The sequence below is a fragment of the Mycolicibacterium sp. XJ870 genome, assembly GCF_053483975.1.
Genome location: NZ_JBEFTI010000010.1, coordinates 1 through 115,343, shown reverse-complemented (window position 1 = coordinate 115,343; position 115,343 = coordinate 1). Strand labels below are relative to the sequence as shown.

Below are 115,343 nucleotides of genomic sequence, written 5' to 3'. Positions count from 1 at the left end.
AGTCGCACCCCTTCGGCAACCAGGCCGATCTGGGCGGCGAACAACGTGTTGTTGACGAGTTTGACCCGCTGACCGGCACCGACCGGGCCGACATGCAGGACCGGATCGGCGTAGCTGGTCAGCACGGACCGGGCCCGGGCGACAGCGTCGTCGTCACCGCCGGCAAACACCGTGACCGTACCGGCCGCGATGTCGTGCGGGCCTCCGCTGACCGGGGCATCGATCACCGCGACGGCATGCTCTGCGGCACGTTCCGCGATCGCCTCGGCGGTGCGGGGACTCCCGGTGGTGTGCAGCACGAGCACCGATCCGGGCGACATCGCGCCGACCAGATCCGGGCAGAGCGCACGCACCTGCTCGTCGGTGAACACACAGACGATCACGACGTCGGCTCCACGGGCCGCGTCGGCGGCATCTGCCACCGGCTGCGCACCCAATTGGGCTACCGCGTCCCGCTTCTCGGCGGTCCGGCCCAGTGCCTGCACCTCGTGTCCGGCCGCGACCAGGCGCCCCACCATGGGAGCCCCCATCCGGCCGGCACCGATGAATCCGACGCGCATCAGCGGGGGTGGTTCATGAGGGCCAGCGCCGCATCCGCGGCATCGAAAACGGCCCCCTGCGGTGCCTCAGCGGTATCGGCCAAACTCGCGGCGTGCCTGCAGTCCTTCTGCAGCAATGCCCCGGCGATCGGGGCGAGATTGTCCAGGGTGCCGCCGAACATCGCGATACTGTTCAGAGCCTTGCTGGTGGCGGAACCGCGGGTGATCACCTCACACAGCGCGTCGCGTGGAACCCCCAGTGCCTCACCGAGTTCGATTGCGCTCATGGCCGCGCCCAGGTTGGCGCTGAACAGGAGATTGTTGAGGATCTTGGCGACCTGACCGCTGCCGATCCCGCCCAGATGCACGATCGGGTCGGCGTAGGTCGCGAACACCGGCCGGACGCGTTCCACGACGTCATCGTCGCCGCCGACCATCACCAGAAGCGTGCCCGCCTCGACTGCGGGCCCGCCACCGCTGACGGGTGCATCGATCACGGAAACGCCTTGAGCACCCGCTTGTTCAGCGATCGCACGGCAAGTGTCCGGATGCACTGTCGAGTGAATGGCGATGATGCCGCCCGGTGCCAGGCCGGCGAGTACACCGTTCTCGCCATCGAGCACCTGGCGCACATCGTCGTCGCCCACCACGCACAGGCAGACCAGGTCGCTGGCGGCGGCAAGCTCGGCGGGAGATCCGGCCACCTTCGCCGCGGTGTCGGCGAACGGCTCGACCGACGCCGGGCGGCGGGCCCACAGTGTCGTCTCGTAGCCACCCTCGACGATCCGCCGGGCCATCGGCGCTCCCTGACTGCCCAACCCGATAAATCCGACTCGCATCAACCTGCCTCCACTTCCACGTCGGTGCCGGCAGGAGCCGCGCACGCTTCGACAAACGACAACACCCTGCGGTGATATTCGACGGCGGTCAGCCCCACGCTCAGGTTGTGCCCGCCGTCGGCGATTTCCCCGACCTCCACCCGCGGCGCGACGCTGAACATCGCACCGATCGCGGCCAGCGCGTCGGCGTCGGACTCCCAGACGCTCTCGTGGTCACCGGCGAGGAACTGCACCGGGACCCCGATTTGACCTGCAAGCTCTGGAAAGTCCTGAGACGCCCAAGTTTTGACGACATCGGCCTCATAAGAGGTGCCGGCCGAGGACAATCCGTTTCCGAGCACATCGGCCGGATACAACTGCGCGGGCTCCCACAGCAGGTCGCGCAGTCCGCGGGGCCGATGGTCGACCGAGGCATTCTTGAGGATGTCGCGCGCGCCGGCCTGATACTGACGCCCGGTGCCGGCCAGTGAGATACCCAGCACGTCCGAGTCGACGGCCATCCGCACGGCCAGTTCGCACCCCATCGAATGGCCTAACAGGAACACGTCACGGGTACCCGCGATCCGTTCGACCGCACCGAACGCCAACGCAACTCGCTGATCGGGGCTGGCCATCGCATCGGGATACGGGGCCGACGCGCCGTAGCCGGGACGATCCAATGCGACCACGCTGTACCCGTCGGCCACCGCCGTCCGCAGCAGGGAGAGTTCCGGATGGCCAGGGCAGTCGAAGTAGGCCGACGTGGTCGCCCCGCCGTGTAGCGCGACGATGACGGCCCGTGGCTCGGCGGCCTCGGCGACCAGGGCGGACATCGGGACGCCGTCGACCATGACGACCCTGGGGCGCGGTGCGGATTTCGTCATCGATTCACTCGTCGGTGCGCAGCAGCAGCACGCCGCTCGGGGTCAGGCCGCCTGAACTTGCCACGGCCACCTTGGCGTTGGCGACCTGACGTTCACCGGCCTCGCCGCGCAACTGCGTGACGGCTTCGTGGATCAGGCCCATGCCGTGGGTGCGGCCGTGGGACAGCTGCCCGCCGTGGGTATTGAGGGGGATGATGCCGTCGCGGGCGATGTTGTGGCCACCGTCCAGGAAGTCCTTGGCTTCCCCGATGCCGCAGAAGCCCAGGCCTTCCAGCCAGGACAGGCAGTTGAACGTGAAGCCGTCGTAGAGCTCGGCCACGTCGACATCACTGGGGCGCAACGAGGTTCGCGACCACAGGTGTGCGCTCTGGCCGAGTACCTGCGGCTCGTGGGTCAGAGTGGTCTGGTCCCAATCGAGCCGTTCGATGATCTGGGTACCCACCGCCTCGAACCGGATCGGTGGCTTGGCCAGATCACGGGCAGCGTCGACGGCCGAGACGATCACCGCCACCGCGCCGTCACAGGGAACATCGCAGTCGTAGAGGCCGAATGGCGTCGTGATGGTACGGGCCGACAGGTAGTCGTCCATCGTCATCGGATCACGGTAGATCGCAGTCGGGTTCAGCCTGGCGTTCGCGCGTTGGTTCAGCGCAATCCAGCCGAGCGTTTCGCGTGTGGTGCCGTACCGGTCGAAATGCCGACCGGCGTTCTGCGCCAACGTGTGTGCGGCCGAGGTGGCGCCGTACGGGTGCTGCCAGCTGTTGCTGCGGCCACCCATCGGAGGGGACATCTTGCCCTCCTTGACCAGCTGGCCGAACGTTGCCTCCCACAGGGTGCGGAAGCACAGCACGTGCCGGGCCATGCCGGTGGCGACGGCCATCATCGCCGCGATCACCGAGCCGCCGGGCCCGAACGTGTCCATCCCGCCGTTGATCCACGTCGGCCGCAGCCCGAGTGCACCCTCCAGTGCGCTCACGCCGCCCTCGCCCATACCCGCGATGTCGAGCCCCGGATAGGTGGACAGTCCGTCGATATCGTCGAATGTCAAACCCGCGTCGGCCACCGCCTTCTCGGCGGCCTCGATCGTGAGTGACAGCGGCGGCACCATCAGGCGGCGGCCGATCGTCGACATCCCGATGCCCGTGATGGCCGAGTGGTCCTCGAACTTCTCCGCGGTGAGCATCGGCCGGACGTACTTACCGATGTCTTCCAGCACGATCTCGTCGACGGCCGGGGGCGTCGGGGTAGTGTCTGCCGACGGTTTGAACACCGGCAGCCACACATCCTCGATGTGCTGGAAGGCGACCTCGACCGGCTGCCCCAGCTTCAGGGTCTCGGGATCGCAGTCGATGATGTTGGTGGTCAGGCGGACCCGAGGATCCTCTGCGACGGCCACCTCGGCGACCACGTACGGCGGCGGCAGATCGGGAAAGCCGAATCGGTGATTGACCGTGAACCCGGCGAGCGAGCCTCGGCCGGACACCTCCCGCACACCCAGTTTGTGGCTGCGGCAGTAGCGGCATACCGGCTGGGGCGGATGGATGAGTGCATTGCAGTCCTGGCATTCCTGGAGCCGCAGTACCCCATCGGCGCCCGCGGTCCAGTAGTACTCGTTCAGTGCGGTGACCGACGGGAGCGGACGTCCCGGTATCTGTGACAAATCGGCTCCTAGCCTGGTTCGGCTGCCGGGCGCTGGTCCGGCATCTCGATGATGGCGTGCACCGGACAGTCCAGCAGTGCCCGCTTGACGGCGTCCTCGTCGGCCTGCGGCACCGTGCCGTTGCCCTCCAGGGACGCGTAACCCCAGTCGTCGAGGGGGAAGTACTCCGGCGCGTGCTTGGCGCATAATCCGAAGCCGTCGCACATCGTGCGGTCGAGCTTGACCTTCATACCGCCATCACCGCCTCCAGTTGTTCCACTTCGTAAGGACGCGCTGCACTGAAGGGGCTGGAACGGCATGTCGGACAGCTATTTTCGAGGTGGAGCGCGACATGATCCGGGAATTGCGACAGCAGGCTGGCGGCCACATTGGCGGCACCGTCGAGCGTGGCGCAGGCTCCGCGGCCACGCAGCACCACCGACCACCGCCGCAGCCGGGCCAGATCCTCCTCGGTGGCTTCGCCGTCGCGCAACGCTGTCGCCACCGCCGCCATGGCCGCGGTGCCGTTGAAGCATGAGCCGCACTGGCCGGCATTCTCCCGGTCGAAGTACGCCAGCACGGATGCGGCGACCGACACCGGGCAGTCGTCGGTGAGAATCCCGATCGCGCCACAGCCCAGTCCGCTGCCCAGGCCGTGCACCGCGTCGTGATCCAGGGTGGCGCCGAGGATGTCGCGATTGAGCAGCCCGGCGAAGTACCCACCCATGAGTGCGCCGTTGACCTTGTCGGCCGAAACTCCATGCAATGTCAGCAGATCGGCGAACGCGACGCCGTACGGAAGTTCGTAGAGCGCCGGCGGGCGGCCGGCGCCGGTGATCGTGGCCAGGAACGTGCCCGGCGACTGGTCCGTCCCCAACGCCCGGAACTCCTGGGCGCCGTGCTGTTGCACATATGCCAGCTGAGTCAGCGTCTCGACGTTGCTGATCAGGGTGGGCTGTCCACCGACGCCCTCCTCGAACGGCCGCGGCGGCTTGTCGGTGGGCTTGGCCGGGCCGCCGTTGACCACGTGTACGGCAGCGGTCTCCTCGCCGGCGACGTAACCCGGTGCGACAGTGACCAGTTCCACCGTGACGCTGCCGAGTTCGGATCCCAGCTCGGCGAGAGCACGTTCGACGCTCTGCGCGGCCTGCGCGTCAGACACGTACACCACGGCACGCGTGGCCGCCACGATCTGGATCGCCAGCCGCAACCCGTCGAGGATGGCGTGCGGACGGTTGCGCAGCAGCCACCGGTCCTTGATCGAGGCGGGCTCGCCCTCCTCGCCATTGGCGATCACCACGGTTCCGCCTGCTTTGAAGCCGTTGTCTCGGACCGTGCGCAGCTTCACCGCCAGCGGGAAAGCAGCGCCGCCGCGTCCGAGCAGTCCGCTGGCTCGGACCTCTTCGAGGAGCTGATCCGGATCGGTAAGGGGCGCGTACCCTCCGGCGTTCGTGTAGTCGGCAAGGGTCTCCGGCCCGTCACACAGCAATCGGGGTGTCATTCCCGGCCATACCGCCACCGTCAGATCGGCTGTCATGGTCACATCCCCTCCCCGGTTAGGCTTACCGGCATGAGAACTGCGGTGGTGCGCATCGGAGTAGACCCGGCGGGTGAGCTCGGGCCGGCACAGCTAGCCGACGGCATGGCAACGCTCCGCGAACTGGTTTTCGATCGCGATGCCCAGGTGCTGGACAACCAACTGGCCGGCCTGCCCGCGCACCGGCGCGAGGTGGAGGTCCTCATCGCCGGGGACGACGCTGCGGAGCTGCAGAAGCTCGTGATCGAATTGTGCGCCAAGGCGTTCGGTACCACACCCACGGCGGGCGTGGTCACCTTCGTCAGCCGCGGCACCGATGAGGATGCCCGCGGTGTGCTGGCCGGTTTCGGACTCTCCGGCGACATCAGCCGGACCGCCGGTGCGGACGGCTGGGATGTGGTCTCGGTGACCCTGCGCAAGGCCGACCTGGAACGCATCCCGGAAAGCCGCATCCACACCGCGCTGGAGGCTTCGCTCAACTGCGAGGTGCATATCCGGACGATCTGACCTCATCACGAGTCCAGAAAGTCCAGGATCGCGGGTGCGGCCTGCACCCAGGTGTCGAACATGTTGAACCGCTTCACCTTCCCCGATGCCCGGGCCTCACCGGCACGCTCCCAGGCGTCCTCCGGCCACGGCGGATCGATCAATTTCGAACCCTTGACCAGGCAGCTGACCTCCAGTGAGGTGCGCTTCGGGTGGTCCAGATCGTTCTCGCCACCACGGATGATCAGCGTCGGGACCTTGATGTTGTCGAACATCTCGTCCTCGACACCGGGGATGGTCTGACCCGGTTTCGGCACGAACGCGTTCAGCCAGCGCAACATCAGCTTGAGGAACTCGTCAGAGTCCTGCGCCAGGATCCGGTCGGTATTCGCAGGATTATCGACGGCGAGCGTCTTCCACTCGTCAATGTGGGCAACGGCTTTCATGCCGGCCCCGCGGACCGCGAGAATGCTCGGCACGATGTAGTACGAGCCCAGGACGAACGATCCGTACACGCCACCCACGATGTTCCACACCACGAGCTTGGTGACGATCTCCGGGTACAGCATCGTCGTGAGCATCGAATCCCTGGCACCGCCCGAACCGCCGGCGAGTATGCACGGTCCGATACCGAGCTTCGAGATCAGGGTGTAGAGCGTCTCGGCGCGCATGTGGGATTCGCTCTGGCCGTAGAACTGTACGTCGGAGCGTCCGCAGTTGGGCCTGTCCCACAGCAACACCCGGTAGCCGCCCTTGACGAGCGCCTGTGCCAGCGGCCGCAAGCCGGGAATGTCCTTGCTGAACCGGCCGCCCGGTGTCAGGGCGATGAAATCGCCTTCTTTGCCCAAGATTTCGTAGACGACGTTGCCGCCGTTGATCTCGATGGACTTCTCACCACGTTTGAGGGCCGGGGTGCCCAGGATGTGATCAGTCACGCCATCACCAACACTTCGTCTCCGACGACCCGCACCGGGTAGGTGCGGATGCTCCACTCCGGCTTGACCGCTGTCGTCCCGGTGGCCAATTCGAACCCCCACTGGTGCCAGGGGCAGTAGATGAACTCCATGTCGCGCACCATCACCGCGTCGCCGGGCGCCGATTCGTCGACGACCGTGCGCCCGCGCGGACGGCCGGAGCACAGCGGGCCGCCCTCATGCGGACAGTAATTCGCGATGGCATAGAAGTTTCCGTTCACGTTGTACACGCCTACACCGTGGCGGCCGATCGGTACCAGTTTGTGTGTGCCCGGCGGGATTTCGTCCACTGTGGCGACGACGTGCTCACGCCCCTGCGCGAGCCGGGGCGGCTCTTTCTGTTCCACTCAGAACACCCGCACCTGGCCCTCGAGGACCGGAACGGTCTCGGGCAGCTTGTACGTCTCGATGCCGTTGCGGAACATGATCGCCTCACGCGCATGCTCGGGCAGGTGTTTGACCAGCCAGCGCGGGTCGTCGAACGTCCAGTGCGGATAGTCCGACGAGAACAGCAGGATCTTTTCGCATTCCATCCACTCGAAAGCCCGGGACAGTTCGGTCTTGTCCTCCGGATAGTCCAGCGGTTGCGTCGAGAACTTGATGTGGTCCTTGACGTACTCGCTGGGCTTGCGCTTGATGTCCATCCAGGATTTGCGCTTTTCGTAGATCGCGTCCATGCGCCACATCAGCGGCAGGATCCAGGTGAACGCGTGCTCGATGAACACGATGCGCAGGGTGGGGAACCGGTCGAACACGCCGTCGAAGATCAGGCTCATCACCTGGTTGGCCGCCAGCAGCGAGTAGGTGACCATGAAGTCGTGGTTGTAGCTCGGCAGCCCGACCGGCGGGGTTGGAAGCGTCTCGAACTCACCGCGGGACAGGTGGCAGCTCACGGTGATGTCGTGCTTGGTGGCCGCCGCCCACACCGGGTTGTACTTCGGATCGCCCCACGACGGCCGCGGCTCGGCCTTGATCAGGACCTGGGACATGTAGGGGTGCTCTGCCCACTTCTCGATCTCGGCGACCGCCGTTTGCGGTTCCTCGATAGCCACGCAGATCGACCCGCGCCAGCGTTCATGCCAGTTGTTGTGGGGGTCCAGCCAGTTCTCGGCGAGCCATAAGTTGATGGCAGTGCAGTAGGCCGCGGTGGCTTCGCCCAGCCGGCTCTCGGTGTGCGTCGGTTCCAGGATCGCGATGTCCGAGCCGGCCTCCATGATGAGCTGACGCAGCGCCATGTCCGGGTCGCTGCAGGCGAACTCGCCGTCAGGCGGGAATGCATCGAGTCGCATCGCGTAGGCATGCGCGTAATCCGGTGCGTCGTAATAGATCTGGTCACCAACCGGATGACTCATGAAGTACTTGCTGCGCCACGGTTCCGGGATGTACTCCAGGAGGTGGCCGCGCTTGGGCATGGGGTGTACATCGGAGTCGACGCACCGAACCGCAATGCGTTCGGCTGCCGGCACCCGCGGGTTCGCCGTTACTGTCATCACTACCTCCCTGGGCTGGCTTTACTGTGCCGCAACGGCGGACGGAATGGCTGGACTTTCAATCCCATAGAGGCCCACGGCGTTTCGCCACAGCAGCTTGTCGCGTTGCTCAGCGGTGAACGCACTCGGCACCGCAGGATCGTTGAGCTGCCAATGCGGATAGCTGGAACCGAACATCACCATGTCTTCCTTGCCGGTGAAGCCGAACCATTCTCCGGCGAACTCGGTGTCGCCTGGACCGTCGAGGGCACCCTGGATGAAGTAGACGTGTCCGGGTAGGTAGTCGCTGGGCATCTTTGGCGCCCACGGCGTTTGCTCGAGGTGGGGCCGGCCGAAACAATCCATCCGCCACATGAAGGGCGTCAACAGGTCGGCGGCACCGTCGGCCCAGACGAACTTGAGTTCCGGCGTCCGCTCGAACACGCCCTCGGCGATCATGTTCATCAGGTGGTACAGGTAGTTCAGCGCCATGAAGCCGAGGTACTGCTCGTAAGTTCGCGCCTTGCCGGACGGCGTCGGCGCGAATTGGATGCCTGCTCCGCCTTCGATGTGCACGGCCACCGGCAGACCTGCCGCTGCCGCGGCTTCCCACAGGGGCCAGAACTGCGGCTTGCCGTAGAGCTCGCGCGATTGCATCGGAATGCCGATCTGCACAACGCGTGGATGGTCTTTGTATTTGTCGATCTCGCGCAGTGCGCCGGCGATGTCGTCGGGGTTGACCCGGATGGTCCCGCGGAAGCGCTCGCCATGCGCGTCGTGCTCAAGCCAGCGGGTCACCATCATCTCGTTGTGGGCACTGGCCAGCGCGGTACCCAGGTGGCGGTCCGGCATGATGCCGCGCGTCATCGGGTGCAGGATCGCGATGTCGACGCCGCGGTCGGTGAACAGATGCTGCGCTGCGATGTCGGGATCCGAACCGGGGTACTGGCGCTGCGGGCCTTTGGTGTTCTTGGCGTACTCCCCGCCGGGAGCGCCGTACCAGTTCATCTCATAGTCGGGGAACCCACGGCTGGCGAACGGCTCACGCAGAAAGTTCTGGCGTAGGTCTTTGTTCGACCCGAAGAAGATGTGCACGCTGGCGTCTATGACGGGCGTTTGGGTTCCGTCGCTGTGATGAATCACCAGGGCTGCCTCCAATGACGGTGTGCCGACGACACCGGACCTATCGTCAGTCTAGATCGATATTCTTCGATAGCAAGAACATAGTTCTCAAATCTACGAGGTGCTTAGCTGCAGGTGAGTGGCTCTGCTGGTCGGTTGCACAGCGTGGGTGGCACGAGAATCGGTCCTTGTGTGGTGAGAACGTCGAATCATCAAACGAGAATGCTATTCTCATCGAGACGTTACAGCGCAGCAGGAGGCGGCGGGTGCTACTCGAATTCGATGCCGATCAGCGGCTATGGCAAGAGACCGTGCGGGACGCGGTCACCAAACAGTGCCCGGCCACGCTGGTTCGCGAAGTTGCCGAACAGGGTGTCGACCCGGCGCCGCTGTGGAAGAGCTATATCGACCAGGGCTGGACAGAGCTCACCGATCCGGACAATGCGGTCGAGCTGGCCATCGTGCTGGAAGAGCTTGGCCGGGCGACGGACCTGACCCCGTACCTCGCGACCATGTCGCAGTTCGCGCCGCTCGCCGGCGACAGGTTCGACCCGGCGCGCGCCGGGGCCGCCGTGTATAGCGGGGTGACCGCGCACCGCGACGCCACCGGCTGGGTGCTGACCGGCACCGCACATCATGTGCTCGACGGCGATCGGGCCGAGACCCTCGCGGTGGTCACCGATGCGGGCGTTTTCCTCGTCGATGCGGATGCCGCGGTCATCCGCCGCAGCCCCGTCTTCGACCCGGTGCTGCACGTCGCGGAGGTGTCCTTCGACAGCGTGGCCGTTCCCGACACCGATCGGGTCCACTCCGATACCGAGAAGTCGCACCATTTGGCACTGATGGGAATTGCCGTCACGACTGTCGGCGCCTGCCAGCGCGTACTCGACCTGGCCCTGGAGCACGTCAAGCAGCGCCAGCAGTTTTCAGTGGTGATCGGGTCGCTCCAGGCTGTGCAGCACAAGGCGGTCGACGTGCACGTCGCGATCGAACGTGCCCGCGCGTTGTCGTACTTCGCGGCGTTGACGATCGCCGCCGACGATCCGCGACGGCGGCTCGCATCGAGGATGGCCAAAGCTGCGGCGGGGGAGTGTCAGTCGCTGGTGTTCCGCCATGGCCTGCAGTTGTTCGGGGCGATGGGCTTCACCTGGGAGAACGACGTGCAGTTCGCGCTGAAGCGGGCCAAGGCCGGTGAGCTGCTGCTCGGCGGCGCCGCCGAGCATCGCGCCGTGATCGCCGCTGAATACCGCACGACATACAGGGGTCTGTAGATGCAACTCACGTTTGATTCCGACGTCGAAGAGTTCCGCGCCGAGTTCGCCGCGTTCCTCGACGCCAATTTGCCCTCCGAGGCAGACACTCTGGAGCGCCCGCGCTCGGTGTCGCACATGCCTCAGTGGGCGCGGGACTGGCAGCGGCTGCTGTTCGACAACGGCTGGCTGCTGCCGGCCCAGCCCCCGGAGTTCGGTGGCCGCAATGCCACCGTGGTCCAGCAGTTCGTCCACCTCGACGAGCTCTGTCGCAGGCGGATCTACCACAGCTTCAACCCGCAGGGCGTCAATATCATTGCGGCATCACTGCTTTCGTTCGGCTCCGACGAACAGAAGCACCGCTGGGCGGTACCGGTGCTCCGCGGTGAGCGGACGGCATCACTAGGCATGAGCGAGCCGAGCGCCGGCTCCGACCTCGCCTCGCTGCGAACCCGCGCGGTCCTCGAGGGAGACCATTTCGTGGTCAATGGACAGAAGGTCTGGACCTCGGGCGCCCACGACGCCGACTTCCTGCTGACCTTCGTTCGCACCGACCCGGATGCGCCGAAGCACAAGGGAATCAGCGTGCTGATCATCCCGACCGATACGCCCGGTGTGGTGTGCCGGCCGTTCGCCGACATGACCGGTCAGGAGAACCTCGACTTCAACGAGGTCTTCTTCACCGACGCCAAGGTGCCTGTCGAGAATCTCGTTGGTCCACTGAACGGTGGCTGGGGTGTGGCCAACGGTTCACTCGGCCACGAGCGCACCATGATGTGGCTCGGTTTCGCCGACCGCATCGACAACATGCTCGCCGACTTCCAGCCACGAACCGACCTCGAACGCGACCAGTACGCCACGACGATCATGGACTATCAGGCGTTGCGCGCAATGGGTTCGGCGGCGCTGGCGAAGGCGTCACGCGGCGAGATGGACACTGCGTCGGTCTCGGTGCTCAAGCTCTTCGGCTCAGAGGCCGAGCGCAACGCATTCGAGAACGCCTTGACTGCTGCCGGGCCGGACGGGCTGATTCATCCGTCGACCACCGGCCCCTATGAGCACATGAACCTCGACCACTACTTCGCGAGTTGGTTCGAGCGCTACGCCCGCAGCTTCGGCGGCACAATCGCCGGAGGCACCTCGGAGATCCAGCGAAACATCATCGCCACTCAGGTACTGGGTTTGCCGCGGCGCTGAGTTCCCTCGCCGAACAGACGCGAAAGCCCCCGAAACCAATGGTTTTCGGGGGCTTTCGCGTCTGCTCGCGCAAAATACGCGCGGGGAATGCTCAGTAGTTGTTGCAGCTACCGGCGATCGACTGGATCTGACCGAAATACTGCGAAGCCATCGGGCTGCCCTGCAGCTGCGTGACCGTCCGCTGCCGTTCGGCAGGCCCGGAGGCCAGGAAGCTACGCAGCGCACTCTGCGCGAACGGCGATGCGTTGAACTCTTGAGCCAGTGCCGGCTGTTGGGCATTGAGCGCAGCCATGACCTGTTCATAGCTACAGGTCGTGTTGATGACCGGCCCGTAGTCGGGTTGCGCTGCCGCGACACCGACCGTGAGCGGCACGGACAGTGCGAACCCACCAATTGCCAACGCCAGTTTCGTGCGTGAAAGCTTCACCATGTGTCGCCACCCCATCTTGTCCGCCCGTAGGCGGTGAATTTTGCTCAGACGTCTACGAGACCCGACCAAGCTCCAAGGTTACAGGCTTCAAGCGGGGTTAGCGGTTCTCCGGTTTGCCGCGATGGTTAATCGATGACGGCGGCTTCCTTGCGCTCGGTGATCGGCCGGGCCAGTTCCTGCTCGTTGCAGATGCGCTGCAGCTTGTCCAGGGTCTCGTCGAGACCGGGTCCGAGCGGCTTGCTGGGTGTGAAGGTGGCCGGCAGGTTCCGCATGCCCTGGATGACGCCGATGGTGTCGTAGTGCACTGTGCCCTCGGGGTCGCATACGTAGTCCGGCATCCGGTCCAGCACCGCGGTGAGCATGGACTTGAACACCGTGCGGGCCACGTTGGAGCCCACACAGCGGTGCACGCCGATGCCGAAGCTGAAGTGCCGGTTGCCCTTGCGGTCCAGGATGACCTCGTTGGGCTTCTCGAACACCGAAGGGTCGCGGTTGGCCATGGCCCAGGACAGCCACAGCCGTTCGTATTGCTTGAACCGGTGGCCCTCGACCTCGACGTCGTCGGCGAACGTGCGGCCGTCACCCGGGGCCGGGGTGAAGAAGCGAAGGAACTCCTCGGTGGCCGGGTGCAGCAGGGCTTCCCGCTCGCGGCTGAGCCGCTCACGCTCGTCGGGATGCTCGCCGAGCCACTCCAGTGCGTGCGCGGTCAGTGCCGTCGTGGTGTCGAAGCCGCCACCGATGATGAGCCCGAGATTGCCGAGGATCTCCATGTCAGGTGCCGGCTCACCGTCGATGCGCAACTGCATCAACGCGTTGACCAGCCCCGGTCGCGGAGTGTCTCGGATCTCGTTCATGTTGGTGATGATGTCGATGCCCATTTCGCGGTGCTGGGCATTGATCTTCTCGCGGTCGGGGGAGTGCTCTGGCGTGTACACCGAGGCGTGCGTGGGCTCGCTGTAGACGTTCCACTTCTTGAGTTCGATGCCCATCATCGCCAGCGTGAACACTGCAGGCACCACATTGGCCAGATGCTCGACGAAGTCGATGCGGCCCGAGGAGATGTGCTCGTCGAGTGCGGCGCGGGTGATCTCGTCGACGAACGGCTCCCACCGCTTGATGGCGGCCGGCGACAGGTACGGGTTCAGCGCACCGCGGTAGGCGCTGTGTTCGGGTTCGTCCATCTCGAGGATGCCGCCACGAACGACGGTGGCACGGCTCGCCTTCGGGATGGTGATGCCTTGGAAGGGCGTCTCACCGCTGATGTCGTGATGGTTGGACACCACGGGGCAGCGGGCCAGTTCGAACACGTGCTTGCTGTCCGCGGCGACCCAGTGCCCGTTGTAGGTGTCGGTCCACGCCATCGGGCACCGGGACTGCATCTCCTCGGTGATCTTCTCGAACTGCAGCCGGTATTCCGGTGTGTGCCGGTCGAAGTGAAAGCTCTTCTTCTTACGGTCGTCGTCGGTCGTGACATCCTCGATGCTCACGGCGTTGTCTCCCTTGATAATTCGTGGATCAGACGGCGATGGGGTGGTCGTAGTGCTACACCGTGTTATTCAATGACGATGGCCTGCTCCGGGCAGGAGTGCGCGGCCTCCTTGACCGCGTCCTCCTGCTCCGGGGGCACGATCTCGGAAACAGGTGACGCGTGACCGTCGACGTCGTCGAGTTCGAACGAATCAGGGGCGATCATCGAGCACAGGGTGTGACCCTGGCAGCGCTGTCCGTCAACTGACACCTTCACTATCGTCAACTCCTTCCGAACCGAATTCCGTTGCGGGACATCACACGTGGTAGTCGTACCACTTGAGATAGCCGCCCGCGTCGACACGCAGCTGCATACCGGTGACAAACCGTGACTCGTCGGAGGCGAGCCACAGCACGGCGTTGCTGATGTCCTCGGGCTCGATGAAATTCACCTTCATGGCCTGCTGCACGCCGAACACCGGCTCCGCGTCGGCGCGGGTGGGGTTCTCCAGATCCGGGCGGAACGAGCGGTACATCGGCTCGCTCTGCAGCATGTTGGTGTTGCAGTTGGTGGGGTGGATGACATTGGCCCTGATGCCGCGCACCGCCAGTTCGGTTGCCAGCGCATGGACGTATTCGGAGATCAGCCGCTTGGAGACCATGTAACCCATGCCGCCCGGATCGCCGCCCGGGTTGGGCTTGTTGTGCGCGTCCATGAGGGCCGCGGCCGATGCGGTCGCGATGATCGAAGCGCCCTCGGTGAGGTGGGGCAGCGCGACCTGGATGGCGTTGATGGTGCCCACGAAGTTGGTGTTGATGCCGTCGGTCCAGGCTTGCATCGCGGGCTCACCCTTCATGGCGGCGATGCCGGCCTGGGCTACCACGATGTCAACCTTGCCGAACTCCGCGAGGCCCGACTCCAGCGCGCTCCGAAGCTCAGCCTCGTTGCGGACATCGGCCTGGGCGGTGACGATGCGCCGACCGGTCTTCTCGACGTAGTTCTTCGTCTCTTCGAGATCTTCTGCCGTCGCCATCGCATAGCCGACGGTGTCGTAGTTCTTGCAGATGTCGACGGCGATGATGTCAGCGCCTTCTTCAGCGAGTCGTACTGCGTGGCTGCGGCCCTGACCGCGGGCCGCGCCGGTGATGAATGCGACCTTGCCCTCTACACGTCCCATATAAGTGTCCTCCCAGCTGTTCTTTTTTAGGTGTTTCGTCCGCCGTTGACGCCGAGGATCTGACCGGTGATGTAGCCGGCCTCCTCGGACGCCAGGAATGCACATGCGGCGGCGATGTCTTCGGGGCGACCGATGCGCCGGACCGGGGTCTGAGCGATCTGCTTCTCGGTATCGCCGAGAAACCCGCGGTCGGCGGCCTTGCGCAACATCGGGGTGTCGATGAAGCCCGGGGGCACGGCGTTGACGGTGATGCCGTTCGGGCCGTACTCCAGCGCAAGGCTCTTCGTCAGCCCGTTGACTGCCGACTTGGCCGCGACATAGGGCGACATGAAGGGCTGCCCCGAATGGGTGCTGGACGAGGAGATGTTGACGATCCGGCCCCAGCCCGCCTCGATCATGTCGGGCAACACAGCCTGGACGCAATGGAAGACGCCGTTGAGGTTGACGTCGATGACTCGCTGCCACTTGTCGAACGAGACGTCGGTGAAGCGCTTGAAGCAGTCGAGTCCGGCGGCATTGACCAGTACCGAGATCGGGCCGAGCTGGGCGCGCACCGCGTTCAGTGCGGTATCGACGGCGGCGCGGTCGGTTACGTCGGCAACATGGGCGAACTCGTCGTCCGATGGCGACAGGTCCAGCGTTGCGACATTGAGCCCGTCGGCCCGCAAGCGGGCCGCGATGGCCGCACCGATGCCCGACCCGCCTCCGGTGACCACCGCGTTCTTCACGACATACCTCCGGGTACCGGCAGGGTCCCGGGTTCCTCAAGCTTCAAGAATCATCCTTCCGATTATGAGAACCGTACTCTCGGAGTCTTGGATATCGCAAGATCTGAGCCCATCCTGCATACCGCCTGAACGCCAAGATCGTTGCCTCCGCATAGGCCATGACTAGCTAATCTATCTTTCACTTGAGTTCTCAAGCCGCGAATGTATGATTCGCCGGTGATGAGAATGAAGTTTCCATCACACTGTGGAAATCGCCGAGGAGGATGATGCAGGAAACGCCGACCATCGCGGAAGAGCAGCGGGCTGACCGGAAGTTGTTGATCGGCGGAGAGCTGCGCGAGACCCCGCGGACGTTTCCATCCGTCAACCCCGCCACCGGTGAGGTCCTGGGCTACGCGCCCGACGCCACCGTGGCCGATGCCCAAGCAGCTGTCGCTGCGGCACGCGATGCCTTCGACAACACGGACTGGTCCACCAACACCGAACTGCGCGTGCGCTGCCTCGAACAGTTCCACCAGGCGCTCATCGAACACCGTGACGACCTGGCCGCATTGACCACCGCCGAAGTGGGTGCCACCGCAGCCCTGTGCGCGGGCGCCCAACTGGATCAACCAATCGACATCGTGCGGTATTACGCCGAACTGCTCAAGACCTACCCGCTGACCGAGGACCTCGGAAACATCGAGAGCCGCGGCATGCAGCATCACCGGTGGGTCGAGAAGGAAGCGGGCGGCGTTGTCGCCGCGATCATCGCGTACAACTACCCGAACCAACTCGCGCTCGCCAAGCTGGCGCCTGCGCTGGCCGCAGGGTGCACCGTGGTGCTCAAGAGCGCGCCGGACACCCCGCTCATCACGCTCGCACTGGGTGAGTTGATCGCCAACCACACCGACATCCCGGCCGGCGTCGTCAACGTCCTCTCCGGCGCGGATCCGGAGGTCGGCGCTGTGCTGACCACGAGCCCCGATGTCGACATGGTGACCTTCACAGGTTCGACCCCGACCGGCCGACGCATCATGGCCGCAGCCAGCGAGACCCTGAAGAAGGTCTTCCTCGAGCTCGGCGGCAAGTCCGCCGCAATCGTGCTCGACGACGCCGAATTCAACACCGCCGCAATGTTTTCGGCATTCAGCATGGTCACGCATGCCGGCCAGGGTTGCGCGCTGACCTCGCGACTGCTGGTGCCCGCGAAGCACAAGGACGAGATCGTCGAGCTGGTCAAGAACAACTTCGGACTCGTGCGCTACGGGGATCCGACCGACCCCAAGACCTACATGGGACCGCTCATCAGTGAGAAGCAGCGGGACAAGGTCGACGGAATGGTCAAGCGGGCCGTCGAGGCCGGGGCAACTCTGGTGACGGGCGGCGAGAGGGTCGGGCCCGGTTACTTCTACACGCCCACCCTGCTGGCCGACGTCGATGCCGACAGCGAGATCGCACAGGAAGAGGTCTTCGGACCGGTCCTGGCGGTCATCGCCTACGAGGACGACGACGACGCGGTGCGCATCGCCAACAACTCGATCTACGGCCTGTCCGGTGCGGTGTTCGGCAGCGAGGACCGCGCACTGGCGGTCGCTCGCCGGATCCGGACCGGAACCTTCTCGATCAACGGGGGCAACTACTTCAGCCCCGACAGTCCGTTCGGCGGCTACAAACAATCGGGCATCGGTCGCGAGATGGGTACTGCCGGACTCGAAGAGTTCCTCGAGTCCAAGACGTTTGCGCGGGTGGTGTCGTGAGCAGGCCGCTGGAAGGTATCCGCGTACTCGAGGTCGCGATGTACGGTTTCGTGCCGTCGGCGGGGGCCGTGCTGGGGGAGTGGGGCGCCGACGTCATCAAAGTCGAGCACGCTGTCACCGGCGATCCGCAGCGCGGGTTGCGCCAGACCGGGCCGCTTCGCGTCGAGGGTGACCCCAATCCGAACATCGAGCACGCCAACCGCGGCAAGCGCAGCATCGGGCTGGACATGTCGGTGCCCGAGGGGCGCGAAGTCCTGCTGGACCTTGCCCGTCGGGCCGACGTCTTCCTGACCAGCTTCCTGCCCGGGCATCGGGAGAAGTTCGGCATCGACGTCGACGACATCCGTGCGGTCAACCCGAACATCGTCTACGCGCGCGGCAGCGCGCTCGGGCCGCGCGGTGAGGAATCGGTCAAGGGCGGCTACGACATGACCGCCTTCTGGTGCCGGGCCGGGACCGCGGCGACCATCACCCCGCCCGGGATCGACGGGATGATCGGCCCGCCCGGGCCGGCCTACGGCGACACCATCTCGGGCACCAACCTGGCGGGCGGCATCGCGGCCGCACTGCTCAAGCGCGAACGCACCGGCGAGCCATCCGTCGTCGACGTGTCTCTGCTCGGCAGTGGCCTGTGGTCGATGGGTCACACCATCGCGCTCACTTCGCACCTGAACCAGTTGATGGTGCAACCGGCGCCGGGTGTGCACGGCTCACCGATCAATCCGCTCGTCGGCCTCTACGCGACCGCCGACGACCGCTACATCTCGTTCGTGATGATGCAGCCGACCAAGTTCTGGGCTGACGTGTGCCGGCACATGGATCTCGAGTCGTACGTCGACGATCCGCGGTTCGCGACGGCCGAGTCCTTCGCGGAGAACACTCCGGCGGCGGTCGAGATCCTGACCGAGGCGATGAAGAAGCGGACTTTGCCAGAATGGAGCGAGCGATTCGCAACTCTGGCCGGACCGTGGGCGCCGGTGCAGGACACCCTGCAGGCTGCGCAGGACACCCAGATCCGGGCGAACGAATACCTGGTGCAGGCCGGCGAGCTGGAACTGGTGGCCAATCCGGTGCAGTTCGATGTCAGCGCACCGTCGACGGGTCCGGCGCCGGGGTTCGCCGAACAGACCGACGACATCCTCCAAGAGCTAGGCCTGGACTGGGATCGCATCATCGAGCTCAAAACCGCCGGCGCCGTCACCTAAGTCGAAAGTCGTCATGCCGTACATCGCGTCCATCGGGACCTATCTGCCGTGCTGGGGAACCCAGCACGGGCGGGCCGGCGACGACGCACAAGCAGGCCGGGCCACCTTGAGCACGTACAGCTCGCGTCAATTACCAACTACCGGAGCAAGTTCTGTCTTATTTGCCCTCGCGTCAGTGGCCGAGTCCGATACGATCGGCCCCTTGGTTGCGGTCGAGCGAGCAAGTCTGTCAGGTGTCATCTCGGACGGTGACGCAGCGGTGATCCAATGTGAGCGGGAGGTGCACCAGATGTCTGGTGGCACGGCGACCCTCGAAGTTCGTTGTGAGGCAAGGAAATACACTGGCTCGCCAGTCATCGTCGATCTGGCCCGTGCCGCTGTCCACGGCCGGATAGCGTTGCAGCGCTATGTGTTCGAGGCAGCGGCGTGAAGCGGTCAGCTGAAGACCTCGCCTGTGCGCGGCGGTTCACAGTTCAGCCCATCGGTGCGGTGTCGGCAGGAACCAGCCAGGACCGGAGTACTAATGGCAGATAGATGGTCGACGGGCGTACCTCTGGTACGCAATCTGTCGGGGCCGATGCAGGCTGTCGGAGCGTTGTTCGCGATGTCGCTCGACGCAGTCCGGTTCGCATTCAAGCGACCTTTTCAGGGGCGGGAGTTCCTGGAACAGTGTTGGTTCGTGGCGCGGGTGTCGATGGCGCCGACATTGCTGGTGGCGATCCCGTTCACGGTGTTGGTGAGCTTTACGCTCAACATTCTGTTGCGGGAGTTGGGTGCTGCCGATCTGTCGGGTGCGGGTGCGGCGTTCGGCGCAGTGACCCAGTTGGGCCCGATGGTGACGGTGCTGATCGTGGCCGGTGCCGGGGCGACGGCCATGTGTGCCGATCTCGGCTCGCGGACCATCCGCGAGGAGATCGACGCGATGGAGGTACTGGGCATCAACCCGGTGCAGCGCCTGGTCACCCCGCGGATTCTCGCGTCGGGTCTGGTGGCGTTATTGCTCAACAGCCTGGTGGTGATCATCGGCATCTTGGGCGGCTACATCTTCTCCGTATTCATCCAGGATGTGAATCCCGGCGCGTTCGCGGCGGGGATCACGCTGTTGACCGGGGTGCCTGAGGTTGCCATCTCGTGCGTCAAGGCTGCCCTGTTCGGGTTGATCGCCGGGATGGTGGCCTGTTATCGCGGATTGACGATCACCGGCGGGGGCGCCAAGGCCGTGGGCAATGCGGTCAACGAGACAGTGGTGTACGCGTTCATGGCGTTGTTCGTGATCAATGTCGTGGTCACCGCCATCGGCATCCGGTTGACGACGGGTTAGGCGGCGCTATGGGAACCATGACGAGCCTGCGGAGCACCTATCCGCGGCTGACGAAGCAGTTCAACAAGCCGGTGTCGACGATGAGCCGCATCGGCGATCACACGCTGTTCTATATCAAGGCGCTCGCGGGAACCCCACATGCCGCGCTGCACTATCGCAAGGAACTCGTCCGGCTGATCGCCGAGATCTCCATGGGTGCAGGCACACTGGCGATGATCGGCGGCACGGTGGTGATCGTCGGGTTCCTGACCCTTGCCACCGGTGGTGTGCTGGCCATTCAGGGCTATTCCTCCTTGGGCAATATCGGGATCGAGGCTCTGACGGGGTTCCTCGCGGCGTTCATCAACGTGCGTATCGCCGCGCCGGTTGTGGCCGGCATCGGTCTGGCGGCGACCTTCGGGGCCGGCGTGACCGCGCAGCTCGGGGCGATGCGGATCAACGAAGAGATCGACGCGCTGGAGGCGATGGCGATCCGGCCGGTCGAGTATCTGGTGAGCACGCGGATCGTGGCGGGCATGATCGCGATTACGCCCTTGTACGCGATCGCGGTGATCCTCTCGTTCCTGGCGTCACAGTTCACCACGGTGGTGCTGCTCGGGCAGTCCGGCGGCCTCTACGACCACTACTTCAACACGTTTCTCAACCCGATCGACCTGTTGTGGTCATTTCTGCAAGCGGTTCTGATGGCGATCACAATCCTGTTGATCCACACCTATTTCGGATATTTCGCCAGCGGCGGGCCATCCGGTGTGGGTGTCGCCGTGGGCAACGCGGTGCGTACCTCATTGATCGTGGTGGTTTCGGTGACGCTGCTGGTGTCACTGTCCGTTTACGGTTCCAACGGCAACTTCAACCTGAGCGGCTAGCTGATGCGGGGACGTAACCAGAAGGTGACACAGTGACACGAAACATCGGCCCGGGCCCAGCCCACCGGTCCGAGACAACCAGTGCGGCAGCGCCCGTCGCGGCACGGCCCGGACGCAGCTTCGGCGCCAGTGGCTATGCCCGGCCGCTGGCCGGCTTGGCAACCGTGATCGCGCTCGGACTCATCGTGCTGCTCGCAGTCAGCTTGTTCCGCGGCAGTTTCACGAAAACCGAACCGGTGACGTTGATATCGGATCGCGCCGGCCTGGTGATGAATCCGGACGCCAAGGTCAAGATGCGCGGCGTGCAGGTGGGTACGGTGGGCTCGATCGAGAGCCTGTCCGACGGCCGGGCCGTTCTGCATCTGGAGATGGATCCGGAGCAGTTGCGCCTGATCCCTGGCAACGTCAAGGCCGACATCGCATCCTCGACCGTGTTCGGCGCCAAGTTCGTCAACCTCGTCCCGCCCGATAATCCGGAGGGGACCATGCGGGCCGGGCAGATGCTGGCCGGCGAACACGTCACGGTCGAAATCAACACGGTGTTCCAACAACTCACCCAGGTCCTGGACAAGATCGACCCGGCCAAGTTGAACGAAACGCTCGGCGCGATGTCGGCTGCGTTCTCCGGGCGCGGCGAGGCGATGGGGCAGAGCATCACCGACTTCGAGGCCCTTTTGGAGAAGCTCGAGCCAAGCCTGCCCAACTTGAGCCGGGACATCGAAACCATGGCGCCGGTGGCGAATGCCTATGCAGACGCCGCGCCAGACCTGCTCACGACCGTCGACAACACCAACCGGATCAGCGACAGCATCGTGGCCGAGCAGCAGAATCTCGACAACTTTCTGGTCAGCTCGATCGGCCTGGCCGACGTCGGCAACGACGTCGTCGGCGGGAACCGTGAGGCACTTAGCACGACCCTGGATCTGCTGGTACCGACCACCCAACTGCTCAACGAATACGCACCCGGCCTCAACTGTGCCCTCGACGGCATGCTGTACGTGAAGAATCAGCCGCCACTTCCAGACCCGGGCGTACTGGTGAACGTCGCGTTCACCCTCGGTATCGAGCGCTACCGGTACCCGAAGAACCTGCCCAAGGTGGCTGCCAAAGGCGGACCGCACTGCATGGGATTGCCATACATCGGCTTCGGCAACAAGGCGAAGTATCTCGTCACCGACACCGATGCCAACCCGTGGCAGTACGGCAACCAGGGCATTCTGCTCAACTCTGACGGTCTCAAGCAGATGCTGTTCGGACCGTTGGACGGGCCGCCACGTAACACCGCACAGATCGGACAGCCCGGATGAGCCGTGTCTCAAGCACATTCGTCAAGTTCGCGGTGTTCGCCACCGTGATGGCGGTGCTGACCGCGTTCCTGTTCATGACGTTCAGTCAGTACCGCGGTGGCTCCTACTCGGGTTACTCTGCCGTCTTCGGCGATGCGTCCCGGTTGTCCCAGGGTGACTCGGTGCGAGTGGCCGGCGTCCGGGTGGGCACCGTCAAAAGCGTGTCACTGCAACCGGACAGGTCTGTTCTGGTCAACTTCGACACCGATCGCAACATCGCGCTCACCACCGGAACAAAGGCGGCGGTCCGCTACCTGAACCTGGTCGGCGACCGCTATCTGGAGTTGATCGACGCTCCGGGGTCGACCAGGCTGCTGCCTGCAGGCTCGCAGATCCCGAAGGAGCGCACCGCCAGCGCGCTGGATCTCGATCTGCTACTGGGTGGCCTGCGGCCGGTGATCCAGGGGCTCAACCCGCAGGACGTCAATGCGCTGACCTCGTCGCTGATCCAGATCTTGCAGGGCCAGGGCGGCACACTGGACTCGTTGCTCAGCAAGACCTCGTCGTTCTCGAATACCCTGGCCGACAACGATCAGGTCATCCAGCAACTGATCGACAACCTCAATACCGTAGTCGCGACGATCGCCAAGGACGGTGACAAGTTCTCCGGAACCGTCGACAGCCTCGAGCGCTTGATCAGCGGCCTGTCGGAGGACCGCGATCCGATCGGCACGGCGATCACGTCGTTGGACAACGGGACGGCCTCGATTGCCAGCCTCCTCACTCAGGCGCGCCCACCGCTGAACGACACGGTCGAGGAAATGAATCGATTGGCTCCGTTGCTCGACGATCACCAGATAGTCCTGGACCGGGGTCTGCAGAGGGCGCCCGACAACTTCCGTAAGCTCGCCCGGCTGGGTTCCTACGGCAGCTGGATCATGTACTACATCTGTGGACTTTCGTTCCGTGTCACCGATCTGCAGGGCCGGACTGCAGTCTTCCCAATGATCAAACAAGAAGCCGGGAGGTGCTCGGAGCCCTAATGCTTAAGTACCGCGAATCCAATCTCATCCGGGCAGGCTTCATCGGCGTCGTGCTGATGATTCTGGTGATCGCCGTGGGGCTGCAACCTGAGCGGTTGATGCAGTGGGCCTCCTCGATCCGCCATCAGGCATTGTTCAGCGAGGCCGGCGGTATCGCCGTCGGCAACGATGTGACGCTGTCTGGCATCAAGATCGGCTCGGTCACCGGCATCTCGTTGGAGAACGGCGATGCGCTGATCGACTTCACGACAGAGGGCAAGTACCCGCTGGGGTCGTTGACCACCGCGCATATCCGTACCGGTTCACTGCTGGGCGAACGCGTCCTGACGCTGGAGTCCGACGGCAGCGGAACACTGCGGACCACAGACGTGATCCCGACGTCGCGCACGTCCTCGCCATATTCACTGACCGACGCGGTCAGTGATCTGACCACCAACACGGCGGGCACCGATACCACTTCGCTCAACCAGTCCCTGGACACGCTGTCCGACACCGTCGACCAGCTCGCGCCCAGACTCGGACCGACATTCGACGGGCTGAGCCGGCTTTCGCGTTCCATCAACGGCCGCAACGAAAGTCTGTCCAGCCTGCTCGAGAGCGCGAGCGATGTCACGGTCGTGCTGTCGCAACGCAGCCAGCAGCTGAACACGTTGATTCTCAACGCCAATGACTTGCTCGGCGTGCTCAATGACCGACGCCAGGCCATCGTCGACCTGTTGGCCAACACCGCGGCGGTCGCCGAGCAGCTCAACGGACTCGTGGCTGACAACGAGGCGGAGTTGGCCCCGACGCTGAAGCGGCTCAATTCAGTGACCGCGATGTTGGAGCGCAACCGCGACAACATCAGTAAAGCGCTGCCCGACATGAACAAGTTCCAGTTGAGCCAGGCCGAAACACTTGCCAATGGCCCGTTCTACAACGCCTATGTGCCCAACCTGCAGCCTGCGCAGTTGCTGCAGCCGTTCTTCGACTACGCGTTCGGATTCCGACGCGGAGTCAACGCCGGGCAGCCGCCCGACAACGCTGGGCCGCGCGCCGAATTGCCGCTGCCGTACAACGGAATTCCTGGAGGTTCGCGTTGATGGGCCGCAAGCGTCTCGTTACGTGGCTCGCTGTGGCGCTCGCCGCGGTGCTGGTGGTCGGCACAGCAGTGCTGTTGCGTCAGGCGTACTTCGGGCCGAAGACGATCTCGGCGTTGTTCACCTCGGCCACCGGTGTCTATCCGGGTGACGATGTGAAGGTGTCCGGGGTGAAGGTCGGCACCATCGAGTCGATCGTTCCGGAGGGCACTCAGACCAGGGTCACTCTCAACGTCGATCGCGGCGTACCGATCCCGGCCGAGGCCAAAGCCGTGATCGTGGCACAGAACCTGGTTGCCGCCCGTTATGTGCAGTTGACACCTGCCTACCGGGACAGCGGTCCGACGTTGCCCGACGATTCGGTCATCGGTTTGGACCGCACCGCGGTTCCTGTCGAATGGGACGAGGTCAAGGAACAGCTGACGCGGCTGGCGGCCGATCTCGGGCCGCAGAGTGGAGTCGATGGCACCTCGGTGTCGCGCTTCATCGACAGCACCGCCAATGCGATGGCCGGCAACGGAGACAAGCTGCGCCAGACCATCTCTCAGTTGTCCGGTGTCGCTCGGATCCTGGCCGAGGGCAGCGGCAACATCGTCGACATCATCAAGCATCTGCAGACGTTCGTCACTGCCCTCAAGGACAGCAATGTCCAGGTGGTGGCGTTCCAGAATCGGTTGGCGACGCTTACCAGCGTCGTCGACGGAAGCCGATCCGATCTCGACGCGGCACTCACGAATCTGTCCGTCGCGTCGGTCGAGGTGCAGCGGTTTGTCGCGGGCAGCCGCGATCAGACCTCCGAGCAGGTGCAGCGGTTGGCCAATGTCACGCAGAACCTGGTCGACAACAAGATGTACATCGAGAACCTCCTGCACGTCGCCCCCAACGCATTCATGAACGGCTACAACATCTACAACCCCGACTCCGGCAGTGCGGTGGGGCAGTTCGTGCTGAACAACTTCTCCAATCCGTTGGAGTTCATCTGCGGTGCAATCGGCGCGATCGAGAACACCACGGCACCGGAAACCGCGAAGCTGTGCTCGCAGTACCTGGGTCCGGCGTTGCGGCTGCTGAACTTCAACTATCTGCCGATCCCGATCTCGCCGTACCTCATGCCGTCGGCGAACCCGGAGAACATCATCTATTCCGAGCCGAATCTGGCACCCGGTGCCGGCGGAGGGGTGCCCGGCCCGCCGAATCAGGTGCCGTCGATCTCGGCCTACAATCCCGGGCCGACGCCGCCGCCACCGTTCACGGGTCGTCCGCCCGGGACACCACCTCCGGGGGCGCAGCAGTTGCTTCCGGGTGGGGGGTACTCGCCGCCGAACATGCCGAACACCGTCTCGGACATGCTCAACCCTGTCGGGGCCCAACCGGGTCCGCCGCCCGGGCCACTGGCCGCCGAGGCGCCCGCACAGCCGGGGCCGCCCATGCCCGCCGAGGCGCCCGCTCCCGGGCCGCTACCCGCCGAAGGGACGCCACCAGCATGATCAGGAACAAGCCACTTCGGCTGGCGATCGCTGCCGGGTCGTGCATCGCGTTGACGACCAGCGGCTGCGCATTTCAGGGCGTGAACTCGCTGCCCCTGCCCGGTGCAGAGGGCCGGGGGGCGGACGCCACCGTCTACCACGTCGAGATCGCGAATGTTGCGACGCTGGAACCGAATTCGCCGGTGATGATGAACGACGTGGTGGTCGGCAGCGTGCGCAAGCTTGCTGTCAAGGACTGGCACGCTGATGTCGAGTTCTCCGTGAAGTCCGGCGTTGTGGTGCCGGCCAATGCCGTTGCGAGCATCGGGCAGACCAGCCTGTTGGGGTCGATGCACCTGGCGGTCAACCCGCCGCCAGGGAAATCAGCGGACGGGAAACTGCCACCGGGAGCGACGATTCCGCTCAACGATGCGTCCACCTATCCGACCACCGAGCAGACCCTTTCGTCACTCGCGGCGGTTGTGAACGGTGGAGGCCTCGGGCAGATCGGCGATGTGATCCACAACTTCAGCGCCGCGCTCGACGGTCGTGAGGGCGACTTCCGCGATCTGATCACCCGACTGGACACGTTCGTCGGCACGTTGGATGCCCAGCGCGACAACATCGTGCAGTCGATCGAGGCCCTGAACCGGTTGTCGGCTACCTTCGCCGGTCAACGCGATATCCTCACGCGCGCGCTGGAGAAGATCCCGCCGGCCCTGGAGGTGCTGATCAACGAACGACCCCGGTTGACCACGGCGCTCCAGAAACTCGGCACGTTCGGAGATACCGCCACCCAGTTGGTCAACGACTCGCAACAGGATCTGGTGGACAATCTGAGAAACCTGGAACCCGCGCTCAAGGCGCTCGCGGATGTGGGACCTCAACTCACCGGAGTCATCGAATACGCCACCCACTTCCCGTTCACCCAGAGCTTCATCGATCGCGCCATCCGCGGTGACTACTACAATCTGTTCGCGACCGTCGACATGACCATCCCGCGGTTGAAGCGCTCCATGTTCCTCGGCACGCGGTGGGAACAGGAAGATGCGCAACTGGTTCCGGCGCCCGGCGATCCGCCGTTCCTGAACTACACCTACGATCCTCTCAAGACGGGGGCCAACCCACCGCCACCCGATGCATTCCCACCGGCGCCGGAGGCCCCGCCACCCGGCGAGGCGCTACCGCCGCCACCGCCACCGGCTTACGCGGGCCCGGTCCTTCCGGTGACGCCGCCGGCGCCGTTCACCATGCCTGGGTTCCCTGCGCCGGTGAATGCACCGGCGCCCGTGCCTGCGCCTGATTCGCCTGCGCCTATCTTCGCGGGACCGTATGCGGCGCAGGCAGGTTCGCCGCCACCACCGCAGCCGGCCCCACCGGCTCCGCCGATGACAGGAAGTGGCGGCTAATGCTCACACGGTTTGTCCGGACTCAGCTGATCCTGTTCACGATCGCTTCGATCGTCGGTGTGGCGGTCATGCTGTTCGCCTATATGCAGGTACCGACGCTGCTCGGGGTCGGTCGTATCAACGTGAAGCTGCAATTGCCTGCGACCGGGGGTTTGTACCAGTTCAGCAATGTCACCTACCGCGGATCGCAGATCGGCAAGGTCACCTCGGTTGAGTTGACCGAACAGGGCGCCGAGGCGACGTTGTCACTTGACCGCTCGCCCGGGGTTCCCGCGGATCTGGAGGCGCAGGTTCGAAGCATGTCGGCTGTCGGTGAGCAGTACGTGGAGTTGTTGCCACGCACCGAAAAAGGTCCGTACCTGGAGAACGGCTCTGTCATCGAGATGGGGAATACCACCATCCCGCAACAGGTTGGCCCGATGCTCGATCAGGTCAGTGCGCTGGTGGACACCATCCCGAAGGACAAACTGAGCCAGTTGCTGGATGAGTCGTACAACGCCTTCAACGGCACCGGTTACGATTTCGGCTCGCTGCTCGATTCCGCGTCGACCATCACCACGGACGCCAATGCGGTCTCCGACCAGACGCGGGCGTTGATCGACGACTCCGGGCCGTTCCTGGATGCTCAGGCTCAGACCACCGATTCGATCCGGACATGGGCTGCCAGCCTGGCCGGTATTACCGGTCAGGTTGCCGAAAACGATCCGGAGGTCAGGACCCTCCTGCAGAACGGTCCGGGTTTCGCTCAGGAGACCTCCCGACTGCTCGAGCAGATCAAGCCAACGTTGCCGGTGCTGCTGGCAAATCTGACCACGTTCGGACAGATCGGCGTGACCTACAACGCGTCGCTCGAGCAGCTGCTGGTGCTGCTCCCGCCCTACGTCTCCCAAATTCAGACCTACGCACCGACCAACAATCCGACGGGTCTGCCCAACGGCGAGTTCTCGCTGGGCCTTGGCGATCCACCGGCCTGCACCGTCGGGTTCCTGCCGCCGTCATCCTGGCGGTCACCGGCCGATACGACGGTGATCGACACGCCGGACAATCTCTATTGCAAGCTGCCACAGGATTCCCCGATCGCTGTCCGTGGTGCCCGGAACTATCCGTGCATGGGACATCCCGGCAAGCGGGCCCCCACCGTGGAACTGTGTAACGACCCGGAGGGATATAAGCCGACCGCTCAGCGGCAACACGCGCTCGGCCCGTACCCTCTCGATCCGAACCTGATCGCGCAGGGCGTCCCACCAGACTCCCGAGTGTTGCCCGATGCCAACATCTTTGGTCCGCTCGAAGGCAGTCCGCTACCGCCGGGAGTGCCCGCGCCACCGCCGCGCATCATGCCGGCACCGCAGCCACCGCCTGATTTCACGGGGACAGGGCCGGGGCCGCTTTTGCCGGGTCAGCCGATCTTCGTCAATCCGCCGGTTCCGGGGCAACCGCCTGCGCAGACACCCGATCCGGACGCTGTTCCGTTGTCTCCGGCTGACCTGCCGCAGGCGACCGAGTACCCCGACGTCCCCGCGCCGCACGGCATCGGGACGCCGCCCGGGCCCGTCCCAGGCCCGGGCGTCGCACCGAGCGCCTTCAACGGTGCCGATGTTTCGGGTCCCTCGGTGGCTGTCGCCAAGTACAACCCGAGAACGGGGGAGTACATGGGCCCGGACGGCAATCTGTACCGGCAGACGAATCTCGTCACGACGCCCAAGTCGTGGCAGGACCTGATGCCGACGTAGTCGACCTGTCCGAAGAGAACAGGCCACGGGCAAATGCCCGTGGCCTGTTTTCATTGCCGCAGAAGGAATTCGGGGCTAGATGGGCCGCATGTAGAACGGCATCCGGATCACCGGCCACTGGTTGCGGCCACACGATCCGCTGGGGCCGGTGGTCTGGTTTTCGCCGGTGTATTCGGCGGCATTGACATCGTAGTGGCCGTCGAAACCCACGGGGTAGAACTTGATGACCTCAAGACCTTCGATCGGGGTACCGTCGGCGCAGAACCGCCAGTTGGGCAAAACGCGCTTGACGTACCACAACCCATTGGTCGTATAGACGGGTGCTGACCAGCCCGCATCACTGTTGACGGTGCCTGAGCACTCCGTGGGTGAGATGCAATTGGTGCTGATGGTCCATGTGCTGCGGATTGAGGGCTGATCCTCGTAACGTTCGTTGATCTTCGCCCACTCGCCGTTGGACGAGGTGGCGAACGTCCCGTTGATGCCCCACTCGCCAGTGGCGGCGGCGGGCGCTGCAACGCTGATACTGACCACTGCCGCAGCGGCGGCGACTACTGCGCTGGCACTCACCTTGAAGGCCGACATCAAACTGTTCCTCCTGGCCGTTTTGGGCCGCATGATAGCCCCATTCTCAATTCCGGAGAATATCACTATCGGCGCACTGTGCACGGGCGATTCCTGATTGGTCCTGACGGTCGCCACTGCGCAGAACCGGTGTGACGGAAATCCCTTTAGCAATATTCTCCAATAGTGAGAGTTTCATTTTCAGCTGTGCGAAAGTAGTGATGTGCGTGTGACGGTGATGGCGACTGCAGCAATGATTGTCGCCGGGATACTGACTGCTCCGCAGGCGAATGCGGGACCGCAGACGTGTAATGACGCGTTCTGTGTGCCTGGGATCAACCCGCACGCCGTGCTGGGCGCTCCCTGCGCGAATACGTCCTACTTTGCATTCGGGGTCGATGCGCGTAACGGCTGGGGCCGCCTTGTGTTCTGCGGCTCACCGCGCCGCTACGAGCCGAGGTGGTTCCGTTCTCCGCCGATGGCCGGCATCCGCGACGAGGGCAGCACCTGCCACCAACAGCAGAACATGGTGGCTCAAGCGCCGGACGGGCTGTTCCTGAGTTGCGTTCCGATGAACGGCGAGGCCCTCTGGCGCCGCGGGGACGCCTGACCGCCCAAGGCTTAGGGCTTGACGCACGAAACCGGCGAACGGGCTACGAAAGAGATTTCGTAGCCCGTTCGCCGGTTTCGGCGTTATGCGGTCACCAGTTGCGGATCGAGCACAGCGCGCCCTTGGGGCCACTGTGGGTCTTGACGACCACGCCATCCACCTCGAGTTGACAGTTGAAACCCGGTGTCGGGAAGTCCGGTGACTCGCCGCTCTGCACGATCACCATGGCCCACAGGTCCGGGTTGGCGAGCATTGCATCGCGCACCCACGGCTTGTCCGGGCCGATGTCGGCTTCCACTTTGGGGCTGAACATGTACGGGTTGTGGCTGTAGTCGGAGAACATCGCGGGTTCGGCGTCACGGTAGTAGATGTCGGCCCAATACGGTGCATCTGCCGTCACCGTGTAGCGAACGTGGTGCAGCGGCGGATCGGCCTGTGCCGGTGCGGCATTGGCCATCGCAGCGCCCGCCAGCGCCAGTGCAGCGGTCGTCGTCAGTGCTCTGTTGAGCGTTGCATGCATCGTCACATCCTTGTGAGGGTGAACGGGTAGGTGAAGGAACCGCCGGGTGCGCCGTCGCAGCCTGCGGCGAACGAGGACACCATCTGTCCGGCGAGAGTATTCGCGTCCCAGGTGTAGACGTCGTGGGTCGGGATCGTGGGGCCGTAGTAGATGTCCCCGCATCGGAGGCCGAACGGATCATCGATCGTCATGGTGTAGTGGCCATCGACCAACGTCGCGTCGGCGTCGCTGTAGGCGGCTTTGGCGACCGGCTGGGGGATGGTCAGGATGCTCATGCAGTCGGTCCGCTTGGTCTCATCGGCGTTGCGGCACGGAGTCAGCGCTGACCAGATCCAGGTGTGGAAGTCCCTGCGGTCCGGCATGTGCAACGCGTAGCTGCCGTAGTACATGGCCGCGGCGGGCGGGGCCAGGGCGATCACCGCGGCCGGACCGACAACGGCACTCATCACGATGCGCATCAACCTGGACTTCACTGGCACCTCCACGGATTCGGCACGGCTCGGCTGACTATAGAACGAGATCAGACCTCACCGTGCCGAATCCGGAATCTCGTCTTCGCAAAGCGAGATTGACATTCTCGCTATCGGAGAATAGCAGGAAGATGAGGGTGGATTCGAGAACTTCTGCGACCGGTTACCGGACCGGGTCGAACGTGATGTTCAGGTCGGTCAGCCCGCGAAGGATGAACGTCGGCTCGTAGTTGTAGCGACGGTCGTCGGCCGGGCCATGGTGTTCCTCGTCGATGTTGATATCGGCCATGCGGTCCAGGATCCGTTCGATGGACACCCGGCCCTCGACGCGGGCCAGCGGGCCGCCCGGGCAGCTGTGAACGCCGCGGCCGAAGGCGATGTGTTCGCGAACGTTCTTGCGGTCCAGGCTGAACGTGTGAGGGTCCTCGAATCGGATCGGGTCGCGGTTGACCGCACCGGGGCAGACCATCAGGGTGGTGCCGGCAGGCACGTCGACTCCACCCAGCTGGGTGTGCTTCTTGGCCAACCGGAACTGGCTCTTGACCGGGGCGTCCATTCGCAGGGCCTCCTCGACGAACGTCGGGATGCGGCTCCGGTCCTGGCGCAGCGCCTCCTGCACGTCGGGGCGGTCGCCGAGCACGCGCAGCGATGCCGACAGCAGTTTCGTGGTGGTCTCCTGGCCGGCCGCGAAGAGGAAGGTCGCGGACCGAACGACCTCGATGATGGGCGGTACCGAACCGTCCGGGTAGTTCGCCGTGGCGAGTGCCGTCAGCACATCGTCGCGGGGATTCTGCCGGCGGTCTTCGAGGTAGCCGATGAACTTCTCGTCGAGCCATTCCAACGGATTGCTGGAAACCAGATCGCCATCGAGGGAGCCGACCTGCGCTCCCGGTCGAGGCGCGCCGAGCACCGTGCGGAACTCCTCGTGGTCTTCTTCCGGCACGCCCAGCATGTCGGCGATCACCAGCAGCGAGAAGGGCTTCGCGTAGGCGCTGAGGAACTCACACTTTCCGTCGGCGATGAAGTCGTCGAGACACTGGTCGGCCAATCGCCACATGAAGTCCTCGTTCTCCTTCAACCGCCGCGGTGTGAGCAGCCGATTGAGCAGGGAACGAGCGTTGGTGTGGTCGGGCGGGTCCATGGTGACCATGTGTTCGAACATCGGCATCTGCGGGCGGTGCGCAGTGATCTGCTCGGTGATGTCCTCACCCTCGGGAGTGAACGGAAGCGGCGGGAACGGGCCGGCCACCGCGACGCAGGAGGAGAAGTTGTCGGTGTCCTTGAGCACGGTGGTGGCTTCTTCGAAGCTCGTGATCGCGAGCACGCCGTAATTGGGCTCGCGCACCACCGGACATTTGCTGCGTAGATGGTCGAAGTACGGATGCGGGTCAGGCACCAGGGACGGATCGGTGAAGTAGTCGACGGTGTCGTAGTCGGTTGTCCCGGACTCGGTCATGGGGGGCTGCCTCCGAATTCAATATGCGCTGCGGTGGTTTCGCGGCGGGCTGTACCGCGCGGACGGAAAACACGAAAGTGCTGAGCACCTGCTTAGCATGGCGGTAGAGTCGTGGTCAAGGTCACGCGGAGTGGCGAAGTTACGATCTGCCTGACGCATCGCGCGACAGCGAGGAAGGGGCCGACATGGCATCGGCGCGAAGAATCGGGGCGCCGGACGCGAAGAACCGCGTCGTCCTGCTCGACGCCGCCGAGCAGCTGATGGTCGAGGAAGGCTATGCCGCGGTGACCTCCCGTCGGGTTGCTGAGAAGGCCGGCCTGAAGCCGCAACTGGTGCATTACTACTTCCGGACGATGGACGACTTGTTCCTTGCGGTGTTCCGCAGGCGCGCCGAGGAAGGTCTCGTCATGCAGGCGCAGGCGCTGGATTCGCCGCAGCCGCTGTGGGCGTTGTGGCGGTTCGGCACTGATCCGGGCGCCACCCGCCTGACGATGGAGATCATGGGTTTGGCCAACCATCGCAAGGCGCTGAGGGCCGAGATCGCGCACTATGCCGAACGGTTCCGCGAGGCGGAAACGAAGGCGATGACGGCCGCGCTGCATCGTTACGGTGTCGATGCCTCGGAAGTGCCACCGATCGTCTGGACATTCATGGCGGCGAGCGTCTCGCGCGTGATGGTGATGGAGCAGTCGCTTGGCATGTCCGCCGGACACGCCGAGGTGCTCGAGTTCTGCGAGAGCTGGCTGCGGCGCCTGGAGGGCGAACCGCAGCCGGTCGAAGCATCCGCCTGAGCGGGTCATCCGGCCGATCGAGGTCGGGACGGGAACGGCATTTTCGAATTATAGAACGCCATTTTCGATGACGGTCGACATTTGCCCCTTCGGACGTCGTTGACGGACGGCTGAGCGGCGGCTACGGTCACCAAAGTAGCCGATCGGCTAGTCGATCGCTGGTGTGAAGGGACGTCGACCGATGAGTACCCGGGCGCAGTGGATCAGCCTCTGGATCACCCCGTTCTTCGGTGGTGTCCTGTTCGTCGCGTTGGTTGCCTTTCCGGGATTCTGGCCGCCGATGTCACCGGAGCTCACTGCCGAGCAGGTTGCAGACTTCTACCAGCAGAACAGCACGATGATCCGATTCAGCATGATCACGCTCAATCTGTGCGCCATCATGCTGATTCCGTTCTTCATGGTGATCGTGGTTCAGATGAAGAGGATGGCGACTCCGAGCCAGGTGCTGGCCTACAGCTTCCTGGCTGCCACGGCCAACGGCGCGACCCTGCTGGCGATCGCCGATATCTTCTGGCTCGTCGCGGCATTCCGTCCTGACCGTGATCCCGAGTTGATCCAACTGCTCAACGATCTGGGTTGGCTGATCTTCATCGCGCCGGTCGGCATGGTCGTCGTCGGCAATATCTGTCTCGCGCTAGCGGTACTGCTGGACGCCGGTGAAGAGCCGGTGTTCCCACGTTGGGTGGCGCCGTTCAGCTTGGCGACCGCAGCGGCGATGACACCGGCGGCGTGCGCGGTGATCTTCCGGTCCGGCCCGCTGGCCTGGGACGGCGCCATCTCGTTCTGGCTGCGCAACATCGCATTCGCGTTGTTCATCGCGGTCATGTTCTTCGTCGTGCGTAACGCGATCGCCCGGCAGGCCCGCGCTGCGGAACTCGCTCATGAACCGATTGCCGAGCCGGCGAAATGACCTCGTTCACAACGGAGTTGGACGACCCACAGGCCAAGGTGCCCTGGACGCGCCGACCCAAGATCGACCAGTGGATCTGCTGGTGGACCATCCCGGTGTTCTACAACATCTTCGGGCTGATCTTCGTGGTGCTAACCAGGGTGATGCCGCCACCGCGGCCGGATATCGGCCCGGATCAGATCGTCGCGTTCTTCACCGAACATTCCTTGAGCATCCGCATCGGGTTCGGCCTGCTGATGATCTTCATCGGATTCACCGGGATGGCCAACGGGCTGATCGCCTTTCAGATCAAGCGGATGTCGGTGGCGCCGGTGTTCGCGTACTCCTACATCGCCGCGTTGGCCGTCGGGGCCGTTCCGGGTTGCCTGTTCGCCGCATTCGCCTTCATTGCCGCGGCCTACCGGCCCGACCGCAGCCCCGAACTCACCGCGATGCTCTATGACCTGGGACTGCTGTCGTTCGTCGGCTCGCTGGGATGCTTCGCCACCCAGAACATGGTGCTGGCGCTGGCGATCTTCCTCGACCGCAATGGCGTCTTCCCCAAATGGCTTGCCTACATGTCGATCTGGATGATCGTAACCGAACTGCTGGCCGGCCCCGTGTACGTGTTCACCTCCGGACCGCTGGCCTGGAACGGCGTCATCAGCTTCTACATCGGCACCGTGATCTTCGTGGTTTGGGAGGTCTGCATCATCCGGCTGTTGTACGACGCGATCAAGCGGCAGTCTCCTGAGGAAGAGGTGCAGGACTGATGGCGGTCATCGGACGGGCGTCGAAAACCGATCAGAGCCGGCCGCATCTGCCCAGCGACGGCAGCATGTGGGTGTTCGTCCTCGGCGACTTCGTCATCTTCTCCAGCTACTTCATCGTCTTCATGGTGTACCGAAACCAGCAGCACGACCTGTTCCTGGAGTCTCAGCGGCAACTCAGCCTGGGTATCGGCGTACTCAACACCCTTGTCCTGCTGGCAAGTTCATGGTTTGTCGCTCAGAGCGTGGTGGCTACCCGGGCCGGCAGCTACGACCGTGCGATGCGGCTGACCCTGCTCGGCGGCGCCTGTGGTGTGCTCTTCGTGTTGGTCAAGGCCTACGAGTGGTGGTCCAAAATCAATGCGGGACTGACATTTCCGCACAACGACTTCTTCATGTTCTATTACATGCTGACCGGCGTGCATCTGTTCCACGTCGCATTGGGACTGGTCTTCCTGGGCGTGGTGTATGTCGAACTCCGCAATCCGCGAGGCCGCCGGGTATCGATGGTTGAGACCGGCGCAACCTACTGGCACATGGTGGATCTGCTCTGGATCGCCATATTCGCCCTTGTTTACGTGATGAGGTGACAGTGATGACGAGTCCGGCCACCGAACAGCGACGTATCACCTACGTGTGGTTGTTTCTCTCGGTCATCACGGTGCTGTCCTGGTGGACCAGCCACCTGAGCACTGACAGCGGCGAACTGTCGCCCAGTGTGCCGATCACCGTCGCGGTGCTCGCGCTCGCCGCGGTGAAGTGCCGGCTTGTCATCGGCCACTTCATGGAGGTCCGCACCGCGCCGGCGTGGCTGCGCATCGCCACCGACGTCTGGCTGGCGGTGCTGTGGGGCGCGGTCCTCGTCATCTATCTGTGGTGACATCTAGCGCGAGCAGACACAGAATCGCACCAAAACCCTCGCGGGAGTGCGATTCTGCGTCTGCTCGCGGGAAAACTAGAGCGAGAGGAGCGTGGCTGAGGCCGTGCCTGGCGCGCCGTAGACCTGAGCCAGGCCCACCCGCGGATTGCCGGGCACCTGACGGTCGCCGGCCTCGCCGCGCAACTGGCGGACCAACTCGTGCATCTGTCGCAGTCCCGATGCGCCGATCGGTTCGCCGTTGGCGATCAGGCCGCCATCGGTGTTGACCGGGATGGAACCGTGGATCTCGGTGGCTCCGTCGGCCAGCAGCTTCTCTTGCTCGCCGTCGGCGCACAGCCCGGTCTCGGCCATGTGGATGACCTCGGCGCCGGCATCGGTGTCCTGCAGCTGGGCGACGTCGACGTCCTCGGGCCCGATTCCGGCGGCCTCATAGGCGGCCTTGGCCGCATACACCGTGGGGGAGGGGTCCTCGTCGAGCGGGGCCGAGGTGGCGTGCACCTCGTACGCGCCGAATGTGCGGGTGCGAATCTCGCTGGCTCGCACGTACACCGGCTTGTCGGTGTAGCGGTGGGCGATATCGGCCCGGCACATGATCACCGCGGCGGCGCCCTCGTCCGGCGCGCAGAACATGTACTGCCGCAGCGGGTAGTTCAGCACGGGCGACGCCATGATCTCCTCGACCGAGATCTCCTTGCGCCGGAACGCATTCGGATTCTTTTCGCCGTTGCGGAAGTTCTTGTTGGCCACCCGCGCCAACGTCTCCTCGGAGATGTTGTGCTTGTGGATGTAGTGGTTGGCCTTCATCCCGAAGAACTTGGTTGTGACGAACTGGCCGTTCTCGGCGTACCACTGCGGCAGGGCAAGCTTGGCCGGATCGTCGGTGAACGCGCCGCGGGGATGCTTGTCCAACCCGATCGCGATGCCGATGTCGTACTTGCCCAGCCGGATGGTGTCGGCCGTCTGCTGGATCGCGCTGGCCGCAGTGGCGCAGGCATTGAACACGTTGGTGAAGGTGATGCCGGTCAATCCCACCAGGCGGGTAACCGCGTCGGGATTGGACACCTCATAGCTGCCACCGAAGCCGAACTGGATGTCCTTCCACTCCAGTTTCGCGTCGGTGAGCGCACTCTGAATCGCCTCGGCGCCCATCTGCATCGCCGTCTTGTCGAACCGGCCGAAGGGATGGATCCCGACCCCGATGATGGCGACGTCGTTGGTCATTTCTCAGAGCCTTTCGGTGCGAAGGCAAAAGTGACGAGTTCGTTCCCGTCGTCGTCTGTGGTGAACGGGATCATGGTGAGTTCGACGTCCATGCCGAATTTCAGTTTGGCTGGGTCGTTTTCGGTGAGCCGGCCTTCGACGCGGATGACGTCGTCAAGTTGCACCAGACCGACGCCGAACGGCACGAAGTCTTTTCCGGCTGCGCCTTTGTAGGGGGCGCCGGGTGGGAAGCCCTGGGTGGTCCAGGCGACGAGCGTGCCGCGGCGGGGGAGCAGAACCTCGGACGTGTTGGCGCCGCTGCACTTGGGACAGCGGTCCTGGGCGGGGAAGGTGGTGGCCGAGCAGTCGGCGCAGCGGCTGCCGATCAACTGCGGGTCGGCGTCCGGCCAGGTCGAGATCTCCGGCGCGAGTGCTTTCTGTGTTGACACGTGGCTGACGATAATGGGAAATGCCATTCTCGTCTAGTGAGAACCCCCTCTCGGGGCATCGATTAGGGTGCGCCCATGGGTTCCAGGAATTCCGTCCTACCCGGGACTGTCTGCCAGATCGGTTATGTCGTGCCGGATCTCGATGCCGCGATCGCGGGCTGGCTCCAGATGGGCGTCGGCCCCTGGTTTGTCATCCGAGGATTGCCGCAGCAGGCTCTCTACCGCGGTGAGCCCTGTGAAGTGACCCTGTCGCTTGCGCTGTCGAACAGTGGAGACCTGCAGGTCGAGCTGATTCAACAGCTCGACGACACTACGAGCGTCTTCACCGAGTTCCTTGCGGCGACAGGCGGTGGGTTCCACCAACTCGCCTATTGGGCAAAGGATTTCGACGACGCCATGGCCAAGCTCGCTGAGGCGGGCTGGCCGATGGTGTGGTCGGGCGGCCAGGGCGAAGGGGTGCGCTTCGCCTACTTCGAACCTCCGACCGGGGCGACGATCGTCGAGATCATGGAACTGACCGACGCGTCGCAGGGGATGGCTACGTTCGTGCGTCAGGCCGCGGCCCGCTGGGACGGCAGCGACCCGGTCCGGGAACTGGGCGGGGGCTGACCGGCCGGGGAGCTACTTTCCCTTGTTCATCACCTTGTCGGCGGCGAGCCAGTGCTCGTCGGAGACCCACAGCCGGGCGAACGCGGCGACGGCCTCGGTGGTGGGCACTCCGGATATGACGCGCTTGATCTCGCCGGCTGGGCGGCTGGCGAGCGACCTCGCGACGGCGCGCCAGCCATTGGTGAACTCGCGGCGCGGCAACACCTGATCGACCAGTCCGACCCGTTCGGCTTCGGCGGCGCTCAGCACCCGTCCGGTGCCGGCGAGCAATAGCGCCCGGCTTCGGCCGACCAGCGTGGTCAGCCGCTCCGCTCCACCCCACGCCGGCATGATCTCCAGCGTGACCTGATTGAAGCCGATCTTGATGTCGTCGGCGGCAATCCGGAGGTCGGCTGCCACCGCCACCTCCGCGCCACCGCCGAGCGCGTGTCCATTGAGTGCGGCGATGACCGGGCCGGGGAAACTGGCGATCCGATCGCAGATGGAACGCATGCGCCACGCCATCGAGGAGGCTTCCAGCTCGGTCCGCAACGCGGCGAGCTCCTTGAGATCGCCCCCGGAGACGAACGCCCGGTCACCCGCGCCGGTGATGGCCAACGCACGAGATCCGACTGCGCCATCGAGCGCCTTGTTCAACTCGTCCATGGTGTCCAGCGAGATCGCGTTGCGGGCGTGGGGCCGGTCGATGGTGATGACCGCCAATTCACCGTCGAGTTCAAGGTCGACCATCAATCATTCTCCAGTTCCGGTATTGGCATTCTCGCACTGTGAGAATAGCATCACCGTTGTGCGCGACATCCCTGTTGAGCTGACCAAACGGTACGTCGAGGAAGGGTGGTGGACCCCGGAAACCTTGGGCCAGTTACTGGCTGATGGCCTGGCCGCGAGCCCGGAGGCCGCATTCCACGTGCACTCCGCGGTACGGCCGTACGCCGGCACCTTCCGCGACGTTGAACTGGTTGCGCGCCGGCTCGCCGCGGGTTTGCGTGACCGTGGTGTCGGCGCCGGCGACGTGCTAGCGCTACAGCTGCCGAACTGGATGGAGGCTGCGGCCGCGTTCTGGGCGTCGGCTCTCCTCGGCGCGGTGACGGTGCCGATCGTGCACTTCTACGGGCGCAAAGAACTCGGCCACATCCTGGCCACCGCCAAGCCCAAGGTGTTCATCACGACCGAGCAATTCGGCCGGATGACGTTCCAGCCGGATCTGTGTGCCGATGTGCCGATCGTCGGGTTGGTGGGCGATCACTCCTTCGCCGAGTTGCTCGCTGACGAACCGATGGCCGGAACCATCCCCACCGACCCGGCCACGCCGGCCCTCATTGCGTTCACCTCGGGCACCACGCGCGACCCGAAGGGCGTCATCCACAGCCATCAGACGCTGGTCTTCGAGACGCGGCAACTGTTGGAGAACTATCCGCCGGATCGCGGTCGGCAACTGACGGCCACGCCCGTCGGCCACTTCATCGGCATGGTCGGCGCCTTTCTGATCCCCGTGCTGGAGGGTGCGCCGATCGATCTGTGCGATGTGTGGGATCCGGGCAAGGTGCTCAAACTCATCGAGACCGACGGCCTTTCGGTCGGCGGTGGGCCGCCGTATTTCGTCACAAGTCTGTTGGACCATCCGGATTGCACTGACGCGCACATGGCGCATTTCAAGACCGTCGGCCTGGGTGGTTCGACGGTGCCGGCAGCCGTGACGCGGCGCCTGGCCGACCTCGGCATGTTCGTGTTCCGGTCCTACGGCAGTACCGAACATCCGTCGATCACCGGCTCAGGGCCATCGGCGCCCGAGGCCAAAAGGCTTTATACAGATGGCAATCCGCGTCCAGGGGTGGAGATCCGGCTCGGGCCCGACGGCGAGATCTTCAGCCGGGGACCCGATCTGTGCCTGGGTTACACCGACGACGCGCTGACCGCCAACGCATTCGACGAGGACGGTTGGTACCGCACCGGCGACGTCGGTGTCCTCGATGACGACGGCTACCTGACGATCACCGACCGGACGACTGACCTGATCATTCGCGGGGGCGAGAACATCAGCGCTCTTGAGGTCGAAGAGGTGCTGTTGGCCATGTCGGAGGTGATCGAGGCAGTGGTGGTTGCCGCTCCCGATCAACGGCTCGGCGAGCGGGTCGCCGCCGTGCTGAGAATCAAGTCAGGCCATCCGATGCCCACCCTCGAACAGGTCCGCAAGCACTTCGAGCAGACCGGAGTGGCCCGCCAGAAGTGGCCCGAGGAACTGCGCGAGGTGCCCGAAGGGCAGGACTTTCCGCGCACCGCCAGCGGCAAGGTGCAGAAGTTTCGCGTCCGCCAGGGCGTTGCAGCGTATGCATTATGAGAATATGATTCTCTCGATCTGAAAAGGAGCATCTCATGGGTCAACTGTCGCATCGGGTCGACATTCCGTTTCCGCTGTTCGATGCGGACAACCATCTCTACGAGCCGCCGGAGGCGATGACCAAGTACCTCCCGAAGGAGTACAAGGACGTCGTCCAGTACGTCGAGATCAACGGCCGCACCAAGATCGCGCTGAAGGGCCAGATCAGCAACTACATCCCCAATCCCACCTTCTCGGTGGTCGCCCAGCCGGGCGCCTGGGAGGAGTACTTCAAGTTCGGCAACCCCGACGGCAAGAGCAAGCGCGAGCTGTTCGGTGAGCCGATGCGGGCCATCCCGGCGTTCTTCGAGCCGGGTCCGCGACTGGAGAAGATGGACGAGCTGGGGCTCGACCGCACGCTGATGTTCCCGACGCTGGCCAGCCTCATCGAGGAACGGCTGAGCGACGACCCGCTCGCGATCCACGTCATCGTGCACGCGCTCAACGAGTGGCTGCACGAAGTGTGGGGCTTCAATTACAAGAACCGCATCTTCACCACCCCGGTGATCACCCTGCCCATCGTCGAGAAGGCGATCGAGGAGCTGGAGTGGGCGGTCAAGCGTGGTGCCCGCGCGATCCTGATCCGTCCCGCGCCGGTGCCCGGCTTCCGCGGCCCGCGGTCCTTCGCACTGCCCGAGTTCGACCCGTTCTGGCAGAAGTGTGTCGAGTACGACATCTTCGTCGGAATGCACTCCAGCGACAGCGGTTACTCCCGCTACACCTCCGAGTGGGACGGTGCCGCCCAGGAGATGCTGCCGTTCCAGACCAACGCCATGTCGATCCTCAACGAGTGGCGCCCGATCCAGGATGCGGTGGCCTCCTGGGTGATCCACGGTGCGCTGTTCCGCTTCCCGACGCTGAAGGTGGGCATTGTCGAGGCGGGGTCGAAGTGGATGTTCCCGCTGCTGGACTCCATGGCCGAGGTCTACAAGAAGGCGCCAGAGGCATTCCCCAGCAATCCGATGGAAGAGATCAAGAACCGTATCTACGTCAGCCCGTTCTACGAGGAGGGCATTGACGACCTGATCAACCTCATCGGTGTGGACCAGGTGCTGTACGGCTCCGACTGGCCGCACCCGGAGGGCCTGGCCGAGCCGACCCACTACGTGACTGCGCTCGAGCACCTCTCCATGGAGGACCAGGCGAAGATCATGGGCGGCAACCTGGGGCGTCTCGTCACTACGTGACAACACACAACTGGCAGACCATCCCCGAGATGGTCTTGAGCGCAGCGGACCGATTCGGCGACGCCGAAGCCGTCGTCGACGGTCCGCTGCGCCTCTCCTTCACTCAACTGACCGACCGGGTCCGCCGCGCCGCAGGCGCATTCAACGGGCTCGGAATCGACCGGGGCGACCGGATCGCGATCTGGGCCCCGAACTCCGCAGAGTGGATGATCGCCGCATTCGGGGCGCAGACCGCCGGTGCGGTGGTGGTGCCCGTGAACACCCGGTTCAAGGCCGACGAGGCGGGCGACGTCATCAGGCGCAGCGGAGCGAAAGTGGTTCTGCGCCAACAAGGTTTCCTCGGCCAGGAATTCGAGGTCGCGGGTGGTGTGCCGGCGATCGAGTTGAAGTCGGACTTCCTGGGCAGTGGCGCACCGTTCGAGGCAGCGGGCCTGGACGGTTCGGATATCGCCGACATCATCTACACGTCGGGAACCACCGGGCGTCCCAAGGGCGTCATGATGAACCACCGGCAGACTCTGCGGTTGTACGCCGAATGGTGCGACCTTGCCGACCTGCGCGAGGGCGACCGCTACCTGATCGTCAACCCGTTCTTCCACACCTTCGGCTACAAAGCCGGGTGCATCGCCTCGCTCATCCGCGGCGCCACAGTGCTGCCGGTGCCGGTCTTCGACGTCGATGCCGTGGTGGAACTCATTGCGGCGGAACGCATCACGATGCTGCCCGGGCCGCCGACCCTGTACCACTCGCTGTTGGCGCTGCCGGACAAGACCAAGCTGGCCACCCTGCGGGCCGGGGTCACCGGTGCCGCCGACATCCCAGTGGAACTCGTCCGCCGGGTCCACGAGGAGCTGCCGTTCCAGACATTGGCAACCGGCTATGGCCTGACCGAAGCGGGCACTGCGACCCTGTCACGGCCGGGGGACTCGTTCACCGACATCGCCACCACGGTCGGCACCGCGTGCGACGGCGTCGAGGTGCGGATCGCAGAGGATGGCGAAGTGCTGGTCCGCGGGTACAGCGTCATGCAGGGATACTTCGACGACCCAGCCGCCACCGCCGAGGCGATCGATGCCGAGGGCTGGTTGCACACCGGTGACCTCGGCACCCTCGATGCCAATGGCCGGTTGCGCATCGTCGGCCGCAAGAAGGACATGTTCATCGTCGGCGGCTTCAACGCCTATCCGGCCGAGATCGAGGGCTTCCTGCTGGAGCATCCGGCAATCGCTCAAGTTGCTGTGATCGGCGTGGACGACGAGCGGCTTGGACAGGTCGGGAAGGCATTCGTCGTCGTGAAGCGGCCGCCCAGTGGGACCCCGGATTCCGTTTCGGCCGAGGATCTGATTGCCTGGAGCCGTGAGCGCATGGCCGGCTACAAGGTTCCGCGGTACGTGGAGTTTCTCGACGAACTGCCCCTCAACGCCACGGGCAAGGTCATGAAGGACCAGCTCGAGGCGCGGGTTCAGGCCGGTTGAGCTGTGCGTTCGCACAGGATGTAAACATCATTTCCGCAGCAAGAACGATAGATCGATGCCCCTTGTGGATGATGTATGGTCGGGGCACTATCAAAAACTGATAACGTGATTCTCATTAAGCAGGCTGCTGAACGGACAGGAGGTCAACATGCCGTCCCGCAAGCCTTCGTCGCCGGTACTCGATTCCGGAGACGACGACGTGTCGCCGAGTGATGCCCTGGCGTTGGCCGAACAGGCCGAGGCCGAGGCCGAGGAAGCCGAGGCCGTCGCCGCTGCAGCGCGTGCCAAGGCGCGCGCCATCCGGCTGCGTAACCAAGCCGCCGCCGAAAAGTTGCTGGAAGCCGACGAGCCCGGCGACGACCAGGCCGACGCCGGCGCCGAGTCGACGGCCGAGGCGCCTGCCGAACCGACGTCTGAGCTGACTTCTGAACCGGCGGCTGACATCGACGCCACCGACGCTCCAGTTGAGATCACCGACACCGAGGCGACGGAGTTGACCGGCGAGGTCAGCGACGCCGAGTCCGAAGCCGAGGACATCGCGTCGGACCCGGAGGCGGCCACCGCGGACGAGGAACCCGTCGACTCCCGTTCGCGCCTGCGTCGGATTCCTCGGCTGTTCTGGAAGGTGCTGGCGAGCGTTCTGACGATCCTCGTCATCTGCGGACTGCTCGCCTTCAGCGGCTGGATGATCTGGCAGCACCGGCAGGCCGAACATCGCCACCAGCTCATGGCCGAATACTCCGCGGCGGCCCGCCAGAGTGTCGTGACCCTGATGTCGCTGGACTTCAACCACGCCCAGGACGACGTTAAGCGGATCCTCGACAACTCGACCGGGGAGTTCAGGGCGGACTTCGAAGGGCAGGCGGAGGATTTCGTCAAGCTGGCCCAGGACGCGAAGGTCGTCACCGAGGCGACCGCGAACGCCGCGGCAGTGGACACCATGACCGATAACACCGCCACCGTGCTGGTTGCGGTCAACACCAGTGTCACCAACACCTCGGGCGCCAAGCAGGAACCTCGGCCCTGGCGGGTTGCGGTTGACCTGGTCCGGGAAGGCGATCAGATCAAGCTGTCGAAAGTCGAGTTCGTGCCGTGACCGTTGAGCAGGATTCCAAGACAACCGACGTCGACGACGTCGTAGCGGACACCGCGGAACCATCGGACGCCGACGTGGAGAACACCACGGAAGCCACGGACGCTCCAGAAGCTCCGGTAGCTCCGGAGAATCGGCGCTGGTGGCAGTCGCTGGGACGGTTGTGGTTCCCGCTCACACTGGCCGTCGCGCTGGTCGTGTCGGGAGCGTTGGCCGGCTGGCTGTACTTCGCGCAGTATCGCGTCGATCAGCAGACCGGTAAGGATGCCTCAGACGTAGTGCTCAATGCCGCCAAGGATGGCACCGTCGCGCTGTTGTCGTACGCGCCGGAGAGTCTCGACAAGGACTTCTCGGCAGCCAAGTCGCATCTGACGGGTGAATTCCTGTCGTACTACGAGGATTTCACCCAGAAGATCGTCACGCCTGCTGCTAAGGAGAAGGCGGTCAAGACGTCGGCGAACGTGGTGCGAGCCGCGGTTGCCGAGATCCATCCCGATTCGGCTGTCGTGCTGGTATTCGTCAATCAAGCGACCACGAGCAGTCAGAACCCGAACGGCAGCTTCGCCGCGAGTGCGGTCAAAGTCGGTTTGACCAAGCTCGACGGCAACTGGCTGATCTCGACCTTCGATCCGGTCTAACGCGACGGGTCCGTCAGTCCGCGCAGTGCTGTCCTTTCGCGGCACGCGCGGTAGCGTGCCCGTTCTGCGGCGCACCAGGATTCGGTCCAGCCGTCGAGTAGATCACCGCCCCGGAGGAGTCGTCGCAACGCGGGATCGGAACCCGCCGTCTGCGCAGGAAGCCGGTTGATGAGCCCGATGGCCTCATGCCAGTCCACCCACACCTCGGGCGCCAGTGCGACGTAGTGGCGGTTCACGTTCAGCAGCGGGTCAGCTCCCAGCGGTCGCAGTCGCCACAGTGCCGAACGCAGCGAGGCAACCGCCTTCGCCGGAGTACTGGATGGCCACAGTGTGGCGCATATCCAATCCCGGTGCAGCTCCCGGCGCTTCACCGCGGCCAGGGCGACGACCCGGCGGCACGACGGCGGTAAGGCCAACGGCTCCATGTCACGATAAACGGCGAACTCACCCAGGAGATTCAGCGCGAACTGCTTTGGCACCCGCACATCCTCGAGCGCGGGCCGCCCACCTGACACGAGTAGTCCACTACTGGTATTTCGCAACCGGTGGGCGACCATGTGCTCGCGACGCCGATGAGGTGAAATGAAGCGGTGACGGACCAGGCGGACGACAGCGAACCGAAGCTCCCCGTGCGCGCACACCGACTGCGCCCGATGTCGGGTCGCGATCCGCACGAGGTGCACCGCACAGCGACGCCGCTTGAACTGCTGTTCGACCTGACGTTCGTGATTGCTTTCGGAGTCGCCGCATCGCAGCTGGCGCACCTGATGGCCGAAGGTCACGTCGGTGCGGGACTGGTGGGATTCGGGTTCGCCGCGTTCGCGATCTGGTGGGCGTGGATGAACTTCAGCTGGTTCGCCTCCGCCTACGACACCGACGACTGGGTCTACCGAGTGATGACCATGTTGCAGATGGTCGGAGTCATCATCCTGGCGCTCGGTCTGCCGCAGATGTTCACCTCCGTCGAACACGGCGGTCACGTGGACAACGCGGTGCTGGTTGCGGGCTACGTGGTGATGCGAATTGCCTTGGTGGGGCAGTGGTTACGGGCTGCCAGACAGGATCCGGAACATCGCGCAGCGTGTCTGACGTATGCGGGCGCGGTCGTCGTGGCCCAAATCGGCTGGATCATCCAGATATTCGTCCACACCTCGGTGCTGGTCTTCGTCCTGACCGCGGCGGTGTTGATAGCGCTCGAGCTCTCCGGGCCGCTGCTGGCCGAGCGGCGCATGGGCGGCACGCCATGGCACTCCCACCACATCGTGGAACGGTATGGGTTGCTTGCGATCATCGCGCTCGGCGAAGGTGTGGTTGGCACGGTGGCGTCTCTCACGGCCGCGGTAGGGGAGGACGGCTGGTCGCGAGACGCCATTCTGCTGGTGGTGGCCGGAACCGGGCTCACATTCGGGATGTGGTGGATGTATTTCCTGGTGCCCGCCGCCGAGCTGCTCCACGCGCATCGCAGACTGTCATTCCGGTACGGGTATCTGCACGTAGTGGTGTTCGGGGCGATCGTGGCGACTGGCGCGGGACTGCATGTTGCGGCCTACTACATCGAGGACCATTCGAAGCTGGATTCCGTCGCCACCGTGCTGGCTGTCGCGATACCGGTCGCCACCTACATCGTGGGGATGTATGTCATCTACTCAGTGTTGGTGGGAGAGATCGACATCGTCCACACCGTGCTACTGGTGCTGGCCGGAATTCCACTCGTTGGGGCGGTTGTGTTGGCGGCCGCGGGGACGTCGATGCCGCTGTGTCTGCTCGTGGTGACCGCCGCGCCGGTGGTGGTCGTGGTGGGTTTCGAGGCGGTGGGCCATCGGAATGCTCGGGAGATCGTCGGCCGGAGGTTGGCAGATCAGCGCGAGGGGTGAGCCTCGAACCCTTCCAACAGCATCCGCTCCTGCTCGGCCTTCATGAGCCGCCGCGTCTTCATGCGGGTGATGAGAATGCCGACGGTGGCGAGGATCCAGACCGCGTACTGCACGGTCCACGCCAGCCGGAACGACTCGAACGAATAACTGCCCGCGTGGGACAGGATCACTCCCATCGCCTGCATGACCAGCAGCGCGGCCAGGAACCCGCCCATGTTGACCATGCCCTGCGCGGTGCCGAGGGTGGCGCTCGGATTGAACGTGCGGGCGAAGTCGAACCCGACCATGGAACCCGGACCGCCCACCGAGATGACGACCACCAGGACCACGAGCAGCCACAGCGGCGCCGGACCGGGCAGTGCCAGCACCACGGTCCAGATCAGTGCATTGCTGGCGACGATGGCGAGCACCAGGCGTGACCTGCGGTGCGGGTGGCGACCGGTGAAGATCCCGATGACGATGCCGGCCGAGATGGCTGTCACCACCGAGATCGTCAGCAGTGTGCCGGCTGCGGCAGTCGAAAGGCCCTGCGCCACAGTCAGATAGGGCACGCCCCACATGAGTGCGAACACTGTGACGGAGAACTGGGTGCCCATGTGGGTGAAGAAACCCAGCCTGGTTCCGGGCCGCAGCCACACCGTCTTCACGCTGGGCAGAATGTCGCGCAAGGTGGTGGTCTCGGCGCTGACCACGGGTCCATGGGGAGTGTTGCGCACCAATGCAAATGCCAACGCCATCGCCACCACGCCGAATGCGCTGACAGAAAGGTATGCCGGTGTCCAGCCCGTCCCGGCCAGCAGGGCCAGGAACGGTACCGCGGAGAGCACCTGGCCGAGCTGGCCGCAGATGCCTGTCAGCTGGGTCAGCAGTGGAACCTGAGCCGGCTTGAACCAGTGCGGCACCAAGCGCAACACGGAGATGAAGGTGACCGCGTCACCCAGGCCGACGATGGCACGGGCACCGATCGCCGCCGGCAGTGACTCGCTGAGCGCCAGCACCAGCTGGCCCGAAGCCATCAAGGCGGCGCCGGAGACGATGAGCCGCCGCGAACCGAAGCGATCCAATAGGAGTCCCGCGGGCACTTGCGCGCCGGCGTAGACGATCACCTGCAGGACGACGAACGTGGACAGCAAGCTCGGGTTGGCGGCAAACCTGTCGGCGGCCTGTAGGCCCGAAACACCAAGGGTGGTGCGGTCGAGCACGGCGACGATGTAGGCGAGTAGTCCGGTGGCCCAGACGATCCAGGGACGCACGCGGAGCCTTTCGTCGAGCAGATTTGTCTCAATGACCTGGACCATGGTGTCCCAGGTGGTGGGCCGGATTCCAATTCGGACAGGGTGAATTCACTCACCGTGCGGGATCAAGCGCCATCTATGAGTTGGCTGAAATAACATTCCGATGCACGGTCCAGCGGCGGTGAATCGGCATATGCGCAGATAACGACGATGGACTCTGAATAGTAGAGCGATGTCATCGGATGGTTGTGAATTCGCTCGCACTATTGGCCGAGGGTAGGGTATCGGTATGTATTTCTGCTCAAACCGGTGCGGGGAGCGTCGGGTTGACTGAGTATCGCTTGGAGGACCTGGCGCGTCTTTCGGGCGTCAGCACCCGCAACATCCGGGCATATCGGGAGCGCGGACTGCTCGATCCGCCACGGCGGGTGGGGCGATCGGCGTACTACGGGGAACCTCACCTGACGCAGCTGAAAATGATCAGCCAGCTACTGGCCAGGGGATTCAACTCTGCGCACATCGCAGAGTTCTTCAACTGTGTACGGCGCGGCCGCGACCTGGCCGAGTGCCTGGGGATCCAGCGCGCGGAGCTGAGCCCGCAGGCGTTCGCCGTTGACATCGACCCGGGCGGAGAGGATGCCCGCATGCTCGTGGAACGTGGATTGGCCGAAGTCGCCGAGGACTCAGTGGTGTTGACCGTCCCGGCGCTGGGCGACGTCGTCGCACAGGCCGCTGATCAACCGGCGTATATCCACGCCATGGCGCAGATCGCGCAGTCGACCGCCGCGGCCGTCGACCATCTCGCCGACCTGGCTGATGGCGAACTCGCCCGTGGCGTCGTCTCCGCCAGCCTGGAGCGCGCGCTGCGTCGACGGATCGCCGGCTAGGTTCTGGAAGTATTGATACAGCTGTGACCTGTGGCCCTGATGTGAATGATGGGACAGTTGTCGTAACCTGAGGTGCGTGTCGAGTCCCGGCGCGAGGTGTTGAAATACGCCGCAGCTGCGCCCGCGCTGCTCGGATCGGGTGCCGGCGTGGCGGCCATCACAGCTCCCGCTGCGTCGGCCGCGCCACTGGGTGTTTTGCTCGATTACGCGGCCGGCGTCATCAAAGCGTCCGACATCCGCTCGTCGGGAGCGATCGGAGCTATCCGCTATGTATCGGACCGGCGGCCCGGGGGCGAGTGGATGTTGGGCAAGCCGATCCAGCTGTCCGAAGCCCGTGACCTTTACCAGAACGGCCTCAAGATCGTGTCCAACTACCAGTACGGCAAGCAGGGCAGCGCCGACTGGTTGGGTGGTCAGGAGGCTGGCGTACGGCACGCCAAGCGCGGCTGGCAACTGCACATCGCGGCGGGTGGCCCGTACGGCGCACCGATCTTTGCCTCGATCGACGACGACCCGACGTTCGAGCAGTACAAACAGCAGGTAGCACCCTATTTGCGCGGCTGGGAGGCCGTGCTCGGACATCAGCGGGTTGGGGTTTACGCCAACTCCAAGACCATCGAATGGGCAGTGCAGGACGGTCTCGGCTCGTACTTCTGGCAGCACAACTGGGGCTCGTCCGACAGGGGCGCCCATCCCGCTGCGCACCTGCACCAGGTTGAGATCGACAAGCGCACCGTCGGCGGTGTCGGGGTGGACATCAACCACATCCTGAAGCCACGCTTCGGGCAGTGGGACTGAAAAACTTACCGGCTAGTAAGTACTGTCAGCAAACTTGTCATCGAAAGCAGGACGGTTCGCTAGACAGATTTGGGTCGAATGTTGACTCGCGCGGCTGGACTTCGGAGCGCTTCGGCGGGTGAAAAATTTAGATAACGATTCGATAACAATACTGCCTTGATCAGCGCTGTTATGGCTACTCGACCGTAACCACCTGCATGCAGGACGTTTGTCCCGAATGGCTTCGGCCGCCGCTGGACTGGGTGTTACGTTACCGACGGTTACCCGTGCGTAGAACTCGCCAGTAACCAATCTGGCCGGGAATGGCGCACCGCTCCTTATGCCACTCTTAGTACGGCAGGACTGCGAGGTGAACCATCCGGGGACCGCTCCGGAGGAATCGCCTTCCCGCCGGATTCGACGCTGAATCGCCGTTGGCCTGACGCCCCGGGGAGCACCCAGGCCCGCCCCCTGAGATAACGCCGCAGCCCACCCGCAGAGACGCGACAGCCACACGCGACAACACCGAAGCAGCACGAGGAGATAGCGCCAGTGACGATCTACGAACACGACCAGGTGTCCGCCGGTTGGAACGACGAGTCCGGTCCCGACAGCACGCGGGCTGACGCCACCCATGCACTCGTCGATCGGCTCAGCGCCGGCGAACCCTATGCAGTCGCGTTCGGTGGCCAGGGCAGTGCCTGGCTGGAGACCCTTGAGGAACTGGTGTCCTCGGCGGGCATCGAGGCCGAACTGGCGACACTGGCCGGGGAGGCGGAGCTGCTGCTTGAGCCGGTGGCCGCCGAGCTCGTCGTGGTCCGGCCCATCGGCTTCGAGCCGCTGCAGTGGGTCCGCGCACTTGCCGCCGAAGAGCCGGTGCCCTCGACCAAGCAGCTGACCTCTGCCGCGGTGTCGGTGCCCGGCGTACTGCTCACTCAGATGGCCGCTGTGCGCGCACTGGCCCGGCAGGGCATGGACCTGGCCGCCACCCCTCCGGTTGCCGTCGCAGGGCACTCTCAGGGCGTGCTGGCCGTCGAGGCACTGGCCGCCGGCGGCGCCAAGGACGTCGAACTGCTGGCGCTGGCGCAGTTGATCGGGGCCGCGGGCACCCTGGTGGCGCGCCGCCGCGGTATCACCGTGCTGGGCGACCGGCCGCCGATGGTGTCGGTCACCAATGCCGAGCCGGAGCGCATCTACGAACTGCTCCAAGAATTTTCCCAGGACGTCCGCACCGTGTTGCCCCCGGTGCTGTCGATCCGCAACGGCCGGCGATCGGTCGTCATCACCGGCACGCCCGAGCAGCTGTCGCGCTTCGAGCTGTACTGCAACCAGATCGCTGAGAAGGAAGAAGCCGAGCGGAAGAGCAAAGTCCGCGGCGGCGCCGTTTTCGCACCGGTCTTCGACCCGCTACAGGTCGAGGTAGGTTTCCACACCCCGCGGCTGTCCGACGGCATCGACATCGTCGGCCGGTGGGCCGAGGCGGTGGGCCTGGACGTCGAGCTCGCCCGCGAGATGACCGAGGCCATCCTGGTCAGCCAGGTGGACTGGGTCGACGAGATCACCGAGGTGCACGAGGCCGGCGCCCGCTGGATTCTGGACCTCGGGCCCGGGGACATCCTGACCCGGCTGACCGCCCCGGTGATCCGCGGCCTCGGCATCGGCATCGTGCCCGCCGCCACTCGCGGCGGCCAGCGCAACCTGTTCACCGTCGGTGCAGTGCCCGAGGTGGCCCGCCCGTGGTCCAGCTACGCCCCGACGGTGGTCTCCCTGCCGGACGGTTCGGTGAAACTGGCCACCAAGTTCACCCGGCTCACCGGACGCTCACCCATCCTGCTCGCGGGCATGACCCCGACAACGGTGGACGCCAAGATTGTCGCCGCGGCTGCCAACGCCGGGCACTGGGCCGAGCTGGCCGGTGGAGGTCAGGTCACCGAGCAGATCTTCAACGACCGCATCGCCGAACTGGGCACCATGCTGGAGCCCGGGCGCGCCGTGCAGTTCAACACCCTGTTCCTCGATCCGTACCTGTGGAAGCTTCAGGTCGGTGGCAAGCGCCTGGTACAGCGGGCCCGTCAGTCCGGCGCCCCGATCGACGGTGTCATCGTCAGTGCGGGCATCCCCGATCTGGAAGAGGCCGTCGAGCTGATCGGCGAGCTCAACGACATCGGCATCAGCCATGTGGTGTTCAAGCCGGGCACCGTCGAGCAGATCCGCTCGGTCATCCGGATCGCGGCCGAGGTGCCCACCAAGCCCGTGATCGTGCACATCGAGGGCGGCCGCGCCGGTGGTCACCACTCCTGGGAAGACCTGGACGACCTCCTGCTCGCCACCTATTCAGAGCTGCGGAGCCGGTCCAACATCACCATCTGCGTCGGCGGTGGCATCGGCACCCCCGAGCGTTCCGCGGACTACCTGTCCGGCCGCTGGTCTGCAGCCAACGGCTATCCGCTGATGCCCATCGACGGCATCCTGGTCGGCACCGCCGCGATGGCGACCGCCGAGGCCACCACCAGCCCCCAGGTCAAGCAGCTGCTTGTGGAAACCCAGGGCACTGAAGCGTGGGTCGGCGCCGGAAAAGCCCAGAGCGGCATGGCATCCGGGCGCAGCCAGCTCGGTGCGGACATCCACGAGATCGACAACACCGCATCGCGGTGCGGCCGACTGCTCGACGAGGTGGCCGGTGACGCCGACGCGGTCGCCGCCCGGCGTGACGAGATCATCGCCGCGATGGCCGACACCGCCAAGCCGTACTTCGGCGATGTCGCCGACATGACCTATCTGCAGTGGCTGCGTCGCTACGTGGAACTGGCCATCGGCGACGGCAGCAGCACCGCCGACACCAAGAAGGACCACTCGGACTGGTTGGACATCACCTGGCGCGACCGGTTCGAGCAGATGCTCAAGCGTGCCGAAGCACGTTTGCACGCACAGGATTTCGGCCCGATCGAGACACTCTTCGACAACGAGGAGTTGTTGGAGGATCCGAAGGCCGCGCTGGCCGCGCTGGTCGCCACCTACCCGGATGCCGCGTCAGTGCAATTGCACCCGGCCGATATCCCGTTCTTCGTCGAGCTGTGCAAGACGCTGGGCAAGCCGGTGAACTTCGTCCCGGTCATCGACAAAGACGTGCGCCGCTGGTGGCGCAGCGACTCGCTGTGGCAGGCCCACGACGCCCGCTACGCCGCCGATCAGGTGTGCGTCATCCCCGGCACCGCCGCGGTTGCCGGCATCACGCGCGCCGACGAGCCTGTCGGTGAACTGCTCGACCGCTTCGAGCAGGCCGCGGTCGACGAGGTGCTGGCCGCTGGTGCACAGCCGGTCGCCGTGCTGTCACGTCGGCAGGGTCGTGGCGATGCCACCGGCCCGCTGGCCGTGCTGCTCGACGCCCCCGACGTGTTGTGGGCCGGCCGCACCGCGGTCAACCCGGTGCACCGCATCGCCCCGCCTGCTGATTGGCAGGTCCGTGAAGGCTCTGAAAACCGTTCCGCAACAAATCCTTCCACCGGTGCCCGGCTGGAGGTCGTCGACGAATCCCACGTCGTTCTGAGCGTTCCGCTCTCGGGAACCTGGATCGAGATCCGGTTCACCCTGACCGACGCGATCCACAGCGGCGGCGCCCCGGTCGTCGCGGTCTCCGATGCCGCGACCGCGATGCGCGCCGTGCTGGCGATCGCCGCCGGCGTAGATGGCCCTGACGCCCTGCCGCCAGTCACCGACGGTGCCGTAAAGGTCGCGGTCGCCTGGGATCCCGAGCAGGTCGCCGACCACACCGGCGTCACCGCCACCTTCGGCGCCCCGTTGGCGCCGACGCTGACCGTCGTCCCCGACGCCCTGGTCGGCCGGTGCTGGCCTGCGGTGTTCTCGGCCATCGGCTCCGCCGTCACCGACAGTGGTTTCCCGGTCATCGAAGGCCTGCTGAGCCTGGTGCACCTGGACCACGCCGCCCAACTGCTCGCCGACCTGCCGACCGAGCCGGCCGAATTGACTGTCGTCGCAACGGCTTCGGCGGCGGTCGACACCGAAGTTGGCCGGGTGGTCCCGGTTTCGGTGACGGTCAGTGCACAGGACGGCACCGTGCTGGCCACGCTCGAGGAGCGGTTCGCGATCCGCGGCCGCACCGGTGCGGCCGAACTGACCGATCCGCTGAAGGCCGGCGGAGCGATCTCCGACAACGCCACCGACACCCCGCGCCGCCGCCGCCGGGACGTGGCCATCGGCGCGCCGGTCGACATGCGGCCGTTCGCGATGGTCTCCGGTGACCACAACCCGATCCACACCGACCGGGCCGCCGCACTGCTAGCCGGCCTGGAATCCCCGATCGTGCACGGCATGTGGCTGTCGGCCGCCGCTCAGCACGTCGTCACGGCAACCGACGGCAAGCCGATCCCGCCCGCCAAGCTGGTCGGCTGGACCGCCCGATTCCTCGGCATGGTCAAGCCCGGCGATGAGGTGGACTTCCGCGTCGACCGCGTCGGAATCGACGTCGGCGCAGAAGTTGTGGAGGTTTCCGCGAAGGTCGCCGGCGAGCTGGTGATGTCGGCGACCGCACGGCTGGCCGCTCCCAAGACGGTCTACGCCTTCCCCGGCCAGGGCATTCAGCACAAGGGCATGGGCATGGAGGTCCGGGCCCGGTCCAAGGCCGCCCGCAAGGTGTGGGACAGCGCGGACAAGTTCACCCGCGAAACCCTCGGCTTCTCGGTGCTGCATGTGGTGCGGGACAACCCCACCAGCCTCATCGCGTCCGGCGTGCACTACCAGCACCCCGAAGGCGTGCTGTACCTGACGCAGTTCACCCAGGTGGCCATGGCCACCGTCGCGGCGGCCCAGGTCGCCGAGATGCGTGAGCAGGGCGCCTTCGTCGAGGGCGCGATCGCGTGCGGTCACTCCGTCGGCGAGTACACCGCGCTGGCTTGCGTTTCGGGCGTGTACGAGTTGGAGGCGCTGCTGGAGGTCGTGTTCCACCGCGGCAGCAAGATGCATGACATCGTCCCGCGCGACGAGCTTGGCCGGTCCAACTACCGGCTGGCGGCGATCCGGCCGAGCCAGATCGACCTCGACGATGCCGATGTGAAGGGCTTCGTCGCCGAGATCGCCGAGCGCACCGGGGAATTTCTCGAGATCGTGAACTTCAACCTGCGCGGCTCGCAGTACGCGATCGCCGGTACGGTTCGCGGCCTTGAGGCGCTGGAGGAGGAGATCGAGCGTCGTCGTGAAATCAGCGGCGGCAAGCGGTCTTTCATCCTGGTGCCGGGCATCGACGTGCCGTTCCACTCCAGCGTGCTGCGGGTCGGCGTCGACGACTTCCGCCGCAGCCTCGAGCGGGTCATGCCGACCGACCAAGATCCCGAGCTGATCGTCGGTCGATACATCCCGAACCTGGTTCCCCGGCCGTTCACCCTGGACCGCGACTTCATCCAGGAGATCCGCGATCTGGTGCCCGCCGAGCCGCTCGACGAGATCCTCGCCGACTACGACACCTGGCGGAACGAGAAGCCGACCGAGCTGTGCCGCAAGGTCGTCATCGAGCTGCTGGCCTGGCAGTTCGCCAGCCCGGTGCGCTGGATCGAGACGCAGGATCTGCTGTTCATCGAAGAGGCCGCAGGTGGCCTCGGAGTCGAGCGGTTCGTCGAGATCGGCGTGAAGTCCGCGCCGACCGTGGCGGGACTGGCGACCAACACGCTCAAGCTGCCCGAGTACTCGCACAGCACGGTGGAGGTGCTCAACTCCGAGCGCGACGCCCCGGTGCTGTTCGCGACCGACACCGATCCGGAACCCGAGCCTGATCTCGACGAAAGTCCTGCGGCTGCTTCCGAAACCGAGTCGGCTCCGGCTGCGGCGGCTGCTCCTGCGCCAGCGGCGGCTCCCGCTGCCCCGTCCGGCGGGCCCCGCCCGGATGATCTGGCGTTCGACGCGTCGGACGCCACGGTGGCGCTCATCGCGCTGTCGGCCAAGATGCGGATCGATCAGATCGAGGGACTGGATTCCATCGAGTCCATCACCGACGGTGCATCGTCGCGGCGCAACCAGCTGCTGGTCGACCTGGGTTCCGAGTTGAACCTGGGTGCCATCGACGGCGCCGCCGAGGCCGACCTCGCTGCGCTCAAGGGCCAGGTGAGCAAGCTCGCCCGGACGTACAAGCCGTTCGGTCCGGTGCTGTCGGATGCGATCAACGATCAGCTGCGTACCGTCTTCGGCCCGTCGGGCAAGCGTCCCGCCTACATCACCGAAAGGGTCACGAAGACCTGGGAGTTGGGTGCGGGCTGGGCCAAGCACGTCACCGTCGAGGTGGCGCTGGGCACCCGTGAGGGCAGCAGCGTGCGCGGCGGTGACCTGGGGAGTCTGCACCCCGGTGCGTTGCCCGACGCCGCAGGCGTCGACAGGGTCGTGGACGGCGCAGTCGCTGCCGTCGCGGCTCGGCACGGGGTGGCGGTCTCGCTGCCTTCGGCCGGCGGTGCCAGTGGTGGCGTGGTGGATTCGGCCGCACTCGGCGAGTTCGCGGAGAAGGTCACCGGACCCGACGGTGTGCTGGCTTCGGCAGCACGACTGGTGCTGGGACAGCTCGGCCTTGACGATGTGGTCGGTGCGCCCGAGGCGGCGACCGACGCCGAGCTGATCGACCTGGTCACCTCCGAACTCGGTTCGGACTGGCCGCGTTTGGTGGCGCCGGCATTCGATGGCCGCAAGGCCGTCGTGTTCGACGACCGGTGGGCCAGCGCGCGTGAAGACCTGGTCAAGCTGTGGCTGGCTGACGAGGACGAGGTTGACGCGCAGTGGCCGCGGCTGTCCGAGCGCTTCGAAGGTGCCGGGCATGTGGTTGCCACCCAGGCCAATTGGTGGCAGGGCAGGGCGCTGGCGGCCGGTCGGAACGTGCACGCGTCGCTGTTCGGCCGCATCGCGGCCGGTGCGGAGAATCCGGGCAGGGGTCGCTACAACGACGAGATCGCCGTGGTGACCGGTGCGTCGAAGGGGTCGATCGCGTCGGCGGTCGTCGGGCAGCTGCTCGACGGCGGCGCGACCGTGATCGCCACGACCTCGCGACTGGACGACAGCCGCTTGGCGTTCTACAAGGAGCTCTACCGCTCCAACGCCCGGTTCGGCGCCACACTGTGGGTGGTCCCGGCCAACATGGCGTCCTACTCCGACATCGACAAGCTGGTCGAATGGGTCGGTAGTGAGCAGGTCGAAAGCCTTGGGCCGCAGTCGATTCACCTCAAAGACGCGCAGACGCCGACGCTGCTGTTCCCATTCGCCGCGCCGCGCGTGGCCGGGGACCTGTCTGAGGCGGGTTCGCGTTCCGAGATGGAGATGAAGGTGCTGCTGTGGGCCGTGCAGCGGCTCATCGGCGGGCTGTCGCGGATCGGTGCCGAGCGCGACATCGCCTCGCGCCTGCACGTGGTGCTGCCGGGTTCGCCCAACCGCGGCATGTTCGGCGGCGACGGCGCCTACGGGGAGTCCAAGGCTGCGCTCGACGCGCTTGTGACCCGCTGGAGCGCCGAGTCGTCGTGGGCCGAGCGGGTCAGCTTGGCGCACGCGTTGATCGGCTGGACCAAGGGCACCGGGCTGATGGGTCACAACGACGCCATCGTCAGCGCGGTCGAAGAGGCCGGCGTGACGACCTACACGTCTGCGGAGATGGCGGCGATGCTGCTTGACCTGTGCACGGTGGAGTCGAAGGTGGCTGCGGCCAATGCGCCGATCAAGGCCGACCTGACCGGTGGACTCGGCGACGTCAAGATCGACATGGCCGAGCTTGCCGCCAAGGCACGCGAGGAAATGTCCGGTTCCGCTTCAGAAGACGGTGAGGACGAGGACGGCACTATCGCCGCCCTGCCGTCGCCGCCGCGCGGATACGACCCGGCGCCCCCGCCGGTCTGGGACGATCTCGACGTCGACCCGGCCGACCTGGTGGTCATCGTCGGCGGTGCCGAACTCGGCCCGTACGGATCGTCGCGCACCCGCTTCGAGATGGAGGTCTCCGGCGAGTTGTCGGCGGCCGGTGTTCTGGAGCTGGCATGGACGACCGGGCTGGTCAAGTGGGAGGACGATCCCAAGGCCGGTTGGTACGACACCGAAACCGGTGACCTGGTGCCCGAAGCGGAGATCGTCGAGCGCTACCACGACGCCGTCGTCGAGCGTTGCGGCATCCGCGAGTTCGTGGACGACGGCGCGATCGATCCAGATCACGCCTCGCCGCTGCTTGTGAGCGTGTTCCTGGACAAGGACTTCTCGTTCGTCGTGTCCAGCGAGGCCGACGCCCGGGCGTTCGTGTCCTTCGACCCGGAGCACACGGTGGCCCGGCCGGTGCCGGAGTCCAGCGACTGGCAGGTGATCCGCAAGGCGGGCACCGAGATTCGGGTGCCGCGGAAGACCAAGCTGTCGCGGACCGTCGGCGCGCAGATCCCCACCGGGTTCGATCCGACGGTGTGGGGCATCACCCCGGACATGGCCAATTCCATTGACCGGGTGGCGCTGTGGAACATCGTGGCGACCGTCGACGCGTTCCTCTCGTCGGGCTTCACCCCGACCGAGCTGATGCGCTGGGTGCACCCGAGCCTGGTGGCCTCCACGCAGGGCACCGGTATGGGCGGTATGACGTCGATGCAGACCATGTATCACGGCAACCTGCTCGGCCGGGCAAAGCCGAACGACATCCTGCAGGAAGTTCTGCCGAATGTTGTTGCCGCGCATGTGATGCAGAGCTACGTCGGTGGCTACGGCGCGATGGTGCACCCGGTCGGTGCCTGCGCGACCGCGGCCGTTTCGGTCGAGGAGGGTGTGGACAAGATCCGCCTCGGCAAGGCCGACCTCGTGGTCGCCGGTGGCTTCGATGACCTGACCCTGGAAGCCATCATCGGCTTCGGTGACATGGCGGCCACCGCCGACACCGAGATGATGCGGGCCAAGGGCATCAGCGATTCGAAGTTCTCGCGCGCCAACGACCGCCGCCGGCTCGGGTTCCTCGAGGCGCAGGGTGGTGGCACCATCCTGTTGGCTCGCGGTGACCTGGCCGCCAAGATGGGTCTGCCGGTGCTGGCAGTGGTCGGCTACGCGCAGAGCTTCGCCGACGGCGTGCATACCTCGATCCCGGCTCCGGGCCTCGGTGCGCTGGGTGCCGGTCGGGGCGGCAAGGATTCGCAGTTGGCCCGTTCGCTGGCCAAGCTGGGCGTCGGTGCCGACGACATCGCGGTGATCTCCAAGCACGACACCTCGACGCTGGCCAACGATCCCAACGAGACCGAGTTGCACGAGCGGCTCGCAGACTCGATGGGCCGGTCGGCGGGTGCACCGCTGTTCATCGTCAGCCAGAAGACGCTGACCGGGCACGCCAAGGGCGGCGCTGCGGTGTTCCAGATGATGGGTCTGTGCCAGATCCTGCGCGACGGCGTCATCCCGCCGAACCGCAGCCTGGACTGCGTCGACGACGAGCTGGCCACCTCCGGTCACTTCGTCTGGGTGCGCGAGGCCCTCGACCTTCGCGGCAAGTTCCCGCTCAAGGCCGGTCTGGTGACCAGCCTCGGGTTCGGGCACGTGTCGGGTCTGGTTGCGCTGGTGCACCCGGAGGCGTTCGTCGCGGCACTGGATCCGGGCGAGCGGGAGAGCTACCGCAAGCGGGCCGAGCAGCGCACGCTGGCCGGTCAGCGGAGGCTGGCCTCGGCCATCGCCGGTGGACGGCCGATGTACGAGAAGCCTGCCGACCGCCGGTTCGACCACGATGTGCCGGAGAAGCGTCAGGAAGCGGCGATGTTGCTGGACGCGGATGCCAGGCTCGGCGATGACGACCTCTACGTGCGGTGAGCGCTTGCGCGAAGAGCGGATGGCTTCCGATGAGCGCTTGCGCGAAGAGCAGATGGCATGAGCTAACTTTCCTGCTATGGCAATAGTCGGAGTAGGCATCGATCTCGTTTCCATCACTGAGTTCGCCGAACAGGTGGATCGGCCGGGAACGGTTTTCGCCGAGACCTTCACGCCAGGTGAGCGCCGGGACGCCGCGGACAAGAGTTCGTCGGCGGCCCGGCACCTGGCGGCCCGGTGGGCGGCCAAGGAAGCCGTGATCAAGGCCTGGTCGAGTTCGCGGTTCTCCAAGCGTCCGGCGTTGCCGGAAGGTATCCACCGCGATATCGAGGTGGTGACCGACATGTGGGGCCGGCCGAAGGTGCGACTGTCCGGGGACATCGCCAAGCATTTGGAGGCCGTCACCATTCACGTGTCGCTCACGCATGAGGCCGACACGGCCGCCGCCGTCGCCATCATCGAGGAGCCCTAACTTCTGCACCGCGAGAGTGCGCGTCTGCTGCCCGACACTCCGTGTTGGGGCAGCATTCCGCGCACCCTCGCGGTCGTCGACAGTGCGGCTAGTGTCGTCTCCATGAGTGACATAGTGCAGCGGGTGCAACAGGTCTTGCCGTCGGTGCGGTCGGATCTGGAGGATCTGGTCCGCATCCAATCGGTGTGGGCGGACCCGGCCCGCCGTGGCGAGGTGGCGCGAAGTGCCGACGCGGTGGCAAAGCTGTTGTCTGAGGCGGGGTTTCCGGAGGTGCGGATAGTCAGCGAGGGCGGCGCGCCTGCCGTCATCGCGCACTACCCGGCACCGCAGGGCGCACCAACCGTGCTGCTCTACGCACACCACGATGTGCAACCCGAAGGCGATCCAACGCAATGGAATTCCGCGCCTTTCGAGCCGACTGAGCGCGACGGCCGGCTCTACGGCCGCGGCACTGCCGACGACAAGGCCGGTATCGCAACACATTTGGCCGCCATCCGGGCATTCGACGGCAAACCGCCGGTCGGGGTGACGGTGTTCGTCGAGGGCGAGGAGGAGTCCGGTTCGCCGTCTTTAGGCGCTCTGTTGGGGGCACATCATGACGCCCTCGCGGCCGACGTCATCGTCATCGCCGATTCGGACAATTGGAGCACCGAGATCCCGGCGTTGACGGTATCGCTGCGCGGATTGGCAGACTGCGAGGTCGAGGTCGCCACCCTGGACCACGGACTGCATTCCGGCCTGTGGGGCGGGGTGGTGCCGGATGCCCTGAGCGTGCTGGTGCGGCTGCTGGCCAGCTTGCACGACGACGACGGCAACGTGGCGGTCGCCGGCCTGCATGAGGCAACGGCTGCCGATGTCGACCGCGGCGGCGACTGGGTCCGCAACGAGTCGGGTCTGCTGGACGGCGTATCCGAAATCGGTTCCGGCTCAGTGGTGCAACGCATGTGGGCCAAACCCGCGGTGACCGTCATCGGTATCGACACCACGCCCATCGACAAGTCGTCGAACACTCTCATCCCGCGGGCGCGCGCCAAGATCAGCATGCGCGTGGCGCCTGGTGGCGACGCCCGCGCCCACCTCGACGCATTGACCCGTCATCTCGAGCAGCATGCGCCCTGGGGAGCGAACGTCACCGTCACGCCCGGTGATGTCGGGCAGCCCTACGCGATCGACGCCAGCGGCCCGGTGTACGAGGCGGCCCGCGCGGCGTTCCGCGAAGCCTGGGGCACCGATCCGGTGGACATGGGCATGGGCGGCTCGATCCCGTTCATCGCGGAGTTCGCCGCGGCATTTCCGCGGGCGACAATTCTTGTCACCGGCGTGGAAGATCCAGGCACACAGGCACACAGCGTCGACGAGAGTCTGCACCTGGGTGTGCTGAAACGTGCGGCAACCGCCGAGGCGCTTCTGCTGGAGAAGCTGGGACGGTTAGACGGATAGGTCCCGGCGCAGTTTGGCGACATGGCCGGTAGCCCGCACGTTGTACTGCGCGACCTCGATCTTGCCGTTCTCGTCGACGACGAACGTCGACCTGATCACGCCCTGAACTGTCTTGCCGTACATGGTTTTTTCGCCGAAAGCGCCCCAGGCCGTCAACACCTCGCGGTCGGGGTCGGAGAGCAACGGAAACGTCAAGCCCTCGGCCTCGCGGAACTTGGCCAGCTTCGCGGGCTTGTCGGGGGAGATGCCGACGACGTCGAGCCCCGCGCCGTTGAGTTCGGCCAGGCTGTCGCGGAAGTCGCAGGCCTGCTTGGTGCAGCCTGGCGTGGACGCCGCTGGGTAGAAGTACACGATTACCTTGCGGCCCTTGAAGTCGGCCAGCTTGACGACGTTGCCGTCGGCGTCCGGAAGGCTGAATGCGGGGGCGGTGTCACCCACCTGCAGTCGGGGGGTTGGCGGCATGCGCGGGTATCCCTTCTTGGTCGACCGGTGCCGTTCAAACGGTGCCGGCTGATCTAGGGTAGTGCGGCAGGGCAGCACGACATGGAGCGGCTAGAGGAGCAAACAGTGGTGAACCGCGATCCCGAGACCATCAAGACCGACATCGATCAGGCTCGCGATCAGTTGGCGTCGACCGTCGACTCACTGGCCGAACGCGCCAATCCGCAGCGTCTTGCCGAGGACTTCAAGTCCGCCGTGCTCCGGTTCGTCAAGAAGCCCGTCGTGATGGCGTCGGTCGCGGGTGCGGGGGCGCTTGTGGTGGTGGTTGTTGTCCGCCGGATCAAGCGGCGCTGACCGGAGGCCTCAAAGGAAAGTTAGCCCCGCCCACCGGCGGGCAGCGTCTTGTCTGGCGGCCCAGCACTGGGATTCCGATGCCGCCGGCTCAGCGGCGGCGGCTCGGCAGAAGCCACTCGGTCAATGAGAAACCAGGGGGATTGGCGACACGGCCAAGCCGGTTGCAGCTGTGCACCCTGATCGGCTGATCTGCAGCAACGAACGCGGAGGTTGATGCTGCCGTGGGGTCAGGGTCCCCTGCGCTGGTCATCAGCTAATACCTCGGTTCTTGGCGTTGTCGCTGTGTAGTGCCGGATCGTTGCAACTCAGCTAACTTCAGCCTAGCAGCTTGTGTGGTACCTGACCAGGAATGTAGTGGACGTCGCATTCTAAGCAGTAACTTGCGCGACCGTCAATGGCCGGTGTGCCCCTCACCGAGTAGCGCTACTTTCTGGTTAACAGCACATTTCCGTGGGCAATACCGACCGTCTTTTGGTGTATCGCCACCGGCCGCGTCTGCAAAGCGCACGTGCTCGCTCGCGTGCCACGGTCAGGATTGCCGCACCACGGGCGCGGCGTCGTGGGTCGTCCCCAGAATTCACCGCCGTCGCGGTTGCCAAACGTGTGAGCGTGCGCGCATCACGGCGGCGACCCGTGATGGCGCGACCTTTGCTGAGTGGCCGCCGAGATAGGCAATGCCCAGATGCTGTGTACATATTGACGAGGGCTTCAATTCGTTGGCAAACTGGTCTCCGTTGGCATGCAAGGCATTTCCGACGGCAACCGGCGAATCGGGGGATTTTTAAGATTCGTCGCAGAGCATTGTGTGAACGGCTCTTATTCGCAGATCGGTTGCTACCGCATAGGCGTCCAGCTAAGGTCGATGGCGGGTCTGGGTCGGGGAGACGGGCCGGGATCCGATCGGGACCGCAACGCAGACCAATCGCGTGGTTAGGGGGAAGTTGTAGTGCAGCAAAAGTATTCAAAATTTGCCGCAAGCGTGGGTGTTGCCGTCGCAGGCGAAGCCAAGGTCGAAGTGCGCTGAGTGCAGGCGACGGCTTCGCACCCGTATCGATGCGGCCGTCTTTCATACCGACCTGGAGGACATATGGCACACGTGAGCGACGAAACCCTCACTGATGTACGCAGGGAACTCGACCGCTTCAAGAGCGAACAACACTGCGACCGCGGCTATGCGGCGGCCCATCTCGCCGGCGCGGTCGAAATGCTGTTGGAAGAAGCCGAACAGAGCGTCGGCGATCGCTATCGGGCTGGATGATCAGACATCGTGGCTCGGATGCAGAAAGGGCGGGCGTTGACCGCCCGCCCTCCGGCAGAGATGTGGTGCGCCGTCAGGGTTTCGAACCCCGGACCCGCTGATTAAGAGTCAGCTGCTCTACCAACTGAGCTAACGGCGCGCGTGTGAGACAATAACAGGCCACGCCGCCAAGCGTGAAATCCGCTGGCTGTGTACCTGGATGCGACGCTGTGGTCAGACTCCGGTCAAGATTGCCCTTAGACTATTGCCAAGAATTGGTTGATCGACAGTGGTTTGCGAGGGGTGGACGAAGATGTGGCAGGTACAGACGGTGACCCGTCCGCGCCGGAGTCTCTTCCGGTGGGCGGCCGTCGCGTTGGTGCCCGCCATGATGGCCGCCCTCGTGGCCTGCGGCAGCGACGAGCCTGCGGGCCCACCGCCGGTGATCACGGACAAGGGCACGCCGTTCGGTGACCTTCTGGTGCCCAGGGTGAACGCCTCGGTCACCGATGGCGCGGTCGGCGTGACCGTCGAGACGCCGGTGACCGTCTCTGCCGAGAACGGTGTGCTCGGTGCCGTCAGCATGACCGACGAGGACGGCGCCCCGGTCGCAGGCAAACTCAGCGCCGACGGGTTGACCTGGGCCACCACTGATCCGCTCGACTACAACGAGGAGTACACCCTCAACGCGCAGTCGATGGGGCTGGGTGGGCTGGCCAATCGCCGGCTGACGTTCGAGACGCACTCGCCCGAAAACCTGACGATGCCCTACGTGCTGCCCAACAACGGCGAGGTCGTCGGTGTCGGTCAGCCGCTTGCAATCCGGTTCGACGAGAACATCACCGACCGGGTTGCCGCGCAGCGGGCCATCACCGTCAAGACCACTCCGCCTGTCGAGGGCGCCTTCTACTGGCTCAACAGCCGCGAGGTTCGTTGGCGCCCAGCCGAGTACTGGAAGCCGGGCACCACCATCGACGTCACGGTGAACACCTACGGCGTCGAACTGGGGGACGGTCTGTTCGGTCAGGGCAATGTCGAGACCCACTTCAAGGTGGGCGACGAGGTGATCGCCATCGCGGATGACGACACCAAGACGTTGACCGTGCGCCGCAATGGTGAAGTCGTCAAGACCATGCCGATCTCGATGGGCAAGAACAGCACGCCCACCGACAACGGCACCTACATCATCGGTGACCACTACGCGCACCTGGTGATGGATTCGTCGACATACGGCGTGCCGGTCAACTCGCCCAACGGTTATCGCACCGAGGTCGACTTCGCCACGCAGATGTCCTACAGCGGCATCTACGTCCACGGCGCACCCTGGTCGGTGGGTAGTCAGGGCTACAGCAACGTGAGCCATGGCTGCCTCAACGTCAGTACCGCCAATGCGCGCTGGTTCTACGAGAACACCAAACGCGGTGACATCGTTCAGGTGGTCAACACCGTCGGCGGCGTCCTGCCGGGCACCGACGGCCTGGGGGACTGGAACATCCCGTGGCAGCAGTGGCGTGCCGGTAACGCCAGCACCTAGCCGCCGCCAACGGAACGGTCAAGTGCTGCAAGCGATTCAGCGATGAACTGCTCGGGGAACGGTGGCATTCCGCCGATCTGGTCCGCGAAGCTCTGCGGTGTATCAGTCCAGTCGTAGGTGAGGGTGACGTCGGTACCCGCATCGCGGGGCGCGAGGTCGTAGCGCCAAGACCAGCCGCCAGGACTGTGGTTGCCCGAGTCGTCCAGTTGACCGGGTAGCCACGCGATGGCGCGGTCCGGCTCGAATTCGCTCACCAGGTTGTGCATCACGTAATGTCCGCCGGCCTGCTCCAGGAACATGTTGATCGCGAAGATCTGACCGGTCCCGGTGATGGGCTGCGGATCGATGGCGTCGCGCACCCAGTCGCCCGGCTCGGTGTCCTGGTGACGGGCCGGATCTGCCAATACGGCGAACACCTTGTCCGGCGGTGCGGCGATGGTGCGGGTGACGGTGTAGCGCTTCTCGGTCACTGAGATTCCTTTCCGTAGAGTCGGGCGATGTCGGGACTGTCCAGCCAGCCCGAATATGTCGGTCGTTTCGGCCAGCCTTCCGGCGAATCGAGCCACTCCTCCTGACGGCCCCAGGGCAGCAGGTCGATGAGCGGGAACGTGTGGCTGAGCTGCTCGCTACCACGTCCATTGGTGTGCCACGTGCGATAGACCTTTTCGCCGTCCCGCAAGAACACGTTGACGGCGAAACCCGCGTTGGGTGGTGCGTCGACGGCGGCACCGAACGAGCTCTCCGACGACGAGTACCAGTCCATCTTGTTGCCGACCTGGGCGCGGTAAGCCAGCGCCTCCTCGATCGGTCCGTTGGTGACGATCACGAACCGTGCGTCGTAGTTGTCCAGGAAGTCCAGCCGGGTGAACTGCGAGGTGAATCCCGTGCATCCGCCGCACTGCCATTCCGCACCGTCGGTCCACATGTGGTGATAGGTGATGAGCTGCGACCTTCCTTGGAACACGTCAGCCAATCGCACCGGGCCCTCGGCTCCGATGAGCGTGTAGTCCGGCAGCTCGACCATGGGTAGCCGCCGACGCGCAGCGGCGATCGCATCGAGTTCTCTGGTGGCGGCCTTCTCGCGGCGCCGCAGATCGTCGAGTGCGGCGCGCCAGGTCTCGTGGCCGACCACCGGGGGCATCGCCGTCGTCATCGCGTTCTCCTTCTGAAGGTGAATCCGTCAGTGTGTTGACCCACCGTGCGGCCCGAATTCATCGCGCACGGTACTGTCCGACGAACGAAGGGTGACCTAAAACACGGAATCGGGCCACGGGACTCAACGGAAGTAGGTACACGCGGAATGAGCGGCCAACGCGCTGACGCAGCTGGACTGCGCCTCCTCGTCGTCGGGGCTTCGTCGGGTATCGGACATGCTGTCGCGGCCAGTGCCGCCGAGCGCGGCGCCAAGGTGGCCGTGGCAGCACGTCGCGTCGACCTGTTGACGGCGCTGGCGGACAAGATCGGCGGTTCGGCGTTCGAACTCGATGTCGAGGACGCGGCAGCCATTCAAGGGGTCGTCAGTGCCGCCACGGACGCTCTGGGCGGTTTGGACGCGGTCGTATTCACCAGCACGGTCGTGCCGTTCGCCTACATCGAGGACACCGACGTGGCCACCTGGCTACACGCGTTCAGTGTCAACACTGTCGGCGCCAACAACGTGCTACGGGCGGCGCTGTCCCATCTGGACGACAACGGTGTGGTGCTCATTGCCTCCAGCCACGATGTCGGCAGGCCAAGGGCAGGGGTGGCCGCATACAGCGCCAGCAAGGCCGCGCTGGACGAGATTCTGCATTCCTGGCGCAGTGAGCACCCGGAACTGTCGATCCTGCGCGTCGGGATCGGCCCGACCGAAGACACCGAGATCCTGCGCGGCGCGGACCGTGACCTGCTGGCCCAGTTGTTCGAGTCGTGGGTCGAGCACGGCCAATTGCCCGCGCGGATGTCGGCGCTGAACGACGTCGCCAACACCCTGGTGTCGCTCGTGACCACAGCGCACGAGAACCCGAGCGTCGTGCCGGAATTCGTGCAGCTCGCGCCGCGGGTGAAGAAGCCGGCGACCGACGCGTCATAGGTTCTGTACGCCATGCGGGCAGGGTTCTATGTGCCGAACTTCGGGTGCTGTGGCGACGCGCGGGTGCTCGCCGACCTCGCACACGAAGCCGAGGACTCCGGGTGGGACGGGCTGTTCCTGTGGGATCACCTTCAGGTCATCGAGCCGACGGCCGATCCGTGGATCGCCTTGGCCGCGATGGCGATGCGAACCCAACGGCTGCGCCTCGGCCCGCTGGTGACCCCGGTGCCACGCAGGCACATCGCCAAGCTCGCCCGGGAAGTCAGCACGCTCGACCAACTCTCGGGCGGCCGCGTGATCTTCGGCGCCGGAGCGGGTTACGCGCTGCTGCCCGATTACGCCGCATTCGGTGACGCCACCGATGCCACACAACGGGCAGCCAAACTGGACGAGGGCCTCGACGTACTCGCCGACTTGTGGAGCGGCGCTGCTGTCGGTCATCAGGGCCAGTTTTTCAACGTCACGACCGACGGGTTCGCGCCGCCAGTCCAGCGGCCCCGGGTGCCGGTGTGGACCGCAGCCACCCACGGGGCGTCGAAACCCATTGCGCGTGCAGCGAAATGGGATGGCATGATCTGCGCCGCGCAATACGGTCTGGAAGTCGAACCTGCCGATCTGCGTGACATGGTGGCCACCGTCACGAAGATACGCGGCGAGACAACGGATTTCGATGTCATCCGGTTCGGTCAGACCGCCGGCGGCGACGACATCGCTACCGTCGCCGCATGCGCCGACGCCGGGGCGACTTGGTGGATGGAATACACGTTCCCGACCATCACCACGCTGGAAGCCACCCGCGAACGGCTCCATGCCGGGCCGCCGCGCCTCTGAGGGCTATCCCGTCAACCGGCTGAGGCCGTCGCCCTCCAACTCGTGAGCCACCGCTGCCATCCGCCCCGTCATGGCAAGCAGCAGCGCCTCACCGGGTCCCCGGATCTCGGGCCCCGGCCGGCGGCCCAGTCCAGGTCGGTGGCGACCAGACGCACACCGCGGGTTCTGCGCGCGCCCGCGATCACCGGGCTGATACGGGCATAGGACAACGATGCGCAGAGCGCTTTGGGAGAGACGGCGCGGGAAAGGCCCAGCGCACGCCGGGTGTCCTGCTGGTGGATCAGGCACTTGAGGTTCAGTGTGCGATGCGCTCGCAAAACGAAAACGCCGCCTACTCGCGTAGACGGCGTTCCCGATATCGGGGTGGCTGACGGGACTCGAACCCGCGACAGCCAGGATCACAACCTGGTGCTCTACCAACTGAACTACAGCCACCATCGCTGCCGAGCCTTTCGGCACACGCAGCGTCGTAGATACTAGCCGCTCGGACGCTGCAGCGCCGAATCGTTTGTTGTCGCGTCGTCGGACGGTGGCCCGAGTTCGCCGGCGATCTCGGCAATGTCGCTGGTAGACGGGCCGGGCGGAGGGACGAACGCGGTGGCGCGGTAGTACTTGAGTTCGCGGATCGACTCGTGGATGTCGGCCAGCGCGCGGTGTGCGAGACCCTTCTCGGGCTGGCCGAAGTAGATCCGCGGATACCAGCGCCGGCACAACTCCTTGATCGAGCTGACGTCGATCATCCGGTAATGCAGGTAATCGTCGAGTTTGGCCATGTCGCGGGCGATGAAGCCGCGGTCCGTGGCGATCGAGTTGCCGGCCAGCGGCGCGGTCTTGGCCTGTTTGACGTGGCCGCGGATGTAGTCGAGCACCATCTCCTCGGCCGTGGCCAGGTCGACCGTCGACGCGCGGACCTCTTCGATCAGGCCTGACCTGGTGTGCATCTGCTTGACGACATCGATCATCGAATTCAGCGCGTCGTCGTCGGCGTGGATCACCACGTCGAGTCCGTCGCCGAGGATGTTCAGGTCCGCATCGGTGACCAGCACCGCGATCTCGATGAGCCGATCGGACTTGAGGTCAAGGCCGGTCATCTCGCAGTCGATCCATACAAGTTCGTCTCGCACGAAGATCCACAGTATTCCCCGCCCGAGCGGCAGCCGCCCATACCCACCGGTTGGCAAGTAGTGTCGGATTCCGAATCGGCTCGTTCGCGCAAATGGGAGGACCCCCGGCATGACCACCGAATCGACAGCACCCCCCGCGCAGCAGATTGCCGCCGGATACGCAGTCGAAGGCCAGGCACTGGAACTGGGCACCGTGATCGTGGACGGCGCCGTGGACCCCGCCGCGCAGGTGCGCATCCCGCTGGCGACGGTCAACCGGCACGGCTTGATCGCGGGCGCGACCGGTACCGGTAAGACGAAGTCGCTGCAGGTGCTCGCCGAGCAGCTGTCGGCGGCCGGAGTGCCCGTCATGATGGCCGACGTCAAGGGTGACCTGTCCGGGCTGTCACGACCCGGTGAGACCGATGAGAAGGTGGATCAACGCGCCAAGGACACCGGCGACACCTGGACGCCCACCGCTTACCCCGTCGAGTTTCTGACGCTGGGGACCGCAGGTACCGGGGTGCCGGTGCGTGCGAGCATCAGCAGTTTCGGTCCCATCTTGCTGTCAAAGGTGCTGGGGCTCAACCACACTCAGGAGTCGACCCTCGGCCTCATCTTCCACTGGGCCGATCAGAAGGGTCTGCCGCTGCTGGACATCAAGGATTTGCGCTCGGTCATCGCGTTTCTCACCAGCGACGAAGGCAAACCCGAACTGAAGGCGCTTGGCGCGGTGTCGACGACGACGGCCGGGGTGATCCTGCGCGCGCTGGTCAACCTCGAGGCGGAGGGCGCCGACACGTTCTTCGGTGAGCCCGAGCTGGAACCCAAAGACCTGCTGCGCGTAGACGCTTCGGGACGCGGCATCATCACACTGCTCGAACTGGGGACGCAGGCCGCGAGGCCGGTGATGTTCTCCACCTTCCTGATGTGGGTGTTGGCCGATCTGTTCACGACGCTGCCCGAGGTGGGTGATGTCGACAAGCCGAAGCTGGTGTTCTTCTTCGACGAGGCCCACCTGCTGTTCAGCGACGCCTCCAAGGCCTTCCTGGAACAGGTCGAGCAGACGGTCAAGCTGATCCGGTCCAAGGGCGTCGGCGTGTTCTTCTGCACGCAGCTGCCCACCGACGTGCCCAATGCGGTGCTCTCGCAGCTGGGCGCCCGGATACAGCACGCCCTGCGCGCGTTCACCCCCGATGACCAGAAGGCACTGACCAAGACGGTGCGCACCTATCCCAAGACCGATGTCTACGACCTCGAGGAGGCGCTGACGTCGCTGGGCATCGGGGAAGCGGTCGTGACGGTGCTCTCGGAGCGCGGCGCACCGACGCCGGTGGCCTGGACGCGGATGCGGGCGCCCCGATCGCTGATGGACACCATCGGCGCCGAGGCCATGACCGCCGCGGCCAAAGCCAGCCCGCTGCAGCTCACCTACGGTCAGACCGTCGACCGCGACTCGGCATACGAACGGCTCGCGGCGAAGCTGGCCCCACCGCCCGATGAAGGCGGGGAGGCAGGCGGATTCGCCGGCATCGAGGTGTCCGGTGACGTCGCGCCCATGCCCGCACCGGCCGAGCCCGAAGAGCCTGGCATCTTCGACAAGATGATGGACAGCCCCGCATTCAAGAGCGCCATGCGCTCGGCGGGCACGGTCATCGGCCGCGAGATCACCCGCAGCATCTTCGGTACGGGCCGTCGCCGGCGACGCTGACTCACCGCGGAATAGCATTCCCGGTCGTTAATCCCGAGGATTAACGACCGGGAATGCTATTCCGGTGAAAACCGGCGGGAAAGCCGGTTAGCCGCCGCCGAGCTTCTTGTAGACGGCGCCGACGATCGGCGTCACGATCGACCGCGGCGCGTAGCCACTGGCCACCGACATGGCTTTGGACGTCACACCGGGCACCACCCGCATCTTGTTGTGCTCCAACCCATCCAGCGACAGCTTGGCGGTGTACTCGGTGGAGATCCACAGGAAGTCGGGGATCAGCTTTTCGACCAGCGACTGCTCTGAGGTGTCGGGCAGCGTCTCGCGTACCGGTCCCGGCGCCAGCACGGTTACGTGCACACCCGCGCCTTTGAGCTCACCGCGCAGCGATTCGCTGAACGTGTTGGCGAAGGCCTTGGACGCCGCGTAGGTGGCATTGTTGGGGATCGGCGAATTGCCGGCCGCCGAACCGGAGATCAGGATGCCGCCGGCCTTGCGCTTCACCATGCCCGGCAGCACCGCGAGGACAAGGTCGTGTACGCCAAGGACATTCAGCTGAACCTGGGCCTTCTCGCCGTCGGGGTCCAAGTCGGCAACCGCGCCGAATGTCGCGGTGCCGGCGTTGGCGCACAGGATCGAGATCTCACGCGCCGCCAGCTCATCGCACAGCGACGCCCGCGCCGCCGGGTCGGCGAGATCAACCGCACGCACCTCCACCGTGACGCCGTAGCGCTCGGTCAGCCGCTGCGCCAGCGAGGTCAGCACCTCTTCACGGCGCGCGGTGATGATCAGATGATGGCCGCGGGCGGCGAGTTCAGTGGCCAACGCTTCGCCGATATTCTGCGAGGCGCCGGTTACCACGGCGCGGGCGTCCGGACTGGGAGCGGGTACTGGCATCCCGCAATCGTAGAAGCCATAAGGTGGCGGTCATGACCAACCCCGGCCGGGCGCGGGTGCTCGCATGGGCTCTGTGGGATTGTGGCGCGACCGGCCTGAATGCGGTCGTCATCACCTTTGTGTTCGCGGTGTACCTGACCGGGACCGTCGGGGCGGACCTGCCCGGTGACACGTCGCCCGCCAGCTGGTTGGGCCGGGCGATGACGATCGCGGGCCTCGCCGTGGCGCTACTGGCGCCCGTCACCGGAATCTGGGTCAACGCGCCGCAACGCCGCCGGCAGGTGCTGGCTGTGACGACCGGGGCGGCAGTGGTGTTGACGGCGGCCATGAGCCTGATCCGGGACGATCACCGCTATCTGTTTCCGGGATTGGTGTTGTTGGCGTGCACGGCGGCGTGCAACGAGCTGGCCACCGTGCCCTACAACGCGATGCTGCGGCAGCTGTCCACACCGGAGACGTCGGGTCGGGTGTCCGGGCTCGGCTTGGCCTTGGGTTACGCCGGCAGTGTCGTGCTCCTGCTCCTGGCCTACGTCGGGTTCATCGCCGGCGACGGGGACACCCGGGGGCTGCTGGGCATTCCGGTGGAGGACGGGCAGAACGTCCGGGCGGTCATGTTGCTGGTTGCGGTGTGGTTCGCACTTTTCGCGCTGCCGATATTCATCGTTGTGCCGAGACCAAGCGATACAGGCGCGGTCGAGCGGGTCGGCTTCCTGGGCGCCTACCGCAGGCTGTGGGCCGAGGTTCGCGGGGAATGGGACCGAGACCACCACGTGGTCTATTACCTGGTGGCGAGTGCAATTTTCCGCGACGGGCTGGCCGGGGTGTTCGCATTCGGCGCCGTGCTGGGTGTGAACGTCTACGGGATCTCGGACGCGAACGTGCTGCTGTTCGGGATGAGTGCCTGCGTGATCGCTGCGCTCGGAGCGGTCACCGGTGGGTTGCTCGATGATCGGCTGGGTTCCAAACCCATCATCGTCGGATCGCTTGTCTGCATGATCGTCGTGGGGCTGACGCTGTTGGCGCTGTCGGGGCCGGTGGCGTTCTGGGCCTGCGGGTTGTTGCTGTGCCTGTTCATCGGACCGACGCTGTCTGCGGCACGCAACCTGATGCTGCGCATGTCGGTCGAAGGTAAAGAGGGCGTGGCGTTCGGGCTCTACACGACCGTGGGCCGTGCGGCGTCCTTCCTGGCGCCCTGGCTGTTCTTTCTGTTCATCGACTTCTTCGGCGCGGACCGGGCCGGTATGGGCGGGCTGGTTCTGGTGCTGGCGATCGGTTTGGCGGCCATGCTGGCCGTGCGCACGCCGCAGCGGGCGGCCAGCGTGCCCAGTACGCCTTAGGGCGAGCCGACGCAGATCGTCAGGCCGGAGCCGCTGCGGTGCTGGATCTCGACACCGTCCACCGTCACCGTGCAGGACACCTCGGGGCCGAAGTTCAACACGCTCACGCTCGCGGTCTGGCTTGCCGGTTGCGGCAGTTCGACCTGCTTGCTCCAGGGCAGCATGACGTTGAACTCGGTCTGCAGCATGTTGCCGGTGTCGAGGTAGGTGATATTGATCGCCCTGCCTTCGCCGGCCACCTCGTAGGTGACGGTTTCGGTGACTCCCGGTGTGGCGGTGCCCGGTGGTGTGTTCGGGGCGGGAACTGGGCGTGGTGCCCGCGGCGTAGTGGTCGGTGCGGTGCTCGGCGTGCTGAAACTCGGTTCCGGAGTCACCGGCTGTGGCGCCACGACGGTCTCCTGCCGGGAGCCGTTGGCGATCACCAGTGCGATCACGAGGCCGACCACCACCAGAACCGCCAACGCGGCCAGCATCCACAACCAGAGCCGTGGTTCACGGCCGTCGGGTTCTTGTGGGGGTTCGCCCGGAGGCGGGTAGCCGGTGCCGTACTGCCCCGTGCCGTATTGCCCGGCGCCGTACTGCCCGCTGGCCGACGGGTCGTACCCGTAGGGCGGCAGCCGGCGGGTGGCCTCCACCCCGGAATTCGGCACAGCGGGATAGACGCCGCCGTACGGCGGCTGGTTCGCGTACGCGGGATCGGGATAGTCCACGGGATATTCGCTGCCGAGCTGTTGGGTCGGTTCGGACCCGTCGCGGCGTGGTGAATCGGTCATGCCCACCTCATGGCTGCAGGGTACCTGTGCAGGTGCTCAGTGCGCTGCGACCGAGGTCGTCGCGGGTGGGAGTCTGGATACGGCCCCGATACCCTCAGAAAACGAGGGAACAGTAAAGAGCCAGATGGGAGAGGCGTGACCGCGGACCGGCATGTGCGGGTGAACTACGGGGCGTCGTTGTCGCCGGATGCGACGGCGTTCGCCCATCTCGTCGACGACGGCGGGTATCCGCGCGCGGTACAGCGCTTCCTGCGTGGCTGGCGGGCCAGCTCGTCGCGTGATGTCGAGCTGCCGGTTGTCGGTGCGGTGACCCGGGTCATGCACTCCGCCGACGGCTATTGGCTGGCCTGCGAGGTTTCCCCGGAGGGCGGTACCCGCAGCCAGATCTGGGTGGTGACCACCGATCCGGACGATCGTGACGCGCGTCGCATCGACTATTGGCCCGCCGACGCCGCTGAAGGTACCGCGGAACTGATCGGGTGGGATGGCACACAGGTGGCAGCCATTCTCACCGGCGAGGACGGGGTGGGCAGTTCCTGCCTCATCGACCCTGCGTCCGGCAGCACCACCGTGCTGGACCGGCGGTCGGGAGGCCGGCTGGTGGACTCGTGGGCGGATGCGGCGCTGGTGCGGGTGGGCCCACGTGGCTACCGCGAACTGATCATGCTGTGGGGTCAGACCGAGATCGCGCTGCTGCCATTCGATCCCGGTTCCACCACCGATGCAGGTGTGATCCTCGACGACCATCAACCCCGGCGGATGCGTACCGGGTTCGACGGCGATGCATACACGTTGGTCGAGCCGGCGAAGACCTATGGCCCCAATAGCACAGAAGGTTTCGTCCGGGCGCTGATCCGCAGCGAGAACGGCGCCGCCCATGCGCGCCTGCTCGAAGTCACCGTCACCGCCGACGGCGTCTCCTATCACGTAGTCGCCGAACGCCCCGGCTATGAACTCGACGAGTTCGTGGTCAGCGATGACCTGTCCACCGTCGCGATGCTGTGGAACATCGACGGTTGCAGCGAGCTCCAGATCCTGCAGTACGCCGATGAGACACTGTCCCAACCGATTCCGTTGCCCGGAATGGTGGCCAGCGAGCTGAGTATCAGCGCGGGCGGCTCGATGGTGGCGATGACGGTCCAAGGCCCGTCGTTGCCGCCGACCGTCGAACTGGTGGACCCCCGCACGCTCGAGTGGGAACGGATCGATCGCGAACCCAGCCACGGACCGCTCACCGGCACACCGACTTTGGAACGGATCAGTGCGCGTGACGGCCTGGAACTCAACGCCTGGCTGTACCGCCCGGAGGTCGAACCGATCGGAGCGATGATCTTCCTGCACGGTGGACCCGAAGGGCAGTCGCGCCCGGACTACAACGAGTTCTATCCACCATTGCTGGAGGCGGGGATCGCCGTGCTGACGCCGAATGTGCGCGGATCCGGCGGGTTCGGACGGGCGTTCATGCATGCCGATGACAAGGAACTGCGATTCGCGGCCATCGACGACGTCGCCGACTGTGTGCAGTACCTCGTCGAACATGGCCTGGCGCGGGCCGACCGCATCGCGTGCAGCGGGTGGTCATACGGCGGGTATCTGACCCAGGCGGCGTTGACGTTTCATCCTGAACTGTTCGCCGCGGGTATCAGCATCTGCGGTATGAGCGATTTGAACACCTTCTACCGCAACACCGAACCGTGGATCGCGGCCGCGGCCTACCCGAAATACGGTCATCCGGTGGCAGACCGGGATCTGCTGGAGCGGCTGTCGCCGTTGTTGCGGGCGCATGCGTTGACCGCGCCGCTGCTGCTCGTGCACGGCGCCAATGACACCAATGTGCCGCCGGGTGAATCCGAGCAGATGTTCGATGCGCTGCGTGCCCTGGGTCGGACGGTGGAACTGTTGATGTTCGACGATGACGGCCACGAGATCATCAAGCGGGAGAACCGGGCGGTACTGGTGGAGGCCATGACGCGCTGGCTCACCAAGGCGTTCAGTCCCTAAATCGTGGCGTGAGCGCCGCGAGCGTCATCCGCCGCAGCACCTTGCGCGAGTGTGCCTTGGGCGCAGCGGGTCTGACGCTGTGCGGGGTGGAGTTCAGCAACCCGAACGCAGCGTGCGCCATCACCCTTGCGTCGTCTTCGGGCAGGTCTGTGTCGAGTCGCGTCAGCACCGACACCCAGATCTCCACGTACTGGCGCTGGGCGCGGCGCACCTGTCGCTTGGCGACTTCGGGTAGATGGCCGAGGTCGCGATCCTGGATGCGGATCAGATCCGATTCGTCGAATACGAAGTCGAGGTGAAAATCGACGAGCCCGTCAAGGGCTTCAGCGGGCCCGTCGGCGTGTGCGATCACGCCGCGCGCGCCGGCGAGCAGGCGGGTGCTGATGCCCACCAGAAGCTCGACCAGCAGGGCCTCTTTGTTGGGGAAGTGCCGGTAGATGGCCGGCCCGCTGACCCCGGCGGCCGCCCCGATGTCTTCGAGCCGGACCGCGAGGTACCCGCGCTCGGCCACCAGCCGTTCCGCGGCGGCGATCAGCTGACTGCGCCGATCCGATTTGGCCTGGCTGCGGCGGGTTACGGCGCTGGCCGACATGGCGCCTCCGGAGGGTAGACAACTCGGTTAATCATGACTAACATACCACGAGTTAGTCGCTATTAACTCAAATGGAGCTCTATTGTCATCGCACCGCGACGAGCATCTGGCGTTGGTCACAGCACTGCGAGCCAAACTCGCCACCGCGTCCCTCGGGGGCTCGGAGCGCGCTCGGGAACGCCATGTCAGCCGGGGCAAGTTGCTGCCCCGCGATCGGGTCGACGGCTTGCTCGACCCCGGCAGCCCATTCCTGGAGATCGCGCCGTTGGCCGCCGACGGCATGTACGACGACGAATGTCCGGGCGCCGGGATGATCGCCGGTATCGGGCGGGTGTCGGGCCGGGAGTGCCTGATCATCGCCAACGACGCGACGGTCAAAGGTGGCACCTACTACCCGATCACGGTCAAGAAGCATCTCCGGGCGCAGGAGATCGCGTTGCAGAACCAGCTGCCGTGCGTGTACTTGGTCGACTCCGGTGGTGCCTTCCTTCCGCGCCAGGACGAGGTGTTCCCGGACCGGGAGCATTTCGGCCGGATCTTCTACAACCAGGCCACCATGAGTGCTGCGGGCATCGCGCAGATCGCAGCGGTGCTCGGATCCTGTACCGCCGGTGGCGCATACGTGCCCGCGATGAGCGATGAGGCCGTGATCGTCCGCAATCAGGGCACGATCTTCCTGGGTGGCCCGCCGCTGGTGAAGGCCGCGACCGGTGAGGTGGTCACCGCGGAGGAACTCGGCGGTGGGGACCTGCACTCCAAGACCTCGGGTGTCACCGACCATTTGGCGCACGACGACCGCGATGCCTTGCGCATCGTGCGCAACATCGTCGCGACGCTCGGGCCTGCCGAGCCGCCGCCGTGGAGTGTCGCACCGGTGGTCGACGCGGTCGCCGACCAGACCGAGCTCTACGACGTCGTGCCGGTCGACGCCCGAGTGCCCTACGACGTCCACGAGGTGATCACCCGCATCGTCGATGGTGGTCAGTTCAACGAGTTCAAGGCTGAATACGGCGCCACCCTGGTGACCGGATTCGCCCGCATCCACGGGCATCCCGTCGGTATCGTCGCCAACAACGGCGTGCTGTTCGGTGAATCCGCTCTCAAGGGAGCGCATTTCATCGAACTGTGCGACAAGCGCAAGACGCCGCTGTTGTTCCTGCAGAACATTTCCGGCTTCATGGTCGGGCGGGACTACGAGGCGGGTGGCATCGCCAAGCACGGCGCCAAGATGGTGACCGCGGTGGCCTGCGCGCGGGTGCCCAAGCTGACGGTCGTGATCGGTGGTTCCTACGGCGCGGGCAACTATTCGATGTGTGGCCGCGCCTACTCGCCGCGCTTCCTGTGGATGTGGCCCAACGCCAGGATCTCGGTGATGGGCGGTGAGCAGGCCGCGTCGGTGCTGGCCACGGTGCGCGGGGAGATGACCGACGAGCAGGCCGAGGAATTCAAGGCCCCGATCCGCGCACAGTACGAACATCAGGGCAACCCGTACTATTCGACGGCCCGGCTGTGGGATGACGGTGTGATCGACCCCGCGGACACCAGAACCGTTCTTGGGCTGGCTCTTTCGGTTGTCGGCCAGGCTCGGATCGAGCCGGTCTCCTACGGCGTATTCCGGATGTGACGCAGATGAACCAGAGTTCGACTTTCGACACTGTCCTGGTGGCCAACCGTGGCGAGATCGCGGTGCGGGTCATCCGAACCCTGCGCGCCATGGGGATCCGTTCGGTCGCCGTGTTCAGCGAGGCCGACGCCGGTGCCCGGCACGTATTGGAAGCTGATGTGGCGGTCTGTATCGGCCCGGCCGCCGCCCGGCAGAGTTACCTGAACATCGAGGCCGTCCTCAACGCGGCCCAGCGCACCGGTGCCCAGGCGATACACCCCGGATACGGATTCCTTTCCGAGAACGCGGATTTCGCCACCGCGCTGGATGCCGCCGGCATCGTGTTCATCGGACCGCCCGCGTCCGCCATCGCGACGATGGGCGACAAGATCGCGGCCAAGGCCGCGGTGTCGGAGTTCGGTGTTCCGGTCGTGCCGGGTATTTCTCGGCCCGGTCTGACCGACGAGGACCTGATCGCGGGGGCCGCCGAGGTCGGTTACCCCGTGCTGGTCAAGCCGTCCGCCGGCGGTGGAGGTAAGGGCATGCGCGTCGTCGAGCAGGCCGCCGACCTCCCACCCGCATTGGTCAGCGCCCGGCGCGAAGCGGGTGCGGCGTTCGGTGACGACACGTTGTTCCTGGAGCGATTCGTGTTGCGCCCCCGCCACATCGAGGTGCAGGTGCTGGCCGACAGTCACGGCAACGTGATCCACCTCGGAGAGCGCGAGTGCAGTCTGCAGCGCCGCCATCAGAAGGTCATCGAGGAGGCGCCGTCGCCGCTGCTGGACGCTGCCACCCGGGCCAGGATCGGCGCCGCCGCGTGCGATACCGCGCGTAGTGTCGACTACACGGGCGCGGGCACGGTGGAGTTCATCGTCTCCGCCGACCGGCCCGATGAGTTCTTCTTCATGGAGATGAACACCCGCCTGCAGGTAGAGCATCCGGTCACCGAGATGGTCACCGGAATCGACTTGGTGGAACAGCAGATCCGTATCGCCGCCGGCGAGAAGCTGGCGATCGCTCAGGACGACATCGTCATGAGCGGTCATGCCGTGGAAGCCCGGGTGTATGCCGAGGACCCCGCCAACGGTTTCCTGCCGACCGGGGGACCGGTTCTCGGTCTCAGTGAACCGACGGGTCGCGGTGTACGGGTCGATTCCGGGCTGGCGGTGGGCACCGTCGTCGGCAGCGACTACGACCCGATGCTGTCGAAGGTGATCGCCCACGGCAGCGACCGGACGGCCGCCCTGCAGATACTGGACCGAGCATTGGCAGGCACCGCGGTCCTCGGCGTCACCACCAACGCCGAGTTCTTGCGCTTCCTGCTGGCTGATTCCGACGTCGCGGCCGGCCGACTGGACACCGGCCTGCTGGACCGCCGCGCGCCTGACTTCGCTCCTGCGCCAGTTGGCGACGAGCAGCTGATCGCGGCGGCGGCCTACAAGTGGGTCCGCAGCTGGACGGCGGCCGGCGACAACCTTTGGGACGTGCCCTCCGGCTGGCGGATGGGTGAGCGGGCACCGGCCGCCTTCCGCCTGCACGCAGCCGAGCGCACCGATCACGTGTATTTGACCGGCACGCCGCAGCATGCGACCGCCACCGTTGAGCACGGCGACATCCACACCGTCAGTGCGACTTTCGCCGGTGACCGGTTGGCGCTCACCCTCGACGGGCTACGGACCGACTATCTGGTGGTCACCACCGATGGACAGATCTGGCTGTCCGGCGGGGGACGGAGCTTTGTCGTCGAGGAGCTGCGCGAGGCGCCGGTACGCCCCGACGACGAACACAGCGGGGACGCCGAACTCGTCAGCCCGATGCCCGGATCTGTTGTCGCCGTTGGTGTTGAGAATGGCGCCGAGATCACCGCAGGCACCGTTGTCGTCACCGTCGAGGCGATGAAGATGGAGCATGCACTGACCGCACCGACCGACGGTGTGGCCGCAGTGCTCGTCGCCGTCGGCGACCAGGTCAAAGTGGGCCAGCCGTTGGCCCGGATCACCGCTCACCCACAGGAGAACCAGCAATGAGTGACTTCCTCTCGACCGGCACGCTGCCGGACCACTATGCACAGCTAGCCAAGACGGTCCGCGACTTCGCCCAGACCGTCGTGGCCCCAGTGTCCGCCAAACACGATGAGGAACATTCGTTCCCGTACGAGGTCGTGGCGGGCATGGCCGACATGGGCTTGTTCGGCCTGCCGTTCCCCGAAGAGTACGGCGGCATGGGCGGGGACTACTTCGCGCTGTGCCTGGCCCTCGAAGAGCTCGGCAAGGTCGATCAGAGCGTGGCCATCACGTTGGAGGCCGGGGTCTCGTTGGGCGCGATGCCGGTGTACCGCTTCGGTAATGACGCGCAGAAGCACGAATGGTTGCCGCTGCTGGCGAGTGGCAAGGCGCTGGGTGCGTTCGGCCTGACCGAGGCCGGTGGCGGCAGCGATGCGGGGGCCACCAAGACCACCGCGAAGTTGGATGGGTCGACGTGGGTTATCAACGGCTCCAAGCAGTTCATCACCAACTCGGGCACCGACATCACCAAGCTGGTGACGGTCACGGCGGTCACCGGTGAGGTTGCGGGCAAGAAAGAGATTTCGTCGATCCTGGTGCCGGTGCCGACCGAAGGGTTCACCGCCGAGCCTGCCTACAACAAGGTCGGCTGGAACGCCTCGGACACCCACCCGCTGAGCTTCGACGACGTCCGGGTGCCTGCCGAGAACCTGCTCGGGGAACGCGGCCGCGGCTACGCAAACTTCCTGCGCATCCTCGACGAGGGCCGCATCGCGATCGCGGCGTTGTCGGTCGGGGTCGCACAGGGATGCGTGGACGAATGCGTCAAATATGCGAAGGAACGTCAGGCCTTCGGCGCGGCCATCGGTACCTACCAGGCCATCTCCTTCAAGATCGCCCGCATGGAGGCTCGTGCACACACCGCGCGCGCCGCGTACTACGACGCCGCGGCGCTGATGCTGGCCGGCAAGCCGTTCAAGAAGGCGGCCTCGGTGGCCAAGCTGGTGTCCAGCGAGGCGGCGATGGACAACGCCCGCGACGCCACCCAGATCTTCGGTGGCTACGGCTTCATGAACGAGTATCCGGTGGCCCGGCATTACCGGGACAGCAAGATCCTCGAAATCGGGGAAGGGACAACGGAAGTGCAGCTGATGCTGATCGCACGGGAGGTTGGCCTGTGAATGAGAAGAGGGTGGTAGAGCAGCGCGGATTGTGGTTCGAGGAATTCGAAACCGGGGTGCTGTACCTGCACCGGCCGGGCCGCACCATCACCGAGGCCGACAACGTGCTGTTCACCACGCTGACGATGAACACCCAGGCGCTACATCTGGACGCCGCGTTCTCCGACGCCCTGCCGCCGTTCAACCAGCGGCTGGTCAATTCGATGTTCACGCTGTCGACGCTCGTCGGGCTGTCGGTGGCGCAACTGACCCAGGGCACCATCGTCGGAAATCTCGGATTCTCCGACATCGCCTTCCCCAAGCCACTTTTCCACGGTGACACGCTCTACGCCGAAACCGAGATCACCGATAAGCGTGCGTCCAAGAGCCGGCCGGGGGAGGGCATCGTGACCTTCGCGCACACCGGCCGCAACCAGCACGGTGACGTCGTCGCGACCGCGTCGCGCAAGACCATGGTGCGGATGCGCCCGGCAGAGGAGGCGTGATGCTCTCGAACACTGGGCCGGGATGGCTGTTCTGCCCGGCGGACCGGCCGGAGCGTTTCGAGAAGGCCGCGGCGGCAGCCGACGTCGTCATCCTCGACCTGGAGGACGGGGTCGCGGCCAAGGACCGCGAAGCGGCCCGCCGGGCGCTCATCGACACCCGGCTGGATCCGGCTCGTACGGTCGTGCGGGTCAACCCGAGCACCACCGCCGATCACGAGCTTGACCTCAAGGCCGTCGCGGCGACCGAATACACCACGGTGATGCTGGCCAAGTCCGAGCACCCCGAGCAGGTGGCCGCGCTGGCCCCGCTGAATGTGGTGGTGCTCATCGAGACGCCGCTGGCCGCCCTCAACGTCGCCGCGCTGGTGCAGCCCGACAATGCGTTCGCGGTCATGTGGGGCGCCGAGGACCTGTTCGCGGTCACCGGCGGTACCGCCAACCGGCGCGCCGACGGCAGCTACCGCGACGTCGCCCAGCATGTGCGGTCGCAGACCCTGCTGGCCGCGAAGGCCTACGGCCGGATGGCGCTGGACTCGGTGTACCTCGACATCAAGGATCTCGACGGCCTGCGCGCCGAGGCCGACGACGCGGTCGCGGTCGGATTCGACGCCAAGGTGGCGATTCATCCGTCCCAGGTGGCGGTCATCCGATCCGCTTATGCCCCGACTGATGACCAGATTGTCTGGGCGCGCGCGGTGCTGGACGAGGCGACCAGGGCGCGTGGCGTATTCCAGTACGACGGACTGATGGTCGACGCACCGGTTCTGCGCCGTGCCGAGCGGATCGTCGCACTCGCGCCACGGAGCTGACTCGCACGCAGGACGCGACACGCGTCCAATCCGTTACCAGCGATGGACGCGGCCGCATTCGAATCGGGCGCATAATGGCGGTGATGCCCCAGTGCCGCGACGTACCGAGCGCATTGTCCGGCTAGCGCCTTACCCTGGCGACTAGCCGGAGGCCCCTCACCAGGGGTTTTGCTCTAAACGCCGCTGCATTGAGCACCTCACGGAACGACGGCGCAACATGCCGTCACCGACAAGGAGGCGGTATGGCCATCGAAGTGGAGATCGAGCTTGATCCGGTGCGTCTGGTCGACGCCGACGGATCGCCGACATCCGAGTCGCGCTACAGCCGCGATCTACCCCCGGAAACGCTGGGTTGGCTCTACGAATCGATGGTTGTCACGCGTGACCTCGACACCGAGTTCATCAACCTGCAACGGCAGGGTGAGCTGGCCCTGTTCGCGTCGTGTCGCGGTCAGGAGGCCGCGCAGATCGGTGCGACGGCGTGCTTACGCAAAACCGACTGGCTGTTTCCGCAATACCGCGAGATCGGCGCATTTCTGCTGCGGGGAATCACTCCCGGCCAGATGGGCGCGGTGTGGCGCGGCAAATGGCACGGTGGCCTGGAATTCACCAGCAAGTGTGTCGCGCCGATAGCCATCCCGATCGGCACCCACGGCCTGCACGCGGTGGGTGCGGCGATGGCCGCACAGCGGCTCGGCGAGGACTCGGTCACGGTCGCGTTTCTCGGCGACGGCGCCACCAGTGAGGGCGACGCCCACGAAGCGCTGAACCTGGCCTCGGTGTTCAAAGTGCCGTGCGTGTTCTTCGTGCAGAACAACCAGTGGGCGATCTCGGTGCCGGTCAGCCATCAGCAGGCCGGGCCGTCGATCGCGCACAGGGCGATCGGTTACGGCATGCCGGGAATTCGCGTCGACGGCAATGACGTTTTGGCGTGCTACGCGGTGATGTCCGAGGCTGCCGAACGGGCGCGTCATGGCGGCGGCCCGACGCTGATCGAGGCGATCACCTATCGAATGGGCCCACACACCACCTCCGACGATCCGACCCGTTACCGGTCGGCCGACGAGGTGGACGAGTGGCAGGCGCGCGACCCGATCTCGCGGTACCGCACCTATCTCGAATCGGTGGGGGTGTGGTCGGACCGACTGCGGGAACGGGTGGCCGCGAGATCGGCGCGGCTGTGCGCCGATTTGCGCGACGCCATTGTCGGCGCAGCCGATTTCGACCCCGCCGAACTGTTCGAGAGCGTGTACGCCGAGATCACCCCGGATCTGGCGAAGCAGCGTGATCAGCTGCTGGCCGAGTTGGCGAAGGAGGCTTGACATGACCCAGACGATCGATCGGCCTGCAGCCCAAGGTGATTCGCCCGAGCCGTGGGGGCCCATCCTCACCCAGGTGCCTGCGGTGACCGAACTGACCATGGTGCAGGCCATCAACCAGGCACTGCACGATGCAATGGCCGCCGACGACCGGGTGCTGGTATTCGGTGAGGACGTCGCGACGCTCGGGGGCGTGTTCCGGGTCACCGAGGGGCTCAGTGAAACTTTCGGAGCAGAACGGTGTTTCGACACTCCGCTGGCTGAATCCGCCATCATCGGAATCGCGGTCGGGTTGGCCGTGCGAGGCTTCAGCCCGGTGCCCGAGATCCAGTTCGACGGCTTCAGCTACCCGGCGTTCGACCAGATCGTCAGTCATCTGGCCAAGTACCGCATGCGAACCCACGGCGACATCGACATGCCGGTGACGGTGCGTATCCCGTCGTTCGGTGGGATCGGTGCCGTCGAGCATCATTCCGAATCCACCGAAAGTTACTGGCTGCACACCGCCGGACTGAAGGTCGTGGTGCCCTCTACCCCCAGTGACGCGTACTGGCTTCTGCGGCATTCGATCGCCTGCAAGGATCCGGTGATCTATCTGGAACCGAAGCGGCGCTACTGGGCACGCGAGCCCGTCGACACCAGCACGCCGGGCTTGCCGATCGGGCGGGCTACGGTGCGGCGCACCGGTACTGATGTCACTGTGGTCACCTACGGTGGGCTGGTCGGCACGGCACTGAGTGCGGCAGACCTGGCTGCCGAACGCGGTTGGAGCCTGGAAGTGGTCGACCTGCGCTCGCTCAATCCGCTCGACTTCGACACGGTTGCGGGCTCCGTACGCCGCACAGGCCGTGCCGTGGTGATGCATGAAGGGCCGCGCACCTTGGGCTTCGGCGCCGAACTGGGCGCCCGCATCTCGGAGGAGCTGTTCTACGACCTGGAATCGCCGGTATTGCGCGCCACCGGTTTTGACACACCGTACCCGCCGGCCCGGTTGGAGAAGGTGTGGTTGCCCGGCGTCGACCGATTACTGGATTGCGTCGAACGCGCGATGGAGCAGCCGTGACCTCCCGGGATTTTCTGGTCCCCGATCTCGGCGAGGGCTTGCAGGACGCCACCATCACCAGTTGGAACGTCGCGGTCGGTGACACCGTCGAACTGAACCAGACCCTGTGCACGGTGGAAACCAACAAGGCCGAGGTGGAGATTCCCAGCCCATATGCCGGCCAGGTGCTCGAACTCGGCGGTGGGGCGGGCGACACCCTCGCCGTCGGGGCGGTGCTGGTGCGGATCGCGACCAGTGAGCCTGCGAGGACGAACGGCACTGGCACCCAGCGCAAGTCGGTGCTCGTCGGTTACGGCGCCGACGACACCATGGATGCGAGTCGCCGTGATGTGCCCACGCAACGCCCACGGGCCAAACCGCCGGTCCGCAAACTGGCTGCCGACTTGCATGTCGACCTGACCGCGCTGACGCCGTCGGGGCCGGAGGGGATTGTTACGCGCGACGATGTGCTCGCGGCGGCGGGCAGTTCGGAGATGGTCGATGTGCGTGGTGTCCAGGCGGAGATGGCGCGACGGATGTCGTTGTCGCGACGCGAGATCCCCGATGCCCATGCCCGGACCGACGTGGATTGCTCGGCCTTGGTTCGACTGCGGGATCGGATCCGAGAGGTCGACGCCGAGCTGCCGATCACTCCGTTCGTGCTCACGCTGCGGTTGCTGACGATTGCGTTGCGCCGTCACCCGATCCTGAACTCCACGTGGGTGGAAACCACCGGCGGTCCGCAGATTCACCAACACCCCTCGGTGCACCTGGGTTTCGGCGTGGCCGCCCCCCGGGGACTGCTGGTACCCGTGGTCCGTGACGCACACAGTTTGACGACCCGTGAGCTGGCCGCGGCAGTGGCGCGACTTGTCGAGGCGGCCCGCGCGGGCACGCTCAAGCCGGGGGAGCTGACCGGGTCGACGTTCACGGTGTCGAACTTCGGTGCCCTTGGTATCGATGACGGCGTGCCGGTGATCAACTACCCGGAGGCGGCGATTCTCGGCATGGGATCGTTGAAGCCGCGTCCGGTGGTGGTCGACGGTGCTGTGCTGGCGCGGCCGACCATGTCGCTGACCTGTGCCTTCGACCATCGCGTCGCAGACGGCGCACAGGTGGGAGCGTTCCTGCGGGATCTGCGCGGCTTGATCGAGGAGCCGGAACTGGCGCTGCTGGAGCTCTAAGCGAGCGCTACTTGCGTTTCGCGGCGGCGAGCCGGCGGGCGAATTCCGGTGATTCGATCGAGGCGGCCTGCGGGCCGAGTTCGGTGTCGACGGCGATCCGGTGCTGGTCGATGTCGATGACGCCGGGATTGGCAGTCGCCCGCATCGATGCCTTTGTCGCGATCACCACGTCACGCGGTGCGCCGGCCGGACCGGCCGCCAATTCGCGTGCCGCGGCGACCGGATCCTCGGCGACGCTGAGCGCCAGGCCGTGGCGCACTGCGGCCTCCGCGTCGAACCGCATGCCGAACAACAGGGACGCGCGAGCCACCTGCGGACCGACGGCCCGCTGGAGCATCCACGTCGCACCGCCGCCGGGATGGATACCGAGCTTCTGGAACCGGGGGTCGAACAATGCGGCGGGTCCGGCGATGCGCACGTCGGCGGCCAGCGCGAGGTTCAGGCCGGCGCCTACCGCGGCGCCGTTGACCGCCGCGATCGTGGGCAGGGTGCAGTGTGCGACGGCCAGAAATCCGTCGTAGATCTTGCGCAAACCGTCCCCGGTCGCTTCGCCGAGCGCGGTCAGGTTCGCCCCCGCACAGAACGCTTTACCTGAGCCGGTGACGATCACCGCGTGTACGTCAGGGTTGGCCTCGGCTGCGTCGACGGCGGCGCGCAATGCCGCCGAGATTTCGAATGTCACCGCATTGCGGCGATCGGGATCGTTGACGGTGATCAGTGCGATGCGGTCATCGACCTGCGTGAGTACGAGTTCGGACACGGGCCGAGCCTAACCGTCCAGAGTTTCGTCACGCTGGAGTGGCGCCCGAGCCCCGCGGCCACTCCAGCGTGACAAACCGCGGGCCGGGCTGGGCGCGAGCAGGCGAGCAGCGCGCGGTCAACGGCCCGTCGAGCCGTCGATGAGCTCCCGCAGGATGTCCATGTGTCCCGCATGACGGCCCGTCTCTTCGATCATGTGGGTGAGGGCCCACCGCATCGACGGGGGCGGCCCTTTGTGTGCCGGCCGTCCACACGGTGCCTCGAGATCGGCACAGGCCGCAATCGCGTCGTTGGCCTGGGCGGTCGCGCGTCGGTACTCGGTGGTCAGCGACAGCACAGTACTGGCGGCGGAAGCGTGAAACGTTGTCGGCCAATCGGTGACATCCTCACCCAGAAACGTGAACTTCTCCACGGCGATCAGATGGTTGAGCAGCCCGAGCAAGTTGGTGCCCGACGGGACACCGGGTTCCCGGACCTGCGGTTCGGGCGTGCCCTGCACTTTCGAAATCACCGACGCGCGAAGGTAGTCGAGGAACCCGACGAGAACGTCACGCTCGGATCCGCCGACTGCGGGCGGTGGCATATCTCGTCGCCGCGGTGCCATGGGACGACATTAGCGCGGCAGTTGAATGTGCCGGCAGCAGTCAGACGCGATCGGCTCTCAGTTCGCGGCCGACCATCGCAGCAGGTAGCGGTAGTACAGCGCCCGCCGGGTCGACGCTCCCGGGAGAACCTCCGCGGCGACGCGACGGATCTCGTCGAGGTCCTCGGCCGGATCGGCCACGACAACGCCGATGTCCTGTGTTTCCCGGTGCCACCATGATCCCAGTCGCACTGACGGCAGGCACAGGCCGGACCAGAGCCAGTCGCGAAGCGACTTGTTGGCGGACAACCCGACCACCGCGATCTCACCCGACGGGGTCAGCAATCCGCGGGCCTTGGTCAGGGCATCCCGCAGGTTCATGTGATGCAGACTCGCGACCAACGTGATGAGGTCGAACCTGCGCGCACCGCAATCGAAGTCTTCGAAACTGGTTTGCGCCACAGTGACATTGGGATAGTCGGCAAGCCGGTACCAAGCGCGCTGGAGTGCCGCGGGCTCTGGATCGATCGCGGTGACCGAGCGCGACACCGGAGACAATCGCTGCGTCAGCAGACCGTCCCCGCAGCCGACATCGAGCACGTCACCTCGGTGTCGGGAGGCAATACCCACCAACCAAGGGTGGTAGGCGGTGTTGTGATTCCAGTACTCATCGGTTGGCTGACTCACAACTTCGACTGTGCCACGGGGGCCGACAGTGCCTGCTCAGCCGATGCCGAGGGTCCGAAATGCCCGATTGTCAGTCGCTGGTGCGAACTCCACGTTCAAAGGTGCGGATGACGGCGGGAGCGGCCGCGTGTTGCGGCATCAGGCCATCCTTGGAATCCTGGCAGGCCCATTTGACCAGACCGTACAGCGCATGCTCGATCCACATCGTGCTGACCTCCGAGTCGAACACACCGTCGGCCTGCCCACGCTGGATCAGCCTGGTCAATCTGGTTGTATCGGGCAGTGATTCGGGTGGCATGTCGCGGGTCAGCACAGGATCGCCGAACAGGAACAGGATCCGGTTCCCGACGGAGATCATCGCGTTGATCACTCGGCGCATGGCATCGATCGGGCGGCCGTCCTCAGGTGCCGCGGCTGCCACGGCGTCGGTCACGACCCGCACGGAATCCAAAATGGTTTCGTTGATCAGGCTTTCCCGGTCTGGGAAATACCGATGCACAGTGGTGCGGCCGACACCGGCGGCCCTGGCGATGTCGGGCAGGGTGGCGGTCCGGTCATCGGCCAGCACCGTCGCGGCGGCCTCGATGATCGCGTCGCGGGTGCGCGCCTGGGTGGCCGAGAGCTCGCCGGAACTCATGCGCCGATGATATCGACGCGATGCCTCATGACGGGCTCACCACAGGTATCGGGGTGGTGTCGTCGCGTCGGAAACGCGCCGGGCGCTGGCGCACCCGTAGCGGCCACCAGAACCAGCGACCCAGGATCGCGGCGATAGTGGGCGTCATCAGCGACCGCACGACGAGGGTGTCGAACAACAGGCCAAGGCCGATGGTCGTGCCGCCCTGCCCGATTGCAATGAGATCGCTGGTGGCCATCGACGCCATCGTGAAGGCGAACACCAGGCCGGCGGCGGTGACCACGCCGCCTGTCGCGCCCATGGCTCTGATGATGCCCGTGTTGATGCCCGCGCCGATCTCCTCCTTCATCCTGGACACCACCAGAAGGTTGTAGTCCGATCCGACGGCCAGCAGCACGATGACCGAGAACGCCAACGTCATCCAGTGCAGGTCCATACCGAGCAGGTACTGCCAGACCAGTACCGAAAGGCCGAATGATGCGGCGAGGGAGAGGATCACGGTTCCCACGATGACGAATGACGCGATCAAGGCACGGGTGATCAACAGCATCACCATGAAGATCAACGTGATGGCGCCGAGAGCGGAGATCAGCAGATCCCACTGTGCACCCACCTGGATGTCCTTATAGGTGGCCGCGGTACCCCCGAGGTAGATCTTGGCGTCGGCCAGCGGGGTCGTCTTGATGGACTCCCGGGCGGCCTGCAGTAACGGGTCCACATGCGAAATGCCTTCGGTGGTCGCCGGATCGACGTCGTGGGTGATGATGAACTGGGCGGCCTGACCGTCCGGCGAGACCATCAGTTCCAGCCCGCGTTTGAAGTCTGGATTGTCGAACGCCTCGGGCGGTAGATAGAACGAGTCGTCGTTGCGGGCGTCGTCGAACGCCTGGCCCATGACCGATGCGGTGTCGGTCATCTGGCCGATCTGATCGACCATCCCGTTGAACGTGCTGTACATCGTCTGCATGGTGGACTGCATGCTCTTCGAGATGGCGATCATCGGCGGCAGTTGTGCCACCAGTTGTGGCATCAGCTGATCCATCTCGGTCATGTTCTTCATCGACTTGGTGATGCTGTCACTCATGTCGTTGATGCCGTCGAGTCCGTCGAACACCGAACGCATGGCGTGGCAGGCCGGGATGTCGAAGCAGTGCGGTTCCCAGTAGAAGTAGTTGCGCATCGGCCGCATGAAGTCATCGAAATCCGCGATGTGGTCGCGCATTTCGGTGGTGTTGGCTTCCATCTCCGTCATGGAAGCGGTGAGGTCGTGGGTGATGTCGGTCATTCGATTCATCAGGTCCAGCATGTTTTCCATGATCGTGACCATCCGGCCCAGATCGTCGGTCATGGTGAGCATGTCGCCCATGCGCTCGCGGAGGAATTGCAGGTTCTCGGTCATGGACACCGACTGCATGCTCACCTGGAACGGCACCGAGCTGTGGGCGATGGGGCGGCCCAGCGGACGGGTGATGCTCTGTACGCGCGAGATGCCCGGAACACGGATCAATTCCCTGGCGATCTTGTCCAGCACGATCATGTCCGCGGGGTTGCGCAGGTCTCGGCCCGCGTCGACCATCAACAGGTCCGGATTCATCCGTGCCGCGGTGAAATGTCTTTCGGCGGCGGCATATCCGACGTTGGATGGCAAATCCTGGGGAATGTATTCCCGCTCGTTGTAGGAGGTCTTGTAGCCGGGCAGTGCCAGCAGTCCGACGAGCGCGATGGCGATCGCTGCGGCCAGGATGGGCCCCGGCCAGCGCACCACCGAGGTGCCGACCTTGCGCCAGCCTCTGGACCGGATCTCGCGCTTGGCGTCGAACATGCCGAAGCGGCTGCCCACCACCAGGACTGCCGGCGCCAGCGTGAGCGAGGCAATCACCACAACGAGCATGCCGATGGCACTCGGGATGCCCATGGAACTGAAATAGTTCAACCTGGTGAAGTGCAGGCACAACATGGCCCCCGCGACGGTGAGGCCGGAGCCGAGGATGACGTGCCCCACTCCGCGAAATGCAGTGTAGTAGGCGTCGTCTCGGTCCTGACCCTTCTGCCGGGCTTCCTGGTAGCGGCCGACGAGGAAGATCGCGTAGTCGGTTCCGGCGGCAATCGCCAACGAGGTCAACAGGCTGACGGCGAACGTTGACAGGCCCAGCAGATGAGCGTGGCCGATAGCCGCCACAACACCACGGGCCGCCGACATCTCCAGCAGCACGACGATCAGCATCAGCAGCGTGGTGCCGATCGACCGGTACACCACCAGCAGCATCACGGCGATCACGGCGATCGTGACGAACGTGATGGTGATCATGCTCTTGTCGCCGGCCTCGTTCATGTCCGTGGTGAGCGGACCCTGGCCTGTCACATAGGCTTTCACGCCTGCCGGCGGGTCGGAGTCTTCGATGATCTTGCGGACCGCGGCAACCGACTCGTTGGCCAGCGTCTCACCCTGGTTGCCCGCGAGATTGACCTGAACGTAGGCGGCCTTGCCGTCGGTGCTCTGCGACCCCGCCGCAGTGATCAGGTCACCCCAGTAGTTCTGTACGTGCTGAACGTGTTCGGTGTCGGCCTCGAGCGTGCGGACCAGATCGTCGTAGTAGTGGTGGGCTTCGTCGCCGAGCGGTTGGTCGCCTTCCAACACGACCATCGCGATGGTGTCGGAATCGAATTGATCGAAGCGCTCGCCGATCTTCTTCATCGCCACCAGCGCCGGTGCGTCCTGTGGGGACAACGACACCGAGTTCTCGTGGCCGACGACCTCGAGTTGCGGGACGAGAGCGTTGAGGGCGACGACGAGCACAACCCACGCCAGGATGATCGGGATCGCGGCGACGCGGATGACGCGGGCCGGCCCGGAATGCGATCCCGCCTGGCCGCTGCCGATGCGCGATCCGCCTTCGGCTCCTCGCCGGCCGCTCACGCTGCCTTCTCCAAGCAGAAGGCCTGGGCGTGGTGCTGGGTCACCGTTTGGTCGTCTCTGACTTCTCCGTTGACGACGATCCGGCAGGTGATCACGTCGCTGTCTCCTTGTGCCACCACGTTGGCGAACACCGTCGGCAGGGTGGTGACGACCTCGTGCCGCCATGGCAGCGAGTCGAAACTCTCGGTATGCGGTTGGGCGTCGGCATCCAGGTAGCTGACGTGGCCGCTGGTTGCGCTGGGGCCGTCGATCTCGTAGACCACGCGCTTGGGGTTGAACTCCACGATGTCGTCGCCGGCGGCCTGCCCAGGGTCGGTCTTGATGTGCGTACCGAAGACCCCGTGCATGCGGTTCATCGCAAACCCGCTGATGGCGAGTACGGCAACCAACACCAATGGAATCCAGAATCGTCCGAGTACCCGAAACAGCCCAGCCACGGGCCACCGCCTTCCGACCGGCGCACCCCAGCCGAAACCCCTTCCGACCCGCACCGCTCGGGAGAACTTAGCAGTTCAATAATGGATCGAGTACGTTCCAAAAAGGAAGTTTGATCTTCCTCACACTTGGGTCTCACCGGGAATTTTGTTGACCCTCGACCGCAGTCGGTGCGGCTAGCGGGCTCGCTGACCGACGCCTGTCACCAGCTCCTTTATGCGGAATCTTCCGCCGGCAGCCGGGTCGAGTGGGGGTGTGTCCATCCCGCTGCCGTCCCGCAGCCCGTCGAGGAACTCGCGTATCGCGTCGAGTGCGGTATGTGTCGGTGTCCAGCCGAGCTCCTCGGTGGCCCGCGTGGTGTCCATGATCGGCAGGCTCAGCGCCAGATCGACAAGCGTCGGGCTGGCGGGCACCAGGTGAAGATTCCAAGCCGCGGCTACCGCGGCGCGGATCGGCCGCAACGGCACCCTCATCGAGCGGGCACCCAGCAGTTGGCCGAGGGTGTCCGCATCAAGGACAGGTTCGGCGGCGAGGTTGAACGCGCCATGCACGGGGCGCTGGACCGCCAGGCGGTACGCGTCGGCTGCGTCCATTGAATGCAGTGCCTGCAACCGCAAGCCCGGTAGGTCGGGAATGATCGGCAGCAGCTCCGGGCGAACCAACTTGTTGGGCAGGAGCGGGCCGGCGAACAGACGGCGCTGTTCGGCTGCCGACTCCCGCTTGAAGATGAACGCGGGCCGCATCCGGACCACCCGCAAGTCCGGGTGAACTTGTTCGAAGTGATCCAGTACCCGCTCTAGATAGGACTTCTCGCGACCGTAGGCCGCGGTGGGAAGGGCGTGGGTGGGCCACGACTCGTCGACGCCGCGGTCTTGCGGTCCGGGGGAATAGGCCCCTACCGACGAGGCGTACACCAACGCCCGGACCCCCGCGTTCGCGACGGCATCGAATACCCGGATGCTTCCGAGCACGTTGTTGCGCCACGTTGCGAGTTCGTCGTGGGTGGGCTGGAAGATCCACGCCAGGTGTACGACGGCGTCGGCGCCTCGGAAGTGAGGTTCCAGCTCGTCGCACGAGACGTCCGCTTCGACCCATCTCGTCTTGGGCGGTTGCCATCGTGGCTTGCGTCGCGCAATCCCCACGATCGAATCCACGTGGTCATCAGCCGCCAGGACTTCGACCACGCTGCTGCCCACGTTGCCGGTTGCGCCGACGACCACCACTCGCATCGCTGATCACGCTCCACCGCGTTGGTTTTCAGCGCGTGAGTACCCGCTGGGCGGAGCCGATATGCCTGCAGCGCCAAGACTCCAGGAGTATCGGCGTTGTAGCGCCCCCGGCAGGGATCGAACCTGCGACCGACCGCTTAGAAGGCGGTTGCTCTATCCGCTGAGCTACGGGGGCAGTGCCGGACGAGTCTATCGTGGGGCCCTCTCGCCCCCGCACCTGTGACACCCGGCAAAGCTCACCCGTGGCTACTGGTCGCGGACTAGCGTGGATGTTGCACGCGGCAGGCCGGGAGGGGAGAGGGACCACGCTATGAGCGAAGTGTCGGAGGTCGACGCGGCGGGACTGCCCGAGGAGCTGAGTGCCGTAGACCAGTTGTTGCATCGTGGGGAGGCCAACCCGCGCACCCGGTCGGGCATCATGGGCGTCGAGATCCTCGATACCACCCCGGATTGGGAGCGGTTCCGCACCCGGATGGACAACGCTTCGCGCAAGGTCCTTCGGCTGCGCCAGAAGGTGGTGATGCCGACGTTGCCTACGGCGGCGCCGCGTTGGGTCGTCGACCCGGATTTCAACTTGGACTACCACGTTCGACGGATGCGCGTTCCCGAGCCGGGCACCGTTCGGGAACTCCTCGACCTCGCCGAGGTGGCGATGCAGTCGCCGATGGACATCTCGCGGCCGCTGTGGAGCGCGACGCTCGTCGAAGGACTGGCAGGCGGGCGCGCCGCCACGATGCTGCACCTGAGTCACGCGGTGACCGACGGCGTGGGCAGTGTCGAAATGTTCGCGAGCATCTACGACTTGGAGCGCGATCCGGAACCCACTGCGACAGCCCCGCTGCCGATCCCACAGGACCTCTCGCCCAATGACCTGATGCGCCAAGGCATCAACCGACTTCCGGGCTCCATCGTGGGCGGTGTGTTCGGCGCGCTCGGCGGCGCGGCGCGGGTCGCCACGCGAGTGGTGCGGGACCCGGTGTCGGCGGTCAGTGGAGTGGTGGATTACGCGATGTCGGGGGCGCGGGTTATGGGCCCGGCCGCTGATCCGTCGCCGCTACTGCGGCGACGCAGCCTGTCCACGCGCACCGAGGCGATCGACATTCCGTTCGGTGATCTGCACCGTGCGGCGAAAGCCGCAGGCGGCTCCATCAACGACGCCTACCTGGCGGGGCTGTGCGGCGCGCTGCGGCGCTACCACGACGCGATGGGCATTCCGATCCAGGCACTGCCGATGGCGGTTCCGGTGAATCTGCGATCCCAGGACGATCCGTCGGGCGGAAACCGGTTCGCCGGGGTGAATCTCGCGGCGCCGATCGGTATCAGCGATCCCGAGACGCGCATCAAGGCGGTCAGGGCGCAGATGACAAGCAAACGAGAAGAGCGGGCGATCGATGTGGTCGGCGCGATCGCGCCGGTGATCAGCCTGCTGCCCGACACCTTCCTGGAGTCGATGGCCGGATCGGTGGTGAACTCCGATGTGCAGGCCAGCAATGTGCCGGTGTACGCCGGTGACACCTATATCGCCGGAGCGAAGATCTTGAGGCACTACGGGATCGGTCCACTGCCCGGCGTCGCGATGATGGTCGTGCTGGTCTCGCGGTCGGGCTACATCACCGTCACCGCCCGCTACGACCGCGCTGCCATCACCGACGTACCGCTGTTCGCGCGGTGCCTACAGGACGGCTTCGACGAGGTGCTCGCACTGGGCGGGGACGCCTGCTGTGTCCCAGCCTCGTTCGATTCCGACGCGACGAATGGGAGTGTCGCACAGTGACTTCAGCTCGACCGGCAAATCAGAAGCAGATGCGGCTGCCGGGGACGCTTGCCGAGATCGAGGCCAGCCCGGAGGGGCCCGAGATCGGCGCGTTCTTCGATCTGGACGGCACGCTGGTGGCCGGCTTCACCGGCGTGCTCATGACGCGGGACCGCCTGCGGCGTCGCCAAATGGGGGTCGGCGAGTTCATCGGGATGGTGCAGGCGGGGCTCAACCACCAGTTGGGCCGATCGGAGTTCGAGGACCTCATCGGCAAGGGCGCGCGGATGCTGCGCGGCAATTCGCTCAGCGACCTCGACGAACTGGGAGAGCGGCTGTTCGTCCAGCACGTGCAGTCCCGCATGTACCCCGAGATGCGGGCGATGGTGCGGGCACACCAGGACCGCGGACACACCGTGGTGCTCAGCTCGTCGGCGTTGACGTTGCAAGTGGAGCCCGTGGCGCGGTTTCTGGGCATCGACCATGTGCTCAGCAACAAGTTCATGACCGACGACGACGGCTTGATCACCGGTGAGGTGACGACGCCGATCCTCTGGGGGCCCGGCAAAGCTCGTGCGGTGCAGGGGTTTTCGATGGCCAACGGCATCGACCTGACGAAGAGCTACTTCTACGCCGACGGTGACGAGGACGTCGCCCTGATGTATCTGGTGGGCAACCCGCGGCCGACCAACCCGGCAGGCAAATTGGCGGCGGTGGCGGCCAAACGTGGCTGGCCGGTGTTGAAGTTCACCAGCCGCAGCGGCAGCAGTCCGATCTCCCAGTTGCGGACCGTGGCGGGCGTGGCGTCCATGATGCCGGTCGCGGCCGGCGCCCTGGGTTGGGGTCTGCTCAACCGCAACCGGCGCCGCGGGGTCAACTTCTTCACCGCCACCTGGAGCCGCGCACTCTTGACGGCCACCGGTGTGAATCTCAATGTGCTGGGCGAGGAGAACCTGACTGCCCAGCGGCCCGCGGTGTTCATCTTCAACCACCGCAACCAGGCTGATCCGATCATCGCGGCGTCACTGGTGCGCGACAACTTCACCAGTGTGGGTAAGAAGGAATTGGCCAACGACCCGATCGTCGGCACGATCGGGCGGGTGATGGACGCGGCCTTCATCGATCGCGACGACCCCAAGAAGGCCGTTGAGGGTCTCCAGAAGGTGGAAGATCTGGCCCGCAAAGGTCTCTCGATTCTCATCGCCCCCGAAGGCACCCGCCTGGACACCACCGCGGTGGGTTCGTTCAAGAAGGGCCCGTTCCGCATCGCGATGGCGGCGGGTATCCCGATCGTGCCCATCGTGATACGCAATGCCGAGGTGATCGCGGCGCGAGACTCCAGCACCTTCAATCCGGGGACCGTGGATGTCGCGGTGTATCCACCGATTGCGGTGGACGACTGGACTGTCGAAGATCTGCCCGAGCGCATCGCCGCGGTCCGCCAGATCTACTTCGACACGTTGAAATCATGGCCGCACGACGAGCTGCCGCAGTTCGACATCTATTCACAACCCACGGCGGCGAAGAAGTCTCCCGCTCGGAAGGCCGCCAAGAAGGCGCCTGCGAAAGCTGCCAAGAAGGCGCCTGCGAAAACCACTGCGGCCAAACCGAAGACAGGCACCGGTCGGACCGCCAAGGGTCGGCCGTGACCGCTCCCGCCGAGTATTTCGCCAGCTTCACCACCTCGGACGACGCGCTGATCCTGGCGTCGGTTTCTTCACCGGCCGAACTCGAATTGCTCAACGACTGGCTGAAGGCGCACCGGCGTGATCACCCCGATTCCAAGATCGAGGTGCTGCAACTCCCGGCTGCCGACGAGCCGGCGCCGGGTGTGCTGGCTCAGTTGGTCGAGGAACTCGAGGCCGAGGAGGACAGGCTTGTCGTTCCGGTGCGAGTGTTCTGGGTGCCGGCCGGTCTGCCCACCCGGTTGAAAGTCGTGGCGCTGATGTCGGGCCGCGACACCTACCGGCCACCGGAGATCCTGCAGCGGCGCATCCTGCGCAAGGATCCGTCTCGCGCACGGGTGGTGGCCGGCGAACCGGCCAAGGTGTCCGAACTGCACAAGCAGTGGAGCGAGAACACTCTCGCCGAAAACCCCAGGGAGTTCGCCCATTTCGTGCTGCGTAGGGCGGCGCTGGCGATCGAACGGGTGGAGTTGCGGCTGCTCGGCCCGGAATACAAGTCGCCGCGGCTGGTCAAGCCGGAAATGCTGGCGTCGACCAAGTTCCGGAAAGGGCTGGAGGAGATCCCCGGTGCGACGGTGGAAAAGGCCGGTGAGATGCTCGACGAGCTCGCCACCGGGTGGAGCCGGTTCTCCGTCGATTTGATCCCCACGCTGGGACGGTCGATATTCAGCCGGGGATTCGACCCGCGCATCGACTATGCCCGATCCGAGATCGAGTCCATGCGCCATGCCCTGGAACAACATCCGGCCGTGCTGTTGTTCTCCCATCGGTCCTACCTCGACGGCGTGATCGTCCCGGTGGCCATGCAGGAGAACCGGCTGCCGCCGGTGCACACCTTCGCCGGGATCAACCTGTCGTTCGGCTTGATGGGTCCGTTGTTTCGGCATTCCGGGGTCATCTTCATCCGCCGCAAGCTCGACGATCCGTTGTACAAGTACGTGTTGCGGCAGTACGTCGGCTACATCGTGGAGAAGCGGTTCAACCTGAACTGGTCCATCGAGGGCACCCGGTCACGCACGGGAAAGATGTTGCCGCCCAAGCTCGGATTGCTCGCCTACGTCGCCGACGCCTATCTGGACGGCCGCAGCGAGGACATCCTGCTGCAGCCGGTGTCGATCAGCTTCGACCAATTGCACGAGACCGCCGAGTATGCGGCCTATGCCCGCGGCGGGGAGAAAACACCCGAAGGCCTGAGCTGGCTCTACAGCTTCATCAAGGCGCAAGGCGAACGCAACTACGGCAAGATCTATGTTCGCTTCCCCGAAGCGGTTTCGATGCGGCAATACCTCGGCGAGCCGCACGGCCAGATGGCGCAGGACGCGGCGGCCAAGCGCCTGGCCATGCAGAAGATGGCGTTCGAGGTGGCCTGGCGGATTCTGCGGGTCACCCCCGTCAACGCGACGGGGTTGGTTTCGGCGCTGCTGCTCGCCACCCGCGGAGTCGCACTGACCCTGGACCAGCTGCACCACACCCTGCAGGACTCCCTGGATTACCTGGAGCGCAAGAACACCCCGATGACAAACAGCGCGCTGCGGCTGCGGACGCCCGATGGGGTGCGCTCGGCGGTCGACGCGTTGTCGCACGGTCACCCGGTGACGATGGTGGACAGCGGGCGGGAGCCGGTGTGGCGCATCACCGCGGAGTGCGAACTCGAAGCCGCCTTCTACCGCAACTCACTGATCCATGCATTCCTGGAGACCTCGATCGTCGAGCTCGCGCTCGCCCATGCTGCGCACGCCGAAGGCGATCGGCGGCAAGCGTTCTTCGACCAGGTGATGCGCCTGCGTGACCTGCTCAAATTCGACTTCTACTTCGCCGATTCGGCGGCGTTCCGTAACAACGTCATCGAAGAGATGTCCTGGTTGGCCCGCACGGGAGGAGGGCAGAGCACCGGAGACTGGGAGTCGTATGTCACGGCCGGTGGCGAGGAGAGCTACGAACTGCTGCGCACCAAACGCCCGCTGATCGCGGGCGCGATGTTGAGGCCTTTTTTCGAGGCATACGCGATCGTGGCCGACGTACTACGCGACGCGCCCACCGAGATCTCCGAGAAGGATTTGACGAAGCTGGCCTTGGGTGTGGGAAGGCAGTACATCGCGCAGGATCGCGTGCACAGCAATGAGTCGGTATCGGCACTGCTGTTCGCCACCGCACGACAGGTGGCAGCGGATCAGAATCTCCTGGAACCCGGTCCGGATCTGACGTCGCGCCGCACTGTCTTCCGCGACGAGTTGCGCGGCATCCTCGCCGATATGGACAAGGTTGAGCAGATCGCGCGTGAGCAGTTCGCCGTCAGGGAACTGGCGCGGCGCCGGGCGCGCGGCGAATCCGCGTAGCGCTCACGGTGTGGGCTCCGACACGCCATACGCTGAGATCATGACTTCTCCCGGCCGGCTGGCCTCCGACGTGCGCAGCAGCGCGGTGTGGCCAGTGCTGGTCGGTGTCGGAGTGCTGGCCGGAGTGGTCGCGGCCGGGATCGGTGCGCTGTCGCTGGCCGACGCGTTGACCGCCACCGGCCTGCCCAACCCGGGACCGGTCACCACCTACGGTCTGCCGTTCGTGCGGGCGGCCGGCGAGATCGCGGCCGTGGTGGCGGTCGGAGCGTTCCTGTTCGCGGCTTTTCTGGTCCCGCCACAGACCAACGGCGTGCTCGACGTGGCGGGCTACCGCGCTTTGCGGGTGGGCTCCGCGGCGTCCGCGGTATGGACGGTGTGCGCCGCGCTGCTGGTTCCGCTGACCATCTCAGACGTCTCCGGGCAACCGTTTGTGGATCATCTCGGCCCGGTCGACGTGTGGTCGGCCACCAGCCTCGTGGAAACCGCCGGGGCCTGGCGATGGACGGCGATCCTGGCCGCAGCCGTGACCATCGCCAGCCTGCCGGTGTTGCGCTGGGGCTGGACCCCGGTGTTGCTGGCCGGTTCCATGATCACCCTGGTTCCCCTGGCGCTCACCGGGCATTCGTCGGCGGGCGGCGCCCACGACCTGGCCACCAACAGCCTGTTCATCCATCTGATGGCGGCAGCGCTGTGGGCCGGTGGCCTGTTGGCCCTGCTCGCGCACGCCATCCGGGGCGGGCAGCACGGTCACGTGGCGGCCCGCCGATTCTCTGCGCTGGCGCTGTGGTGCTTCGTCGCGATGGGCGTCAGCGGCGTCCTCAACGCGCTGGTGCGTATCCACGTGCCGGATCTGTTCCGGACGTCGTACGGCTGGCTGGTGATCGCCAAGATCGTCGCCCTCGCGCTGCTCGGCTTCCTGGGCTGGCGGCAGCGTCGCAGCGGCGTGGCCGCGCTGGCGGCCGATCCCGCCGCGCGCCGTCCGTTGATCAAGCTGGCCCTCGCCGAGGCTGCGCTGTTCGGCGCGACGTTCGGCATCGCCGTCGGGTTGGGGCGGACGCCGCCGCCGCCCGAGCGCACCGAGCCCAGCCCGACCGAGGTTGCGATCGGCTACGACTTCTCCGGACCGCCCACCGTCGCGCGGGTGCTGTTCGACTGGCGCTTCGATCTGTTGTTCGGCACCGCCGCCATCGTCGCAGCACTGGTGTACCTGGCGGCGGTGTACCGGTTGCGGCACCGTGGTGACACCTGGCCGGTGGGGCGGACGGTGGCCTGGCTGCTGGGCTGCGCAGCACTGCTGTTCACCACGTCCTCGGGCCTCGGCAGATACATGCCGGCGATGTTCAGCATGCACATGATCGCCCACATGCTGCTGTCGATGCTGGTGCCGGTTCTGCTGGTGCTGGGCGGCCCGGTGACGTTGGCGCTGCGCGCGTTGCCGACCGCAGGGCGCGACGGGGCGCCCGGGCCGCGGGAATGGTTGCTGGCCGCGCTGCACTCCCGGGTGTCGCAGTTCCTCACCCATCCGGTGGTCGCGACGGTGCTGTTCGTGGCCGGGTTCTACGGGCTGTACTTCGGCGGACTCTTCGACGCCGCTGTCAGCAATCACGCCGCGCACGTGCTGATGAACGTGCACTTCCTGCTGTCGGGCTACCTGTTCTACTGGGTGGTCATCGGGATCGATCCGACTCCCCGTCCGATCCCGCACATCGGCAAGATCGCCATGGTGTTCGCCTCGCTTCCGCTGCATGCGTTCTTCGGGGTGGTGCTGATGGGCACGCAGAACGTGCTCGGCGAGTCCTTCTACCGCTCGCTGCAGCTGAGTTGGCACACCGACCTGATCGGCGATCAACGCCTTGGTGGTGGAATCGCCTGGGCTGCAGGCGAAGTCCCGCTCGTCATCGTGATGCTGGCGTTGCTGATCCAGTGGCGGCGCAGTGATCAGCGCACCGCCAAACGGCTCGACCGGGCCGCCGACCGTGACGACGACGCGGATCTGGCCGCCTACAACAACATGCTGGCCGAGCTGGCCCGCCGGGATCAGCAGCGCTAGTTATCCCCAACCTGCACTTCATCCACAGCCTCTCCGGTTTTCTGCGCTCGGTGGACCGTCGATGTCGGGGTCCCGGCGGTCAATGAGCGGGTAGGACGGGCCCGGAATTCTCGGGTGCCGTCGCAACCAGCGAAAGCGAAGGGGAATCAGAAAATGTTCGAGACACCGTTCACCGTGGTCGGCAACATCATCACCAATCCGGTCCGGCTGCGCTTCGGCGACCAGGAGCTTTACAAGTTCCGCGTGGCCAGCAATTCACGTCGGCGCACCCCGCAGGGCACGTGGGAGCCCGGCAACTCGCTGTATGTCACGGTCAACTGCTGGGGCAACCTGGCCACCGGCGCCAGCGCCTCCCTCATGAAGGGCGACGCCGTCGTTGTGGTCGGGCATCTGTACACCAGCGAGTACGAGGACAAGGAAGGCGTGCGCCGGTCATCGGTGGAGGTGCGGGCCACTGCGGTCGGGCCCGACCTGTCGCGCTGCACCGCCAAGGTCGCTCCGCTGCCGAAGCCGAACGCCAACCCGCTGCCCGAACCCGAACCCGACGGCGAGGGCCACGACGGGAATATGGAGGTAGACATCGAGGCCGAGGAGGGCGCATTGCCACTGTCGGCTTAGCCGCATTCGGCCGGGCTTAGGATGGGCGGCGAGCAAGTAGGGCTTGCCGCCACGTCCGAGCGAGCCCTCGTGAGACGACTGCAATAGCTTCAGAAGGGCACATCACGGCATGGCCGAATTCATTTACACCATGCGGAACGTCCGCAAGGCGCACGGCGACAAGGTGATCCTTGACGACGTCAGCCTGAACTTCCTTCCCGGCGCGAAAATCGGCGTCGTCGGCCCGAACGGCGCCGGTAAGTCGAGCGTCTTGCGGATCATGGCCGGTCTGGACCACGCCAACAACGGTGATGCGATCCTGGCGCCCGGCGCCACTGTCGGCATCCTGCAGCAGGAGCCTCCGCTCGACGAGACCAAGACCGTCAGGGAGAACGTCGAGGACGGCGTGCCGATCAAGGGCAAGCTCAACCGGTACAACGAGGTCGCCGAGCTGATGGCCACCGACTACACCGACGAGCTCATGGAGGAGATGGGCAAGCTCCAGGAGGAGCTCGACGCCGCCGATGCCTGGGACATCGACAGCCAGCTCGAGCAGGCGATGGACGCGCTGCGTTGCCCGCCGCCGGATGAGCCGGTCACCCATCTCTCCGGTGGTGAACGTCGCCGCGTCGCCCTGTGCAAGCTGCTGCTGTCCAAGCCGGACCTGCTGCTGCTCGACGAGCCGACCAACCACCTCGACGCCGAGAGCGTGCTCTGGCTCGAACAGCACCTGGCCGCCTACAAGGGTGCGATCCTGGCGGTCACCCACGACCGGTACTTCCTGGACAACGTCGCCGAGTGGATCCTGGAACTCGACCGCGGCCGGGCCTACCCCTACGAGGGCAACTACTCCACCTACCTGGAGAAGAAGGCCGAGCGCCTGGAGGTCCAGGGCAAGAAGGATCAGAAGCTGCAGAAGCGGCTCAAGGACGAGCTGGCCTGGGTGCGTTCGGGCGCCAAGGCCCGGCAGGCCAAGAACAAGGCCCGTCTGCAGCGGTACGAGGAGATGGCTGCCGAGGCCGACAAGACGCGCAAGCTCGACTTCGAGGAGATCCAGATCCCGGCCCCGCCGCGGCTGGGCAGCGTGGTCGTCGAGGTCGAGCACCTCGACAAGGGCTTCGAGGGCCGCCAGCTCATCAAGGATCTGTCGTTCACCCTGCCGCGCAACGGCATCGTCGGCGTCATCGGACCCAACGGCGTCGGCAAGACCACGCTGTTCAAGACCATCGTCGGTCTCGAACAGCCCGACAGCGGCACGGTCCGGGTCGGTGACACGGTGAAGCTCTCCTACGTCGACCAGAGCCGCGCGGGCATCGATCCCAAGAAGACGGTGTGGCAGGTGGTCTCCGATGGGTTGGACTACATCGAGGTCGGCCATAACGAGATTCCGTCGCGGGCCTACGTGTCGGCGTTCGGGTTCAAGGGCCCGGATCAGCAGAAGCCCGCGGGTGTGCTCTCGGGCGGTGAACGCAACCGGCTCAACCTCGCGTTGACGCTCAAGGAGGGCGGCAACCTCATCCTGCTCGACGAGCCGACCAACGACCTCGACGTGGAGACCCTCGGCTCGCTGGAGAACGCGCTGGACAGCTTCCCCGGCTGCGCGGTGGTGATCAGCCACGACCGGTGGTTCCTGGACCGCACCTGCACGCACATCCTGGCCTGGGAAGGCGACGACGACAACGAAGCCAAGTGGTTCTGGTTCGAGGGCAACTTCGGTGCCTACGAGGAGAACAAGATCGCGCGGATGGGGGCCGAGGCGGCGCGTCCGCACCGTGTCACCCACCGGAGACTGACTCGGGACTGACGGGAGCCCCGAGCGACTCGGGGGACGACTAAGGTCGCGGTTACGTACCAGTGCCGGTGCGACGGCGTGAGTCAGGAGTGATCCGTATGGCGGCGTATCCGGGACCCGTTCCGGGACAGGAGAAAAGCGACGGGGACGGCAACAACCCGGCGTCGGCAGTGATCCAGCGGCTCGCTGTCGCCTTCCTGTCCACCTACCGGGGTCCGCAGGCCGACGCGCCGGGAGTGGCGACTACCGGGCCGATGGCCCTCGGCGCTCCGGAGCGGCTTGCCTCCGACAGCACGGTGGCCGCCCATTATCGGCTCGGCAGTCGGCGTGCACCGGGGGAAACCAAGGTCGCCGTGTATCCGGGTGACGGCGAGACCGGTCCCGCGTTGCAGATCGTCACCGATCAGGCTCCGATGCTGGTCGATTCGGTGACGGTCCTGCTGCACCGGCACGGCGTTGCGTACACCGCCATCATGAACCCGGTGTTCCGGGTGCGCCGAGGCGCCGACGGGGAGCTGCTGGACATTCGGCCTGCGGCGGAGACGACAGCGAGCGAGGGCGTCGACGAGTGCTGGATTCTCGTCCCGGTCACCGGGGCGGCCGACGGGGCCACGCTGACCGAGGCGACGCGGTTACTCCCCGGCATCCTCGCCGAGGCACGCCAGATCGGGCTGGACGCCGGCGCGATGGCCGCAGCCCTGCACGCCCTGGCCAACGACCTCGCCACCGACGTCAAGGGTCATTTCCCGCACGCCGAGCGCAAAGATGTAGCGGCATTGCTGCGCTGGCTTTCCGACGGACACTTCGTGCTCCTGGGCTACCAGCAGTGCGTGGTCAGCGATGGTGAGGCGTCGGTCGACCCGGCCAGCCGGCTGGGAGTGCTGCGCTTGCGTCGCGATGCATTACCTCCGCTGACCAATGGCGACGACATCTTGGTGCTGGCTCAGGCGACCATGCCGAGCTATCTGCGCTACGGGGCCTACCCGTACATCGTTGTGGTGCGCGAGAGCGCCGGCGAACGGCGTGACGTCACCGCGATAGAGCATCGTTTTGTGGGGTTGTTCACCGTCGCCGCGATGAACGCGAACGCACTGGAGATTCCGTTGGTCTCCCGGCGGGTCGAGGAGGCGCTGGCGATGGCGCACCGCGATCCCAGTCATCCCGGTCAGCTGCTGCGCGACATCATCCAGACGATTCCCCGGCCCGAGCTGTTCGCGCTGAGCTCCAAGGAGCTACTGGAGATGGCGCTGGCCGTCGTCGACCTGGGGTCACGGCGCCGCACCCTGTTGTTCTTGCGCGCCGATCAGCTAGCGCATTTCGTGTCGTGCCTCGTGTATCTGCCGCGTGACCGCTACACCACCGCGGTGCGGCTGGAGATGCAGCACATTCTGGTCCGCGAACTCGGTGGTGACAGCATCGACTACTCGGCCCGTGTGAGTGAATCACCTTGGGCAGTAGTGCATTTCACGGTGCGTCTGCCGGATGCGGCACGTTCGCACAGTGTGGACACCTCCACCGAGAACGAAGCCCGGATCCAGAATCTGCTGACCGAGGCCACTCGCAACTGGGGTGACCGGATGACCAGTGCGGCGGCGGCGGCTGCGCTCAACCCGGCCGCCGTCGAGCACTATGCGCGTGCGTTCCCCGAAGACTACAAGCAGGCGGTGGCGCCGGCGAACGCCATCGCTGATGTCGCGATCATCGAAGCGTTGCAGGACAATTCGGTGAAGCTGGTGTTCACCGAAGGCGGCGAGGACCGCATCGCCCAGCTCACGTGGTACCTGGGCGGGCAGTCGGCGTCGCTGAGTGAACTGCTGCCGATGCTGCAGTCCATGGGTGTGGTGGTGCTCGAGGAACGGCCGTTCACGGTGACGCGGGCGGACGGATTGCCGGTCTGGATCTACCAATTCAAGATCTCGCCGCACCGCAGCATCCCCGAAGCGACCGACGCCGCCGACCAGGAGGCCACCGCGCAACGCTTCGCCGACGCGGTGACCGCGATCTGGCACGGCCGGACCGAGATCGACCGGTTCAACGAACTGGTAATGCGCGCCGGATTGACCTGGCAGCAGGTGGTGATCCTGCGCACCTACGCGAAGTACCTGCGGCAGGCGGGTTTCCCGTACAGCCAGTCACACATCGAGTCGGTGCTCAACGAGAACCCGCATACCTCGCGGTCGCTCGTGGAGCTGTTCGAAGCGCTCTTCGACCCGGCGGTCGACGGTGACGGAACCCGGGACGCGCAGGGCGCGGCCGCAGCTGTGGCGGCCGACATCGACGCGCTGGTCAGCTTGGACACCGACCGCGTGCTGCGGGCATTCGCGACGCTGATCCAGGCCACGCTGCGCACCAATTACTTCGTGCGGAAGCCGGATTCGGCTCGTCAGCGCAACGTTTTGGCGCTCAAGCTCAACCCCGGCCTGATCAACGAATTGCCCTTGCCGCGGCCGAAGTTCGAGATCTTCGTCTACTCGCCGCGAGTGGAAGGCGTACACCTGCGGTTCGGGTTCGTCGCGCGCGGCGGGCTGCGCTGGTCGGACCGCCGCGAGGACTTCCGCACCGAGATCCTGGGCCTGGTCAAGGCCCAGGCCGTCAAGAACGCCGTCATCGTGCCAGTCGGGGCCAAGGGCGGATTCGTCGTCAAACAGCCCCCGGTGGCTACCGGCGACCCCACCGTCGACCGGGAAGCCACCCGCGCCGAAGGTATTGCGTGCTACCAACTGTTCATCTCGGGGCTGCTCGACGTCACCGATAACGTCGACAAGGCAACCGGCGCCGTCGTCACCCCGGACGATGTGGTGCGCCGTGACGGCGAGGACGCCTATCTGGTGGTGGCGGCGGACAAGGGCACCGCCACGTTCTCCGACATCGCCAACGAGGTCGCCAAGTCGTACGGCTTCTGGCTCGGCGACGCGTTCGCATCCGGTGGTTCCATCGGCTACGACCACAAAGAGATGGGCATCACCGCCAAGGGCGCGTGGGAGTCGGTGAAACGCCACTTCCGTGAGATGGGGATGGACACCCAGAGCGAAGACTTCACCGTGGTCGGGATCGGCGATATGAGCGGCGACGTGTTCGGCAACGGCATGTTGCTGTCCAAGCACATCCGATTGGTCGCCGCGTTCGACCACCGTCACATCTTCCTGGACCCCAATCCGGACGCCGCCACCTCGTGGGTGGAACGTGAGCGGTTGTTCGAGCTGCCCCGGTCCAGCTGGGAGGACTACGACCGGGAGCTCATCAGCGAGGGCGGCGGGGTTTACAGTCGCCAGCAGAAGTCGATTCCGATCAGCAGGCAGGTCCGTGTCGCCCTCGGCATCGAAGCCGGGGTCGAGGAGATGACGCCGCCGGCGCTGATGAAATCGATCCTCAAGGCACCGGTGGATCTGCTGTGGAACGGCGGCATCGGTACCTACGTCAAAGCGGAGACCGAAGCCGACACCGATGTCGGTGACCGCGCCAACGACCCGATCCGGGTATGTGGAAATCAGGTGCGGGCCAAGGTGATCGGGGAGGGCGGCAACCTCGGCGTGACATCACTGGGCCGCATAGAGTTCGATCTCGCCGGGGGCCGGATCAACACCGATGCGCTGGACAACTCCGCAGGCGTCGACTGCTCCGACCATGAGGTCAACATCAAGATCCTCATCGACTCATTGGTCACCGCGGGCAAGGTCACCCCGGAGGAACGCACCGAGTTGCTGTTGTCGATGACCGACGAGGTCGGGCAGTTGGTGCTGTCCGACAACAAAGACCAGAACGACCTGATGGGCACCAGCCGGGCCAACTCCGCAGGCATGCTCTCGGTGCACGCCCGCATGATCAAGGAATTCGTGGCCAACCGCGGGCTCAACCGCGAATTGGAGGCGCTTCCCTCCGTCAAGGAGATCCGCCGCCGTACCGATACCGGCATCGGCCTGACCTCACCGGAACTCGCCACCCTGATGGCGCATGTGAAGCTGGTGCTCAAGGACGACGTGCTGGCCAGCGACCTGCCCGACCAGGAGGCGTTCGCCTCCCGGCTTCCGCTGTACTTCCCGGCCAAGTTGCGCGAGGAGTTCCGCAGCGAGATCCGGTCGCACCAGCTGCGGCGGGAGATCGTCACCACCATGCTGGTCAACGATCTCGTCGATACCAGCGGGATCAGCTACGCCTACCGCATCACTGAAGATGTGGGCGTCGGTCCCGTCGACGCGGTGCGCAGCTACGTCGCCGTCAACGCCATCTTCGGAATCGGCGATGTGTGGCGGCGGATCCGCGCCGCCGGTAACGATGGGGTATCGGTGGCGGTTACCGACCGGATGACCCTTGATCTGCGCCGCCTGGTCGACCGCGCCGGCCGGTGGCTCCTCAATTACCGTCCCCAGCCGCTGGCAGTGGGTGCCGAGATCAACCGGTTCGGCGCCAACGTGGCGACGCTGACGCCGCGGATGTCGGAATGGCTGCGTGGTGACGACAAAGCCATTGTCGCCAAGGAAGCGGGGGAGTTCGCCTCACAGGGCGTCCCCGAAGACCTGGCCTACACCGTGGCGACCGGGCTCTATCAGTACAGCCTGCTCGACGTCATCGACATCGCAGACATCGTCGACCGGGAACCGGTTGAGGTCGCCGACACCTACTTTGCGCTCATGGATCACCTCAGCGCCGACGGGCTGCTCACCGCGGTATCGCGGCTGAGCCGCGACGACAGGTGGCATTCGTTGGCGCGGTTGGCTATTCGCGACGATATCTACGGTTCGCTGCGTGCCCTGTGCTTCGATGTGCTCGCAGTCGGCGAACCGGAGGAGACCGGTGAGGAGAAGATCGCCGAGTGGGAGCTGACCAACAGTTCCCGGGTGACCCGTGCCCGCCGCACGCTGACCGAGATATATCAAGATGGTGAGGAGGATCTGGCGACGTTGTCGGTCGCGGCGCGTCAGATCCGGAGCATGACGAGAACGAGTGGAACTGGAACAACTGGGTGATCAACGGATTTGTAGCACCGGTGCACGTGCGCTGGTCGGATATCGACATGTACCAGCACATCAACCACGCCACCATGGTGACCATCCTGGAAGAGGCCCGGATCCCTTTTCTGCGTGAGCCTTTCGGTGAGGAGATCACCACCGTCGGCCTGCTGATCGCCGAGGTCAACATCCTCTACAAGGGCCAGTTGCGGCTGATGGATTCGCCGTTGCAGGTGACCATGTGGTCGAAACGGGTGCGTGCGGTGGACTTCACCGTCGGCTACGAAGTGCGCTCGGTGAGCGCCGCACCTGACTCGAAGCCCTCGGTGATCGCCGAGACACAACTGGCTGCCGTGCACATCGAAGAGCAACGTCTGCAACGCCTTTCGACCCCGCAGCGGGAATACCTGGAGCGCTACCTGCGATGACCGGCCCCGAGCGCGGCCTGTGGTTGGATCCCGGCAACCGTGACGATCTGGCGACGTTCGTCGAACGCGCGCTACGACTCGACGACGCCGCGGTGGTGCGGTTGCGGGAGCGCACCAGCGGGCAGGAGCGTAGCGACCGGGGGATCAATACCGGCGGGCTCGTGGTGGCCTGGGTGGCAACCGGTTTCGACGTGCTGGCCAGCCGGGTGGTGGCAGGCCGGGTGCGGCCGGCCGATCTGTCGGCCGGCGCCGACGCACTGGCGGCCGGACTGTCCGCGCCCGACCGTGGATACCCCGAGCCCGGATACATCGACACCGGCTTTCCGATGGATTCGGCGTGGCGCGGTGGCTTGCCGCCCGACGCGGGTTTCGTCCATCTCGACGATGTGCCGGCGCGGGTGATCCTGGACCTGGCGCAACAGGGGACTGCGCTGGCCAAGGAGCACAGCAGCGCGCATGGCCCGCCGGCCTCTCTGTTGGATCAGGAGGTGGTCGCCGTCAGTGCCGGCGACCTCACGATCGGTATCCCGATGCGCTGTGTATTCGCTTTGACGGCAATGGGTTTTCTGCCACAGTCAGGTGACGAGATCAGTGCCGAGGAGATCATCCGGGTGCGCGCGCACGCTGCCTGGCTGCGGATCGACGCGCGGTTCGGTTCGGTGTACCGACACCGCGGCGATCTGTCGCTTTTCTAGCGCTCGCGAAGAAGCTAGACCACCCACACTGCGGTGTCGGGTGGCAGCAGGCCGTCGACGAGCTGCCCACTGGCCAGCAGGATCTCACCGGCCGGCAACGGCATCGGGTCGCGCCCGGTGTTGAGTGCGCAGAGGAGCCCGCTCGACCGCTGGAACACCAACTCGCCCAGCCATTCGATGCCATCGCCGTCGAATTCGGCACGGCTGGAACGCAATTGCACAGCGCGACGGTAGAACGCCAATGTCGAGGACGGGTCGTCGAGCTGATGTTCCACCGTCAACGAAGCCCACTGCGCAGGCATCGGCAGCCAGGTGTTGCTGCTCGACGAGAATCCGAACGGCGGTGCAGCCCCGGACCACGGCATCGGCACTCGGCAGCCGTCGCGCCCACGCTCGGTATGACCAGACCGCTCCCACACTGGATCTTGAAGCACCTCGTCGGGGAGATCCACATTGGGAAGCCCGAGTTCGGCGCCGTTGTAGATGAACACGGCGCCAGGCAGCGCCAGCATCACCAGCGCCATAGCCCGGGCCCGCGCCAGCCCGAGCGCACCGCCGCCGTAGCGGGAGACCTCACGATCGACATCGTGATTGGACAGCGTCCACGTCGGCGTCGCACCCTCGAGCGCGGCAGCGGCCATCGCATTGTCGATCGCGTCGCGGATCTCGGTGGCGTCGAAATCGGCCTGCACCAAACGGAAGTTGAAGCCCAGGTGCAGCTCGTCCGGCCGCAGGTATCTGGCGAAGCGCTCGTTGCCGTGAACCCAGACCTCGCCGATCGCGACGGCACCGGGATAGTCGTCGAGCACCGTACGGATGAAGCGGTGGATGTCGTGCACGCTGTCGTTGTCGAACCGCGGATCATCGTCGCTGTTGCGCAGCAGCGCGGTGTCGGTCACCGACATGTCCGGCAGATCGGGCGGCTTGGCCATACCGTGCGCGACGTCGATGCGGAAGCCGTCAACGCCGCGGTCCAGCCAGAACCGCAGCGTCTTCTCCATATCTTCGAAGACCTCGGGGTTTTCCCAATTGAGGTCGGGCTGTGCGGCGTCGAACAGGTGCAGGTACCACTGGCCCGGCGTGCCGTCGGGCTCGGTCACCCGGGTCCATGCCGGACCGCCGAACACCGAGACCCAGTTGTTTGGTGGCGCGCCGCCGTCGGGTCCGCGGCCGTCGCGGAAGATGTAGCGGTCTCGGCGGTCGGGGTTGGCGAGCGCTTCGAGAAACCACGGGTGGGCGGAACTGGTGTGGTTGGGCACCAGGTCCATCGTGATCCTGATGCCCCGTGCATGCGCAGCGTCGACCAGTCGATCCAGGGCATCGAGGTCACCGAACAGCGGGTCCACATCGCGTGGGTCGGCCACGTCGTAGCCGTGGTCGACCATCGGCGAGACCATCACCGGGTTGAGCCACACGGCGTTGACCCCGAGCTCGGCGAGATAGTCGAGTCGGGCGGTCACGCCGTCCAGGTCACCGACGCCGTCGCCGTCGCTGTCGGCGAATGAGCGCGGGTAGGCCTGGTAGAAGACCGCGTCTGCCCACCACTCGGCCATCAGAACGCCGAGTTGACCATCGAGTCTGCAGCCATTTCCAGGTAACCCAGCAACGCCTTGCGATGTTCGTCGTCCAACGTCGTCGAATCGATCTCCGCGACGGCAATGTGCATGCACCGCAGCCACGCGTCGCGCTCCAGGAAGCCGATCCGGAACGGGGCATGTCGCATCCGCAGCCGCGGGTGGCCGCGCTGGTCCGAGTAGGTCCTCGGACCGCCCCAGTACTGCTCGAGGAACATCCGCAGTCGTACTTCGGCGGCCTCGAAATCGCCCTCGGGATACAGCGGATGCAGGATCTCGTCCTCGCGCACCAGCTGGTAGAACCGCGACACGATCGCGTGGAACGTGTCGTGGCCACCGACTTCGTCGTAGAAAGACCCCTGCGCAGCCGTCACGCCTCCATTGTCCCCGATCAGCTGCCGCGCACCGGGGGCGGCCCGACGACCTCGAGGTCCAGCTCGGCCCGGGCTCGCGCGAATCCCTCGGCCGGGAAGCCCACGTCGGCGCCTTCGACGTGGATGTGCGCATCGGTCGGAGTGTTCATGTATTCGAAGAACTTCTCGAACACCCCGGTGGTCAGCAAACCCAACATCTGGGTGTTGTGGCTGTCGAAGGCGAAGCTGTGGATCGTCCCGGCCGGCGCGTGCACGAAGTCGCCCTTGGTCAGGAGCAGCTCACGCCCGTTGACGTGCAACAAGATCCGGCCTTCAAGGCAGAAGAAGTTCTCGGTGTGCTCGCGGTGGAAATGGCGCGGGATGTACGGGCGCTTGGCGCCGACGGTGTGCAGTGCGAAGTAGGTGGCATCGGTATTGCGCGGCCGGGCCAGGTAGGTGTTGAGCTCGTCCTCGCCGGCCCAGCGGTCACCTTCGCCGGCGCGCAGCACATACGGGGTTCGGCCGGCGGGCAGGTTTGTGCCGGTGACGGGCGGCAGGTCCTTCTTCTCCAGATCGAGGACCCGGATCCCGAACTGGTCGGCGAGCTCGGACTGCCCGGTGGGCGACACCTCGGCATATACGTGCGACGAGGTTTCATGCCCGCCTGCCTGGGCCCATCGGTGCCCGTCGCCGCCGGTCAGCCAACTGAGGAACCGGGTGCGGTGGGCCAGCATCCGATAGGCGTACGGGGTGCCCGCCGGGATCGTGACGGAATCTCCCGGCACCAGTAGGTGCGTCTCGTCGGGCAGCCACACCTGCAGGTGCCCGTCGGTGACGTACAGGAAACGGTGTTCGCGGTCGTGGGCGATGAACGGGGTTTCGGTTCCTCTGGCCCCGTAGACGTATGCGGCGCTGAACTGGCCGCCGGTGTCCTCGGGCCGGGCGATGACCGTGAGGAGTTGGCTCCCCAGCTCGAAGCGTTGACCCTCGCCGGCGGCCATGTAGTACGGCACGGACCTGCCGGGGAGTCTGTCCTGGTGGGGCACGGTTTCGTGGATCTCGTCGAGACCGGGGATGTCGAAAGTGGTCATGAGCTGACTTTCAGGGTGTGGGCGAAGAAGGCTTCGACGGCGTCGAACGAGGCGGTGGGGTAGCGCTCGATGAAGCCGCGCAGTTCCGGAGTGGTGGCCCGGGTACTGGCAGGGGCATGCGGGTCGCGCTGCAGATGGCCCTGGTCGAGAGCCTGACCGGGGCCGAGTTCCAGCACATCGCCCGGGTTGAAGAAGCCGTGCCCGAACCCGTCGATCAGGTACAGCACGGCGGCGTTGCCGTGCGCTGCCAGCGCGTCGTACAGCGCCACGCTGTGCGCGGCTGGCACCAAGGTGTCGTCGTTGCCATGCATGATCAGGATCGGCGGCGCCCCCGACGCGACGTGCAGCGCCGGGCTGGCGTCGCGCGCGATGTCGAGTCGCTCGCCGACTGCGCCGCCGACCAACGCCGCCTCCGGCGAGCCGTCCGGGGCGGGCGCCAATGTCAGGTCTGCGGGGCCGTAGCCGTCGACGACGGCCTGCACCGCGGCGCTCGTCTTCGTGGCCGGTTCACCGGGTAGTTGCGTGACGCCTGAGCGCACCGCGGCCAGCGCCGCCAGGTGCCCGCCGGCCGAGGAACCCCACAACCCGATGCGGTCGGGGTCCAGGCCGAGCTCTGGCGCATGTTCGCGCAGCCAACGCACCGCGGCCCGCACATCGAAGAGCTGCCCGGGGTGGCGGGTGGCCGGAGCCAGCCGATAGTCGATGCTGGCCATCACGTAGCCACGGGTGGCGAAGTGTTCAGTCAGATCCGGGCGGCCCGTGCGGTCCCCGAGTCGCCAGCCTCCGCCGTGTAGCCAGATGATAGCGGGCAGCGGACGGGTTGCGGGCGCAGATATGACGACATCAATCAACCGGCCGGGGGCGTATTCATGGGTGGATAAGTGGGTGTCCAAGGGGGATCACTCCTGCAGATACAGTGCCCGGGCCTGGGTCCCCGCTGACGCGGTTGTAAAGCCCTTCCAAGAGCAACTGCCTTAGCCAGTCTAACAGATTCGTCATGCGCTGTTCACCGGACAGTCCGGTGGACTCACTCAGAATTGTCGTGCGATTGCCTCCGATCCATGGTGAACTGTGTGCTCGGAGGACGTATGTCGCAGCGCCAGAAGAGTCGCGGCCACCGTCATCACGGGACCGCGGCAGGCCCAACCGGGCCGACAGCTCATACCGCCGCGCGTCCATTGCACAGCGTCGAAACCCTCACCCCGAGCAGTCACGACGGGTCACTGTGGGGCCGCAGGCGGGTGCTCCTGCTGAACTCGACGTACGAGCCGTTGACGGCTCTGCCGCTGCGGCGCGCGGTGATCATGCTGATGTGCGGCAAGGCCGACGTCGTGCACGACGATCCGACCGGACCGCTCATCCACTCCGCGACCAGGACCATCGTGGTGCCGTCGGTGATCCGGCTCCGCAGCTTTGTGCGGGTGCCGTACCGGGCCCGCGTCCCGATGACCCGCGCCGCGCTGATGCACCGCGATCACTTTCGCTGCGCCTACTGCGGAGGCCGGGCCGACACCGTCGACCACGTGGTGCCACGGAGCCGGGGCGGCGAGCATTCCTGGGAGAACTGCGTCGCCGCATGTGCGGCATGCAACCACCGCAAGGCCGACCGATTGTTGGCCGAACTCGGCTGGACGCTGCGTTCGATCCCGCTGCCGCCGAAAGGCCAGCACTGGCGGCTGCTGTCATCGATCAAGGAGCTCGACCCGGCCTGGGTCCGCTATCTGGGAGAGGGCGCGGCTTAGTGGCCTTACTCTCGGCGCGCCCAGACATCGCGGCTGATACGGTTTGCGCGTGAGCACAGCACTTACTCATTCCCTCCTCGGAGGGGTTCCGCTGTTGTTGTTCGTGGTCCTGGCGTTGGTTTATCTGACGCGCAAGGGACCGCACCCGGAGACGTACAAGATGTCCGAGCCGTGGACCCACGAGCCGATCCTGTGGGCCGCCGAGGAGCCCCAGGATCACGGGCACGGCGGGCACGGCTCACATGGAGTCACCATCGGAGGGGGCGCAAGTGGCAAGTGGTGAAGTAGCGACTGTCTCGCCGTCGGAACTCGAGCTGCCCTACGGCTATGCGCTGACGTCCAGCGGACGGATCTCCGGTGTCACCGAGCCCGGTGAGCTGTCGGTTCACTATCCGTTCCCGACGATGGATCTCGTCGTCCTCGACAACGCGATGAAGTACGGATCGCGGGCGGCCAAGGCCCGGTTCGCCGTGTACATCGGCCCGCTGGGCGCGGATACCGCTGCTACTGCCCGCGAGATCCTGGCCAAGGTGCCGACCCCCAACAATGCGGTGCTGCTGGCGGTTTCGCCCGATCAGCACGCGATCGAGGTGGTTTACGGCGCCGACGTCAAGGGCCGCGGCATCGAGGAGGCCGCGCCGCTCGGTGTCTCGGCGGCCGCCGCATCCTTCAAGGACGGCAACCTGATCGACGGACTTATCAGCGCGGTGCGCGTGCTGTCCGCCGGTGTCTCGCCTGCCTGACTGTCCTTTTGCCGCGCGAGCCCTTTTGCCTTGCGGGTCCTTTTGCCGCGCGAGCGTGCGTGTCTGCTCCGCGACACGCCGCTCGCGGGCAACATTTTGCGCACGTTCGTCGGGCCTGAGCGCTACTCCTCGACGGCCAGTGCTGACCGGATCTCCACGTACCGCGTCAGGAACTTGCGCTCGTCGAGTCGTTTTCGGCGCATCCAGCTGGTGACCTCGTCGTTGCATTTGCTCGCATTACACGAGGCGCATGCCGGCACGACGTTGTCGATCGTGTAGCGCCCGCCCCGCGATATCGCCATCACACAGTCCCGTTGGAACGGGCCTGTGGTCATGCCGCAGTATGCGCAACCGCCCCAGGCAGTTTGGAGTACTCCCCACTCGGCGTCGGTGAGGTCATTGATGACGCTATCGAGCCGACGCTTCCGTCTGCGGGCATACCGTGACTTGCGGGTTCGACTGACGGCCATCGAGTAAGGGTATGGC

At 65.5% G+C, this 115,343-nt stretch carries 103 protein-coding genes and 3 tRNA genes (1 of these 106 running past the window's edge); 60 read left to right on the top strand and 46 right to left on the bottom strand.

The window, feature by feature from the left end:
* The 6 genes in view from ABQF30_RS26505 to ABQF30_RS26480 are tightly spaced (at most 8 nt apart) and all read right to left on the bottom strand, a layout consistent with a single transcriptional unit that may run on beyond the window.
* A protein-coding gene (locus ABQF30_RS26505) for an NAD(P)-dependent oxidoreductase (RefSeq protein ID WP_448469440.1) crosses the window boundary here: on the bottom strand, window positions 1-560 show its 5' portion. The gene continues 229 nt to the left of window position 1, outside the view; only the first 560 of its 789 coding nucleotides appear in the window; its start codon is at window positions 558-560; its stop codon lies beyond the left edge, outside the window.
* The gene (locus tag ABQF30_RS26500) at window positions 560-1,378 is read right to left on the bottom strand and encodes an NAD(P)-dependent oxidoreductase (protein ID WP_448469438.1); all 819 of its coding nucleotides are present in this window, start codon (window positions 1,376-1,378) and stop codon (window positions 560-562) included. The genes ABQF30_RS26505 and ABQF30_RS26500 overlap by 1 nt, the downstream gene beginning before the upstream one ends.
* Entirely contained in the window at window positions 1,378-2,241 is an 864-nt protein-coding gene (locus tag ABQF30_RS26495; protein ID WP_448469436.1) for an alpha/beta fold hydrolase, read from the bottom strand. Before ABQF30_RS26495 ends, ABQF30_RS26500 begins: the two co-directional genes overlap by 1 nt.
* 4 nt (window positions 2,242-2,245) lie before the next feature.
* Window positions 2,246-3,901 carry a thiolase C-terminal domain-containing protein gene (locus ABQF30_RS26490; RefSeq protein ID WP_448469434.1) on the bottom strand — a complete coding sequence of 552 codons (1,656 nt, stop codon included), beginning with the start codon at window positions 3,899-3,901 and terminating at the stop codon, window positions 2,246-2,248.
* A gap of 8 nt (window positions 3,902-3,909) precedes the next feature.
* Window positions 3,910-4,131, bottom strand: a complete 222-nt coding sequence (locus ABQF30_RS26485) for a ferredoxin (protein WP_448469432.1) — start codon at window positions 4,129-4,131, stop codon at window positions 3,910-3,912.
* Window positions 4,128-5,417, bottom strand: coding sequence for an NADH-ubiquinone oxidoreductase-F iron-sulfur binding region domain-containing protein (locus ABQF30_RS26480; protein WP_448469690.1), 1,290 nt, complete (start codon window positions 5,415-5,417; stop codon window positions 4,128-4,130). Before ABQF30_RS26480 ends, ABQF30_RS26485 begins: the two co-directional genes overlap by 4 nt.
* A gap of 33 nt (window positions 5,418-5,450) precedes the next feature.
* Between ABQF30_RS26480 and ABQF30_RS26475 the strand changes: the two genes are divergently transcribed.
* Window positions 5,451-5,924, top strand: a complete 474-nt coding sequence (locus ABQF30_RS26475) for a hypothetical protein (protein WP_448469430.1) — start codon at window positions 5,451-5,453, stop codon at window positions 5,922-5,924.
* 5 nt (window positions 5,925-5,929) lie between these two features.
* On the opposite strand, the gene ABQF30_RS26470 is transcribed toward ABQF30_RS26475, so the two are convergent.
* Genes ABQF30_RS26470 through ABQF30_RS26455 form a run of 4 tightly spaced genes read right to left on the bottom strand, consistent with a single transcriptional unit; the run spans window position 5,930 to window position 9,492 of the window.
* Window positions 5,930-6,838: an alpha/beta fold hydrolase gene (locus ABQF30_RS26470; RefSeq protein WP_448469428.1), complete on the bottom strand. Its 909-nt coding sequence runs from the start codon at window positions 6,836-6,838 to the stop codon at window positions 5,930-5,932.
* A complete protein-coding gene (locus tag ABQF30_RS26465) occupies window positions 6,835-7,224 on the bottom strand; it encodes a Rieske (2Fe-2S) protein (protein WP_448469426.1) in 390 nt (129 codons plus the stop codon). Before ABQF30_RS26465 ends, ABQF30_RS26470 begins: the two co-directional genes overlap by 4 nt.
* On the bottom strand, window positions 7,225-8,367 hold the full coding sequence (locus tag ABQF30_RS26460) for an amidohydrolase family protein (RefSeq protein ID WP_448469424.1): 1,143 nt from the start codon (window positions 8,365-8,367) through the stop codon (window positions 7,225-7,227).
* Between the two features lie 21 nt (window positions 8,368-8,388).
* Entirely contained in the window at window positions 8,389-9,492 is a 1,104-nt protein-coding gene (locus ABQF30_RS26455; RefSeq protein ID WP_448469688.1) for an amidohydrolase family protein, read from the bottom strand.
* A 242-nt stretch (window positions 9,493-9,734) separates the two neighbouring features.
* Between ABQF30_RS26455 and ABQF30_RS26450 the strand changes: the two genes are divergently transcribed.
* Both ABQF30_RS26450 and ABQF30_RS26445 read left to right on the top strand, forming a co-directional pair.
* Window positions 9,735-10,739: an acyl-CoA dehydrogenase family protein gene (locus ABQF30_RS26450; protein WP_448469422.1), complete on the top strand. Its 1,005-nt coding sequence runs from the start codon at window positions 9,735-9,737 to the stop codon at window positions 10,737-10,739.
* Window positions 10,740-11,915 (top strand): acyl-CoA dehydrogenase family protein, encoded by a 1,176-nt coding sequence (locus tag ABQF30_RS26445; RefSeq protein WP_448469420.1) that lies wholly within the window; start codon window positions 10,740-10,742, stop codon window positions 11,913-11,915.
* A 91-nt stretch (window positions 11,916-12,006) separates the two neighbouring features.
* Here ABQF30_RS26445 and ABQF30_RS26440 read toward each other — a convergent pair whose 3' ends face one another.
* From ABQF30_RS26440 to ABQF30_RS26420, 5 genes are all read right to left on the bottom strand, one after another.
* Window positions 12,007-12,345: a hemophore-related protein gene (locus ABQF30_RS26440; protein WP_448469418.1), complete on the bottom strand. Its 339-nt coding sequence runs from the start codon at window positions 12,343-12,345 to the stop codon at window positions 12,007-12,009.
* A gap of 125 nt (window positions 12,346-12,470) precedes the next feature.
* On the bottom strand, window positions 12,471-13,832 hold the full coding sequence (locus ABQF30_RS26435; RefSeq protein ID WP_448469416.1) for a cytochrome P450: 1,362 nt from the start codon (window positions 13,830-13,832) through the stop codon (window positions 12,471-12,473).
* Window positions 13,833-13,897: 65 nt separating this feature from the next.
* Window positions 13,898-14,089, bottom strand: coding sequence for a ferredoxin (locus ABQF30_RS26430; protein ID WP_448469414.1), 192 nt, complete (start codon window positions 14,087-14,089; stop codon window positions 13,898-13,900).
* A 40-nt stretch (window positions 14,090-14,129) separates the two neighbouring features.
* A complete protein-coding gene (locus ABQF30_RS26425; protein WP_448469412.1) occupies window positions 14,130-14,990 on the bottom strand; it encodes a mycofactocin-coupled SDR family oxidoreductase in 861 nt (286 codons plus the stop codon).
* Window positions 14,991-15,016: 26 nt separating this feature from the next.
* Window positions 15,017-15,718 (bottom strand): SDR family NAD(P)-dependent oxidoreductase, encoded by a 702-nt coding sequence (locus ABQF30_RS26420; RefSeq protein WP_448469410.1) that lies wholly within the window; start codon window positions 15,716-15,718, stop codon window positions 15,017-15,019.
* A 266-nt stretch (window positions 15,719-15,984) separates the two neighbouring features.
* Here ABQF30_RS26420 and ABQF30_RS26415 point away from each other — a divergent pair, with 266 nt between their 5' ends.
* From ABQF30_RS26415 to ABQF30_RS26365, 11 genes are all read left to right on the top strand, one after another.
* A complete protein-coding gene (locus tag ABQF30_RS26415; protein WP_448469408.1) occupies window positions 15,985-17,457 on the top strand; it encodes an aldehyde dehydrogenase family protein in 1,473 nt (490 codons plus the stop codon).
* Window positions 17,454-18,662, top strand: a complete 1,209-nt coding sequence (locus ABQF30_RS26410) for a CaiB/BaiF CoA transferase family protein (protein WP_448469406.1) — start codon at window positions 17,454-17,456, stop codon at window positions 18,660-18,662. The genes ABQF30_RS26415 and ABQF30_RS26410 overlap by 4 nt, the downstream gene beginning before the upstream one ends.
* Window positions 18,663-18,837: 175 nt before the next feature.
* The gene (locus ABQF30_RS26405; protein ID WP_448469404.1) at window positions 18,838-19,092 is read left to right on the top strand and encodes a hypothetical protein; all 255 of its coding nucleotides are present in this window, start codon (window positions 18,838-18,840) and stop codon (window positions 19,090-19,092) included.
* Between the two features lie 93 nt (window positions 19,093-19,185).
* A complete protein-coding gene (locus ABQF30_RS26400) occupies window positions 19,186-19,983 on the top strand; it encodes an MlaE family ABC transporter permease (protein ID WP_448469402.1) in 798 nt (265 codons plus the stop codon).
* An 8-nt stretch (window positions 19,984-19,991) separates the two neighbouring features.
* Complete coding sequence (locus ABQF30_RS26395) at window positions 19,992-20,849, top strand: MlaE family ABC transporter permease (RefSeq protein WP_448469400.1); 858 nt, start codon at window positions 19,992-19,994, stop codon at window positions 20,847-20,849.
* A gap of 32 nt (window positions 20,850-20,881) precedes the next feature.
* A complete protein-coding gene (locus tag ABQF30_RS26390) occupies window positions 20,882-22,156 on the top strand; it encodes an MCE family protein (protein ID WP_448469398.1) in 1,275 nt (424 codons plus the stop codon).
* Complete coding sequence (locus tag ABQF30_RS26385) at window positions 22,153-23,178, top strand: MCE family protein (protein WP_448469396.1); 1,026 nt, start codon at window positions 22,153-22,155, stop codon at window positions 23,176-23,178. Before ABQF30_RS26390 ends, ABQF30_RS26385 begins: the two co-directional genes overlap by 4 nt.
* A complete protein-coding gene (locus ABQF30_RS26380) occupies window positions 23,178-24,260 on the top strand; it encodes an MCE family protein (RefSeq protein WP_448469394.1) in 1,083 nt (360 codons plus the stop codon). The genes ABQF30_RS26385 and ABQF30_RS26380 overlap by 1 nt, the downstream gene beginning before the upstream one ends.
* Window positions 24,260-25,744 (top strand): MCE family protein, encoded by a 1,485-nt coding sequence (locus tag ABQF30_RS26375; protein ID WP_448469393.1) that lies wholly within the window; start codon window positions 24,260-24,262, stop codon window positions 25,742-25,744. Before ABQF30_RS26380 ends, ABQF30_RS26375 begins: the two co-directional genes overlap by 1 nt.
* On the top strand, window positions 25,741-27,132 hold the full coding sequence (locus tag ABQF30_RS26370) for an MCE family protein (RefSeq protein ID WP_448469391.1): 1,392 nt from the start codon (window positions 25,741-25,743) through the stop codon (window positions 27,130-27,132). The genes ABQF30_RS26375 and ABQF30_RS26370 overlap by 4 nt, the downstream gene beginning before the upstream one ends.
* Entirely contained in the window at window positions 27,132-28,865 is a 1,734-nt protein-coding gene (locus ABQF30_RS26365) for an MCE family protein (protein ID WP_448469389.1), read from the top strand. Before ABQF30_RS26370 ends, ABQF30_RS26365 begins: the two co-directional genes overlap by 1 nt.
* A gap of 75 nt (window positions 28,866-28,940) precedes the next feature.
* On the opposite strand, the gene ABQF30_RS26360 is transcribed toward ABQF30_RS26365, so the two are convergent.
* Window positions 28,941-29,450: an Rv2253/PknI dimerization domain-containing protein gene (locus tag ABQF30_RS26360; RefSeq protein WP_448469387.1), complete on the bottom strand. Its 510-nt coding sequence runs from the start codon at window positions 29,448-29,450 to the stop codon at window positions 28,941-28,943.
* 217 nt (window positions 29,451-29,667) lie between these two features.
* Between ABQF30_RS26360 and ABQF30_RS26355 the strand changes: the two genes are divergently transcribed.
* On the top strand, window positions 29,668-30,039 hold the full coding sequence (locus ABQF30_RS26355) for a hypothetical protein (RefSeq protein ID WP_448469385.1): 372 nt from the start codon (window positions 29,668-29,670) through the stop codon (window positions 30,037-30,039).
* A 91-nt stretch (window positions 30,040-30,130) separates the two neighbouring features.
* Here the strand turns inward: ABQF30_RS26355 and ABQF30_RS26350 are convergent, their stop codons facing one another.
* From ABQF30_RS26350 to ABQF30_RS26340, 3 genes are all read right to left on the bottom strand, one after another.
* Window positions 30,131-30,559, bottom strand: a complete 429-nt coding sequence (locus ABQF30_RS26350; protein WP_448469383.1) for an Rv2576c family protein — start codon at window positions 30,557-30,559, stop codon at window positions 30,131-30,133.
* A 2-nt stretch (window positions 30,560-30,561) separates the two neighbouring features.
* Entirely contained in the window at window positions 30,562-31,032 is a 471-nt protein-coding gene (locus ABQF30_RS26345; protein WP_448469381.1) for a hypothetical protein, read from the bottom strand.
* A gap of 160 nt (window positions 31,033-31,192) precedes the next feature.
* Window positions 31,193-32,485 carry a cytochrome P450 gene (locus ABQF30_RS26340; protein ID WP_448469379.1) on the bottom strand — a complete coding sequence of 431 codons (1,293 nt, stop codon included), beginning with the start codon at window positions 32,483-32,485 and terminating at the stop codon, window positions 31,193-31,195.
* Window positions 32,486-32,670: 185 nt separating this feature from the next.
* Between ABQF30_RS26340 and ABQF30_RS26335 the strand changes: the two genes are divergently transcribed.
* From ABQF30_RS26335 to ABQF30_RS26315, 5 genes are all read left to right on the top strand, one after another.
* Window positions 32,671-33,276, top strand: a complete 606-nt coding sequence (locus ABQF30_RS26335) for a TetR/AcrR family transcriptional regulator (RefSeq protein ID WP_448469377.1) — start codon at window positions 32,671-32,673, stop codon at window positions 33,274-33,276.
* A 181-nt stretch (window positions 33,277-33,457) separates the two neighbouring features.
* Window positions 33,458-34,186: a hypothetical protein gene (locus ABQF30_RS26330; RefSeq protein WP_448469375.1), complete on the top strand. Its 729-nt coding sequence runs from the start codon at window positions 33,458-33,460 to the stop codon at window positions 34,184-34,186.
* On the top strand, window positions 34,183-34,938 hold the full coding sequence (locus tag ABQF30_RS26325) for a hypothetical protein (RefSeq protein ID WP_448469373.1): 756 nt from the start codon (window positions 34,183-34,185) through the stop codon (window positions 34,936-34,938). The genes ABQF30_RS26330 and ABQF30_RS26325 overlap by 4 nt, the downstream gene beginning before the upstream one ends.
* On the top strand, window positions 34,938-35,525 hold the full coding sequence (locus ABQF30_RS26320; protein WP_448469371.1) for a cytochrome c oxidase subunit 3: 588 nt from the start codon (window positions 34,938-34,940) through the stop codon (window positions 35,523-35,525). Before ABQF30_RS26325 ends, ABQF30_RS26320 begins: the two co-directional genes overlap by 1 nt.
* A gap of 5 nt (window positions 35,526-35,530) precedes the next feature.
* Window positions 35,531-35,815: a cytochrome C oxidase subunit IV family protein gene (locus ABQF30_RS26315; protein ID WP_448469369.1), complete on the top strand. Its 285-nt coding sequence runs from the start codon at window positions 35,531-35,533 to the stop codon at window positions 35,813-35,815.
* 75 nt (window positions 35,816-35,890) lie between these two features.
* Here the strand turns inward: ABQF30_RS26315 and ABQF30_RS26310 are convergent, their stop codons facing one another.
* Both ABQF30_RS26310 and ABQF30_RS26305 read right to left on the bottom strand, forming a co-directional pair.
* A complete protein-coding gene (locus ABQF30_RS26310) occupies window positions 35,891-37,036 on the bottom strand; it encodes a thiolase family protein (RefSeq protein WP_448469367.1) in 1,146 nt (381 codons plus the stop codon).
* Entirely contained in the window at window positions 37,033-37,491 is a 459-nt protein-coding gene (locus ABQF30_RS26305) for a Zn-ribbon domain-containing OB-fold protein (RefSeq protein ID WP_448469365.1), read from the bottom strand. Before ABQF30_RS26305 ends, ABQF30_RS26310 begins: the two co-directional genes overlap by 4 nt.
* A gap of 48 nt (window positions 37,492-37,539) precedes the next feature.
* Here ABQF30_RS26305 and ABQF30_RS26300 point away from each other — a divergent pair, with 48 nt between their 5' ends.
* Window positions 37,540-38,073 (top strand): VOC family protein, encoded by a 534-nt coding sequence (locus ABQF30_RS26300; RefSeq protein WP_448469363.1) that lies wholly within the window; start codon window positions 37,540-37,542, stop codon window positions 38,071-38,073.
* 12 nt (window positions 38,074-38,085) lie between these two features.
* On the opposite strand, the gene ABQF30_RS26295 is transcribed toward ABQF30_RS26300, so the two are convergent.
* Entirely contained in the window at window positions 38,086-38,802 is a 717-nt protein-coding gene (locus ABQF30_RS26295) for an enoyl-CoA hydratase/isomerase family protein (RefSeq protein WP_448469361.1), read from the bottom strand.
* 58 nt (window positions 38,803-38,860) lie between these two features.
* Between ABQF30_RS26295 and ABQF30_RS26290 the strand changes: the two genes are divergently transcribed.
* The 5 genes from ABQF30_RS26290 to ABQF30_RS26270 all read left to right on the top strand — a co-directional run bounded on the left by ABQF30_RS26290 (window position 38,861) and on the right by ABQF30_RS26270 (window position 44,843).
* A complete protein-coding gene (locus tag ABQF30_RS26290; RefSeq protein ID WP_448469359.1) occupies window positions 38,861-40,411 on the top strand; it encodes an AMP-binding protein in 1,551 nt (516 codons plus the stop codon).
* A 35-nt stretch (window positions 40,412-40,446) separates the two neighbouring features.
* On the top strand, window positions 40,447-41,637 hold the full coding sequence (locus ABQF30_RS26285) for an amidohydrolase family protein (RefSeq protein WP_448469357.1): 1,191 nt from the start codon (window positions 40,447-40,449) through the stop codon (window positions 41,635-41,637).
* Entirely contained in the window at window positions 41,634-43,112 is a 1,479-nt protein-coding gene (locus ABQF30_RS26280; protein ID WP_448469355.1) for a FadD3 family acyl-CoA ligase, read from the top strand. The genes ABQF30_RS26285 and ABQF30_RS26280 overlap by 4 nt, the downstream gene beginning before the upstream one ends.
* A gap of 148 nt (window positions 43,113-43,260) precedes the next feature.
* On the top strand, window positions 43,261-44,208 hold the full coding sequence (locus ABQF30_RS26275; RefSeq protein ID WP_448469353.1) for an Rv1363c family protein: 948 nt from the start codon (window positions 43,261-43,263) through the stop codon (window positions 44,206-44,208).
* Entirely contained in the window at window positions 44,205-44,843 is a 639-nt protein-coding gene (locus tag ABQF30_RS26270) for an Rv1363c family protein (RefSeq protein WP_448469351.1), read from the top strand. The genes ABQF30_RS26275 and ABQF30_RS26270 overlap by 4 nt, the downstream gene beginning before the upstream one ends.
* Here ABQF30_RS26270 and ABQF30_RS26265 read toward each other — a convergent pair.
* On the bottom strand, window positions 44,840-45,322 hold the full coding sequence (locus ABQF30_RS26265; protein WP_448469349.1) for an AfsR/SARP family transcriptional regulator: 483 nt from the start codon (window positions 45,320-45,322) through the stop codon (window positions 44,840-44,842). The two genes, ABQF30_RS26270 and ABQF30_RS26265, sit on opposite strands and share 4 nt — an antisense overlap.
* Window positions 45,323-45,496: 174 nt before the next feature.
* On the opposite strand from ABQF30_RS26265, the gene ABQF30_RS26260 reads away from it, so the two are divergent.
* Window positions 45,497-46,717 carry a low temperature requirement protein A gene (locus ABQF30_RS26260; protein WP_448469686.1) on the top strand — a complete coding sequence of 407 codons (1,221 nt, stop codon included), beginning with the start codon at window positions 45,497-45,499 and terminating at the stop codon, window positions 46,715-46,717.
* On the opposite strand, the gene ABQF30_RS26255 is transcribed toward ABQF30_RS26260, so the two are convergent.
* Entirely contained in the window at window positions 46,702-48,015 is a 1,314-nt protein-coding gene (locus tag ABQF30_RS26255; RefSeq protein ID WP_448469347.1) for an MFS transporter, read from the bottom strand. The genes ABQF30_RS26260 and ABQF30_RS26255 overlap by 16 nt on opposite strands.
* A gap of 263 nt (window positions 48,016-48,278) precedes the next feature.
* Between ABQF30_RS26255 and ABQF30_RS26250 the strand changes: the two genes are divergently transcribed.
* The 5 genes from ABQF30_RS26250 (at window position 48,279) to ABQF30_RS26230 (ending at window position 61,320) form a co-directional block, all read left to right on the top strand.
* A complete protein-coding gene (locus tag ABQF30_RS26250) occupies window positions 48,279-48,839 on the top strand; it encodes a MerR family transcriptional regulator (RefSeq protein ID WP_448469345.1) in 561 nt (186 codons plus the stop codon).
* A 72-nt stretch (window positions 48,840-48,911) separates the two neighbouring features.
* A complete protein-coding gene (locus ABQF30_RS26245; protein ID WP_448469343.1) occupies window positions 48,912-49,637 on the top strand; it encodes a DUF1906 domain-containing protein in 726 nt (241 codons plus the stop codon).
* 531 nt (window positions 49,638-50,168) lie between these two features.
* Entirely contained in the window at window positions 50,169-59,411 is a 9,243-nt protein-coding gene (locus ABQF30_RS26240; protein WP_448469341.1) for a fatty acid synthase subunit beta domain-containing protein, read from the top strand.
* A gap of 76 nt (window positions 59,412-59,487) precedes the next feature.
* A complete protein-coding gene (acpS, locus tag ABQF30_RS26235) occupies window positions 59,488-59,880 on the top strand; it encodes a holo-ACP synthase AcpS (protein WP_448469339.1) in 393 nt (130 codons plus the stop codon).
* A 102-nt stretch (window positions 59,881-59,982) separates the two neighbouring features.
* On the top strand, window positions 59,983-61,320 hold the full coding sequence (locus ABQF30_RS26230) for a dipeptidase (RefSeq protein ID WP_448469337.1): 1,338 nt from the start codon (window positions 59,983-59,985) through the stop codon (window positions 61,318-61,320).
* Here ABQF30_RS26230 and bcp read toward each other — a convergent pair.
* Entirely contained in the window at window positions 61,309-61,782 is a 474-nt protein-coding gene (gene bcp, locus ABQF30_RS26225; protein ID WP_448469335.1) for a thioredoxin-dependent thiol peroxidase, read from the bottom strand. The two genes, ABQF30_RS26230 and bcp, sit on opposite strands and share 12 nt — an antisense overlap.
* 105 nt (window positions 61,783-61,887) lie before the next feature.
* Between bcp and ABQF30_RS26220 the strand changes: the two genes are divergently transcribed.
* Together ABQF30_RS26220 and ABQF30_RS26215 are read left to right on the top strand one after the other, a co-directional pair.
* Window positions 61,888-62,115: a DUF3618 domain-containing protein gene (locus tag ABQF30_RS26220; protein ID WP_448469684.1), complete on the top strand. Its 228-nt coding sequence runs from the start codon at window positions 61,888-61,890 to the stop codon at window positions 62,113-62,115.
* A 1,096-nt stretch (window positions 62,116-63,211) separates the two neighbouring features.
* Window positions 63,212-63,373, top strand: a complete 162-nt coding sequence (locus tag ABQF30_RS26215; protein ID WP_448469708.1) for a hypothetical protein — start codon at window positions 63,212-63,214, stop codon at window positions 63,371-63,373.
* A gap of 63 nt (window positions 63,374-63,436) precedes the next feature.
* Here ABQF30_RS26215 and ABQF30_RS26210 read toward each other — a convergent pair.
* Window positions 63,437-63,512, bottom strand: a tRNA-Lys gene (locus ABQF30_RS26210).
* A 153-nt stretch (window positions 63,513-63,665) separates the two neighbouring features.
* Between ABQF30_RS26210 and ABQF30_RS26205 the strand changes: the two genes are divergently transcribed.
* Window positions 63,666-64,886 carry a L,D-transpeptidase gene (locus tag ABQF30_RS26205; RefSeq protein ID WP_448469333.1) on the top strand — a complete coding sequence of 407 codons (1,221 nt, stop codon included), beginning with the start codon at window positions 63,666-63,668 and terminating at the stop codon, window positions 64,884-64,886.
* Here ABQF30_RS26205 and ABQF30_RS26200 read toward each other — a convergent pair.
* Window positions 64,883-65,356: an SRPBCC family protein gene (locus ABQF30_RS26200; RefSeq protein WP_448469331.1), complete on the bottom strand. Its 474-nt coding sequence runs from the start codon at window positions 65,354-65,356 to the stop codon at window positions 64,883-64,885. The two genes, ABQF30_RS26205 and ABQF30_RS26200, sit on opposite strands and share 4 nt — an antisense overlap.
* Window positions 65,353-66,039 (bottom strand): DUF899 domain-containing protein, encoded by a 687-nt coding sequence (locus ABQF30_RS26195; protein WP_448469329.1) that lies wholly within the window; start codon window positions 66,037-66,039, stop codon window positions 65,353-65,355. Before ABQF30_RS26195 ends, ABQF30_RS26200 begins: the two co-directional genes overlap by 4 nt.
* A gap of 147 nt (window positions 66,040-66,186) precedes the next feature.
* On the opposite strand from ABQF30_RS26195, the gene ABQF30_RS26190 reads away from it, so the two are divergent.
* Window positions 66,187-66,957: an SDR family oxidoreductase gene (locus tag ABQF30_RS26190; protein WP_448469327.1), complete on the top strand. Its 771-nt coding sequence runs from the start codon at window positions 66,187-66,189 to the stop codon at window positions 66,955-66,957.
* Between the two features lie 12 nt (window positions 66,958-66,969).
* Window positions 66,970-67,788 carry an LLM class flavin-dependent oxidoreductase gene (locus ABQF30_RS26185; protein WP_448469325.1) on the top strand — a complete coding sequence of 273 codons (819 nt, stop codon included), beginning with the start codon at window positions 66,970-66,972 and terminating at the stop codon, window positions 67,786-67,788.
* A 362-nt stretch (window positions 67,789-68,150) separates the two neighbouring features.
* Here the strand turns inward: ABQF30_RS26185 and ABQF30_RS26180 are convergent.
* Window positions 68,151-68,223: transfer RNA gene (locus ABQF30_RS26180), tRNA-His, on the bottom strand.
* A gap of 41 nt (window positions 68,224-68,264) precedes the next feature.
* Window positions 68,265-68,912 carry an oligoribonuclease gene (gene orn, locus ABQF30_RS26175; RefSeq protein ID WP_448469323.1) on the bottom strand — a complete coding sequence of 216 codons (648 nt, stop codon included), beginning with the start codon at window positions 68,910-68,912 and terminating at the stop codon, window positions 68,265-68,267.
* Window positions 68,913-69,021: 109 nt separating this feature from the next.
* On the opposite strand from orn, the gene ABQF30_RS26170 reads away from it, so the two are divergent.
* The gene (locus ABQF30_RS26170) at window positions 69,022-70,602 is read left to right on the top strand and encodes a helicase HerA-like domain-containing protein (protein WP_448469321.1); all 1,581 of its coding nucleotides are present in this window, start codon (window positions 69,022-69,024) and stop codon (window positions 70,600-70,602) included.
* An 87-nt stretch (window positions 70,603-70,689) separates the two neighbouring features.
* Here ABQF30_RS26170 and cmrA read toward each other — a convergent pair whose 3' ends face one another.
* Complete coding sequence (cmrA, locus tag ABQF30_RS26165; protein WP_448469319.1) at window positions 70,690-71,496, bottom strand: mycolate reductase; 807 nt, start codon at window positions 71,494-71,496, stop codon at window positions 70,690-70,692.
* A 32-nt stretch (window positions 71,497-71,528) separates the two neighbouring features.
* Between cmrA and ABQF30_RS26160 the strand changes: the two genes are divergently transcribed.
* The gene (locus tag ABQF30_RS26160) at window positions 71,529-72,833 is read left to right on the top strand and encodes an MFS transporter (RefSeq protein WP_448469317.1); all 1,305 of its coding nucleotides are present in this window, start codon (window positions 71,529-71,531) and stop codon (window positions 72,831-72,833) included.
* On the opposite strand, the gene ABQF30_RS26155 is transcribed toward ABQF30_RS26160, so the two are convergent.
* On the bottom strand, window positions 72,830-73,606 hold the full coding sequence (locus tag ABQF30_RS26155) for an MmpS family transport accessory protein (RefSeq protein WP_448469315.1): 777 nt from the start codon (window positions 73,604-73,606) through the stop codon (window positions 72,830-72,832). The two genes, ABQF30_RS26160 and ABQF30_RS26155, sit on opposite strands and share 4 nt — an antisense overlap.
* Window positions 73,607-73,741: 135 nt before the next feature.
* Here ABQF30_RS26155 and ABQF30_RS26150 point away from each other — a divergent pair, with 135 nt between their 5' ends.
* Window positions 73,742-75,607, top strand: coding sequence for an alpha/beta hydrolase family protein (locus ABQF30_RS26150; RefSeq protein WP_448469313.1), 1,866 nt, complete (start codon window positions 73,742-73,744; stop codon window positions 75,605-75,607).
* Here ABQF30_RS26150 and ABQF30_RS26145 read toward each other — a convergent pair.
* Complete coding sequence (locus ABQF30_RS26145; protein ID WP_448469311.1) at window positions 75,597-76,199, bottom strand: SACE_7040 family transcriptional regulator; 603 nt, start codon at window positions 76,197-76,199, stop codon at window positions 75,597-75,599. The two genes, ABQF30_RS26150 and ABQF30_RS26145, sit on opposite strands and share 11 nt — an antisense overlap.
* Window positions 76,200-76,281: 82 nt before the next feature.
* On the opposite strand from ABQF30_RS26145, the gene ABQF30_RS26140 reads away from it, so the two are divergent.
* The 8 genes from ABQF30_RS26140 (at window position 76,282) to ABQF30_RS26105 (ending at window position 85,825) form a co-directional block, all read left to right on the top strand.
* Window positions 76,282-77,823 (top strand): carboxyl transferase domain-containing protein, encoded by a 1,542-nt coding sequence (locus tag ABQF30_RS26140; RefSeq protein WP_448469309.1) that lies wholly within the window; start codon window positions 76,282-76,284, stop codon window positions 77,821-77,823.
* 5 nt (window positions 77,824-77,828) lie between these two features.
* Window positions 77,829-79,829 (top strand): acetyl/propionyl/methylcrotonyl-CoA carboxylase subunit alpha, encoded by a 2,001-nt coding sequence (locus ABQF30_RS26135; RefSeq protein WP_448469307.1) that lies wholly within the window; start codon window positions 77,829-77,831, stop codon window positions 79,827-79,829.
* A complete protein-coding gene (locus ABQF30_RS26130) occupies window positions 79,826-80,986 on the top strand; it encodes an acyl-CoA dehydrogenase family protein (protein WP_448469305.1) in 1,161 nt (386 codons plus the stop codon). The genes ABQF30_RS26135 and ABQF30_RS26130 overlap by 4 nt, the downstream gene beginning before the upstream one ends.
* Entirely contained in the window at window positions 80,983-81,471 is a 489-nt protein-coding gene (locus tag ABQF30_RS26125; protein ID WP_448469303.1) for a MaoC family dehydratase, read from the top strand. The genes ABQF30_RS26130 and ABQF30_RS26125 overlap by 4 nt, the downstream gene beginning before the upstream one ends.
* A complete protein-coding gene (locus ABQF30_RS26120; RefSeq protein ID WP_448469301.1) occupies window positions 81,468-82,280 on the top strand; it encodes an HpcH/HpaI aldolase/citrate lyase family protein in 813 nt (270 codons plus the stop codon). Before ABQF30_RS26125 ends, ABQF30_RS26120 begins: the two co-directional genes overlap by 4 nt.
* 242 nt (window positions 82,281-82,522) lie before the next feature.
* The gene (gene pdhA / locus ABQF30_RS26115) at window positions 82,523-83,602 is read left to right on the top strand and encodes a pyruvate dehydrogenase (acetyl-transferring) E1 component subunit alpha (RefSeq protein ID WP_448469299.1); all 1,080 of its coding nucleotides are present in this window, start codon (window positions 82,523-82,525) and stop codon (window positions 83,600-83,602) included.
* Between the two features lies 1 nt (window position 83,603).
* A complete protein-coding gene (locus ABQF30_RS26110; RefSeq protein ID WP_448469297.1) occupies window positions 83,604-84,662 on the top strand; it encodes an alpha-ketoacid dehydrogenase subunit beta in 1,059 nt (352 codons plus the stop codon).
* Window positions 84,659-85,825: a dihydrolipoamide acetyltransferase family protein gene (locus ABQF30_RS26105; protein ID WP_448469295.1), complete on the top strand. Its 1,167-nt coding sequence runs from the start codon at window positions 84,659-84,661 to the stop codon at window positions 85,823-85,825. Before ABQF30_RS26110 ends, ABQF30_RS26105 begins: the two co-directional genes overlap by 4 nt.
* Window positions 85,826-85,832: 7 nt before the next feature.
* On the opposite strand, the gene ABQF30_RS26100 is transcribed toward ABQF30_RS26105, so the two are convergent.
* From ABQF30_RS26100 to ABQF30_RS26065, 8 genes are all read right to left on the bottom strand, one after another.
* Window positions 85,833-86,585 (bottom strand): enoyl-CoA hydratase, encoded by a 753-nt coding sequence (locus ABQF30_RS26100; RefSeq protein ID WP_448469293.1) that lies wholly within the window; start codon window positions 86,583-86,585, stop codon window positions 85,833-85,835.
* A gap of 117 nt (window positions 86,586-86,702) precedes the next feature.
* On the bottom strand, window positions 86,703-87,188 hold the full coding sequence (locus ABQF30_RS26095) for a DinB family protein (RefSeq protein ID WP_448469291.1): 486 nt from the start codon (window positions 87,186-87,188) through the stop codon (window positions 86,703-86,705).
* 57 nt (window positions 87,189-87,245) lie between these two features.
* Window positions 87,246-87,854: a class I SAM-dependent methyltransferase gene (locus ABQF30_RS26090; protein ID WP_448469289.1), complete on the bottom strand. Its 609-nt coding sequence runs from the start codon at window positions 87,852-87,854 to the stop codon at window positions 87,246-87,248.
* 70 nt (window positions 87,855-87,924) lie between these two features.
* Complete coding sequence (locus ABQF30_RS26085) at window positions 87,925-88,491, bottom strand: TetR/AcrR family transcriptional regulator (protein ID WP_448469287.1); 567 nt, start codon at window positions 88,489-88,491, stop codon at window positions 87,925-87,927.
* Window positions 88,492-88,516: 25 nt separating this feature from the next.
* Window positions 88,517-91,372 carry an MMPL/RND family transporter gene (locus tag ABQF30_RS26080; protein WP_448469682.1) on the bottom strand — a complete coding sequence of 952 codons (2,856 nt, stop codon included), beginning with the start codon at window positions 91,370-91,372 and terminating at the stop codon, window positions 88,517-88,519.
* A 32-nt stretch (window positions 91,373-91,404) separates the two neighbouring features.
* Window positions 91,405-91,845 (bottom strand): MmpS family transport accessory protein, encoded by a 441-nt coding sequence (locus ABQF30_RS26075; protein ID WP_448469285.1) that lies wholly within the window; start codon window positions 91,843-91,845, stop codon window positions 91,405-91,407.
* 174 nt (window positions 91,846-92,019) lie between these two features.
* Window positions 92,020-93,072 (bottom strand): NAD-dependent epimerase/dehydratase family protein, encoded by a 1,053-nt coding sequence (locus ABQF30_RS26070; protein WP_448469283.1) that lies wholly within the window; start codon window positions 93,070-93,072, stop codon window positions 92,020-92,022.
* Window positions 93,073-93,174: 102 nt separating this feature from the next.
* A tRNA-Arg gene (locus tag ABQF30_RS26065) sits at window positions 93,175-93,247 on the bottom strand.
* Between the two features lie 135 nt (window positions 93,248-93,382).
* Between ABQF30_RS26065 and ABQF30_RS26060 the strand changes: the two genes are divergently transcribed.
* The 9 genes from ABQF30_RS26060 to ABQF30_RS26020 all read left to right on the top strand — a co-directional run bounded on the left by ABQF30_RS26060 (window position 93,383) and on the right by ABQF30_RS26020 (window position 109,354).
* Entirely contained in the window at window positions 93,383-94,846 is a 1,464-nt protein-coding gene (locus tag ABQF30_RS26060; RefSeq protein WP_448469281.1) for a wax ester/triacylglycerol synthase family O-acyltransferase, read from the top strand.
* Between the two features lie 29 nt (window positions 94,847-94,875).
* Window positions 94,876-96,474 (top strand): HAD-IB family hydrolase, encoded by a 1,599-nt coding sequence (locus ABQF30_RS26055; protein WP_448469680.1) that lies wholly within the window; start codon window positions 94,876-94,878, stop codon window positions 96,472-96,474.
* Window positions 96,471-98,846: a glycerol-3-phosphate 1-O-acyltransferase gene (locus tag ABQF30_RS26050; protein WP_448469279.1), complete on the top strand. Its 2,376-nt coding sequence runs from the start codon at window positions 96,471-96,473 to the stop codon at window positions 98,844-98,846. Before ABQF30_RS26055 ends, ABQF30_RS26050 begins: the two co-directional genes overlap by 4 nt.
* Window positions 98,847-98,886: 40 nt before the next feature.
* Window positions 98,887-100,896: a bifunctional copper resistance protein CopD/cytochrome c oxidase assembly protein gene (locus tag ABQF30_RS26045; RefSeq protein ID WP_448469277.1), complete on the top strand. Its 2,010-nt coding sequence runs from the start codon at window positions 98,887-98,889 to the stop codon at window positions 100,894-100,896.
* 153 nt (window positions 100,897-101,049) lie between these two features.
* Window positions 101,050-101,514, top strand: a complete 465-nt coding sequence (locus ABQF30_RS26040; RefSeq protein WP_448469275.1) for a single-stranded DNA-binding protein — start codon at window positions 101,050-101,052, stop codon at window positions 101,512-101,514.
* A gap of 109 nt (window positions 101,515-101,623) precedes the next feature.
* Window positions 101,624-103,297 (top strand): energy-dependent translational throttle protein EttA, encoded by a 1,674-nt coding sequence (ettA, locus tag ABQF30_RS26035; RefSeq protein WP_448469273.1) that lies wholly within the window; start codon window positions 101,624-101,626, stop codon window positions 103,295-103,297.
* Between the two features lie 158 nt (window positions 103,298-103,455).
* Entirely contained in the window at window positions 103,456-108,249 is a 4,794-nt protein-coding gene (locus ABQF30_RS26030) for an NAD-glutamate dehydrogenase (RefSeq protein ID WP_448469678.1), read from the top strand.
* Between the two features lie 47 nt (window positions 108,250-108,296).
* On the top strand, window positions 108,297-108,659 hold the full coding sequence (locus ABQF30_RS26025) for an acyl-CoA thioesterase (protein ID WP_448469676.1): 363 nt from the start codon (window positions 108,297-108,299) through the stop codon (window positions 108,657-108,659).
* The gene (locus tag ABQF30_RS26020; RefSeq protein WP_448469271.1) at window positions 108,656-109,354 is read left to right on the top strand and encodes a DUF8185 domain-containing protein; all 699 of its coding nucleotides are present in this window, start codon (window positions 108,656-108,658) and stop codon (window positions 109,352-109,354) included. Before ABQF30_RS26025 ends, ABQF30_RS26020 begins: the two co-directional genes overlap by 4 nt.
* A gap of 14 nt (window positions 109,355-109,368) precedes the next feature.
* Here ABQF30_RS26020 and ABQF30_RS26015 read toward each other — a convergent pair whose 3' ends face one another.
* Genes ABQF30_RS26015 through ABQF30_RS26000 form a run of 4 tightly spaced genes read right to left on the bottom strand, consistent with a single transcriptional unit; the run spans window position 109,369 to window position 113,265 of the window.
* Window positions 109,369-110,907: a glycoside hydrolase family 13 protein gene (locus ABQF30_RS26015; RefSeq protein WP_448469269.1), complete on the bottom strand. Its 1,539-nt coding sequence runs from the start codon at window positions 110,905-110,907 to the stop codon at window positions 109,369-109,371.
* Complete coding sequence (locus tag ABQF30_RS26010) at window positions 110,907-111,302, bottom strand: globin (RefSeq protein WP_448469267.1); 396 nt, start codon at window positions 111,300-111,302, stop codon at window positions 110,907-110,909. Before ABQF30_RS26010 ends, ABQF30_RS26015 begins: the two co-directional genes overlap by 1 nt.
* 17 nt (window positions 111,303-111,319) lie before the next feature.
* On the bottom strand, window positions 111,320-112,372 hold the full coding sequence (locus ABQF30_RS26005) for a quercetin 2,3-dioxygenase (protein ID WP_448469265.1): 1,053 nt from the start codon (window positions 112,370-112,372) through the stop codon (window positions 111,320-111,322).
* Complete coding sequence (locus tag ABQF30_RS26000) at window positions 112,369-113,265, bottom strand: alpha/beta hydrolase fold domain-containing protein (protein ID WP_448469263.1); 897 nt, start codon at window positions 113,263-113,265, stop codon at window positions 112,369-112,371. Before ABQF30_RS26000 ends, ABQF30_RS26005 begins: the two co-directional genes overlap by 4 nt.
* A 195-nt stretch (window positions 113,266-113,460) precedes the next feature.
* On the opposite strand from ABQF30_RS26000, the gene ABQF30_RS25995 reads away from it, so the two are divergent.
* The 3 genes from ABQF30_RS25995 to ABQF30_RS25985 are packed head-to-tail and all read left to right on the top strand — an operon-like array spanning window position 113,461 to window position 114,857.
* Window positions 113,461-114,114 (top strand): HNH endonuclease, encoded by a 654-nt coding sequence (locus ABQF30_RS25995; RefSeq protein WP_448469261.1) that lies wholly within the window; start codon window positions 113,461-113,463, stop codon window positions 114,112-114,114.
* Between the two features lie 49 nt (window positions 114,115-114,163).
* A complete protein-coding gene (ctaJ, locus tag ABQF30_RS25990; protein ID WP_448469259.1) occupies window positions 114,164-114,397 on the top strand; it encodes an aa3-type cytochrome oxidase subunit CtaJ in 234 nt (77 codons plus the stop codon).
* Window positions 114,384-114,857, top strand: coding sequence for a DUF5130 domain-containing protein (locus tag ABQF30_RS25985; protein WP_448469257.1), 474 nt, complete (start codon window positions 114,384-114,386; stop codon window positions 114,855-114,857). Before ctaJ ends, ABQF30_RS25985 begins: the two co-directional genes overlap by 14 nt.
* A gap of 122 nt (window positions 114,858-114,979) precedes the next feature.
* Here the strand turns inward: ABQF30_RS25985 and ABQF30_RS25980 are convergent, their stop codons facing one another.
* On the bottom strand, window positions 114,980-115,327 hold the full coding sequence (locus ABQF30_RS25980; protein WP_448469255.1) for an HNH endonuclease: 348 nt from the start codon (window positions 115,325-115,327) through the stop codon (window positions 114,980-114,982).
* Window positions 115,328-115,343 lie beyond the last annotated feature (16 nt).

What these genes read in the sequence shown, in the direction of transcription:
- ABQF30_RS26395 (WP_448469400.1), top strand. Translation starts at nt 19,992, where the DNA reads ATGGGAACCATGACGAGCCTGCGGAGCACCTATCCGCGGCTGACGAAG.
- ABQF30_RS26325 (WP_448469373.1), top strand. Translation starts at nt 34,183, where the DNA reads ATGACCTCGTTCACAACGGAGTTGGACGACCCACAGGCCAAGGTGCCC.
- ABQF30_RS26400 (WP_448469402.1), top strand. Translation starts at nt 19,186, where the DNA reads ATGGCAGATAGATGGTCGACGGGCGTACCTCTGGTACGCAATCTGTCG.
- ABQF30_RS26320 (WP_448469371.1), top strand. Translation starts at nt 34,938, where the DNA reads ATGGCGGTCATCGGACGGGCGTCGAAAACCGATCAGAGCCGGCCGCAT.
- ABQF30_RS26310 (WP_448469367.1), bottom strand. Translation starts at nt 37,036, where the DNA reads ATGACCAACGACGTCGCCATCATCGGGGTCGGGATCCATCCCTTCGGC.
- acpS (WP_448469339.1), top strand. Translation starts at nt 59,488, where the DNA reads ATGGCAATAGTCGGAGTAGGCATCGATCTCGTTTCCATCACTGAGTTC.
- ABQF30_RS26300 (WP_448469363.1), top strand. Translation starts at nt 37,540, where the DNA reads ATGGGTTCCAGGAATTCCGTCCTACCCGGGACTGTCTGCCAGATCGGT.
- ABQF30_RS26425 (WP_448469412.1), bottom strand. Translation starts at nt 14,990, where the DNA reads ATGGGACGTGTAGAGGGCAAGGTCGCATTCATCACCGGCGCGGCCCGC.
- ABQF30_RS26145 (WP_448469311.1), bottom strand. Translation starts at nt 76,199, where the DNA reads ATGTCGGCCAGCGCCGTAACCCGCCGCAGCCAGGCCAAATCGGATCGG.
- ABQF30_RS26070 (WP_448469283.1), bottom strand. Translation starts at nt 93,072, where the DNA reads ATGCGAGTGGTGGTCGTCGGCGCAACCGGCAACGTGGGCAGCAGCGTG.
- ABQF30_RS26340 (WP_448469379.1), bottom strand. Translation starts at nt 32,485, where the DNA reads ATGACCGAGTCCGGGACAACCGACTACGACACCGTCGACTACTTCACC.
- ABQF30_RS26355 (WP_448469385.1), top strand. Translation starts at nt 29,668, where the DNA reads ATGGCGACTGCAGCAATGATTGTCGCCGGGATACTGACTGCTCCGCAG.
- ABQF30_RS26335 (WP_448469377.1), top strand. Translation starts at nt 32,671, where the DNA reads ATGGCATCGGCGCGAAGAATCGGGGCGCCGGACGCGAAGAACCGCGTC.
- ABQF30_RS26060 (WP_448469281.1), top strand. Translation starts at nt 93,383, where the DNA reads ATGAGCGAAGTGTCGGAGGTCGACGCGGCGGGACTGCCCGAGGAGCTG.
- ABQF30_RS26185 (WP_448469325.1), top strand. Translation starts at nt 66,970, where the DNA reads ATGCGGGCAGGGTTCTATGTGCCGAACTTCGGGTGCTGTGGCGACGCG.
- ABQF30_RS26380 (WP_448469394.1), top strand. Translation starts at nt 23,178, where the DNA reads ATGCTTAAGTACCGCGAATCCAATCTCATCCGGGCAGGCTTCATCGGC.
- ABQF30_RS26330 (WP_448469375.1), top strand. Translation starts at nt 33,458, where the DNA reads ATGAGTACCCGGGCGCAGTGGATCAGCCTCTGGATCACCCCGTTCTTC.
- ABQF30_RS26385 (WP_448469396.1), top strand. Translation starts at nt 22,153, where the DNA reads ATGAGCCGTGTCTCAAGCACATTCGTCAAGTTCGCGGTGTTCGCCACC.
- ABQF30_RS26085 (WP_448469287.1), bottom strand. Translation starts at nt 88,491, where the DNA reads ATGAGTTCCGGCGAGCTCTCGGCCACCCAGGCGCGCACCCGCGACGCG.
- ABQF30_RS26005 (WP_448469265.1), bottom strand. Translation starts at nt 112,372, where the DNA reads ATGACCACTTTCGACATCCCCGGTCTCGACGAGATCCACGAAACCGTG.
- ABQF30_RS26475 (WP_448469430.1), top strand. Translation starts at nt 5,451, where the DNA reads ATGAGAACTGCGGTGGTGCGCATCGGAGTAGACCCGGCGGGTGAGCTC.
- ABQF30_RS26365 (WP_448469389.1), top strand. Translation starts at nt 27,132, where the DNA reads ATGCTCACACGGTTTGTCCGGACTCAGCTGATCCTGTTCACGATCGCT.
- ABQF30_RS26230 (WP_448469337.1), top strand. Translation starts at nt 59,983, where the DNA reads ATGAGTGACATAGTGCAGCGGGTGCAACAGGTCTTGCCGTCGGTGCGG.
- ABQF30_RS26110 (WP_448469297.1), top strand. Translation starts at nt 83,604, where the DNA reads ATGACCCAGACGATCGATCGGCCTGCAGCCCAAGGTGATTCGCCCGAG.
- cmrA (WP_448469319.1), bottom strand. Translation starts at nt 71,496, where the DNA reads ATGCCAGTACCCGCTCCCAGTCCGGACGCCCGCGCCGTGGTAACCGGC.
- ABQF30_RS25980 (WP_448469255.1), bottom strand. Translation starts at nt 115,327, where the DNA reads ATGGCCGTCAGTCGAACCCGCAAGTCACGGTATGCCCGCAGACGGAAG.
- ABQF30_RS26160 (WP_448469317.1), top strand. Translation starts at nt 71,529, where the DNA reads ATGACCAACCCCGGCCGGGCGCGGGTGCTCGCATGGGCTCTGTGGGAT.
- ABQF30_RS26415 (WP_448469408.1), top strand. Translation starts at nt 15,985, where the DNA reads ATGCAGGAAACGCCGACCATCGCGGAAGAGCAGCGGGCTGACCGGAAG.
- ABQF30_RS26040 (WP_448469275.1), top strand. Translation starts at nt 101,050, where the DNA reads ATGTTCGAGACACCGTTCACCGTGGTCGGCAACATCATCACCAATCCG.
- ABQF30_RS26055 (WP_448469680.1), top strand. Translation starts at nt 94,876, where the DNA reads ATGCGGCTGCCGGGGACGCTTGCCGAGATCGAGGCCAGCCCGGAGGGG.
- ABQF30_RS26375 (WP_448469393.1), top strand. Translation starts at nt 24,260, where the DNA reads ATGGGCCGCAAGCGTCTCGTTACGTGGCTCGCTGTGGCGCTCGCCGCG.
- ABQF30_RS26485 (WP_448469432.1), bottom strand. Translation starts at nt 4,131, where the DNA reads ATGAAGGTCAAGCTCGACCGCACGATGTGCGACGGCTTCGGATTATGC.
- ABQF30_RS26500 (WP_448469438.1), bottom strand. Translation starts at nt 1,378, where the DNA reads ATGCGAGTCGGATTTATCGGGTTGGGCAGTCAGGGAGCGCCGATGGCC.
- ABQF30_RS26260 (WP_448469686.1), top strand. Translation starts at nt 45,497, where the DNA reads ATGTCGGGTCGCGATCCGCACGAGGTGCACCGCACAGCGACGCCGCTT.
- ABQF30_RS26205 (WP_448469333.1), top strand. Translation starts at nt 63,666, where the DNA reads ATGTGGCAGGTACAGACGGTGACCCGTCCGCGCCGGAGTCTCTTCCGG.
- ettA (WP_448469273.1), top strand. Translation starts at nt 101,624, where the DNA reads ATGGCCGAATTCATTTACACCATGCGGAACGTCCGCAAGGCGCACGGC.
- ABQF30_RS26360 (WP_448469387.1), bottom strand. Translation starts at nt 29,450, where the DNA reads ATGTCGGCCTTCAAGGTGAGTGCCAGCGCAGTAGTCGCCGCCGCTGCG.
- bcp (WP_448469335.1), bottom strand. Translation starts at nt 61,782, where the DNA reads ATGCCGCCAACCCCCCGACTGCAGGTGGGTGACACCGCCCCCGCATTC.
- ABQF30_RS26025 (WP_448469676.1), top strand. Translation starts at nt 108,297, where the DNA reads ATGTACCAGCACATCAACCACGCCACCATGGTGACCATCCTGGAAGAG.
- ABQF30_RS26370 (WP_448469391.1), top strand. Translation starts at nt 25,741, where the DNA reads ATGATCAGGAACAAGCCACTTCGGCTGGCGATCGCTGCCGGGTCGTGC.
- ABQF30_RS26095 (WP_448469291.1), bottom strand. Translation starts at nt 87,188, where the DNA reads ATGGCACCGCGGCGACGAGATATGCCACCGCCCGCAGTCGGCGGATCC.
- ABQF30_RS26295 (WP_448469361.1), bottom strand. Translation starts at nt 38,802, where the DNA reads ATGGTCGACCTTGAACTCGACGGTGAATTGGCGGTCATCACCATCGAC.
- ABQF30_RS26445 (WP_448469420.1), top strand. Translation starts at nt 10,740, where the DNA reads ATGCAACTCACGTTTGATTCCGACGTCGAAGAGTTCCGCGCCGAGTTC.
- ABQF30_RS26350 (WP_448469383.1), bottom strand. Translation starts at nt 30,559, where the DNA reads ATGCATGCAACGCTCAACAGAGCACTGACGACGACCGCTGCACTGGCG.
- ABQF30_RS26015 (WP_448469269.1), bottom strand. Translation starts at nt 110,907, where the DNA reads ATGGCCGAGTGGTGGGCAGACGCGGTCTTCTACCAGGCCTACCCGCGC.
- pdhA (WP_448469299.1), top strand. Translation starts at nt 82,523, where the DNA reads ATGGCCATCGAAGTGGAGATCGAGCTTGATCCGGTGCGTCTGGTCGAC.
- ABQF30_RS26045 (WP_448469277.1), top strand. Translation starts at nt 98,887, where the DNA reads ATGACTTCTCCCGGCCGGCTGGCCTCCGACGTGCGCAGCAGCGCGGTG.
- ABQF30_RS26440 (WP_448469418.1), bottom strand. Translation starts at nt 12,345, where the DNA reads ATGGTGAAGCTTTCACGCACGAAACTGGCGTTGGCAATTGGTGGGTTC.
- ABQF30_RS26190 (WP_448469327.1), top strand. Translation starts at nt 66,187, where the DNA reads ATGAGCGGCCAACGCGCTGACGCAGCTGGACTGCGCCTCCTCGTCGTC.
- ABQF30_RS26130 (WP_448469305.1), top strand. Translation starts at nt 79,826, where the DNA reads ATGAGTGACTTCCTCTCGACCGGCACGCTGCCGGACCACTATGCACAG.
- ABQF30_RS26020 (WP_448469271.1), top strand. Translation starts at nt 108,656, where the DNA reads ATGACCGGCCCCGAGCGCGGCCTGTGGTTGGATCCCGGCAACCGTGAC.
- ABQF30_RS26155 (WP_448469315.1), bottom strand. Translation starts at nt 73,606, where the DNA reads ATGACCGATTCACCACGCCGCGACGGGTCCGAACCGACCCAACAGCTC.
- ABQF30_RS25995 (WP_448469261.1), top strand. Translation starts at nt 113,461, where the DNA reads ATGTCGCAGCGCCAGAAGAGTCGCGGCCACCGTCATCACGGGACCGCG.
- ABQF30_RS26135 (WP_448469307.1), top strand. Translation starts at nt 77,829, where the DNA reads ATGAACCAGAGTTCGACTTTCGACACTGTCCTGGTGGCCAACCGTGGC.
- ABQF30_RS26170 (WP_448469321.1), top strand. Translation starts at nt 69,022, where the DNA reads ATGACCACCGAATCGACAGCACCCCCCGCGCAGCAGATTGCCGCCGGA.
- ABQF30_RS26195 (WP_448469329.1), bottom strand. Translation starts at nt 66,039, where the DNA reads ATGACGACGGCGATGCCCCCGGTGGTCGGCCACGAGACCTGGCGCGCC.
- ABQF30_RS26255 (WP_448469347.1), bottom strand. Translation starts at nt 48,015, where the DNA reads ATGGTCCAGGTCATTGAGACAAATCTGCTCGACGAAAGGCTCCGCGTG.
- ABQF30_RS26285 (WP_448469357.1), top strand. Translation starts at nt 40,447, where the DNA reads ATGGGTCAACTGTCGCATCGGGTCGACATTCCGTTTCCGCTGTTCGAT.
- ABQF30_RS26315 (WP_448469369.1), top strand. Translation starts at nt 35,531, where the DNA reads ATGACGAGTCCGGCCACCGAACAGCGACGTATCACCTACGTGTGGTTG.
- ABQF30_RS26495 (WP_448469436.1), bottom strand. Translation starts at nt 2,241, where the DNA reads ATGACGAAATCCGCACCGCGCCCCAGGGTCGTCATGGTCGACGGCGTC.
- ABQF30_RS26275 (WP_448469353.1), top strand. Translation starts at nt 43,261, where the DNA reads ATGCCGTCCCGCAAGCCTTCGTCGCCGGTACTCGATTCCGGAGACGAC.
- ABQF30_RS26305 (WP_448469365.1), bottom strand. Translation starts at nt 37,491, where the DNA reads ATGGCATTTCCCATTATCGTCAGCCACGTGTCAACACAGAAAGCACTC.
- ABQF30_RS26460 (WP_448469424.1), bottom strand. Translation starts at nt 8,367, where the DNA reads ATGACAGTAACGGCGAACCCGCGGGTGCCGGCAGCCGAACGCATTGCG.
- ABQF30_RS26480 (WP_448469690.1), bottom strand. Translation starts at nt 5,417, where the DNA reads ATGACAGCCGATCTGACGGTGGCGGTATGGCCGGGAATGACACCCCGA.